Annotated in this window: 116 protein-coding genes, 6 tRNA genes and 1 pseudogene (2 of these 123 cut by a window edge); 61 read left to right on the forward strand and 62 right to left on the reverse strand. The window is 33.8% G+C overall.

The window, feature by feature from the left end; genetic code table 11:
* From ACFQ0I_RS06140 to ACFQ0I_RS06150, 3 genes are all read right to left on the reverse strand, one after another.
* Window positions 1–708 carry the start of a chondroitinase-B domain-containing protein gene (locus tag ACFQ0I_RS06140; RefSeq protein WP_379940409.1) on the reverse strand. The gene continues 1,590 nt to the left of window position 1, outside the view, so 708 of the gene's 2,298 nt are visible here — the first part of the coding sequence; the start codon lies at window positions 706–708; its stop codon lies off the left edge, out of view.
* A 52-nt stretch (window positions 709–760) separates the two neighbouring features.
* Window positions 761–1,705, reverse strand: a complete 945-nt coding sequence (locus tag ACFQ0I_RS06145) for a sugar phosphate isomerase/epimerase family protein (protein ID WP_379940411.1) — start codon at window positions 1,703–1,705, stop codon at window positions 761–763.
* A gap of 110 nt (window positions 1,706–1,815) precedes the next feature.
* Entirely contained in the window at window positions 1,816–3,060 is a 1,245-nt protein-coding gene (locus ACFQ0I_RS06150) for a T9SS type A sorting domain-containing protein (RefSeq protein ID WP_379940414.1), read from the reverse strand.
* A 407-nt stretch (window positions 3,061–3,467) separates the two neighbouring features.
* Here ACFQ0I_RS06150 and ACFQ0I_RS06155 point away from each other — a divergent pair, with 407 nt between their 5' ends.
* Window positions 3,468–4,169, forward strand: a complete 702-nt coding sequence (locus ACFQ0I_RS06155; protein ID WP_379940415.1) for an FKBP-type peptidyl-prolyl cis-trans isomerase — start codon at window positions 3,468–3,470, stop codon at window positions 4,167–4,169.
* A gap of 127 nt (window positions 4,170–4,296) precedes the next feature.
* Complete coding sequence (gene era, locus ACFQ0I_RS06160) at window positions 4,297–5,178, forward strand: GTPase Era (RefSeq protein WP_379940416.1); 882 nt, start codon at window positions 4,297–4,299, stop codon at window positions 5,176–5,178.
* A gap of 602 nt (window positions 5,179–5,780) precedes the next feature.
* On the opposite strand, the gene ACFQ0I_RS06165 is transcribed toward era, so the two are convergent.
* Window positions 5,781–6,284 carry a GTP-binding protein gene (locus ACFQ0I_RS06165; RefSeq protein ID WP_379940418.1) on the reverse strand — a complete coding sequence of 168 codons (504 nt, stop codon included), beginning with the start codon at window positions 6,282–6,284 and terminating at the stop codon, window positions 5,781–5,783.
* Window positions 6,285–6,457: 173 nt separating this feature from the next.
* Between ACFQ0I_RS06165 and der the strand changes: the two genes are divergently transcribed.
* Complete coding sequence (gene der / locus ACFQ0I_RS06170) at window positions 6,458–7,762, forward strand: ribosome biogenesis GTPase Der (RefSeq protein ID WP_379940420.1); 1,305 nt, start codon at window positions 6,458–6,460, stop codon at window positions 7,760–7,762.
* A gap of 157 nt (window positions 7,763–7,919) precedes the next feature.
* On the opposite strand, the gene ACFQ0I_RS06175 is transcribed toward der, so the two are convergent.
* The 5 genes from ACFQ0I_RS06175 to ACFQ0I_RS06195 all read right to left on the reverse strand — a co-directional run bounded on the left by ACFQ0I_RS06175 (window position 7,920) and on the right by ACFQ0I_RS06195 (window position 11,215).
* Window positions 7,920–8,714, reverse strand: a complete 795-nt coding sequence (locus ACFQ0I_RS06175; RefSeq protein WP_379941049.1) for a TPM domain-containing protein — start codon at window positions 8,712–8,714, stop codon at window positions 7,920–7,922.
* A 71-nt stretch (window positions 8,715–8,785) separates the two neighbouring features.
* Window positions 8,786–9,226, reverse strand: a complete 441-nt coding sequence (locus tag ACFQ0I_RS06180) for a TPM domain-containing protein (protein WP_379940421.1) — start codon at window positions 9,224–9,226, stop codon at window positions 8,786–8,788.
* A 26-nt stretch (window positions 9,227–9,252) separates the two neighbouring features.
* The gene (locus ACFQ0I_RS06185) at window positions 9,253–9,852 is read right to left on the reverse strand and encodes a LemA family protein (protein ID WP_379940423.1); all 600 of its coding nucleotides are present in this window, start codon (window positions 9,850–9,852) and stop codon (window positions 9,253–9,255) included.
* 62 nt (window positions 9,853–9,914) lie between these two features.
* Window positions 9,915–10,244, reverse strand: coding sequence for a MerR family transcriptional regulator (locus ACFQ0I_RS06190; RefSeq protein WP_379940425.1), 330 nt, complete (start codon window positions 10,242–10,244; stop codon window positions 9,915–9,917).
* Window positions 10,244–11,215 carry a M23 family metallopeptidase gene (locus ACFQ0I_RS06195; protein ID WP_379940426.1) on the reverse strand — a complete coding sequence of 324 codons (972 nt, stop codon included), beginning with the start codon at window positions 11,213–11,215 and terminating at the stop codon, window positions 10,244–10,246. The genes ACFQ0I_RS06190 and ACFQ0I_RS06195 overlap by 1 nt, the downstream gene beginning before the upstream one ends.
* A gap of 290 nt (window positions 11,216–11,505) precedes the next feature.
* Here ACFQ0I_RS06195 and alaS point away from each other — a divergent pair, with 290 nt between their 5' ends.
* The 7 genes from alaS (at window position 11,506) to ACFQ0I_RS06230 (ending at window position 21,763) form a co-directional block, all read left to right on the forward strand.
* Window positions 11,506–14,130 carry an alanine--tRNA ligase gene (gene alaS, locus ACFQ0I_RS06200; protein ID WP_379940428.1) on the forward strand — a complete coding sequence of 875 codons (2,625 nt, stop codon included), beginning with the start codon at window positions 11,506–11,508 and terminating at the stop codon, window positions 14,128–14,130.
* Window positions 14,131–14,179: 49 nt separating this feature from the next.
* Window positions 14,180–14,557 (forward strand): GxxExxY protein, encoded by a 378-nt coding sequence (locus ACFQ0I_RS06205; protein ID WP_379940429.1) that lies wholly within the window; start codon window positions 14,180–14,182, stop codon window positions 14,555–14,557.
* Window positions 14,558–14,608: 51 nt separating this feature from the next.
* Window positions 14,609–15,574 (forward strand): GSCFA domain-containing protein, encoded by a 966-nt coding sequence (locus tag ACFQ0I_RS06210; RefSeq protein WP_379940431.1) that lies wholly within the window; start codon window positions 14,609–14,611, stop codon window positions 15,572–15,574.
* Window positions 15,575–15,916: 342 nt separating this feature from the next.
* Entirely contained in the window at window positions 15,917–17,800 is a 1,884-nt protein-coding gene (locus tag ACFQ0I_RS06215; protein ID WP_379940432.1) for an outer membrane protein assembly factor BamB family protein, read from the forward strand.
* 538 nt (window positions 17,801–18,338) lie between these two features.
* A complete protein-coding gene (locus ACFQ0I_RS06220; protein ID WP_379940434.1) occupies window positions 18,339–20,429 on the forward strand; it encodes a tetratricopeptide repeat-containing sensor histidine kinase in 2,091 nt (696 codons plus the stop codon).
* Between the two features lie 19 nt (window positions 20,430–20,448).
* Window positions 20,449–21,099 (forward strand): response regulator, encoded by a 651-nt coding sequence (locus ACFQ0I_RS06225; protein WP_379940435.1) that lies wholly within the window; start codon window positions 20,449–20,451, stop codon window positions 21,097–21,099.
* A gap of 49 nt (window positions 21,100–21,148) precedes the next feature.
* A complete protein-coding gene (locus ACFQ0I_RS06230) occupies window positions 21,149–21,763 on the forward strand; it encodes a DUF4230 domain-containing protein (protein ID WP_379940437.1) in 615 nt (204 codons plus the stop codon).
* On the opposite strand, the gene ACFQ0I_RS06235 is transcribed toward ACFQ0I_RS06230, so the two are convergent.
* Complete coding sequence (locus ACFQ0I_RS06235) at window positions 21,758–22,063, reverse strand: rhodanese-like domain-containing protein (protein WP_379940439.1); 306 nt, start codon at window positions 22,061–22,063, stop codon at window positions 21,758–21,760. The two genes, ACFQ0I_RS06230 and ACFQ0I_RS06235, sit on opposite strands and share 6 nt — an antisense overlap.
* Before the next feature lie 127 nt (window positions 22,064–22,190).
* Here ACFQ0I_RS06235 and ACFQ0I_RS06240 point away from each other — a divergent pair, with 127 nt between their 5' ends.
* Window positions 22,191–22,943, forward strand: coding sequence for an enoyl-CoA hydratase/isomerase family protein (locus tag ACFQ0I_RS06240; RefSeq protein WP_379940441.1), 753 nt, complete (start codon window positions 22,191–22,193; stop codon window positions 22,941–22,943).
* A 17-nt stretch (window positions 22,944–22,960) separates the two neighbouring features.
* Here ACFQ0I_RS06240 and ACFQ0I_RS06245 read toward each other — a convergent pair whose 3' ends face one another.
* Entirely contained in the window at window positions 22,961–24,727 is a 1,767-nt protein-coding gene (locus tag ACFQ0I_RS06245; protein ID WP_379940443.1) for an aromatic amino acid hydroxylase, read from the reverse strand.
* A 114-nt stretch (window positions 24,728–24,841) separates the two neighbouring features.
* On the opposite strand from ACFQ0I_RS06245, the gene ACFQ0I_RS06250 reads away from it, so the two are divergent.
* Entirely contained in the window at window positions 24,842–25,168 is a 327-nt protein-coding gene (locus ACFQ0I_RS06250; RefSeq protein ID WP_379940445.1) for a thermonuclease family protein, read from the forward strand.
* Between the two features lie 40 nt (window positions 25,169–25,208).
* Here the strand turns inward: ACFQ0I_RS06250 and ACFQ0I_RS06255 are convergent, their stop codons facing one another.
* From ACFQ0I_RS06255 to ACFQ0I_RS06265, 3 genes are read right to left on the reverse strand one after another with little or no spacing between them, the layout of a single operon-like run.
* Complete coding sequence (locus ACFQ0I_RS06255; RefSeq protein WP_379940447.1) at window positions 25,209–25,757, reverse strand: DUF4136 domain-containing protein; 549 nt, start codon at window positions 25,755–25,757, stop codon at window positions 25,209–25,211.
* A gap of 18 nt (window positions 25,758–25,775) precedes the next feature.
* Window positions 25,776–27,761, reverse strand: coding sequence for a urocanate hydratase (locus ACFQ0I_RS06260; RefSeq protein ID WP_379940449.1), 1,986 nt, complete (start codon window positions 27,759–27,761; stop codon window positions 25,776–25,778).
* Window positions 27,762–27,778: 17 nt separating this feature from the next.
* The gene (locus ACFQ0I_RS06265; RefSeq protein WP_379940451.1) at window positions 27,779–27,940 is read right to left on the reverse strand and encodes a DUF5522 domain-containing protein; all 162 of its coding nucleotides are present in this window, start codon (window positions 27,938–27,940) and stop codon (window positions 27,779–27,781) included.
* A gap of 50 nt (window positions 27,941–27,990) precedes the next feature.
* On the opposite strand from ACFQ0I_RS06265, the gene ACFQ0I_RS06270 reads away from it, so the two are divergent.
* The 4 genes from ACFQ0I_RS06270 to hemL are packed head-to-tail and all read left to right on the forward strand — an operon-like array spanning window position 27,991 to window position 31,544.
* On the forward strand, window positions 27,991–28,335 hold the full coding sequence (locus tag ACFQ0I_RS06270) for a hypothetical protein (protein ID WP_379940454.1): 345 nt from the start codon (window positions 27,991–27,993) through the stop codon (window positions 28,333–28,335).
* Window positions 28,319–29,230 (forward strand): 1-aminocyclopropane-1-carboxylate deaminase/D-cysteine desulfhydrase, encoded by a 912-nt coding sequence (locus tag ACFQ0I_RS06275; RefSeq protein WP_379940456.1) that lies wholly within the window; start codon window positions 28,319–28,321, stop codon window positions 29,228–29,230. The genes ACFQ0I_RS06270 and ACFQ0I_RS06275 overlap by 17 nt, the downstream gene beginning before the upstream one ends.
* Before the next feature lie 3 nt (window positions 29,231–29,233).
* On the forward strand, window positions 29,234–30,253 hold the full coding sequence (locus ACFQ0I_RS06280; protein ID WP_379940459.1) for a glycoside hydrolase family 73 protein: 1,020 nt from the start codon (window positions 29,234–29,236) through the stop codon (window positions 30,251–30,253).
* A 4-nt stretch (window positions 30,254–30,257) separates the two neighbouring features.
* Complete coding sequence (gene hemL, locus ACFQ0I_RS06285) at window positions 30,258–31,544, forward strand: glutamate-1-semialdehyde 2,1-aminomutase (protein ID WP_379940461.1); 1,287 nt, start codon at window positions 30,258–30,260, stop codon at window positions 31,542–31,544.
* 65 nt (window positions 31,545–31,609) lie between these two features.
* On the opposite strand, the gene ACFQ0I_RS06290 is transcribed toward hemL, so the two are convergent.
* The 5 genes from ACFQ0I_RS06290 to lysS all read right to left on the reverse strand — a co-directional run bounded on the left by ACFQ0I_RS06290 (window position 31,610) and on the right by lysS (window position 39,291).
* Entirely contained in the window at window positions 31,610–32,086 is a 477-nt protein-coding gene (locus ACFQ0I_RS06290; protein WP_379940463.1) for a hypothetical protein, read from the reverse strand.
* A gap of 266 nt (window positions 32,087–32,352) precedes the next feature.
* Complete coding sequence (locus ACFQ0I_RS06295) at window positions 32,353–33,573, reverse strand: hypothetical protein (RefSeq protein WP_379940465.1); 1,221 nt, start codon at window positions 33,571–33,573, stop codon at window positions 32,353–32,355.
* Between the two features lie 332 nt (window positions 33,574–33,905).
* Window positions 33,906–34,793 carry a dienelactone hydrolase family protein gene (locus ACFQ0I_RS06300; RefSeq protein WP_379940467.1) on the reverse strand — a complete coding sequence of 296 codons (888 nt, stop codon included), beginning with the start codon at window positions 34,791–34,793 and terminating at the stop codon, window positions 33,906–33,908.
* A gap of 140 nt (window positions 34,794–34,933) precedes the next feature.
* On the reverse strand, window positions 34,934–37,405 hold the full coding sequence (locus ACFQ0I_RS06305; protein WP_379940469.1) for a TonB-dependent receptor: 2,472 nt from the start codon (window positions 37,403–37,405) through the stop codon (window positions 34,934–34,936).
* Window positions 37,406–37,602: 197 nt separating this feature from the next.
* Complete coding sequence (gene lysS / locus ACFQ0I_RS06310) at window positions 37,603–39,291, reverse strand: lysine--tRNA ligase (RefSeq protein ID WP_379940471.1); 1,689 nt, start codon at window positions 39,289–39,291, stop codon at window positions 37,603–37,605.
* A gap of 215 nt (window positions 39,292–39,506) precedes the next feature.
* On the opposite strand from lysS, the gene ACFQ0I_RS06315 reads away from it, so the two are divergent.
* From ACFQ0I_RS06315 to ACFQ0I_RS06335, 5 genes are all read left to right on the forward strand, one after another.
* Window positions 39,507–40,394, forward strand: coding sequence for a hypothetical protein (locus ACFQ0I_RS06315; protein WP_379940473.1), 888 nt, complete (start codon window positions 39,507–39,509; stop codon window positions 40,392–40,394).
* Window positions 40,395–40,488: 94 nt separating this feature from the next.
* The gene (locus ACFQ0I_RS06320; RefSeq protein ID WP_379940475.1) at window positions 40,489–40,647 is read left to right on the forward strand and encodes a YqaE/Pmp3 family membrane protein; all 159 of its coding nucleotides are present in this window, start codon (window positions 40,489–40,491) and stop codon (window positions 40,645–40,647) included.
* An 87-nt stretch (window positions 40,648–40,734) separates the two neighbouring features.
* Window positions 40,735–41,448 carry a lipoyl(octanoyl) transferase LipB gene (gene lipB / locus ACFQ0I_RS06325; protein ID WP_379940477.1) on the forward strand — a complete coding sequence of 238 codons (714 nt, stop codon included), beginning with the start codon at window positions 40,735–40,737 and terminating at the stop codon, window positions 41,446–41,448.
* A gap of 202 nt (window positions 41,449–41,650) precedes the next feature.
* The gene (locus ACFQ0I_RS06330; protein ID WP_379940479.1) at window positions 41,651–42,940 is read left to right on the forward strand and encodes a DEAD/DEAH box helicase; all 1,290 of its coding nucleotides are present in this window, start codon (window positions 41,651–41,653) and stop codon (window positions 42,938–42,940) included.
* A 6-nt stretch (window positions 42,941–42,946) separates the two neighbouring features.
* Entirely contained in the window at window positions 42,947–43,189 is a 243-nt protein-coding gene (locus ACFQ0I_RS06335; protein ID WP_379940482.1) for a VF530 family protein, read from the forward strand.
* 38 nt (window positions 43,190–43,227) lie between these two features.
* Here ACFQ0I_RS06335 and ACFQ0I_RS06340 read toward each other — a convergent pair whose 3' ends face one another.
* From ACFQ0I_RS06340 to ACFQ0I_RS06390, 11 genes are all read right to left on the reverse strand, one after another.
* A complete protein-coding gene (locus ACFQ0I_RS06340) occupies window positions 43,228–43,683 on the reverse strand; it encodes a tRNA (cytidine(34)-2'-O)-methyltransferase (RefSeq protein ID WP_379940484.1) in 456 nt (151 codons plus the stop codon).
* A 76-nt stretch (window positions 43,684–43,759) separates the two neighbouring features.
* Window positions 43,760–46,375, reverse strand: a complete 2,616-nt coding sequence (locus ACFQ0I_RS06345; RefSeq protein WP_379940486.1) for a chondroitinase-B domain-containing protein — start codon at window positions 46,373–46,375, stop codon at window positions 43,760–43,762.
* A gap of 169 nt (window positions 46,376–46,544) precedes the next feature.
* A complete protein-coding gene (locus ACFQ0I_RS06350) occupies window positions 46,545–47,606 on the reverse strand; it encodes a T9SS type A sorting domain-containing protein (protein ID WP_379940488.1) in 1,062 nt (353 codons plus the stop codon).
* 72 nt (window positions 47,607–47,678) lie between these two features.
* Window positions 47,679–48,410, reverse strand: coding sequence for an SIMPL domain-containing protein (locus ACFQ0I_RS06355; RefSeq protein ID WP_379940490.1), 732 nt, complete (start codon window positions 48,408–48,410; stop codon window positions 47,679–47,681).
* Between the two features lie 24 nt (window positions 48,411–48,434).
* Entirely contained in the window at window positions 48,435–49,196 is a 762-nt protein-coding gene (gene trpA, locus ACFQ0I_RS06360) for a tryptophan synthase subunit alpha (protein ID WP_379940491.1), read from the reverse strand.
* 183 nt (window positions 49,197–49,379) lie between these two features.
* Window positions 49,380–50,561: a tryptophan synthase subunit beta gene (trpB, locus tag ACFQ0I_RS06365; RefSeq protein WP_379940493.1), complete on the reverse strand. Its 1,182-nt coding sequence runs from the start codon at window positions 50,559–50,561 to the stop codon at window positions 49,380–49,382.
* Window positions 50,562–50,628: 67 nt separating this feature from the next.
* A complete protein-coding gene (locus tag ACFQ0I_RS06370) occupies window positions 50,629–51,366 on the reverse strand; it encodes a phosphoribosylanthranilate isomerase (RefSeq protein WP_379940495.1) in 738 nt (245 codons plus the stop codon).
* A 137-nt stretch (window positions 51,367–51,503) separates the two neighbouring features.
* Window positions 51,504–52,286: an indole-3-glycerol phosphate synthase TrpC gene (gene trpC, locus ACFQ0I_RS06375; RefSeq protein WP_379940496.1), complete on the reverse strand. Its 783-nt coding sequence runs from the start codon at window positions 52,284–52,286 to the stop codon at window positions 51,504–51,506.
* Between the two features lie 77 nt (window positions 52,287–52,363).
* The gene (gene trpD, locus ACFQ0I_RS06380) at window positions 52,364–53,356 is read right to left on the reverse strand and encodes an anthranilate phosphoribosyltransferase (protein ID WP_379940498.1); all 993 of its coding nucleotides are present in this window, start codon (window positions 53,354–53,356) and stop codon (window positions 52,364–52,366) included.
* 76 nt (window positions 53,357–53,432) lie between these two features.
* Window positions 53,433–54,017 (reverse strand): anthranilate synthase component II, encoded by a 585-nt coding sequence (locus ACFQ0I_RS06385; RefSeq protein WP_379940500.1) that lies wholly within the window; start codon window positions 54,015–54,017, stop codon window positions 53,433–53,435.
* A gap of 180 nt (window positions 54,018–54,197) precedes the next feature.
* Window positions 54,198–55,601, reverse strand: a complete 1,404-nt coding sequence (locus tag ACFQ0I_RS06390; RefSeq protein ID WP_379940501.1) for an anthranilate synthase component I family protein — start codon at window positions 55,599–55,601, stop codon at window positions 54,198–54,200.
* A 331-nt stretch (window positions 55,602–55,932) separates the two neighbouring features.
* On the opposite strand from ACFQ0I_RS06390, the gene ACFQ0I_RS06395 reads away from it, so the two are divergent.
* The 5 genes from ACFQ0I_RS06395 to ACFQ0I_RS06415 all read left to right on the forward strand — a co-directional run bounded on the left by ACFQ0I_RS06395 (window position 55,933) and on the right by ACFQ0I_RS06415 (window position 58,361).
* Window positions 55,933–56,469 carry a TlpA family protein disulfide reductase gene (locus tag ACFQ0I_RS06395; protein WP_379940503.1) on the forward strand — a complete coding sequence of 179 codons (537 nt, stop codon included), beginning with the start codon at window positions 55,933–55,935 and terminating at the stop codon, window positions 56,467–56,469.
* Between the two features lie 6 nt (window positions 56,470–56,475).
* Entirely contained in the window at window positions 56,476–57,096 is a 621-nt protein-coding gene (locus ACFQ0I_RS06400) for a thioredoxin family protein (RefSeq protein ID WP_379940504.1), read from the forward strand.
* A gap of 111 nt (window positions 57,097–57,207) precedes the next feature.
* Window positions 57,208–57,525 (forward strand): rhodanese-like domain-containing protein, encoded by a 318-nt coding sequence (locus tag ACFQ0I_RS06405; protein WP_379940505.1) that lies wholly within the window; start codon window positions 57,208–57,210, stop codon window positions 57,523–57,525.
* 7 nt (window positions 57,526–57,532) lie between these two features.
* A complete protein-coding gene (locus ACFQ0I_RS06410; RefSeq protein ID WP_379940507.1) occupies window positions 57,533–57,937 on the forward strand; it encodes a rhodanese-like domain-containing protein in 405 nt (134 codons plus the stop codon).
* Window positions 57,938–58,091: 154 nt separating this feature from the next.
* Window positions 58,092–58,361, forward strand: coding sequence for a hypothetical protein (locus ACFQ0I_RS06415; protein ID WP_379940508.1), 270 nt, complete (start codon window positions 58,092–58,094; stop codon window positions 58,359–58,361).
* A 94-nt stretch (window positions 58,362–58,455) separates the two neighbouring features.
* Here the strand turns inward: ACFQ0I_RS06415 and ACFQ0I_RS06420 are convergent, their stop codons facing one another.
* Genes ACFQ0I_RS06420 through ACFQ0I_RS06440 form a run of 5 tightly spaced genes read right to left on the reverse strand, consistent with a single transcriptional unit; the run spans window position 58,456 to window position 62,616 of the window.
* The gene (locus ACFQ0I_RS06420; protein ID WP_379940510.1) at window positions 58,456–58,959 is read right to left on the reverse strand and encodes a DUF192 domain-containing protein; all 504 of its coding nucleotides are present in this window, start codon (window positions 58,957–58,959) and stop codon (window positions 58,456–58,458) included.
* Window positions 58,946–59,875, reverse strand: a complete 930-nt coding sequence (gene lgt, locus ACFQ0I_RS06425) for a prolipoprotein diacylglyceryl transferase (protein ID WP_379940512.1) — start codon at window positions 59,873–59,875, stop codon at window positions 58,946–58,948. Before lgt ends, ACFQ0I_RS06420 begins: the two co-directional genes overlap by 14 nt.
* A gap of 54 nt (window positions 59,876–59,929) precedes the next feature.
* Entirely contained in the window at window positions 59,930–61,054 is a 1,125-nt protein-coding gene (locus tag ACFQ0I_RS06430) for a peptidylprolyl isomerase (RefSeq protein ID WP_379940514.1), read from the reverse strand.
* A 10-nt stretch (window positions 61,055–61,064) separates the two neighbouring features.
* Window positions 61,065–61,604 (reverse strand): gliding motility-associated peptidyl-prolyl isomerase GldI, encoded by a 540-nt coding sequence (gldI, locus tag ACFQ0I_RS06435; protein WP_379940515.1) that lies wholly within the window; start codon window positions 61,602–61,604, stop codon window positions 61,065–61,067.
* A complete protein-coding gene (locus tag ACFQ0I_RS06440; RefSeq protein WP_379940517.1) occupies window positions 61,597–62,616 on the reverse strand; it encodes a DHH family phosphoesterase in 1,020 nt (339 codons plus the stop codon). Before ACFQ0I_RS06440 ends, gldI begins: the two co-directional genes overlap by 8 nt.
* 90 nt (window positions 62,617–62,706) lie before the next feature.
* Here ACFQ0I_RS06440 and ACFQ0I_RS06445 point away from each other — a divergent pair, with 90 nt between their 5' ends.
* Window positions 62,707–63,126 carry a nucleoside-diphosphate kinase gene (locus ACFQ0I_RS06445; protein ID WP_379940519.1) on the forward strand — a complete coding sequence of 140 codons (420 nt, stop codon included), beginning with the start codon at window positions 62,707–62,709 and terminating at the stop codon, window positions 63,124–63,126.
* A 114-nt stretch (window positions 63,127–63,240) separates the two neighbouring features.
* On the opposite strand, the gene ACFQ0I_RS06450 is transcribed toward ACFQ0I_RS06445, so the two are convergent.
* The 4 genes from ACFQ0I_RS06450 to recF all read right to left on the reverse strand — a co-directional run bounded on the left by ACFQ0I_RS06450 (window position 63,241) and on the right by recF (window position 65,254).
* The gene (locus tag ACFQ0I_RS06450; protein WP_379940521.1) at window positions 63,241–63,432 is read right to left on the reverse strand and encodes a cold-shock protein; all 192 of its coding nucleotides are present in this window, start codon (window positions 63,430–63,432) and stop codon (window positions 63,241–63,243) included.
* Window positions 63,433–63,573: 141 nt separating this feature from the next.
* Complete coding sequence (locus ACFQ0I_RS06455) at window positions 63,574–63,765, reverse strand: cold-shock protein (protein ID WP_034044451.1); 192 nt, start codon at window positions 63,763–63,765, stop codon at window positions 63,574–63,576.
* A 97-nt stretch (window positions 63,766–63,862) separates the two neighbouring features.
* Entirely contained in the window at window positions 63,863–64,159 is a 297-nt protein-coding gene (locus ACFQ0I_RS06460; RefSeq protein WP_379940523.1) for a DUF721 domain-containing protein, read from the reverse strand.
* A gap of 12 nt (window positions 64,160–64,171) precedes the next feature.
* Window positions 64,172–65,254: a DNA replication/repair protein RecF gene (gene recF / locus ACFQ0I_RS06465; protein ID WP_379940525.1), complete on the reverse strand. Its 1,083-nt coding sequence runs from the start codon at window positions 65,252–65,254 to the stop codon at window positions 64,172–64,174.
* 140 nt (window positions 65,255–65,394) lie between these two features.
* Here recF and ACFQ0I_RS06470 point away from each other — a divergent pair, with 140 nt between their 5' ends.
* The 6 genes from ACFQ0I_RS06470 to ACFQ0I_RS06495 all read left to right on the forward strand — a co-directional run bounded on the left by ACFQ0I_RS06470 (window position 65,395) and on the right by ACFQ0I_RS06495 (window position 70,796).
* Window positions 65,395–66,165 (forward strand): tetratricopeptide repeat protein, encoded by a 771-nt coding sequence (locus ACFQ0I_RS06470; protein ID WP_379940527.1) that lies wholly within the window; start codon window positions 65,395–65,397, stop codon window positions 66,163–66,165.
* A gap of 1 nt (window position 66,166) precedes the next feature.
* Window positions 66,167–66,652 (forward strand): 6,7-dimethyl-8-ribityllumazine synthase, encoded by a 486-nt coding sequence (gene ribH, locus ACFQ0I_RS06475; protein WP_379940529.1) that lies wholly within the window; start codon window positions 66,167–66,169, stop codon window positions 66,650–66,652.
* A gap of 386 nt (window positions 66,653–67,038) precedes the next feature.
* Entirely contained in the window at window positions 67,039–67,326 is a 288-nt protein-coding gene (locus tag ACFQ0I_RS06480; protein ID WP_379940530.1) for a riboflavin synthase subunit beta, read from the forward strand.
* 3 nt (window positions 67,327–67,329) lie between these two features.
* Window positions 67,330–69,180: a DNA mismatch repair endonuclease MutL gene (mutL, locus tag ACFQ0I_RS06485; protein WP_379940532.1), complete on the forward strand. Its 1,851-nt coding sequence runs from the start codon at window positions 67,330–67,332 to the stop codon at window positions 69,178–69,180.
* 3 nt (window positions 69,181–69,183) lie between these two features.
* Entirely contained in the window at window positions 69,184–69,951 is a 768-nt protein-coding gene (locus ACFQ0I_RS06490; RefSeq protein ID WP_379940534.1) for a rhomboid family intramembrane serine protease, read from the forward strand.
* Window positions 69,951–70,796: a rhomboid family intramembrane serine protease gene (locus tag ACFQ0I_RS06495; protein ID WP_379940536.1), complete on the forward strand. Its 846-nt coding sequence runs from the start codon at window positions 69,951–69,953 to the stop codon at window positions 70,794–70,796. The genes ACFQ0I_RS06490 and ACFQ0I_RS06495 overlap by 1 nt, the downstream gene beginning before the upstream one ends.
* Window positions 70,797–70,908: 112 nt before the next feature.
* On the opposite strand, the gene ACFQ0I_RS06500 is transcribed toward ACFQ0I_RS06495, so the two are convergent.
* On the reverse strand, window positions 70,909–71,115 hold the full coding sequence (locus ACFQ0I_RS06500; RefSeq protein ID WP_379940538.1) for a hypothetical protein: 207 nt from the start codon (window positions 71,113–71,115) through the stop codon (window positions 70,909–70,911).
* 25 nt (window positions 71,116–71,140) lie between these two features.
* Between ACFQ0I_RS06500 and ACFQ0I_RS06505 the strand changes: the two genes are divergently transcribed.
* Complete coding sequence (locus ACFQ0I_RS06505) at window positions 71,141–71,860, forward strand: endonuclease/exonuclease/phosphatase family protein (protein ID WP_379940540.1); 720 nt, start codon at window positions 71,141–71,143, stop codon at window positions 71,858–71,860.
* Window positions 71,861–71,908: 48 nt separating this feature from the next.
* On the opposite strand, the gene ACFQ0I_RS06510 is transcribed toward ACFQ0I_RS06505, so the two are convergent.
* The 16 genes from ACFQ0I_RS06510 to ACFQ0I_RS06585 form a co-directional block, all read right to left on the reverse strand.
* Window positions 71,909–72,217 carry a DUF6122 family protein gene (locus ACFQ0I_RS06510; RefSeq protein WP_379940542.1) on the reverse strand — a complete coding sequence of 103 codons (309 nt, stop codon included), beginning with the start codon at window positions 72,215–72,217 and terminating at the stop codon, window positions 71,909–71,911.
* Window positions 72,217–72,840, reverse strand: coding sequence for a WbqC family protein (locus ACFQ0I_RS06515; RefSeq protein WP_379940544.1), 624 nt, complete (start codon window positions 72,838–72,840; stop codon window positions 72,217–72,219). Before ACFQ0I_RS06515 ends, ACFQ0I_RS06510 begins: the two co-directional genes overlap by 1 nt.
* Before the next feature lie 12 nt (window positions 72,841–72,852).
* The gene (locus ACFQ0I_RS06520; RefSeq protein ID WP_379940546.1) at window positions 72,853–73,215 is read right to left on the reverse strand and encodes a four helix bundle protein; all 363 of its coding nucleotides are present in this window, start codon (window positions 73,213–73,215) and stop codon (window positions 72,853–72,855) included.
* Between the two features lie 49 nt (window positions 73,216–73,264).
* Window positions 73,265–74,830, reverse strand: a complete 1,566-nt coding sequence (gene lepB, locus ACFQ0I_RS06525) for a signal peptidase I (protein WP_379940549.1) — start codon at window positions 74,828–74,830, stop codon at window positions 73,265–73,267.
* Window positions 74,831–74,897: 67 nt separating this feature from the next.
* The gene (dapB, locus tag ACFQ0I_RS06530; RefSeq protein ID WP_379940551.1) at window positions 74,898–75,602 is read right to left on the reverse strand and encodes a 4-hydroxy-tetrahydrodipicolinate reductase; all 705 of its coding nucleotides are present in this window, start codon (window positions 75,600–75,602) and stop codon (window positions 74,898–74,900) included.
* Window positions 75,603–75,604: 2 nt separating this feature from the next.
* Entirely contained in the window at window positions 75,605–76,219 is a 615-nt protein-coding gene (locus ACFQ0I_RS06535) for a DUF5683 domain-containing protein (protein ID WP_379940552.1), read from the reverse strand.
* The gene (locus ACFQ0I_RS06540) at window positions 76,209–77,117 is read right to left on the reverse strand and encodes a ParB/RepB/Spo0J family partition protein (RefSeq protein WP_379940553.1); all 909 of its coding nucleotides are present in this window, start codon (window positions 77,115–77,117) and stop codon (window positions 76,209–76,211) included. Before ACFQ0I_RS06540 ends, ACFQ0I_RS06535 begins: the two co-directional genes overlap by 11 nt.
* A gap of 3 nt (window positions 77,118–77,120) precedes the next feature.
* Complete coding sequence (locus tag ACFQ0I_RS06545) at window positions 77,121–77,885, reverse strand: ParA family protein (protein ID WP_379940556.1); 765 nt, start codon at window positions 77,883–77,885, stop codon at window positions 77,121–77,123.
* Window positions 77,886–78,158: 273 nt separating this feature from the next.
* Window positions 78,159–78,461 carry a DUF3784 domain-containing protein gene (locus ACFQ0I_RS06550; RefSeq protein ID WP_379940558.1) on the reverse strand — a complete coding sequence of 101 codons (303 nt, stop codon included), beginning with the start codon at window positions 78,459–78,461 and terminating at the stop codon, window positions 78,159–78,161.
* Between the two features lie 36 nt (window positions 78,462–78,497).
* Window positions 78,498–78,968 carry a cobalamin-dependent protein gene (locus tag ACFQ0I_RS06555; RefSeq protein WP_379940560.1) on the reverse strand — a complete coding sequence of 157 codons (471 nt, stop codon included), beginning with the start codon at window positions 78,966–78,968 and terminating at the stop codon, window positions 78,498–78,500.
* 85 nt (window positions 78,969–79,053) lie between these two features.
* A complete protein-coding gene (locus ACFQ0I_RS06560) occupies window positions 79,054–80,427 on the reverse strand; it encodes a methylmalonyl-CoA mutase subunit beta (RefSeq protein WP_379940562.1) in 1,374 nt (457 codons plus the stop codon).
* Window positions 80,420–80,743 (reverse strand): FtsB family cell division protein, encoded by a 324-nt coding sequence (locus ACFQ0I_RS06565; protein ID WP_379940563.1) that lies wholly within the window; start codon window positions 80,741–80,743, stop codon window positions 80,420–80,422. The genes ACFQ0I_RS06560 and ACFQ0I_RS06565 overlap by 8 nt, the downstream gene beginning before the upstream one ends.
* The gene (gene udk / locus ACFQ0I_RS06570; RefSeq protein WP_379940565.1) at window positions 80,744–81,349 is read right to left on the reverse strand and encodes a uridine kinase; all 606 of its coding nucleotides are present in this window, start codon (window positions 81,347–81,349) and stop codon (window positions 80,744–80,746) included. It lies immediately after the preceding gene.
* 60 nt (window positions 81,350–81,409) lie between these two features.
* On the reverse strand, window positions 81,410–81,817 hold the full coding sequence (locus tag ACFQ0I_RS06575; RefSeq protein ID WP_379940566.1) for a c-type cytochrome: 408 nt from the start codon (window positions 81,815–81,817) through the stop codon (window positions 81,410–81,412).
* Window positions 81,818–81,827: 10 nt separating this feature from the next.
* Complete coding sequence (locus tag ACFQ0I_RS06580; RefSeq protein WP_379940568.1) at window positions 81,828–82,952, reverse strand: PQQ-dependent sugar dehydrogenase; 1,125 nt, start codon at window positions 82,950–82,952, stop codon at window positions 81,828–81,830.
* 27 nt (window positions 82,953–82,979) lie between these two features.
* Window positions 82,980–85,175, reverse strand: coding sequence for a TonB-dependent receptor family protein (locus tag ACFQ0I_RS06585; protein WP_379940569.1), 2,196 nt, complete (start codon window positions 85,173–85,175; stop codon window positions 82,980–82,982).
* A gap of 274 nt (window positions 85,176–85,449) precedes the next feature.
* On the opposite strand from ACFQ0I_RS06585, the gene ACFQ0I_RS06590 reads away from it, so the two are divergent.
* The 4 genes from ACFQ0I_RS06590 to ACFQ0I_RS06605 all read left to right on the forward strand — a co-directional run bounded on the left by ACFQ0I_RS06590 (window position 85,450) and on the right by ACFQ0I_RS06605 (window position 88,582).
* Window positions 85,450–85,524: transfer RNA gene (locus ACFQ0I_RS06590), tRNA-Pro, on the forward strand.
* 460 nt (window positions 85,525–85,984) lie between these two features.
* On the forward strand, window positions 85,985–86,569 hold the full coding sequence (locus ACFQ0I_RS06595) for a YceI family protein (protein WP_379940571.1): 585 nt from the start codon (window positions 85,985–85,987) through the stop codon (window positions 86,567–86,569).
* 32 nt (window positions 86,570–86,601) lie between these two features.
* Window positions 86,602–87,870, forward strand: a complete 1,269-nt coding sequence (locus ACFQ0I_RS06600; protein WP_379940572.1) for a hypothetical protein — start codon at window positions 86,602–86,604, stop codon at window positions 87,868–87,870.
* A gap of 124 nt (window positions 87,871–87,994) precedes the next feature.
* Window positions 87,995–88,582 carry a YceI family protein gene (locus ACFQ0I_RS06605; protein ID WP_379940574.1) on the forward strand — a complete coding sequence of 196 codons (588 nt, stop codon included), beginning with the start codon at window positions 87,995–87,997 and terminating at the stop codon, window positions 88,580–88,582.
* 53 nt (window positions 88,583–88,635) lie between these two features.
* On the opposite strand, the gene ACFQ0I_RS06610 is transcribed toward ACFQ0I_RS06605, so the two are convergent.
* The 5 genes from ACFQ0I_RS06610 to ACFQ0I_RS06630 form a co-directional block, all read right to left on the reverse strand.
* Window positions 88,636–89,472 (reverse strand): GIN domain-containing protein, encoded by an 837-nt coding sequence (locus tag ACFQ0I_RS06610; protein ID WP_379940575.1) that lies wholly within the window; start codon window positions 89,470–89,472, stop codon window positions 88,636–88,638.
* A gap of 97 nt (window positions 89,473–89,569) precedes the next feature.
* A complete protein-coding gene (locus ACFQ0I_RS06615; RefSeq protein ID WP_379940577.1) occupies window positions 89,570–90,298 on the reverse strand; it encodes a head GIN domain-containing protein in 729 nt (242 codons plus the stop codon).
* Between the two features lie 104 nt (window positions 90,299–90,402).
* Window positions 90,403–92,172 (reverse strand): PspC domain-containing protein, encoded by a 1,770-nt coding sequence (locus ACFQ0I_RS06620; protein WP_379940578.1) that lies wholly within the window; start codon window positions 92,170–92,172, stop codon window positions 90,403–90,405.
* A 2-nt stretch (window positions 92,173–92,174) separates the two neighbouring features.
* Window positions 92,175–92,510 (reverse strand): PadR family transcriptional regulator, encoded by a 336-nt coding sequence (locus tag ACFQ0I_RS06625; protein ID WP_379940580.1) that lies wholly within the window; start codon window positions 92,508–92,510, stop codon window positions 92,175–92,177.
* A 218-nt stretch (window positions 92,511–92,728) separates the two neighbouring features.
* Window positions 92,729–93,172, reverse strand: a complete 444-nt coding sequence (locus ACFQ0I_RS06630) for a DUF4870 domain-containing protein (protein ID WP_379940581.1) — start codon at window positions 93,170–93,172, stop codon at window positions 92,729–92,731.
* Window positions 93,173–93,318: 146 nt separating this feature from the next.
* On the opposite strand from ACFQ0I_RS06630, the gene ACFQ0I_RS06635 reads away from it, so the two are divergent.
* From ACFQ0I_RS06635 to ACFQ0I_RS06660, 6 genes and pseudogenes are all read left to right on the forward strand, one after another.
* Window positions 93,319–93,774: a DUF4442 domain-containing protein gene (locus ACFQ0I_RS06635; RefSeq protein ID WP_379940583.1), complete on the forward strand. Its 456-nt coding sequence runs from the start codon at window positions 93,319–93,321 to the stop codon at window positions 93,772–93,774.
* Between the two features lie 112 nt (window positions 93,775–93,886).
* On the forward strand, window positions 93,887–94,687 hold the full coding sequence (locus ACFQ0I_RS06640) for a TIGR00266 family protein (protein WP_379940585.1): 801 nt from the start codon (window positions 93,887–93,889) through the stop codon (window positions 94,685–94,687).
* Between the two features lie 128 nt (window positions 94,688–94,815).
* Window positions 94,816–96,381, forward strand: coding sequence for a helix-turn-helix transcriptional regulator (locus tag ACFQ0I_RS06645; protein ID WP_379940587.1), 1,566 nt, complete (start codon window positions 94,816–94,818; stop codon window positions 96,379–96,381).
* Window positions 96,382–96,694: 313 nt separating this feature from the next.
* Complete coding sequence (locus tag ACFQ0I_RS06650) at window positions 96,695–99,370, forward strand: T9SS type A sorting domain-containing protein (RefSeq protein ID WP_379940589.1); 2,676 nt, start codon at window positions 96,695–96,697, stop codon at window positions 99,368–99,370.
* Between the two features lie 950 nt (window positions 99,371–100,320).
* Window positions 100,321–100,512 (forward strand): annotated as a pseudogene (locus tag ACFQ0I_RS06655) (TIGR00266 family protein); the annotation flags it as partial.
* Between the two features lie 256 nt (window positions 100,513–100,768).
* Window positions 100,769–100,966: a hypothetical protein gene (locus ACFQ0I_RS06660; RefSeq protein ID WP_379940591.1), complete on the forward strand. Its 198-nt coding sequence runs from the start codon at window positions 100,769–100,771 to the stop codon at window positions 100,964–100,966.
* Between the two features lie 33 nt (window positions 100,967–100,999).
* Here the strand turns inward: ACFQ0I_RS06660 and ACFQ0I_RS06665 are convergent, their stop codons facing one another.
* Window positions 101,000–101,944 (reverse strand): hydrogen peroxide-inducible genes activator, encoded by a 945-nt coding sequence (locus tag ACFQ0I_RS06665; RefSeq protein ID WP_379940593.1) that lies wholly within the window; start codon window positions 101,942–101,944, stop codon window positions 101,000–101,002.
* 104 nt (window positions 101,945–102,048) lie between these two features.
* Here ACFQ0I_RS06665 and ACFQ0I_RS06670 point away from each other — a divergent pair, with 104 nt between their 5' ends.
* From ACFQ0I_RS06670 to rpoC, 17 genes are all read left to right on the forward strand, one after another.
* Window positions 102,049–102,519, forward strand: a complete 471-nt coding sequence (locus tag ACFQ0I_RS06670) for a Dps family protein (RefSeq protein ID WP_379940595.1) — start codon at window positions 102,049–102,051, stop codon at window positions 102,517–102,519.
* 126 nt (window positions 102,520–102,645) lie between these two features.
* Window positions 102,646–103,536 (forward strand): tyrosine-type recombinase/integrase, encoded by an 891-nt coding sequence (locus ACFQ0I_RS06675; RefSeq protein ID WP_379940598.1) that lies wholly within the window; start codon window positions 102,646–102,648, stop codon window positions 103,534–103,536.
* Window positions 103,537–103,573: 37 nt separating this feature from the next.
* Window positions 103,574–103,876, forward strand: a complete 303-nt coding sequence (gene hpf, locus ACFQ0I_RS06680; RefSeq protein ID WP_379940600.1) for a ribosome hibernation-promoting factor, HPF/YfiA family — start codon at window positions 103,574–103,576, stop codon at window positions 103,874–103,876.
* A 100-nt stretch (window positions 103,877–103,976) separates the two neighbouring features.
* Window positions 103,977–104,050 (forward strand) — tRNA-Thr (locus ACFQ0I_RS06685).
* A 174-nt stretch (window positions 104,051–104,224) separates the two neighbouring features.
* Window positions 104,225–104,306 (forward strand) — tRNA-Tyr (locus ACFQ0I_RS06690).
* Between the two features lie 127 nt (window positions 104,307–104,433).
* Window positions 104,434–104,506: transfer RNA gene (locus tag ACFQ0I_RS06695), tRNA-Gly, on the forward strand.
* A 115-nt stretch (window positions 104,507–104,621) separates the two neighbouring features.
* Window positions 104,622–104,693 (forward strand) — tRNA-Thr (locus ACFQ0I_RS06700).
* Window positions 104,694–104,757: 64 nt separating this feature from the next.
* A complete protein-coding gene (gene tuf, locus ACFQ0I_RS06705; RefSeq protein ID WP_379940603.1) occupies window positions 104,758–105,945 on the forward strand; it encodes an elongation factor Tu in 1,188 nt (395 codons plus the stop codon).
* A 61-nt stretch (window positions 105,946–106,006) separates the two neighbouring features.
* Window positions 106,007–106,079 (forward strand) — tRNA-Trp (locus tag ACFQ0I_RS06710).
* A gap of 133 nt (window positions 106,080–106,212) precedes the next feature.
* A complete protein-coding gene (gene secE / locus ACFQ0I_RS06715) occupies window positions 106,213–106,407 on the forward strand; it encodes a preprotein translocase subunit SecE (RefSeq protein ID WP_379940605.1) in 195 nt (64 codons plus the stop codon).
* 18 nt (window positions 106,408–106,425) lie between these two features.
* On the forward strand, window positions 106,426–106,980 hold the full coding sequence (gene nusG / locus ACFQ0I_RS06720; protein ID WP_379940608.1) for a transcription termination/antitermination protein NusG: 555 nt from the start codon (window positions 106,426–106,428) through the stop codon (window positions 106,978–106,980).
* A 76-nt stretch (window positions 106,981–107,056) separates the two neighbouring features.
* Complete coding sequence (gene rplK, locus ACFQ0I_RS06725; protein ID WP_304390281.1) at window positions 107,057–107,494, forward strand: 50S ribosomal protein L11; 438 nt, start codon at window positions 107,057–107,059, stop codon at window positions 107,492–107,494.
* 20 nt (window positions 107,495–107,514) lie between these two features.
* Window positions 107,515–108,204, forward strand: a complete 690-nt coding sequence (gene rplA, locus ACFQ0I_RS06730) for a 50S ribosomal protein L1 (RefSeq protein ID WP_379940611.1) — start codon at window positions 107,515–107,517, stop codon at window positions 108,202–108,204.
* Window positions 108,205–108,223: 19 nt separating this feature from the next.
* Window positions 108,224–108,745, forward strand: a complete 522-nt coding sequence (gene rplJ / locus ACFQ0I_RS06735) for a 50S ribosomal protein L10 (RefSeq protein WP_379940613.1) — start codon at window positions 108,224–108,226, stop codon at window positions 108,743–108,745.
* Window positions 108,746–108,811: 66 nt separating this feature from the next.
* Complete coding sequence (rplL, locus tag ACFQ0I_RS06740) at window positions 108,812–109,189, forward strand: 50S ribosomal protein L7/L12 (RefSeq protein WP_379940615.1); 378 nt, start codon at window positions 108,812–108,814, stop codon at window positions 109,187–109,189.
* 126 nt (window positions 109,190–109,315) lie between these two features.
* Window positions 109,316–113,128, forward strand: a complete 3,813-nt coding sequence (gene rpoB / locus ACFQ0I_RS06745) for a DNA-directed RNA polymerase subunit beta (protein WP_379940617.1) — start codon at window positions 109,316–109,318, stop codon at window positions 113,126–113,128.
* Window positions 113,129–113,207: 79 nt separating this feature from the next.
* On the forward strand, window positions 113,208–114,971 hold the 5' portion of the coding sequence (rpoC, locus tag ACFQ0I_RS06750) for a DNA-directed RNA polymerase subunit beta' (protein WP_379940620.1). It continues 2,538 nt past the right edge of the window; 1,764 of the gene's 4,302 nt are visible here — the first part of the coding sequence; its start codon is at window positions 113,208–113,210; its stop codon lies beyond the right edge, outside the window.

The following is a 114,971-nucleotide window of genomic DNA, read 5'->3' on the forward strand; positions in this document are numbered from 1 at the left end:
AATTTCGCCATTGCAACGATCAAAAAAGTTGTTGGCTACCAAAGTGTGTGAAGGCGTCATAGAGGTGCCACTATCTCCTAATTGAATGGTTTCGCCATGTGGACCACCTTTTCTTGGTCTTGGTCCAAAATGATTATTTATTATTTTATGGTAGTTATAAATGTTTTCATTGCCTTCTAAACGAATCATAATAGTTGGTCCGAAGTTAGATTTTCCAGTAAGGTAATTATTACTGAATTCGTTATGGCGTCCCCAAAATTCTACCCAATGGTCGCTAACATCTCGGTCTGGTTGTGTAAATTCTTCGATAACGCATTGTGTTACCGTACAATTATTGGCAATTCTGTTATTGTCAATTTTAAACTGGATGACATTTTTAGTAGGTGTATGTCCGTTCTTAAAATATAAGTTCTTAACAATTAAATACGAACCGCCAATTTTTAAATTCGATACGCCTTCAATGCTTACTTTTCCTTGCGCTTCGGCAGTTAAAGTAATTGGTTTTTCTTTGGTGCCTTTGCCATAAAACTTAATTTCAACATCTTTCCAAACACCATTTGCAAGCACAATATTATCTCCCGGGTTGCTGTTTTTAATGGCGCTATTTAACTCGTTTATGTTTGTTACTTTAATATTATTTGTTTGTGCCAGAGCTTTGCAAACAATAAATAAAATAAGGAAGATTGATACAATTGTTATTCGTTTCATGTGTTTAATATATTGAGTTTAATGTAAATTATCCGTTTAGTTGTTGCTGGTTTTAAGCTTCTTTCCAGTATTGTTGTATTTTTTTTAAATCCCGTTTCATAGCATCGAATACCACTTTTTTATCTACAGAGATTTTTTGTTCGCCTTTTTCGGCACCGCCTAAATCGTATTCCAGATGCAGCGATACTGGTGGTTTAATGTTGTATTGTTTTAATAGTTTAAAGTATTTAACAAAGTCTACCATACCTTCGCCAATAGGCACGTTAATGGCTTCCCATTTTCCATTTATTTGTCCCCATTTAAAATCTTTTAAAACTATTACTTTTATGTTTGGTTCTAATAGTCGAAGTCCGTTTTCCCAAGAATTTCCACCTTCAACCATAGCATGTCTAATATCATATTGTGTACCAAAAAAGTCGGGATTTACAGTTTTTAGTATTTTTTTAACTTCCCAGTAAGAAGCGCCCACATGCGTACCTGCATGGTTTTGGTAGCAACCAACAAGGCCTAACTTTTTATTAAGTTCGCCTAATTTTTTTATTTCTTTTTGATAAAACAATAAAGAATCCTGCATGCTCATACCTTCTTTATATTGAAACCAATTGGTTCTGTAATATTTGATTTTTGCTTTCGAAGCGGCTTCTAAAACAGAAACGTCTATTGGGTTGTTAGCACTTTCAATAGTAGTTGTAATCATGTTGCAGTTTATACCACTTGCCGTAATATCTTTAACAGCGTTAGGAAGATCGGTTGCAACGGTTTCTGGTAACACATGGCCTTTAGGGCGCACTGTTAAGTCTACGCCATTAAACCCCATTTCTGCAGCCACGGCGCCAGTAGTTTTATAATCTAAAAACTGCAGATGTTTAGAAAATATGTTAACATCGAGTTGATCATTTGGGAGCTCGTTAAAAACACTCGGAAACGCGAATGTTGAAAAAGGTAAAAACCCTGCGGCACAAGCTGTTTTTGCGATAAATGATCTTCGTGTTGTCATGATCTACTAACTAATTAAAATGTTTTACTAATTTAAGTTTTAAATACAAAAAGCCTTTAAAAATTAAAGGCTTTTTGCGTTCTTACTAATTATAAAATATTATAAACAAACTATTCAATTACTATTTTTTTAGTGGTGCTTGCACCTTCAGCATTTACTTTTAACATATAAATACCTTTAGCTAAACCAGATACGTTCAAACGACTGTTTATTAATGCTTTTTCAGAAATAACTTGTGCTCCAAGTAAATTGTACATGGCTACAGAAGAAATTTTTACACTTTTAGATTCTACAGTGATATAATCTTTAGCTGGGTTTGGGTAGATATTTAATCCTTCTATTTGATTTTTCGATATACCTAATGTAGCATCTGATACTATTAACTCGTCAGCGTAATTAAACGCTTTATCTACAGCATATATTTTGTAATAAGTTCCAGATGTATATGTGTCATTAAATGTAGTTGCAGTTCCGATATACACAACTGTACCTGAAACACTACCTGTTACGGTATTGCCTACTTGGTAAATACCATTTTGATTAGGATCGTCATTAGCAGCAGGCATAGATGCGTATTTAACTACAACATATCCACCACCATCTACACCACCAGAAGGAGCTGTCCAGCCTATTGTGCCGCTGGTATTATAAGTGCCAGCTGTTGCGGCATTTGGAGCAGTATTATCGATAGTGTTTCCTGTATATACTACGAAATCATCGACATTAACATCAGCTGAATAAGTTTTTGTGGTTGCTACAGCTAATCGTACTGAAGCAAAACTAGCAGTGTTAGTGTTAGTGCTAGAACCTGGCGTAACTCCTGATACTATTTCGGTATATTTTACCCAAGTATCTGCAATGTGTGCTGTAGTGCTTCTAGTATTGGCAGACCCGTAACTTACACCTCCTGGATATAAAGCTCCCGTGACAACATTTTCGCCATTTTCTCCTAATATAGATGGATCTACACTAGTTTTGTAATAAAACTGTACGACATAATCCTGATTGTATTGCAACAGGTTTCCGGTTGGATTAGCAGGTGCCTGTAAGCGACAATTAGTAGATGTTGTTGCTGGATCGGAAGCTAGAGCAATCACACCGAATTTATTCCCTGTCCTTGCTGTTGCAGCATTATTAATAATGGATCTTTTACCTATAGAAGTAGCAGATGTACCACTTACAGTCCATTCTGTGAAGTTATTAGCACTGTTACTTGACATACCTGGAATTGTGGTGGTCGCAGTCTGGGCTTCCATACCACCATCCATAGTTGGAAATTCACCAATAACTTGTTGGCTTTGTGCAAAAATTAAACTTGTGGCTAATAAGCCGAAAGAAAGTAAAGTTTTTTTCATAATTAAAAGTTTTAAAATTTAGTTTATAAATATTTTTTTGTCCAATACAATAACTAGGTCAAAATAGAGGTTAGTTTGGGAGTCGAAAAACTGGTTAACCAATTTGGTTTACCAAAAATACGCATTTTTTTGATGTGTGCAATTAAATTTAGTATTTTTTTTGTTAAATATTGGGTTTTGAGTTACTTAAGATTTGTGAATTGTGTTTCTAGAATAAATTTTAACATAAACAGCTCATTTTTAATTGATTTATATATTGATGATGCTTTTTTTAAATGAACTTTTCGTAGCTGGTCCGTTTTTAATTAATACATTTTTATAAATGTTAAATTTCATAAAATACTTCCGCCATTCTGTTTAGAATTTTGTTACTTTAGCAGCTTAAATTTTTAAACTAAAAAACAAAAATGAAAATAATTAAATTTTTAGGAGTTATTGCAATAACTTCTCTTCTATCTTCTTGTGGCGGACAAGGTGTTACTAAAAGAGCATTAAAAACAGAACTAGATTCTGTAAGCTATGCGATTGGTATGGATGTAGCTAGAAACGTAAAAACAAATGTTGCCGAAATTGATAGCGAATTGTTTATACAAGGCTATATGAATTACTTAGATTCTACAAACATTTTAATTAAAGAAGAAGGTGTTCAGCAAATTTTAAGTACTTATTTTCAAAAGAAACAAGCTGAGAAAATGAAAGAGCAACAAGCTGAAGGCGAAAAAAATAAAGTTGCAAACGAAAAATTCTTAGAAGAGAACAAATCTAAATCTGGTGTTAAAGTAACCGAAAGTGGTTTACAGTACATCGTGATGAAAGAAGGTACAGGTGCAAAACCAACTGCCGAATCTAAAGTAAAAGTACATTATCACGGAACTCTAATTGATGGAACTGTATTTGATAGTTCTGTTGAAAGAGGTGAGCCAGCCGAATTTGGTATAAACCAAGTAATAAGAGGATGGACAGAAGGCTTACAATTAATGTCTGCAGGTTCTAAATACAAATTTTTTATTCCTCAAGATTTAGCATATGGTGCTAGACAAACTGGCGATAAAATTAAACCTTATTCAGCATTAGTTTTTGAGGTAGAATTATTAGAAGTTTCTAACTAAATAGTAAAACTTATATAGATTATATAAAAGCAGAAAGATTTCTTTCTGCTTTTTTTGTTTAAAAATGTTAGATAGTGCAATATATAAATCAAGGTTGTAAATTTGTACCCAACAAAAAATTAATACTATGAACCACAAAGCAGGTTTTGTAAATATTATTGGAAATCCCAACGTAGGTAAATCTACCTTAATGAACGCCTTTGTGGGCGAAAAGTTATCCATCATTACCTCCAAAGCACAAACTACGCGTCACAGAATTTTAGGTATTGTAAATGGTGACGATTTCCAGGTAGTGTTATCAGATACCCCTGGTATTATTAAACCAGCTTACGAACTTCAGGAAAGCATGATGGGTTTTGTAAAATCTGCTTTCGAAGATGCCGATGTGCTACTGTATATGGTAGAAATTGGTGAACAAGAATTAAAAGACGAAGCTTTTTTTAATAAAATAACCAATTCAAAAATTCCAGTGTTGTTACTTTTAAATAAGATTGATAAATCGAATCAGGAACAATTGGAAACTCAAGTGCAGATTTGGGCTGAAAAAGTACCGAATGCCGAAATTTTCCCAATTTCAGCGTTAGAAGGATTTAATGTAAAAGAAGTTTTTAATAGAATTATAGATTTGTTGCCAGAATCGCCAGCATTTTATCCTAAAGATCAATTAACCGATAAACCCGAGCGTTTTTTTATAAACGAAACCATTCGCGAAAAAATCCTTTTGCATTATAAAAAGGAAATACCCTATGCTGTAGAGATAGAAACTGAAGAATTTTTAGAAGAAGAAAAAATTATTCGCATTCGGTCGGTCATCATGGTAGAACGAGAAACACAAAAAGGTATTATTATTGGCCATAAAGGTAGTGCTTTAAAGCGGGTAGGTGTAGAGGCCAGAAAAGATTTAGAAGCTTTTTTTGGCAAGCAAATTCACTTAGAAATGTATGTAAAAGTGAACAAAAACTGGCGAAGCAATCAAAACCAGCTAAGACGCTTTGGGTACAATAATTAATGAATAAGGCGTTTGTCAGGTTGAGCGCAGTCGAAACCTAGAAGTTATCTTAATTTAATTTTTTATGCACCGTTGAAACTTGTGATTAAATTAGTTTTCAGTTTCAGTTTCAGTCTCAGTCTCAGTCTCAGTCTCAGTCTCAGTTCGCAGTAGTATGTGTCAGGTTGAGCGCAGTCGAAACCTAAAAGTTATCTTTATTTAAATTTTTACGCATCGTTGAAGCTTGTGATTAATATAGTTTTCAGTCGCAGTCTCAGAGCGAAGTTATACGTGTCAGGTTGAGCGCAGTCGAAACCTAAAAGTCATCATTAATTTAAATTTTTACGCACCGTTGAAGCTTGTGATTCATATAGTTCTCAGTCTCAGTGCGAGAAGTTATATGTGTCAGGTTGAGCGCAGTCGAAACCTAAAAAATCATCAAATTTTAATACATGTCATTTACGCTTCAACTAAGCGTTACATTCTGCATCAATACTAATAATAACTTATTGATTTGCTAACAATTAGTTTAAATACCATGGCGATATTTGAACCGTTGAAAAACTGCTAATTAAGGCAGTACATTTGAGTTAGTTTAGTTATAAAGTCTTAATTGTTTGCATTCAATTAAGACTTTTATTTACAACACCTTCGGCAAAGTTTCTAAGTCTTAGCATGTCATCTTTACTCGATGCTTTTCCTATGCTACCAGCCACGTATAGTCCTATCCAAATTAAAACCATCAAGATCATTAGGCTTATTTGCAGTGCGAGCCCTGTTTTTAATGTCCAATTAGTATAAGCCCAAATACCAAAAGCAATAAATAATCCAGCGACTAAAAAGTGTACAAACATAAAGAAGGTCCATACCGTGGGGTTCGGACCAAATAAACCATGTAACACACAGGAATTTTTATCGACGTCGTTTATTTCTAAATGCAATTGCGGCGACCAGAAATGCTGCTTATGTTTCGGAAATTTAATGAAAACATGGTCGTCAATTCTGCTCACAATAAATTCAGATTGCGCTTTTTTACTGTCCTGAAATCGGTTTAAAATGCTTTCATGATGTTCATTTAATTCAATTTTAAATCGCGGGCGTAAAATAATATCGTTGGCGGTTGGCATAGTTACTTGGTTTATGGATAGTAAAATACTATTTTTTTCTTCTAAAAAGTAAAGAATTTATTAGTTCTTAAAAAATATGCTTGCAAAGGGTATATTTCCTATTTTTGCAAAAAATTTAGCAAACCTGTTAAATAAAACATCAACTGTAATAAGTTGCAGATAAATAAAAGATTATGAGTAATATAGTTGCGATAGTAGGACGCCCAAATGTGGGGAAATCAACATTTTTCAATCGTTTAATACAACGAAGAGAAGCCATTGTTGATGCGGTAAGTGGAGTTACTAGAGATCGCCATTATGGAAAAAGTGATTGGAACGGAAAAGAATTTTCGTTAATTGACACTGGAGGATATGTATTAGGAAGCGATGATATTTTTGAAGCTGAAATAGATAAACAAGTAGAGTTAGCTATCGATGAAGCCGATGCCATTATCTTTATGGTAGATGTGGAATCTGGTGTAACAGGTATGGACGAAGACGTTGCTAAATTGCTTCGTAAAGTGAGCAAACCTGTTTTTTTAGTAGTTAATAAGGTGGATAATGCTAAACGCGCCGAAGATGCCGTAGAGTTTTATTCCTTAGGATTAGGGGAGTATTTCACCGTAGCCAGTATTAATGGTAGTGGCACTGGTGAGTTATTAGACGCCTTGGTAGAAGCATTACCAGAAAAGGAAACCGTTGTTAATGAAGAATTGCCTCGATTTGCAGTGGTTGGTAGACCAAATGCTGGTAAATCGTCGTTTATAAATGCGTTGATAGGTGAAGATAGATATATTGTAACCGACATTGCAGGAACTACTAGAGATTCTATTGATACAAAATATAATCAGTTTGGTTTCGAGTTTAATTTAGTAGATACTGCTGGAATTAGAAGAAAAGCTAAGGTTAAAGACGATTTAGAGTTTTATTCTGTGATGCGAAGTGTAAGAGCCATAGAGCATTGCGATGTGTGTTTATTAGTTTTAGATGCCACTCGTGGATTTGATGGTCAGGATCAGAATATATTCTGGTTGGCTGAGCGCAACAGAAAAGGTATTGTTATTTTAGTTAATAAATGGGATTTAGTAGAGAAGGACCACAAAACAACTTTAGAATTCGAAAGAGCAATTCGAAAAGAAATGGAACCTTTTACAGATGTGCCAATAATTTTTATATCAACCCTTACAAAGCAACGTTTATATAAAGCGATCGAAACAGCTGTTGAGGTGTATAATAATAGAACCAAAAAGATTAAAACCAGTGTTTTAAACGAAGTGATGTTGCCTATTATTGAAAGCTACCCGCCACCAGCTAATAAAGCAAAATATGTAAAAATTAAATACGTGATGCAATTGCCAACACCACAACCGCAATTTGCATTTTTCTGTAATTTACCGCAATATGTTAAGGAGCCTTATAAGCGTTTTTTAGAAAATAAATTACGTGAAAAATTCGATTTTAAAGGTGTTCCGGTAAGTATTTATATGAGGAAGAAATAGATTTGTTAGATGGTTAGATGGTTAGATGGTTAGATGGTTAGATGGTTAGATGGTTAGATTTGTTAGAAGGTTAGATGATTAGATAGTTAGAATTTAAAGGTTCTTATTGCCAACAGCTATCAACTAACACCCAACAACTAACACCCAATCCCCAAAATTACCATCCACCAGAAGCGCCGCCGCCGCCGCCAGAGCCTCCACCGAAGCCACCTCCAAAACCGCCGCCGCCGCCAAAGCCACCACCAGAGCCGCTGCCAAAGCCACCGCCTCGGTAATTGCCGCGACCCATATTGCTTAATATAATGGCTTCGAAAATATCCATAACATCCGATTTGTTTCCTCGGTTTCCACTATTGCCGCCGCCGCGTCTGTTTTTTGAGATGGACAAAACGATAATAATAAAAATGAAGATTAGAATTATTACTAATTCGGCAGGAAATTCTTTTTTATTTGATGTTTTGCGTGTGCCTTGATATTCGCCATTTAAGACTTCAAAAATGGCATCTGCGCCTTTATTTAATCCTCCATAATAATCATCTTGTTTAAAAAACGGAATTATGTTATTTTCAATAATACGCTTAGACATAGCATCGGTTAGTAAATGCTCGACCCCATAACCCGTATTTATGGCTATTTTCCGGTCGTCTTTCGCTAAAATTATAAGAATACCATTATCTTCTTTAGCTTGCCCAATACCCCATTTTGTCAACCAATTGGCACCTAAATAATTAATATTCTCTCCATTGGTAGATGTAATAATGGCTACTACAATCTGAGTGGAAGTGGTATCAGAATACTTTATTAATTTTTGTTCTAAATCGTTTTTTTGAACTGGAGTTAATAGGTTAATGTAGTCGTAAACACTCGTTTGAAAATCTGGTTTTTTTGGAATATCAAACTGTGCGAACACCGCATTGAAACTAAAAAGAAAACAGAAAAGAGCAAGTACAATAGTGCTATAGTTGTTTATAGACCGATGACCGAAAACTAGAAACTGAGACCGAAAACTGTAAACTAAATACTTCACCCTTTAGAAATTTCGTTAGTGAGTTCGTTTGTATCTGAAGCGTGGTATGGAAAATATTTTTTAAGTTGTTCCCCAGATTTTATAATACCGTCAATCAATCCTTGTTTAAAGTTCCCAGCTTTAAAATGCCCTTGCATGATATCTTTTGTGCTATCCCAAAAGTTTTTCGAAACCACATCATTAATACCTTTGTCGCCGTAAATTACAAATGTTTTTTCTTCAACAGCCACATAAATTAAAACGGCATTTTGAAGTTTAGTATTGTCCATTTTTAGCATATAAAAAACCTCTAAAGCACGATTGGTAGCATCGCCTTTAGAGGTTTTTTCGATATGTACTCGTATTTCGCCAGAGGTGTTTAATTCAGCTATTCTAATGGCTTCAATAACCTCCTGTTCTTCACTGCTTGTTAAAAAATCTTCAACTTTATTGGGCATGAGTGTGCGAGAAAATCTCGTAATTTTTATTTAAAATCAAATTCCACGTCAGGAGCTTTTTCGCTTCCTGCGTCTGCTTTGTAATAATTCATTTGGTCGAAATTGAATAAACCTGCTAATAATGAATTTGGAAATATTTTAATATGCTTATTATATGGCTCCACAGCTTCATTAAAGCGGTCTCTAGCCACATTAATTCTGTTTTCAGTACCTTCTAATTGCGCCTGTAGTTCTAAGAAATTCTGATTCGCTTTTAGTTCTGGATATCTTTCCACCACAAGTAATAATCTTGATAATGCACCAGTTAAACCACTTTGCGCTTCCTGAAACTGCGCCATATTTTCTGGTGTTAAATTATTCGCGTCTATTGTTGTTTTTGTGGCTTCGCTTCTCGCTTTAATAACAGCTTCTAAAGTGCTTTTTTCAAAATCGGCCGCTCCTTGCACTGTTTTCACCAAATTGCCTATTAGGTCATTTCGGCGCTGATAGCTGCTTTCTACGTCTCCCCAACTTCTGGTTGCGGTTTCTTTAAAGTTTACAGCGGTGTTATTGAATCCTTTTGCCCAAGAATAAAGTCCGAAAACTATCACGGCAATAACGATAACAGGAATAAGCCATTTTTTCATTTTAATTAATTTTTGAGATTTATAGTTTGATTATCTAGTAAGTAGTACTTTCTTAAAAAATGTTACAAATGTTGTTTTATTTTTATGAGTTGATTTTTTACATCTTCTAATTTACTAATAATTTCAAAATTTGTAAGTGTTTCTTGCTTTTCTTCTTTTAAATGAATTTTGGCACCATCAAGAGTAAATCCTCTTTCCTTTACTAGATGATAAATAAATTTAAGATTTTTTATGTCTTCAGGCGTAAATTTCCGATTTCCTTTGGCATTTTTTTTTGGTTTTAGAGCATCAAACTCTTTCTCCCAAAACCGTATAAGTGATGCGTTTACACCAAATGCTTTGGCCACTTCGCCAATACTATAATATCGTTTTTCGGGTAAATCTATGTACATTAATCTAGAGATTGGTTTTCTAATGATGCGTGCTCTAACATTTTATTAAATTCTTCGGCTGTTAAACTTCCGTAGTAAAAGTTAATAGGGTTAATGCGCTCGCCATCTTTAAATATTTCATAATGTAAATGCGGTGCTTCAGAACGTCCTGTACTACCAACAAATCCAATTAAATCACCACGTTTAACCTTTTGGTTTTTTCGAACGTTATATTTGTATAAATGCGCATAAAGGCTCACATAACCGTAACCATGATCTATTCTAATATGATTACCATAACCGGTTGCAGTATTGTCAGCACGTTCTATAATTCCATCGCCTGAAGCGTAAATAGGTGTACCTCTTGGCGCACTAAAATCCATTCCATAGTGCATTTTTCTAACTTTCGTAAACGGGTCAGATCGCATACCGTAACCCGAAGCCATTCTTTTTAAATCTTGATTTCTAACTGGCTGAATAGCAGGAATGGCAGCCAAAAGTTTTTCTTTTTCTGCTGCTAATTTAGCTATTTCATCAAGCGATTTGCTTTGTACCACAATTTGTTTTTGAAGAATATCTAAGCGCTTGTTACTTTCAATAATTAATTTGGAATTATCAAACCCTTCTAAATTTTTGTATCGGTTGATACCACCAAATCCCGCTTTACGCTGTTCATCTGGAATGGGATTTGCTTCAAAATACACCCGATAAATATTGTTGTCCCTTTCAGCAACACTAGCCAATACAGCCTCGGCTTCCTTCATTTTTTTATTTAATAACTCAAATTGCAATTGGGAGTTCTGTAATTCTCGTTTTAAAGCACGTTCTTTTGGCGATTCTACATACTGACTTGCTAAAAAAACAAATAAAAATCCAAATAGAGCCGCTCCTAATAAAAATACAGATGCATACTTTAAAGTTGTTCTTTTTTTGCGCTTTATTTTCTTGTATGATAACGATTCTGCATCGTAATAATATTTTACCTTACTCATTTCTTAATTTATACTATTTTTGCACTTTAAATAAATGCCATACATATTCGATTTTTATAGCAAACGCCTAAATCCACAAAATATTATTATGTATGATTAGCATAATAAAACAAACATAGGATTTATGTTTTTGTAAACAGTAAAGATAAAAATTGTTTTGTAAATAAAATAATATAACAACACAGTAACCATTTTAAATAAATAAAATGTGCATGTATAAAAGTTTGACGAAGAACCAAATTTTTAAAAGCGAACTGCATGCAAGCATTAAAAAACAATAAATATTACGCATGAAGTCACAAGATATTCGATCTCAATTCTTAAGTTTTTTTGAAGATAAAAAGCACAGCATAGTTCCGTCGGCACCAATGGTTCTTAAAGACGATCCAACTTTAATGTTCGTAAACTCGGGGATGGCACCGTTTAAAGAATACTTTTTAGGGAATGCCCAGCCAAAAAATAATCGCATTGCCGATACACAAAAATGCTTGCGTGTTTCTGGAAAACATAATGATTTAGAAGAGGTTGGTTATGATACCTACCATCACACTTTATTTGAAATGTTAGGTAACTGGAGTTTTGGCGATTATTTTAAAAAAGAAGCTATTGCTTGGGCTTGGGAATTGTTAACCGAAGTTTACGGAATCGATAAAGATATTTTATATGTAACCGTTTTTGAAGGTAGTGAAGAAGATAAGCTGCCTATGGATACCGAAGCTTACGATTTATGGAAACAATTTATTACCGAAGATCGTATTTTAAAAGGCAATAAAAAGGATAATTTCTGGGAAATGGGCGACCAAGGTCCGTGTGGACCCTGCAGTGAAATTCATGTTGATATTCGCTCTGCGGAAGAAAAAGCTAAAATTTCTGGGAAGGAATTAGTAAATAAAGATCATCCTCAGGTTGTTGAAATTTGGAATTTAGTATTCATGCAATACAACCGAAAAGCCAATGGTAGCTTAGAAAGTTTACCAGATAAACACATTGATACTGGTATGGGTTTCGAGCGCTTGTGCATGGTGTTGCAAGGTGTTCAGTCTAATTACGATACCGATGTATTCACCCCAATTATTCGAGAAATTGAAACAATAACTCATAAAAAATACGGTAATCCAGATGCTTCAGGAGAAAAAGTTGATGTTGCTATTCGTGTTATATCCGATCACGTACGTGCGGTGGCTTTTTCAATTGCAGATGGGCAGTTACCAAGCAATACAGGTGCGGGTTATGTAATACGTAGAATTTTACGACGCGCCGTGCGTTATGGCTTTACTTTTTTAGATAAAAAAGAGCCTTTTATATACAGGTTGGTTGATGTATTGAGCGATAAAATGGGGTCTGCATTTCCGGAGTTAAAAGCTCAAAAACAATTGGTTGAAAATGTTATTAAAGAAGAAGAACAATCGTTTTTAAGAACGCTAGACCAAGGCTTGGTTTTATTAAATCGTATTGTTGAAGAAACAAAAGGAACTACTATTTCGGGTGAAAAAGCATTCGAATTGTATGATACTTACGGGTTTCCTATCGATTTAACAGCACTTATTTTAAGCGAAAAGGGGTTGAATTTAGATGAAAAAGGATTTAACGAAGAACTTCAAAAACAAAAAAATCGATCGCGTGCAGCCAGTGAAATGTCTACCGAAGATTGGACGATTTTAGTTGACGATAAAGAAGAAGAATTTGTTGGTTACGATAGGCTAGAAGCCAAAGTAAAATTAACCCGATACAGAAAAGTAGTGTCTAAGAAGGACGGCGAAATGTATCAAATGGTTTTTAATTTAACCCCGTTTTACCCAGAAGGTGGCGGACAAGTAGGTGATAAAGGCTATTTGGAAGATTCTCATGGCGACGTGGTGTACATTTTAGATACCAAGAAAGAAAATAACGTTATTATTCATTTTGCTAAAAATTTACCAAAGCATATTAACGAATCCTTTCAGGCAGTTGTTGATGCCAAACAGCGCTATAGAACAGAATGCAACCATACTGCAACCCATTTATTACATCAGGCCTTACGCGAAATTTTAGGCACGCATGTGGAGCAAAAAGGAAGTGCTGTACATTCAAAAAATTTAAGATTCGATTTTTCTCATTTTTCTAAATTAACAAATGAAGAATTACAAGATGTCGAAAATTTTGTAAATGCACGAATAGCAGGAAAATTGCCATTAGAGGAAATGCGAAACGTCCCAAAAGAAGAAGCCATTGCCGAAGGTGCTATGAGTTTGTTTGGAGAAAAGTACGGCGATACGGTTCGAGCAATTCGTTTTGGGAAGTCTATAGAGCTTTGTGGAGGGACGCACGTAAAAAATACCTCTGACATTTGGCATTTTAAAATCATATCAGAAGGTGCAGTAGCTGCAGGGATTCGACGTATTGAAGCTATAACTAACGATGCAGTTAAGGATTTTTATGCAGAGAACAACAGACTTTATTTAGAAATGAAAGAGTTGCTTAATAATGCACAAGAGCCTGTAAAAGCGCTTCAGAGTTTACAAGAAGAAAATACAAGTTTGAAAAAGCAAATAGAGGCTTTATTAAAAGATAAAGCTAAAAACATAATTGGCGAGCTTAAAAACGAACTGCAAGATATTAATGGGATTCAGTTTTTAGCAAAAAAACTTGATTTGGATGCATCTGGTATTAAAGATGTTTGTTTCGATTTGGGTTCGAATGCTGATAATTTATTCTTGTTGTTTGCCACCGAAAGTGAAGGGAAGGCCTTGTTAACATGTTATATTTCTAAAGAATTGGTAGCGAGTAAAGGATTAAACGCTGGACAAGTAGTGCGCGAACTTGGAAAATACATCCAAGGTGGTGGCGGTGGTCAACCGTTTTTTGCAACAGCAGGCGGTAAAAACCCATCTGGGATTAATGAGGCTTTAGAGGCAGCGAAAGCGTATTTGATATAGTCTCGCAAAGTCACAGAGACGCAAAGATTTAAGTACTGATTTTTTATTTATGAGTGAGAATGAAATTTCAAGTGTCATTGTAGATAAGTGTTATCAAATTCATGTTGAGCTAGGTCCAGGTCTCTTAGAATCTGTGTACGAAGAAGTTTTATGTTTTGAACTCATCAATGAAGGGCTGCACGTAGAAAGACAAAAGGCGTTACCGGTAATTTGGAAAAATAGAAAACTTGATTTAGGATTTAGAACGGACTTAATTATTGATAGCAAAGTTATTGTTGAAATAAAATCTGTTGAAGAAATTCATCCTGTACACCCAAAACAACTGCTTACTTACTTGAAATTATCAGGATTGAAACTAGGATTATTAGTTAATTTTAATAGTCCGTTAATAAAAACCGGAATCACAAGAATTGTGAACAATTTGTAAGGCTACTTTGCGCCATAGCGTCTTTGCGAGCCAACATTTGAAAGTATAAAAATGAAATTACAAACCCAAATACCATTACAAAAGCAGTCTAATAATCTTATAGACTACAATTCAAACATTTTATTGTTGGGCTCTTGTTTTGTTGAAAATATGGGGGATAAGTTGTCGTATTTCAAGTTTCGAAATCTTCAAAATCCATTTGGTATTTTATTTCAACCTAAAGCTATTGAATCGTTAATTTTAAATGCAATCGAACTAAAAGAATATTCAGAAAAGGATATCTTTTTTTTTAACGAACAGTGGCATTGCTTTGAGGCACATTCTAAATTAAGTTCACCATCAAAAGTTGAATTGTTGCAAAATTTGAATCAACAAGTTAAATCAACAAACCAACAAATTCAACAATCAAGCCACGTAATTATCACCTTAGGAACCGCTTGGGCCTATCGATTCATCGAATCCAAAAGTCTTGTGGGAAACTGTCATAAAGTGCCTCAAAAGCAATTTTCTAAAGAATTACTTTCGGTTGAAGAAATTGCAGCGTCTTTGCAGAATATTGTAAGCCTAATACAGAATGTAAATTCTAAAGTGTCAATTATTTTTACAGTTTCACCTGTGCGTCATATTAAAGATGGTTTTGTTGAAAACACTCGTAGTAAATCCCATTTAATAGCGGCGATTCATCAGTTCTTAAATCAAAAAACCTTAAGCGCAGACCAACAATCATTTTATTTTCCATCGTACGAAATTGTAATGGACGAACTTCGCGATTATCGCTTTTTTGCCGAAGATATGGTGCATCCAAATCAATTAGCTGTTAACTATATCTGGGAGAAGTTTCAGGAAGTCTGGATAGCTGCCGACGCCATTAAAACCATGCTGTTGGTTGAAGAGGTGCAAAAGGGACTTCAGCATAAACCTTTTAATCCAAACTCAGAAGCGCATAAGAAATTCACTCAAAATTTACAGCATAAAATAATGCAATTGCAGGCTTATTTTCCGCATATAGTTTTTTAGAACAATCGCTGTGCAATAATCATTAATTAGTTGTAAATCAAAAATGTATCCGATTCAAAGTGTTGTATTTATTTTGTTAATATCGGGTTTGATAAACGTATTAATATTAATGTAAAATTTCGTTATGTAAAATATTTTTTGTAAGTTAACACTTAGAATTTGATTTTTGAGGGAAAAAAATTATCGAAGAAATTCTAAAAATTGTTTTTGGGTTGCCTTGTAAAAGGCAACCTTTTTCGATTTTAATATCCCAGACTTTTAAATATACGTAATTCGTCGTATTGATTCCATTGTTGTTTATACGCAAATTTGTGATGCTATTAATTATAAACATAATCAACAATGAGAAATTTAAAACATTTTTTTTCAATTATCGCAGCTAGTTTAATACTGAATTTTGCGAGCGCTCAAAAGGCCGAAACGCCTCAATACACCTACGATTTAGGTGCAAATATTAACGAAATGACCTTAACCGTTGGAGGTGTTCTTATTGCTGCCACTAACGACGGATTAGTTGGTATCGACCCTAAGCATAGTGTTCCAACATTTACATTCAATAGTTTCGGAAAATTAAAACCGGAAGAAACAGAGTTTATTCCCGCTTCTCCATATATCGTGATTTCGCAGGGAGCAGATTCTAAATTTGCGGGACTCGCAAAAACCAAAAGAGCAGTAATAAACTATATTACAGGCAAGGTTATTTTTAATTCTGATAACGATAACTGGAACCAGATTTATACTTGTAATATTGTTTTACCACAAAACAAGCTTATTGTTAGTGGAATTCAAAAAGAAGGCGATAAGTTCGAAAAAATGACTCCCAAAGTCGCTGTATACGATTTAAGTACTCAAAAATTAGATTATAGTTTCTTTTTAGACAAACCAGGTAGAGTAGGTATTGCCAAAGATTTTAGTGTAACCGGTGTTCCGTTATTATTAAAAAACATGTTAATTATACCAACAGCTCAAGGATTGCTTGCTAAATCACATAAAGGAGACGATTTATGGGAATGCAAAATAAAAGGCATAAACTGGATGGTTGCCGATGAAACTGAAAAAGAAATTTATGGATTTGAAACGACCACCAACGGAAAAAACACGCGAATTCATAAAATAGGAAGTAAAGGTGAAGAATTATGGAAAGACGACAGAAAGGTGCAAGGTAACGTATCGAATTTTCAAATTTTACCTCAAGGTATAGCGGTTGTTAGTGATAAAGTGGCTGCTGAAGAATCTGAAATAGCTTTTTTAAGCGCATCTTCTGGTGAAGATTTATGGGAAAAAGCCCCGAAGACCAAAGGCTTTGTACAACATTTTTATGTTCAAAATGATGGTATTTTATTTGGTATTCAACAAGGAGGGATTAATAAAATTTCTTTTGATGGACAAACACTGTTTAAAAAACCATTAAAGACGGGTGCGAATATTATGGTAATGGCACAATCGCCTCAAGGTTTAATTTATATTACCAGCGAAGACGCCAATATAGTTGACTTAAAAACGGGTGATCAAGTATGGTCTAAACCGTTAAAGTATAAAAATTCGGCTGCCGTAGCTTCAACGTTCGATAGTTCAAAAAATCGTTATTTAATTGCGGCCGATGGTACTATTTATGCCATAGATGCGAACTCAGGCAATGTAAAAGAATTAGCAAATGTTAAGTTTGATGAAAAGGAAGTTGCGAATGCTATGGAAATGAGGAACAATAAAATGTTTTTAAGTTCTTCTCAAAATGTGGCATTATTGGGAGACGATGGTAAAGAAATTTATCATGAATATTACAAATCGCCATCTCAAAGTGGCTTTGTTAAAGTGCTTTCTGGGGTAGTAGCCGTTGCATCTACTGGATTAGCAATGGCACATGCTGCAAAAGCTGGAATGAACAGAACAAATAGTTATGGTAGTGCTAACGATTTGAGCAACTATAACGATTATGGTAAAGAAAACAAACGGGCTGCAGATATGTTTGCTTCAATTGGAGATGCATCATTTCAAATGATGTCGAAACGATTTAAAGCAACAGCGGCAACCGAAAATGCACAATTCATTTTAACAAAACTTGATGATGGTGTGGGGTTAGTTAAAGTAAATAAAGATACAGGGAAAGTTGATAAAGAAATTTTATTAAAAGATAAGAAGCCAGAGTATCAGGTAGATGAAATAGCTGGAGTATTATACTATAAAGCCAATGATAAAACCATCTACGCTTATAATTTACAAAACTAAATCTTGTTGTTGAGATTTGTTCGATTAGGCGTGATAAGGATCTTTATTGCGCTTAATCATTTTTTTTAACGGTTGGTCGAAAAATTAATTGAGGTTGAGGTTATTAAGCTATATTTATTCTGCTATTAATCAGTTCAAATTAAAAACACCAATTGTTATACTCGGAAAAACGATGTGCCATTGGTGTTTTTTTATGCACTTATGTAAGCCTCATTTTTAACGATTAGCATCATCATTTTTATTAATCATTATGTTTAATAATCTGTTTATACTCGGAATTTATTTGTTGGTTTTGGTTGTAGTGTTTTGCATTATTAAGGTAGTTTTTTATTTAATTTCTGAAAAAAAGATGAATAGCAAAATCTGTTTTCAATTGCAGAAAAATATAATTCAGGCGCAGAGCAAACTTCAAACGAACCACGAAAAAGTTCAAATACTAGAAGAATTACACACAACACTATTTAATCGTTATTTTAAAATAACCAGAGATATTATTTTAATGCAAAAACTTATATTTGAAATACATGTCAAATAGCATATGAAAAAATTATTACTCTCGATACTCTTCATTATTTGTGGTTTATATGGCTTTTCTCAAAGTTCAAAAAAGAAAATAGATAGCTTAAATGCAATTTATAAAACGAGCAAAATTCCTAAGGAAAAAGCGGAGGCGTTACATAATTTAGTAGACCAATATTTCGACCAAAACAAAGATTCGGCTGAGGTTTATATTTTAAAAACCTTAAAATTCACCGAAGGCAAGAATGATTTAGAGCAAATACACATTCACAGTTTATTAAAATATGCGCAGTTATTTATTGTTAAGGGCGACTATGAAACCTCCACGTCATATTACCAAAAATCTTGGGAAAAGCTTAAAAACAAATACGATTATTTTCTATATAACAAGTACTATGGCGATTTTGGTGTTTTAAATTTTTATAAAGGCGATTTTAAAACAGCGTTATCAAATTTTGATAAAGCACTTCAATTAGCAAAGAAGGAAAAAAATGAAGTCGATCAATTACGCTATTTAAACAACAAAGCATTAGCTATGTCGTATTTAAGTCAAGCAGAGGCATCTTTAGATGTGCATCGAGAAGCCATAAAACTTGCCGAAAAATTAAACGATTCAACAGCTTTGGGAAAGTCGTTTAACAACATCGGTCTGATTTATGAAGATATGAAAGAGTACGAAAAAGCTCTGGAATTTTATTTGCAGTCCTTAAAAATTAAGAAAAACAGTACCAGTAAGATAGATATTGCTAATAGTTTATACAACGTTGCAGGAATGTATAAAGAACTAGGCGAAAAGAATAATGATACCTTATATTATGCAAAAGCAGAGCAGCATTACCAATTGGCGGTAGAAAAAGCAAAAGAGGTTAACTACGCCAAAGTAATTCTTTTTTCGAAAGCAGGTATGGCGCAATTAGCTACCGTGAGAAACCAACCCCAAAAAGCCATTGAGATATACAAATCTGTTTTAGATGAAGCGGAACAAGCTAAAGACAGTCAGACATTAAGAGTAACCTATCTTAATTTAGGCGTGAATTATTCAAAAATTAACAAGCTTACCGATGCCGAAAATTATTTCTTAAAAGCATTACCGCTAATAATTGAAGCAGAAAACCCATCGGATATTGCAAGTATTTACAAAAATTTAGCGCTTCTTTATGAGAAGAAAAACAATTTTAAGCAGGCCTATAACTATTTTAAAAAACAATATGAGGTAGAACAAGAGCTCTCTAAAAACTCATTAAAAGACAAAATATCAGAATTCGAAATTAAATACGAAACCGAAAAGAAAGAAAAAGAAATCTTATCACAACGCGCCAATTTAGCCGAAAAAGAACTTCATATCAATCAAAAAAACACGCAAATTATTGGTTTGGGTATTTTAGCAATTGTTGTGGCTATACTTGGGTATTTGCTGCTTAAACAACAAAAACTTAAAAACAAACAGCTTCAAAAGGAAAGCGAACTTAAAGAAGCTTTAATTAAAATTGAAAATCAAAATCAATTACAAGAACAGCGTTTAACGATTTCTAGAGATTTACACGATAATATTGGAGCTCAACTTACCTTCATCATTTCAACTATTGATAATTTACAATACGGATTTAAAATTACCAACCAGCAACTAACCAGCAAACTAACTAGTATAAGTGAATTTACTAAAGAAACCATTTACGAGTTGCGTGATACTATTTGGGCAATGAATAAAAATGAAATTTCTATGGAAGATTTACAGGTGCGAATTTCTAATTTTATTGATAAAGGCAAAGTGGCATCTTCAGGAATTCATTTTGAATTTAATATAGATGAGAAACTTTCTGAATCGCTAAAATTTACTTCCGTCGCGGGAATGAATATTTATAGAATTGTGCAAGAAGCCATTAATAACGCCGTTAAATATGCCGACGCCAAAACAATAACCGTTAGCTTTAAAAAACTTGAGAATTCTTTAAAAATAAGTGTTATTGATGATGGTAAAGGATTTGATTTAGATAAGATAGCCTTTGGCAACGGACTTAACAATATGAAAAAGCGTGTGCGCGAAATGGGTTCTAACCTAAATGTTGAAACAAAAGAAAATGAAGGAACAACAATAACGTTTGAAGTATAACAAATAAAAGATATTGCTAATGAATATAAAAATAGCCATAGCTGATGACAATACTTTTTTAATAAATGCGGTTAAAGAAAAACTGTCTTTCTTTAACGATTTAACGGTAAAGTTCGTTGCATTGAATGGATCAGATTTATTAACGCAATTAGATGCAAATCATAACTTAGATTTAATTTTAATGGATATTGAAATGCCAGTATTAGATGGCATAGAAACTACAGAAATAGTAAAACAAAAATACCCGCAAATAAAAATTATCATGCTTACCGTTTTTGATAATGATGAAAATATTTTTAAAGCCATAAAAGCAGGGGCAGACGGCTATTTGCTAAAAGAGATTAATGCTAAAGATTTGCACGACGGTATTGTTGAAACTTTAAACGGTGGTGCCGCTATGAATCCATCAATCGCACTAAAAACATTAAAATTATTAAGAAACCCCGTAGATTTTAGCTGTAAAACTAACCAAGACGATATAAAACTTTCTGAGAGAGAAATTCAGGTATTAGAGCAGTTAAGTAAAGGTTTAAGTTATAATTTAATAGCCGAAAATCTTTTTTTATCTACAGGCACTATTAGAAAGCATATAGAAAATATTTACAAAAAACTGCAAGTGCATAATAAGTTAGAAGCCGTAGAAAAAGCTAAAAAAAACAACCTCATTTAGTTTAAAAATTATCATTCTATTTTAATAACTTTCGCAAAAAAATACTGTCATGCGAAAAATTATTTATGGGGTTGTTATTTTAATTGCCATCTTTTTTATTTATAAATATTTCGACAATAAAAATGACGATAAGATAGTGCTTCAAGAAAGCTCTGCACTCATTCAAGAACAAATTAATAATGTTGGAAAGCTTATAGTTACCGAAGGGCATTTCAGCGAAGTTTTCAATTACAGAAACTCCAAAGAAATTTTCGGATCGTTTTTTACTTCAGAAAAAAAGGCGCTTATTGTAGTAAACGCCGATGTGTTTGTGTCGTATGATTTAAGTCTTATTGAATACAAGATTGATGAATCCACTAAAACATTAACTATTTTAAGTATTCCTGAAGCAGAAATAAAAATTAATCCAGATTTAGAATATTACGACATACAAGCCGATTATTTTAATGCATTTGAAGCAAAAGATTATAACGATATAAAAGAAACCGTTAAAAAATCTCTAGTTAAAAAACTTGAGAATTCAGAAATTAAGTCGAATGCTAAAAATAGGTTAATAAGCGAATTGTCTAAATTCTATATCTTAACTAATTCTCTCGGTTGGACCCTAAAATACAACGAAACCACCATTAGTAGTCAAGACAAACTGGGTGTTTTTAAACTATAGTTTATTATTTAAACTCATCCAGCCTCCGCCATTTAAAGCTTCAATACCATTACTTTTTAAGATGCTGGCAGCACTTCCAGAACGCATGCCACTCGCACAACAAGTAATAACTGGTTTGTTTAATTTCTTAATCGTATTTATTTGCGATGTAATGTTTTGTAGCGGTATGTTTTTTGAGCCTTTTATGGCGCCTTGAGTATATTCACCTGCTGTTCTTACATCTAAAATAATGGCGCCTCGTGTTTGAAATTCTTTTATCATTTTTTGTTTGTTTCCAAATATTAAATTTAATAATCCCATATAATATTAATTTTTCGGCAAATTACTTTAATTATTTTTAAAGTGAAGGTAACATAAGTTGCTTAACAATACATTAAAAAAATATGTATCTTGAAGCTTTAAAAAGACAGTAAAAATCACCTTTAAAATGATAGAACCTTACGTTAACATAAACATTAAAAATAGAGTTGGATATATCGAATTTTATCATCCTAATAAAAATTCTATGCCTAGTGCTATTTTACAGAAGCTAAAAGAGGCCATAGATGATGCAGGGGCAAATGAGGCAGTTAATGTGATAGTTCTAAAAAGTGGTGGCGATAGAACCTTTTGTGCAGGCGCCAGTTTTAACGAAGTTATGGCTATTGAGGATGTTGAACAGGGAAAAGCATTTTTTTCCGGATTTGCTAAGGTAATAAACGCCATGCGTAGGTGTCCAAAACTTATAATTGGTCGCGTACAGGGAAAAGTTGTGGGTGGTGGCGTTGGGTTAGCCGCTGCAACCGATTTTTGTTTGGCAACAAAATTTGCCGCCATACGGTTAAGTGAACTGAGTATTGGTATCGGTCCTTTTGTTATTGAACCGGCAGTAACCAGAAAAATTGGTGTAGCAGCCACATCTGAATTAACCATTAATGCAGAAACCTTTTATTCTGCGGAATATGCTAAAAGCAAGGGGTTATATGCCGAAATTTTTGATACCGTTGAAGCTTTAGATGATGCCATAAGTGAATTAGCAGAAAAACTAAGCAATTACAACCCTGAAGCCCTAAAACGCATGAAGTCTGTTTTTTGGGAAGGTACAGCACATTGGGACACGCTTTTAAACGAACGCGCCGAAATTAGTGGAACCTTAGTGCTAAGTAAGTTTACTAAAAACACTTTGAAACGATTTAGGTAGTTAAAATCGCCTACAGCCTAAAGCCTACGGCCTACAGCTTGCTTCTCAATAATAGCCAATCCATCATCAATTAAACCTCCTACTTCAGGCTTATTTTGTTTAATACGTTCTAAATGATTTTTAATGGCTTCGCATAAATTTGTTTCATTTCCAATAAAAGCGAGTTCATACAATTCTACGGGTAATAACCAGTCGGATGGATGGTTTTCTATGAGTTCTTCTAAAGTTTTTGTTCTGGAAATGGTTCTGTTGTTACCTTCTCTATAATCTCTCACTTGCTGGTAAAGTGCTTCTAGTTGTATGCGTTTAGCAGATTTTTTAATATGAATGGTTTTTGTTGATGGCACATGGGTAATTAAATCGAAACTGTTAAAATCGGCAGGACCAGAAAATGCTGAAACAATTGATTTTCCAACAGCCATATCGTAAATGCCATATTCAGGTTTAAATAAAATGGCATCGTTATGTTTCACCGTGCAATTTTTAAAGCTAATAAGAATTATTTTTCCTTGAAGATTTCGTTTACCAGTAATAATATCGCCCGAAACAGTAATATTACCTTCAAACTCTAGAGTAACCGTTTTTTCTTCGTAAATGTGATAGGCGCTTAAGTCGCGCGGACTCATATCTTCAATCGCTAAATTAATGCCTTTAAGTTTTCCAATAGGCGACCCAAATCCTTTACTGTGGGAATTAGTACCATGACCTACTAGTTCTTTTTCCCGATAAGACAAAGCTGTCGCACCGGTTGTTTGGATGTAAATGGGGTTGCCGCTGTCTTCTAGCACACTAGAGAAAACGCCAGAAATCTCTAATCCGGTACTTAGTTCTATCGTTCCTAAAGCATTAGACTGTATAAGTTTATTAACACCCAATAGGCCGCCTTTGCGAAGCGCCATGGTGTTAGCAAATTCTTCTAACACCAAACTTAAATGCGCAAAATCTGGTGTTACATATAGTTGAGGTTGTGGTTTGGTTATGTCAAAATTTTTAAAAGCCGCCTCCATAGAATAAGGTGCTTTTTTTACGGCATCTGTCATACACCAGGCGCTTTCGCCAATAGACGAGAGCAATCCTGCTCCATAAATTTTAGGATTTTCAAGCGTGCCAATTAAACCATATTCAACAGTCCACCAATGCAAATTTCTAATAAGTGCCATTTCGCTGGGTTCTCCCATATTATTTTGCAATTCATCTACCTTTTTTTCTGCCGCAGCAATAGCTTTTTCGGGTGTATTGGGCGCTTCTTTAATAATGGAAAGATATCTTACAGCTTCGTACAATTCGTAATCTTTAGCAGATGATATGGCTTTACATCCAATTTCGCCAAAACGTCTTAAATATTCGGCATATTCTGGGTTCGCAATAATAGGCGCATGTCCTGCACCTTCATGAATGATATCTGGTGCGGGCGTATATTCTATATGTTCCAGTTGCCTGATATCACTTGCAATAACCAAGACATTGTAAGCCTGAAATTCCATAAAGGCATTGGGCGGAATAAAGCCATCTACCGCCACAGCTGCCCAACCTATGTCTTTTAAAATGCGGTTCATACCATACATATTGGGAATGTTATCGATAGCGATTCCGGTTTGTTTTAAACCATCTATGTACGATGTGTGTGCGACCGTTTTAAGAAAATCGACATTTTTACGCATTACATAGCGCCACACTGCTTGATCTATTGCAGAATAGTCCTCGTAGTTTTGAGGCTTGACAAACTGCAGCAAGTGCTTAGGCAAACGATTTAAAATAGGATTTGATTCTATAGCGTTAGACATGAGATTTTTATATGACGTTGTTTAGTAAAATTACAAATATTCGTTAAACAAGTAATACTTGAATTTTATTATATTTATAAAATATGAATATAATTAATTAAAAAAGAATGAGTTATGTATAATTATAAAGCGAAAATTATCGATGTTTACGATGGAGATACGGTTACTGCAATAGTAGATTTAGGGTTTTTACATTTTCAGGAAATGAAACTTCGCCTTTATGGAATTGATACACCAGAATTACGCGGTGCTGAAAAACAAGCTGGCATTGTAGTAAGAGATTTGGTAAGAGAAATGATACTAAATAAGGAAGTGGAAATTCATTCTTACAAAGATAAACAAGGTAAGTATGGCCGATATTTAGCCAATATTATTGTTGATGGTCTCGATATCAATAAGTGGTTAGTAGATAATGGGCATGCAAAACCTTATTTTCCTTAAATAAAAAAGCAACTCTTTCAAGTTGCTTTTTTTAAACATTTTATTTTGTCATTCCCGGGGGATATTTTGACATAATTTCAGCGACGAATTCTTTAATACGTTCATCTTTTTTCTCCATGTTTTGAGTTAAGTATCCTGTACCCATTCCTTGCCAAATCAATTCTTTTTTGTTGGCATCAATTAAATCGATATACAATACGCCTTCAGTTCTGGTAGAAACGTTAGGTTGGTTCCAGCCCCAACCCCATGGGTGGTAGAATCCGCCCCAGCCCCAGCCACCATAGCCCCAGGCATTGTTGTACACATCAACACGTTGGTTAGACTTGGTAAAAAGGCTCACTAATAAATCTGGGTTGTCTGATTTTGTAAAGCCTTTAGATAACATTTCGGCTTCTATGGCACGTAAAATTCGGCGCTTATCTAAATCGCTGATTTCAGCTTTGTCAATTCCAGTTTTAAAAAAAGCAAAGGTCTTGTAGGTCGAAAAATTGGCATTTTTGTCATAATCGACAGCAACTCTCACAGAGCTGCAAGATGTTACCACAAATAGGATGACCAGTAATGGTAATGTTTTAAGTAAGTGTTTCATAGTGAATTTTTTAAATGGTTACAATAAATTTATTAAATTATCATCAACTATGTTAGGTATAGTAACTTTTAAATTTGGCTCGATTTCCATAGCGCGTTTAATTGAAAACACTGCTGCTTCATTTCTTGCCCAACTTCTTCTAGCAATTCCGTTATTAACATCCCAGAAAAGCATAGATTTTAAACGTCTTTCGGCTTCAGTAGTACCATCAAGAATCATACCAAATCCACCATTTATAACTTCGCCCCAGCCAACTCCGCCGCCATTGTGTATACTTACCCAGGTAGCACCTCTAAAACTGTCTCCAATCACGTTTTGTATTGCCATATCTGCAGTAAAACGCGAGCCATCATAAATATTACTGGTTTCTCTATAGGGTGAATCGGTTCCTGAAACATCATGGTGGTCGCGACCTAAAACAACCATTCCGATGTCGCCTTTTGCAATAGCATCATTAAACGCTTTGGCTATTTTCATACGTCCTTCGGCATCAGCATATAATATTCTTGCTTGCGAGCCCACCACCAAATTATTTTCTTGGGCGCCTTGTATCCATTGAATATTATCGGCCATTTGCTGTTGAATTTCATTTGGAGAATTCTTTTTCATTTCCTCCAAAACATCGCTTGCAATTTTGTCGGTTTTAGCTAAATCTTCAGGTTTTCCTGAGGTACAAACCCAACGAAATGGTCCGAAACCATAATCGAAACACATGGGGCCCATAATATCCTGTACATAACTAGGGTATTTAAAATCGATACCATTTTCAGCCATAACATCAGCCCCAGCGCGCGAAGTTTCCAATAAAAACGCATTACCATAATCGAAAAAATAGGTGCCTTTTGCAGTATGTTTGTTGATAGCATCCGCATGTCTGCGTAATGAGTTCTGAACTTCTTCTTTGAATTTTTCAGGATCGTTAGCCATCATAATGTTGGCATTTTCAAACGATATTCCAACAGGATAATAGCCACCTGCCCATGGGTTGTGCAGCGAGGTTTGGTCGCTACCCAAATCAATGTAAATATTGGCTTGGTCAAATTTTTCCCAAACATCTACTATGTTTCCTAAGTATGCTAAAGAAACGGTTTCTTTGCTTTCTTTGGCACGGGAAACGCGATCTACTAAGGTGTTTAAATCAGTAATAATTTCGTCAATCCAACCTTGTTCATGACGGATTTTTGTAATCTTCGCATTTACTTCAGCACAAACTGTAATGCATCCCGCAATGTTTCCTGCTTTGGGCTGAGCGCCACTCATGCCTCCTAAGCCAGAGGTTACAAATAAATGCCCTTTAGTCGTTTTTTTTATTTTTCTGAAGCCATTCAAAACCGTAATGGTGGTGCCATGAACTATGCCTTGCGGACCAATATACATGTAACTTCCAGCCGTCATTTGTCCATATTGGGTAACTCCTAAAGCATTATATTTTTCCCAATCGTCTTGTTTGGAGTAATTTGGAATCATCATGCCATTGGTCACCACAACTCGAGGGGCTTCTTTGTGCGATGGGAATAAGCCCAGTGGATGTCCAGAATACATCACCAGGGTTTGCTCATTCGTCATTTCAGCCAAATATTTCATGGTCAATCGGTACTGAGCCCAATTTTGAAAAACGGCGCCATTTCCTCCATAAGTGATTAACTCGTGCGGATGTTGTGCGACGGTATAATCCAAATTATTTTGAATCATGAGCATAATGGCCGCGGCTTGCTCAGATTTTGCTGGGTACTCGTCAATTGGGCGCGCATACATTTTGTAATCGGGTCTAAACCGGTACATGTATATGCGTCCGTAAGTATCTAATTCTTCTTTAAATTCTTGTATTAATTCGGCATGATGCTTTTTATCGAAGTATCGTAATGCATTGCGAAGCGCTAATTTTTTTTCTTCAACCAGTAAAATATCTTTACGTTTTGGCGCATGATTTATTGAGGCGTCATACGGTTTTGGCGATGGAAGGTTCTCTGGAATACCTTCTAATATTTGAGCTTCAAAAGTCATATTAATAGGTTGAATTATTAATTTTTATAATTTTTAGTTTTATCGAATCCATAAGGACAATGTCTGCATCCGCTTTCGCAACAATATCCTCTTTTTAGTAGATATTGTTCAGTAAAACAGCGATATCCTTCTGGAGTTAAATAGAAGTCGCCTTCTTCTAGGGGGATAATTTTTTTCATAGTTACACAAAGATAATGTAAATTGGATTGGTTTTTGAAGGCTGTTCGGTATGATTTTTATTTATAAATATTTAGTTCCAAAAGGGTATTTGGGAATCACTATTTTTCCATTTATTTTTTTAAAAACGAAAGATTTAAAGTTAAATCAATCTTTAGTAAATCATGAAAAAATTCATTTAAGGCAGCAGTTAGAACTTTTAGTGATTCCTTTCTACATTGTTTATGCTGTTGAATTTTTTATTCGATTAGTTTATTTTAAAAACTGGGATATGGCCTATAAAAACACCTCTTTTGAGCGCGAAGCGTATTGTAATGAAAAGGACTTAGAATATTTAAAACATCGAAAATTTTGGAATTTTTTGAAGTATCTTCGCAGCAATGATATTCGACTTTGAAAATAGTATTAATGAGCCGGTTCAATTGCCTGATAAATGGGGTGTTGAATTATTTATAAAACGAGAAGATAACATACACGCTTTTGTTTCGGGCAATAAATATAGAAAGTTAAAATACAATCTTTTGGAGGCCGATAAAGCGGGTTTCAAGACCTTGCTAACCTTTGGTGGTGCTTACTCCAATCATATAGCTGCGGTTGCATCGGCAGGAAACATACTTGGGTTTAAAACAATTGGCGTTATAAGAGGCGATGAGTTGCGAAACTCCATAAATACGAATCCCACACTGCGTTTTGCGCAAGATAATGGCATGCAATTTAAATTTATCCCTAGAGATTTATATAGAGATAAAACGAACAACAGCTTTATTGAAAGTTTAAAAACTGAATTTGGTGCGTTTTATTTAATTCCCGAAGGTGGAACAAATACTTTAGCAATTCAAGGCTGCGAAGAAATTTTAAAGGAATCCGATAAAGAATTCGATTATATATGTTGTGCTGTGGGAACCGGAGGTACTATTTCCGGACTTATTAATTGTTCAAAACCTGGTCAACAAGTTTTAGGATTTCCTGCCTTAAAAGGCGAATTTTTACAACAAGTTATTAGTAAATTTGCATCAGAGGACCATTGGAAGTTAATTCACGATTATCATTTTGGCGGATATGCAAAAATAAACACGGAGTTAATTTCGTTTATTAATGAGTTTAAAAAGAAAAATAATATTCCATTAGATCCCGTTTACACAGGGAAAATGATGTTTGGTATTTTTAATTTAATTGAAAAAAACTATTTCCCAAAGGGAAGTAAGATTTTAGCAATTCATACCGGTGGTTTACAAGGTATTTCTGGGATGAATGCCATTTTAAAAAAGAAAAATTTGCCAATAATAATATAGTTAATGAGGAAAATAATAACATTGTGCGTTTTAGTAATAGTTGTTTTTAGTTGCGGAACTAATAAGGTTACTGTTAGAAAAAAGGCTTCAAAACGAAATAAAACGGAGCAGGTTGTAAATAGGAAAGTTTCTAAGGATAATGCAAATCGTGATGAAGCGGTAGTAGAAACCGTGAATAGTACCGGGGTAAAAATAGCTTCAACTGAAGATTATGTGGCGCTTTTTAAATCCATTGCACAAGAAGAAATGCGTTTGTACGGTATTCCGGCAAGTATCACCATAGCACAAGGAATTTTAGAATCGAATTCCGGCAAAGGCAGACTTTCTGTTGAAGCGAATAATCATTTTGGAATTAAGTGTCATGAATGGACCGGAGACCGAATTTTTCACGATGATGATGCTTCTCAGGAATGTTTTAGAAAATACAGTGATGCCAAATATTCGTATCGAGACCATTCGCTGTTTTTAACACAACGTCAGCGTTATTCGGCTTTATTCAAGCTTCGAAAAGAAGATTATAAAGGTTGGGCGCGCGAGCTAAAAAAGGCTGGGTATGCAACCGATTCTAAATATCCTGAAAAACTAATTAGTTTAATAGAAAGATACGAATTGCATAAGTTTGACGAAGAAGTGCTTGGAGGCGATTATGTTAAATTTGAAGACCCAAAGGTAGCTAGTGGTTCTACATATATTGTAGAAAAAGGAGACTCCATGTATTCTATTTCAAAAAAGTATAATTTAACGGTGAAAGAGCTTCAAGATTTAAATAATTTACCAAATACATCGTTGAGCGTTGGGCAGAAATTAGTTATAGCAAGAAGTTCAGGAAATAGCTTAGCGAGTGCATCAAATGTAAGCCCAAAATCGGCATTAGTTACAAAATTACACATTGTAGAAAAAGGGGATACATTGTATTCTATTTCAAAAAAATATAATGTTCCTGTAAGCGAATTGCAAGAAATAAATAATTTAAGCGATACTGCAATTAGCATTGGGCAGGAACTTCAAATTAAAAATCGATAATTAAATGAATTATAGTAGAAGTAGTGCCTTATTTAAACAGGCAGAGCAGGTAATTCCTGGTGGCGTAAATTCTCCAGTTAGAGCGTTTAAAGGCGTTGGCGGAACCCCTATTTTTGTAAAAGAAGCCAAGGGTGCGTATTTATATGATGAAGACGGTAACCGTTTAATCGATTATATTAATTCTTGGGGACCTATGATTTTGGGGCATGCTTATCAACCTGTGGTCGATGCGGTTGTTGAGAAGGCAAAAAAAGGAACCTCGTTTGGTATGCCAACAGAAATTGAAACGCAAATTGCAGAGTTAGCTGTTTCGATGGTGCCGAATATAGATAAAATACGATTTGTAAATTCTGGCACCGAAGCTTGTATGAGTGCGGTTCGATTGGCTAGAGGATTCACAAAAAAGGATAAAATTATAAAGTTTGCGGGTTGTTATCATGGGCACAGCGATTCGTTTTTAATTCAGGCAGGGAGTGGGGCGAGTACTTTTGGCACCCCGAATAGCCCAGGAGTTACCCAAGGTACTGCCAAAGATACCTTGCTTGCGCGTTATAATGATATTGATAATGTGAAGCAATTAATGGAGGCGAATAAAAATGAAATTGCATGCGTAATTATTGAACCCGTTGCAGGCAATATGGGTTGCGTGCCTCCAAAGGAAGGGTTTTTACAGACCTTAAGAACTTTGTGCGACGCTCATAATATCTTATTAATTTTTGATGAGGTTATGACCGGATTTCGTCTGGCAAAAGGTGGCGCGCAAGCCTTATATAATGTGAATGCAGATATTGTGTGCTTTGGAAAAGTAATAGGTGGTGGTTTGCCAGTAGGTGCGTTTGCTGCAAGAAATGAAATAATGAATCATTTAGCGCCTTTAGGACCTGTGTATCAGGCAGGAACTTTAAGTGGGAATCCGTTAGCCATGGCAGCGGGATTGGCCATGTTAACAAACTTGAATAATGATGCTGAAGTATTTAATCGATTAGCAGAAAAAACCGAATATTTACACAATGGCATTGCCAAAGTTTTAGAAATGAATAACATTGTGCATACTATAAATAGAGTAGGATCAATGATTTCTGTACATTTTGATAAAACACCTGTTGTAGATTTTGATACAGCCGCTAAAGGCAACAACGAAACTTTTAAAAAATTCTTTCATGGGTTACTAAACGAAGGCATTTATATTGCACCAAGTGCCTTTGAAACTTGGTTTATAACCGATGCGCTGACTTATAAAGATTTGGACGACACAATAAATGCCATAAATAAAGTGGCAAAAATATTATAACAAAAAAAAGCGCATTTTTTAAAAAATGCGCTTTTTTACTAACTAAACTAACCAACTAAACTAATTTATTGTTGTTTTTGACCACCTTGTTTTTTGCCATCGCCTTTTCTCATGCCTTTTTCTCTGTTAGCCATTTGTGCTTGCATTTTTTCCCATTTAGAAAATTGATCCGCATTTAAAATGGTTTTCATTTTCGCTTTCATAGCAATTTGATGATCTAATCTGGCATTTTGCATAGCAAGACGTTGTTCTTTAGATGGTTTTTGCATCTCTCCACTATCTTTTTTTGCTTTAAACGCAGCTTTCATTTCTTGACGCTTGGTAGCATTTTCTAAATTTATTTTGTAAATCTCTTTTTGCTGTTTGTCATTTAAATCTAAATGAAGTGTCATTTTTTTCGTTTGAAGATTTGCTGCTTCTTCTGGTGTTAGATTGTCCATACGTTGTGTTCTTTCTTGATTGTTAGGACGTTCTTTTTTTTGACCTTGAGCAATGCCTTGAACAGTTACCAAAGCAATTGCAATAATTATTAATTTTTTCATCTTTTAATATTTTATGTTTAATTTCTAATAGGACATGTAATCTTTAAAAAAGTTTAAATGGGTTTATATATTTAACACCAAGTTAACATCAAGAGGGGTTTGCATTAAGGACGACAATAATCTGCGGAATCTATTATTTATAATAGGTCGTCGATTGAATGTGAGTTGAAAATTATATACTTGTAGTAGGAGCAAAAAGTAGTAACTCACGGAAGATTATAAGCACAACTATGTTCTAAATAAAAGGCAAGCCTGATTATTTTGAATTATTTAAATAATGGTAACTTAAGACTTACTCCAGTTTGAAAATCGGCAGCATTATTAACTCGAAAATCTTCTTTAAAATAGACCGCTATTTTATATTTGGGATGCCCGTAGGTGTAAATAAATGTCCAGTAAGATAAGGTGTTATACAAGGTTGATATACCGTGTTGCCAACCACCGTTTATTTCCTGCCATTTTCCAACTAATCTATAGTAATAAGCTTCTTCTCGCTTGTTGTATCGCGATTGAATTTGGTAGTTAATAGTTATGGCATTGTAATTTCTTTTTCTAGTGAATTTAGTTAGTTCAATATCACTTTCAATCGTTGCCAGATAGGGGTTGTTACCTAAATCGATATTTTCTTTAAAATTGATGAGGTTTTTGCGCAAAAAGTTCATGCCAACTCCAATATGAAGCTGATAATTGGGGTTTGAAAAATCTATTTTTTTTATAGAATTTGCTGAAACACCGAGATCTATTGATGAATTAAATTTTGATGTATTCAAACCTAAGTGGCTTCCAAAATTAAAGTAGATATTTTTTGTTTTGTTTATATTGAGAGTTGGGTAATAAAAGTGATTAAACTCGATACCGCCCAAAAAGAAGTCGTTATTATGTAGTTCAAGTGTATTTCCATTTCTATCGTTATAAGTAAAATTCACTTCGTTTAAACCATAATATCGTCTGCCATAAGGGTCTTCACCTCCTGCGACATTGCTATGAAACCATTCAATAGTTTCGTCGTTTGTAAAAAATGAAAACGGATATTTTCCTTTAGTAATAAGGTATGGTCTTAGGGTGATACCTAATTCGTGTTTTTTGGCAAGTGGGATATTCACGTTTAATCGAAACTCTTTTATAACTGCGTCGATAACAATATTTATATAATCGGCAGGGGTGGTTTCCTGATTTACAAAACGAAAATTTCTATGAAACCAAAGCAATTTACTTTGTTCTGCTTGTACTGCGGGATCTTTGGGAATATAGGCTTCCACAAAAGGGTGGAAGTTATTTCCGCTTACCGATACAACTTCAAACCAGGTGTGCTTTATTGGTGAGAGTTTAAAATTTGTATTGATGCGACTACTAAATATGCCAAAATGATGCGTCGCTAAATTACTTGGATTATCAATGCCATTTTTAAAATATAAACTGTCCTGTTGTTGGGCTTTTATATAAAAGCCATGGCATATTAATAGAAGAAAAAGTAAGTTTTTTGACATTACACAAAAATAGGTAAACTTTTAAGTTTTGGAATGATGATGATTCGGTAAAACAATAAAAATACAAATAGGAATGAGTGATTTATTCTTAAAAAATTTAACGATTGTCTTGGGTTATCTTAAAATAAAATTAAAATTATAAAAATCCGTGTTAAACATTTCTAAATATGGTCTGCAAGTTGGAAATTATTGCTTCAATTTGTACTATAATTAGTTTAGCACATAATAATTTAATAAAGTTATTAGAGTTAATAAAGTTAGTTTAGTTGGTTAGTTTGTAAAAACCCAGTAATTTTTAATTACTGGGTTTTTTATTTTAAGGTGATGCCTTTCTATTTAAGTTTTTCTTTGAAAAAATTGATAGTGCGTGTCCACGATAAGTTTGCCGCAGCCTCATCATATCGAGGTGTCGTGTTGTTGTGAAAACCATGATTTACTTCTGGATACATATAACAAATGTAATCTTTATTATATTTTTTAAGTGCTTCTTCATAAGCTGGCCAACCTTCATTTACGCGTTTGTCAAGTTCGGCGTAATGTATTAGCAATGGAGCATTTATGTTTGCCGTGTCTTCGTCCGACGGTTGACTGCCATAATAAGGCACTGCGGCTCCTAAAGTAGGAATCTTTACAGCCATCATATTCGATATCCAGCCGCCAAAACAAAATCCAACAACACCAATTTTACCATTGCAATCATTATGCGATTGTAAATAATTGAAAGCTGCAATAAAATCTTCTAGCATATCGTTTTTGTCTCTTTTTTGCTGCATGGCTCTACCTTCGTCGTCGTTTCCGGGATAACCGCCTAATGGACTTAATGCGTCTGGAGCTAAGGATATAAATCCTTCGAGCGCAGCGCGTCTTCCAACATCTTCTATATAGGGGTTTAAACCTCGGTTTTCATGCACTACAATTATTCCAGGTAGTTTTTTACTTGTTTTTATAGGTTGAGATAACAAGCCCTTTATATCGGCTCCTCCTTTAGGTGATGGGTAAGTAATATAATCACTTTTTAATCTTGGGTCGTTTGGTTTTACCAATAGAGAATCGATATAATTTGGCATTATAAAACTTAGTAAAGACGGTATTGTAATACCACCAATAGCATATAATGAAAGTTTTTCAATAAATTGTCTTCTTTCAATTTTGTTATGAGCATATTCGTCGTATAAATCGAATACCTCTTGTTTGATATCTTCTTTTTTGAGTTTTTTCATAATTCTTAATTTTGAACAAATCAAAATACAAATATTCACGTCAACATCAAAATAAAAAAAGAGAACCATTTTTGGTTCTCTTTTTTAAGATATAAATAGTTGGTTAACTATTAAAGTGTTTTTTTAAAATGGCAATAATCTTAGTCTACAGTTAATGTAGATAAGTAGTATACAGGTACACCCGTAGTTGTGACTCCTTCAATTTTAATGGCATATTTGCTTTTAGAATCACTTGTGAAAAAAGAAATTTCAGCAATTGATTTTTCTTTAGTAAGCTTTATTTTTGGTTGCCAATGTAAGGTGGTTCTTAGGTCTTGTGTTTTGACATCATCAAATTCATTGGCATGATCTGGAGAATAGAATTCTCTAGCTGTATAAAACCCGATAGATTGAAAATCTATAATTCCTGGTTTTCGTTTCACATTTATATTTCTTAAATAAGCCCCTGTTCGAGAATGGATAGCAATAACTCCGTTACCACTATCTCTAAAAAAAGCGGCGTCTGCACCTTTAAGAATATCGATAAATTCTATATCATTTCCTGATAAATATGAAATATCACTCATTTGAACCTGAATTCCATCGAAGTATATTGCTGGAGCTCCACCATTTCTTGTTGAAATAGTATCGTTAAAAACCATAATCCCAGGTAGCGTATTTAATAATTCTGCTATAGTAAACGATGAGCGATTCGGGTATTCGTTTAAGTCTATACGCTTAGATGGACTTCCATAATTCGTTCTTTCATTTAAAAGTTTATTTCTTTTTTCCTGTTCGGTAATTCGATTTGCCGTAATTACAACTTCGTCTAGGAGGGTAGCTGATTTTAAGTAATCAGCATCTATTTTAGAAATGGTTTGCGATTGTTTAAAAAAGTTTGTGAGTTTGTTTTTATCGTCAACTAATGGTGATAAAATGTTGTTTCGAGAAATTCTAGGGCTGTTATTAAAACTTTCATCTAACAAGATGGTTACATTTCTATTTGTTCTATCGGCATCAGACTTAAAATCTTTAACACGTGCTTCGACCAAAGCCGATAAAGAATCGTTAAAAACAAAAGGGCCATATTTATAGGCTCCATTGGCATCTGTTTGCTTTACTTCTTGGAATGGTTGGCCACCCATTAATGTTAGTCTGGTGGTTGTTGGAAGCTTTTTACTACTTTCGTTTAAGGCAGTGGTTCGCCCCGATATATAAATGCCTGTTTCAGGTTTAAATCTATTTTTTATTTCAGTAGAATTATATAATAGATTGTTCCAAGTAAAACGGCGCCAACCATGGGTAAGCATTACTAAATCTAATAAAAAACGTCTTTTCGGGTCATTTTCTTTTTCAAAAAAATAACCAGGACTTTCTATATTACCTCTTAAATCGGAGTTTAATAATAGATAAGTTTTAATGTTTTCGCTTTTTGAATTTTGACCAACAACATCTAAATCTGTAATCGCCATCGAAAAATTTCCGTAAACGGGAATACTATCTTTATCTTTCAAATTAATTTTAAGAGTTACTTTTTCTCTTGTTTTAAACGAGGCTTTGTTTTGAGCTATATGTACAGCGATTTTATTACTAGGATTGTCAATAAATATCAAGCGTTCACAAACAGGATTTCCACTATTATCAAATAAGGTGAAGTTTGTAATACCATCTTGCATGTTGTTTGTGTTTAACTTTACCGTGTAAGTTTTTTTTGTTTCGGTTTCTAACTTTTCAAAAACAACAATACCCCTTTGATGTGCTACCAAGAAGGAATTTTTTAAGCCAATATCTAAAGTTGTGGTAACTTTTAAAATAATTTGACTTCCATTATTTACAATGCTTAATTGATACCCTTGCGGAAGTGCTTTTGGTAGTGGGTAGCTAACTTCTTCGTTATTAATAATAACATTAGCAAAATAGTTTTTATTGGGTTCTGTAATTATAGAAGTCATTCCTAAGCCAAATTCTACAGTTTTAAAATCGGCAACTATATTGTTCTCGGAATCCTTAATAACACCTTCTATCGCAATATTTCTGTTGTTTTTATCTTTTATTTTGATGCCTAATTTACACGAAATGTCATTTATTAGATAGCCGCCTTCCGGATAAAAGTTAATGTCTGGTTTTTCGGTTAATTCAATATCTGAAATTAATTCTTCTGTTTTGTTCAAAGAAAAATTCGATAAGCTATTGGTTTTATTCGCATCCCAAACTGGAATTTCCTTTTGAAAAAAATAATCTGCATCGTTATTACGCATATAATTTGTATACGCTCTTAAAATATATTTACCCGGTTTCCATTCTTTTTTAATTTCGAAATCGCCCGCTGCGCTAATATCATTTGTATAAAGCTGTTTTTTTGAAAGAATGCTATCGTTTTCATTTATTAATTCAACATAAATAACTCGGCTTTTTTCAGTCCTTTTATGGTCAATGCCATTTACCAAATAGGCAGTATACCAAATGCTTTCACCTAAAACATAATAAGGTTTGTCGGTTTGAACGTATACTTTTTCTGGATAGTCGTTTGCGTAAGCTTCTAGTTTTTGAAGAACTAAATCTCTAAAATTATTCACAATTGTAAAAGAGACAAGTGAAATTATAAAAAGGTAGAAGGTGAGTTTTTTAATCATATCCTTATTCAATGCAAATTAATTATGCTAATATAACTACAAATCAATTTTCCGAAAGTTTTTTTCTATGAATTAGACTAAAGAACAATTATTTAGTTTAATCTTGATAAATATTAATTATTTAACCAAAAAAAGGGAATTACATTGCTGTAATTCCCCTTGTTAAATTATGTTTTTGCGTTAAAAGAAATCATAAATTAAACCATTTCAACAATTAAATCATCGTCCGTTTTAGTAACGTTCGCTAATTTGTGCTTGGTTAAACCTTTAATGCCTTTGTCCCACGCTTTGTTGCTTAAACCGGATTGCGATTTTAAGTCGTTTAAGGACATGCTTTTTTGTGTTTTTAAAATTTCAAAAATGGCTTTTTCGGCATCACTTAACTCAACTGCTTTTTTCTCTGGTCGCATTTGCGGGAAGAATAAAACTTCTTGAATGGATTGATTATTGGTTAAAAACATAACTAATCGATCCATACCAATTCCCATCCCCGACGTTGGAGGCATACCATATTCTAAAGCACGTAAAAAGTCGTAGTCGATGGTGCCAGTTGCCTCATCATCACCTTTTTTAGCCAATTCTAACTGGTGTTCAAAACGCTCGCGTTGGTCTATTGGGTCGTTTAATTCAGAATATGCATTTGCGATTTCTTTTCCACAAACCATCAGCTCGAAACGCTCGGTTAATTCTGGGTTTTCTCTATGTTCTTTACACAACGGACTCATTTCTTTTGGATAGTCCGTTATAAAGGTAGGTTGGATGTAGTAGCCTTCACATTTTTCACCAAAAATTTCATCGATGAGTTTGCCTTTGCCCATAGTATCATCTACTTCAATCCCCATGCCTTTTGCGGCGGTTCTAATTTCATCCTCGGTTTTTCCAGTAATATCGAAACCAGTAAACTGTTTTATGGAATCGGCCATAGTAACTCTTGGATATGGCGCTTTAAAATCTATTTCGTGTTTGCCAAAAGTTGCCTTGGTAGTACCATTTACGGCGACTGCACAATGTTCTAGCAAACGCTCGCAAAAATCCATCATCCAATTGTAGTCTTTGTAAGCCACATAAATTTCCATGGCGGTAAACTCTGGGTTGTGAGTTCGGTCCATGCCCTCGTTTCTAAAGTTTTTAGAAAACTCGTAAACGCCATCAAAACCACCAACTATCAATCGTTTTAAATACAATTCGTTGGCAATTCGCATGTATAGCGGAATGTCTAAGGCATTATGATGGGTAGCAAACGGACGCGCCGCAGCTCCACCAGGAATTGGTTGTAATACTGGGGTTTCTACTTCAAAATAACCGGCATCATTAAAAAACTGACGCATGGCATTAAATAATTTAGTGCGTTTAACAAAAACATTCTTTACATGTGGGTTTACCACTAAATCGGCATAACGTTGTCTGTAACGTTGCTCTGGATCTGTAAATGCATCAAACACCACTCCGTCTTTTTCTTTTGGTAAGGGTAGTGGTTTTAAGGCTTTGCTCAATAATGTAAAGTCTTTTACACGAACACTTTTTTCACCAACTTGGGTTGTGAATAATTCACCTTCAATACCAACAAAATCACCAAAGTCTATAAGTTTTTTAAATATTTCGTTGTATTTTTCTTTGTCTTCGCCAGGGCAAATTTCATCACGGTTAAAATACACCTGAATTTTCCCATCGGCATCCTGTAGATCGGCAAAACTAGCTTTTCCCTGAACTTTTATCATCATCAATCTACCTGCAATAACTACTTTTTTACCTGCTTCGAATTGCGATTTAATTTGTTTTGAGGTATGTGTTACCGGGTATAAATCGGCTGGATACGGATTAACACCTAATTCGCGTAGTCTAGTAAGTTTTTCTCTTCGTACTAATTCTTGTTCAGAAAGCTGCATTTTTTTATTTTTTAGAATTGCAAAATTAAACTATTTAAAAAAATTGAAAAGCTTCTTTTAGATTATTCTTTGTAATTCATTAAAATTCTAATGGTTTGCATGATAATAGTCATAGAAAACCAGAGAATTAACTCTTACTTTCCAATGTTTATCATGAATGCTATTTTACAATTAATGATAACGCAGACAAGTTTAATTTTAAATAGAAATAATAAATGAGACATCTTATTTTAAGTGCTTTAGCCATTATCAGTATCAACTTTTTTTCGAACTCCCAAAGTTTATCGCCTTATATAAAGGTGGGAGAAACTTCTAAATCTGTTCAAGAAGCAACCAGAGATGTTATTCAAACCTTGAAAGACAATTCATTTACCGTTCTAGGTTCTTACCATCCCTCAAACAAAAGTTCGTTAGCTGTTATAGCGTTTACAAGAGACGACCTTAAAAACACCGTTGTGAAAGTGCCCGATAGAGGTGCCTTGGCTGCCACCATGAAAATTGGCTTGGTACAAAAAAATGGAAAGGTTACCATATCTTACACCAATCCAGATTACATTTTAAGAGCGTATTTGCCAAAAAATTACAATAGCTACAAAAGTACTTTTGTGACATTTAGTGACAATCTAAAAAAAGCGTTATCGCCTTTAGGAAATGAATTTAGCTCTTTTGGTGGAAGTGTTGAAGCTGATAAATTAGCGTCTTATCACTATAAAATAATGATGCCTTATTTTACAGACCCTATAGAATTAAACGAATTTGGATCGTTTGAAGAAGGGGTAAATACCATTACCAAAAATCTTGAAAATAAAAAAGGAAATACTGTTTTGGTTTATAAACTGATTTATAATAACTCGAAAGTGGCTGTATTTGGTGTTGGGTTGCAAAGCAAAGATGATGGCGAATCATATTTTTTACCAAAAATTGGAGAAGATCATGTGGCTGCATTACCCTACGAAATTATTTTACAAGGAACTAAAGCCACGATGCTACACGGTAAATACAGAATTGCATTGCATTGGCCAGAACTTACAATGGGTACATTTATGAAAATTATGAGTACTCCTGGAGATATTGAAGATACCCTTGAGGCATTGTGTGAATAATTTTTATTAGCTTTAAATATGACGCTGTAACAAATTTCTTGTAATGGCGTCATATGGATGTATAAGGATTAATTTATACAATAAATTGTTTGCTATGAGTTTTTGGAGAGTACTTCTTTCTATTATTTGTCCACCATTAGCTGTCATCGATAAAGGCTGTGGTTCTATACTTATTGTTTTTTTATTATGGCTTTGTGGATGGGTTCCCGGAGTTATCGCAGCTTTGGTGATTCTCAATAATCCGAAGCGTTAATTTTTTAGTCATTGTTGCGGTATTTAGTCATTAAAACTTAAAGTATTTGCGGTTTTTCGAGCATAAAAATTTGTAATTTTGCAGCTTATGAATAAGCAAATAGAACTTCAAGATTTAGGATTAAAAGATTATAAACAAACCTGGGATTACCAAGAGCAGTTGTTTAAAGAAATTGTTGATACTAAAATCAAAAACAGGAGGGAAGAAACCCAATTAAAGACCAATAATTATTTTTTATTTGTAGAGCATCCACATGTTTATACCTTAGGCAAAAGTGGTGATATGTCTAATTTACTGGTTGATGAAGCTCAGTTAAAAGAGAAAAACGCTAGCTTTTATAAAGTAAATCGTGGTGGCGATATTACTTATCACGGGCCAGGGCAAATTGTTGGTTATCCCATTTTAGATCTAGATAATTTTTTCACTGATATTCATAAATACCTTCGTTTTTTAGAGGAAATGATTATTCTTACCCTTGCTGAATACGGATTAAAAGCCGAACGAAGCCCTGGTGAAACAGGTGTTTGGTTAGATGTTGGCACCCCCTTTGCTCGTAAAATTTGTGCCATGGGTGTGCGCGCCAGCCGTTGGGTAACCATGCATGGTTTCGCGCTTAATGTTAATGCGAATTTGGGCTACTTCGATTTAATGATTCCTTGCGGTATTCGTGGAAAGGCAGTGACGTCGTTAAATGTAGAGCTTGGTAAAGAAACTATTGATGAAGCTGAGGTAAAAGAGAAACTTTTGAAGCATTTTTCAGTACTATTTGAAGCAGAATTAAAACAAAAAACCGAAATTTAAGTTTCCGTTTGTATATAGTAAACTCATCGTGATTAAAAACTGCTATATGATTCAGAATCGACATAAGACCTACCATATTACAAATAAATATTATATAACAATTAATTAACCGTACATTTGCCGCTTAATTAAAACGAGGTGAAGTTTAATATATAGATTGTCATCTCAAAATGTCCAATTAAGGACGATTCAAACAATTTATATGTCATTTAACTCATTAGGCTTATCTCAAGCCTTGCTAAAAGCAGTTAGCAAAAAGGGATACACAACTCCAAGTCCAATTCAGAAAAAAGCCATTCCACCCATTTTACAAGGGAAAGATGTGTTGGCAAGTGCACAAACAGGCACCGGAAAAACAGCTGGTTTTACATTACCACTATTACATTTGCTTTCTGAAAACCCAAAAGAAAAATACAGACCTATTCGTGCTTTAATTTTAACACCCACCCGCGAATTGGCAGCGCAAGTTTATGCGAATGTAAGGGAGTATAGCGAATTTTTAAATTTAAGAAGTGCGGTTATTTTTGGTGGGGTGAATCAGAACCCACAAGTTGCAACCATGCGTCAAGGTATTGATGTGCTGGTAGCAACTCCAGGACGATTGATAGATTTAATCAATCAGAATCATATCTCTTTAAAACGCGTTGAAATCTTAGTTTTAGATGAAGCCGACAGAATGTTAGATATGGGTTTTTTACGCGATATAGAACGAATTATAAAACTAATGCCCGAGAAACGTCAGAATTTAATGTTTTCTGCCACATTTTCGGCCGATATAAAAAAATTGGCACATGGTATTTTAAACCATCCTGTTCAAGTTGAAGCAACACCCGAGAATACAACGGTTGATGCCATTTCACAAAAAGTTTATAGGGTAGCTAAAGGCTTAAAAACCGATTTAATTATTAAATTGATTATAGACGGCAACTGGCAGCAAGTTCTGGTTTTTACACGCACCAAACACGGGGCTAATAAACTTTGCGAGAAAATGGCAAAAGCTGGCATTAAAGCAGCTGCTATACACGGAAACAAAAGTCAGGGTGCACGAACAAAAGCTTTAAGTGGTTTTAAAACTGGTGCGGTAAGCGTGTTAGTAGCAACCGATATTGCTGCTCGTGGTTTAGATATTCCGCTACTACCGCATGTTATTAATTTTGAATTGCCTAACGTGTCTGAAGATTACGTTCATAGAATTGGTAGAACGGGTAGAGCAGGAGCTAGTGGAGAAGCGATTTCTTTAGTTAGCGCTGATGAAACAACATTTTTGCGAGATATTGAAAAGTTAGTAGGTATAAGAATACCTGTTGAAATTGTTGAAGGTTTTGAACCTGACCCAAATGCATCAACCGAACCCGAAAAACGCCAGCAACGTGGTGGAGGGAACCGTTCTAGAAACAACGAGCGTTCTGCTAACAGCAATACCCAAAAGAATGATAGTAGCAGACGTCCAAATCGTAATGCTGATAGACGAAGAAATGATAGAAGAAAATAATATGTAATGGAAACGCAACCTAATAATCCGTTACACGGTATTAAACTAGAGCAAATTATTAACGATCTGGTAGCTCATTACGGATGGGAATATATGGGTTTCACCATAAAAATAAAATGCTTTACTGATAATCCTTCGGTGAAATCTAGTTTAAAATTCTTGCGTCGTACGCCGTGGGCGAGAACCAAGGTGGAAACGATGTATTTAAATATGCTGAAACAAAACGAAAAGAAAAAGGGCTCAAGATAAATTCTTGGGCTTTTTTTTCTGTTTATTTATTTAAGAATTTATTGCTGGATATGTTTCAAGCCTTCATAAACCACGATGGCAACAGCATTGGCTAAATTTAAACTTCTAACATGTTCGCTGTATAAAGGTATTTTGAAAAGTTTATTAGTATGTTGCTCAATAATCGATTTGGGTAGCCCTACAGATTCTTTTCCAAAGACTAAAAACAGATTATCTTCAAATGGAATATCGTAATGGTTTTTTGTTCCATGACTAGATAGAAATACCATTTTTTGGTTTTTATTTTTGCTAAAAAATTCATCTATGTTTTCATAGTAAACAATGGAAACATGTTTCCAATAATCTAATCCAGCACGTTTTAACCGGGTATCATCAATTGTAAATCCAAAGGGTTTAACCAAATGCAAAATAGAACCAGATGCTAAGGCTAATCGGCCAATATTGCCTGTATTATTAGGGATTTCTGGCTCAATGAGTACAATATTTAAAGGCATAAAAAAAGTTTCTTTTTACTAAAAGGCGAAGATACCATATTAAATAAAAAGAAACTTTATAAAAATTTAAATGGAATTAATGAGACACCATAATCATTTTAGATTGTTTGGTTTCACTACCATTAGAGATGTTTAAAATATATGCACCGTTTTCAAAAGGAGTCATGTCTAATAAAATTTCCTGTTCTGAAGATTTTACAGCTTTTTCCATAACTTTTCTACCATCTATTGTAAAGACTTGAACTAGACTTACATTGTTTTTAATGTTTTTTAGTGTTACAATATCTTTAACAGGATTTGGATATATTTTAATTTGGTTCACATCTTTATTGGCTACAGAAAGTGTGCTGGCATCGCCATAAAATTCTATTTCATGAAGGGTTGTAAATCTACTGGAACTTCCAACTTGGCCGTTACCAATTATTTTAACATATTTTGTTCCAATAGCAGTTGCGGGAAGTACAAAAGCTTTAAAACTTGCGTCTGTATTACTAATAAGATCACCGGCAGGAAATGGATTTGAAAAGTCTCCATCCGCAGTGCCTGTAGAAGATACCAAAATTTGTAAATAGTAAGTTTTACCGTTTGTTGTAGCAATATCAACCAATTGTAAATCAAAAGAACCTTTTAAATCATAAATAATTATGGCATTGTTACTGCCACCTGGGTCTAGAGCGCCATTGCCTGCCCATTGTGTGCCAAAATTTTTATCTAAACTATTTATAGCATAATTAAATTTAGTGGTACCATTTACTTCTTCATTAGAAAAATAGTTCACTGCAGCATCATTGGCTGTTTTGTTAATTAAATTTAAACCAGAACGTGGGTCGGCAGCATCTTGTGTAATGTTAAGAGTTCTGGTTAAAGCACCTCCAGTAACAGTAACAATGCCAGCACGTGTTGAAGTTGTGGTATTTTGGTCTACTACAATATCAAAAGAACCGTTGTTTGTACCCGAAGCAGGAGCCGAAATGGAAATCCATGAACTATCATCTGTTACGCTCCAACTTACGTTTGAAGTAACCGTTACCGTCTGAGTACTTCCAGAGGCTGCATAATTACTAATAGATGATACATATAAACTTTCAGAAGTATCATCAACCTCATATGCATTTGGACCAACAGTTGCTGTGGTCATGGGCATAAATCGAACCGATTCTAAACTGTAATGATCTGCTCCTGGATTGCTTAATGTAGGTCTGGTTTGACCATCAATGTCTTCATTAACGGTTTCTGTGGTCACAGCGTTATTATATAAAGGCGATGTGTTGGTTGTTCTCCAAACCCCAGTACTAGCATCAAAAGTTAAATTTGGATTTTCATTTACAACCATTGCTGTAGTAAATGAGGTAGTAGTAGCGCCAGAAATAGTAGTTGCCGTTCCTGTTGGGTATATTAAGTTATTTGCCCAAGTTATGTTACTCCCTTGATCGTTATTGTCCTTAATGGCAACAAGCGCATTTTCAGTGCCTGTAATGAGGTTGTTCATAATTTTAATGTTGCTTACGGTTTTATTATAAGCGCCATTATTATCAAAACCAATTTCAATACCATTGGTATTGTTTACTAGGGTGTTATAAGCGATGGTAACATTTTCTGCTCTAAAATGAGAACTCAAACTGGTACTTGTGCTTGTAACATCACCCTGAGTCAAGGTAATGGGGGCATCCCATTTGGTGCCATTTAAACCTTCAAAATAATTATTTATAATAACATGGTCTGAACCATAAACTCTTATACCGCCAGTATATAAAGTAGTTGAGGTTACACCACCGTCATAAGATATGGATCCTATGGGTCTGTTACCTCCAAAAAAGTAATTGCCTTCTATACGATTTCTATCACCATGACGTAAAGATAATGTTCCATAACTTCTTAAAAAGGTGTTATGTCTTACTACGTTATCACATGATTTTATGGAAACGATTTCTGGATCACCATCACATTCTTCAAATAAATTGTATTCAACCGTTGTATAACCGCTTGATTTAGACATGTTACTCCATCCAACTCTTATAGATTCTTGTTCGTTGGTTGCTCTCGGGCCATTATTTTTAAAATAATTATGGTCTATTCTGTCATTTTGAGATTGAATGACTTCGTTGGTTCCATCTACAGTAATATAGTGCCCGGGTAAAGTTTTGTTTTGAAAAATGTTATGGTCAATTCGATTGTCATGACTTAAATACTGATAAGGTTCAGTAATGTCATCATAAACTCCACCTATAAATACCCATTTAGAAGAACTCGTTTGGGCTAATTCGAATACATTTCGCGTCACTCTAATATTGTGGCAACCTTCTAGTTTTACCATAGTACTACTACCGGTACAATTAAAAGTAAATCCTTCCATAACCGCATGATATGCCTTGTTGAAAGTAAATCTAGAACTACCCGTAAATGTAACGCCACCAATAGATTCAGCTTTAATGGTTATGGGGTTACCAGCACTTCCTTTTGGAGTTAATGTGGCACTAAAACCAGAATAGGTGCCATTAGTAACTATTACAATATCGCCTGGAGCCGCATTATCTACCGCAGTTTTTAACGCACTTGAGGTTGTAACATACGTAGTTGTTTGAGAAAAAATTGTAAAAGAAGCAAACACAAGGGTTAATAAGCACCAAAGTTTAAGGTGTTGTTGCTTTTTAGAATGGTTGAGATTTGATTTTTGACGCGTAGTTTTTTGCATGTTGTTATATTTAGTTTAACTAGAAAACCACATTGGTAAACCAGTTTGGTTATCCAAATATAACTTTTTACTCAAAACAATGGTTATTTTTTGTGTTAATGTTACCCCTTGACGCCTAGTGGTTTACTAGGTTTTCGATGAAGTGTTTAATTTTTTCGTTGAATATGATCTACAGAATAATTAACTTTTCGGTCGAAATAATTTGATGGTTATTTTTAAAAACTAAAAAGAAAAGCCCTGTTTTTAGATTTGATACATCAACCAGATGGCTTTTATATTTTAAAACCTTAATAAAACGACCTACCTGATCATAAATGTAAATATGACTAATTGCATTAAGGTTGGTATTAATATTTATAACCTTATTTGTAGTTGGGTTAGGGGTTATTTTAATTTTTTTTTTAATTAGATCTGTGGTAGATAGTGGTGCCATTTCTTCGATACTAAAATTTGCAAATAATACGTTTTCATCTCTTAAGTCGGAAGGACTATTTAAACTTCTATAAATGCCCCATTTTGGTCTTACAAAATCGGCATCTGTTTGCCAATTTTTAATGGTATTATTGGTATAACTAAAAAGCTCTGTTTGATCGCTTACTTTTTTAATTACGATGTTATAAGTTCCAGCATTTGCACTTGCATTAGTACCAAGTTTTATGGTTTCGGTTACATCGACCCAAGTACCCTTAAATGGCGTTAAATCGGTTTGTTTTAAAGTGGTTTGCGAGTTTGTTTCTGCATAGCGTAATTCTAGTTTATCGGGTGTGCCTTTTCGTGTAGTTAGGGTGTACATGGGTATAGATTCGTATAAACCGCCTACCGATTTTAATTGATGAATATGTGTGAAACTAGATGACGATTGAAACCCAGCATCTAACTTAAATCGCCATTTATACACGATGGTTTCTCCTGAAATGCCTTTTAAATTATCAGGCGATTTGTCGTAGGCTTTAATCTCGTTTCGTTGTCGATCAAAATTGATGCATCTATCGTTATCTGGTGAAACATGTATTTGAAATCGGAATACATTGGTGTTTAATGTGGCATCGAATATTTCGTCTATATGTCTTCCAAAAGCGGAATGATTGCAATCGGGTGCTTCAACAACATCAAAGCCTGGAGCCAAAACCGAATTAATTAATTCGTAAGTATTGCCAGGGCCATCGGCATTTAATACAACTTGTGATAGTATTACTTGCGGTAAAAATAAGATGAAATATTTTAGCTTCATAGTATATTTGGTTTACCAAATTGGTAAACCAAATATACTAAATTAATGTTTTGCTATATCAATGCTAAATAATTAATCTACTTCATAAGTAAGTTTCATAGTAATAGACGCCGTTTTTTCTTTCGAAGATGTGTTGTATGCGCCACCCCAAGAATAATCTTCGTTAGAGTTTTGACCCGTAATTTGAAAAATTCCCATTTGCGCCAGAGATAATTCTCCTAATTTTGCCCCAGAATTTTCGGCAATACTTTTAGCACGCACATGGGCATTGTCGGTAGCTTGCGCCACCATCTCTATTTTTAAATCTTCTAGTTTTGTGTAGTAATATCTCGGCGCTAAAGAGTATAGTTGAATGCCTTTATTTAAAAGCTCCGTAACTTCTCTCGAAATTTTTTCAACCTTTTCAACTTCTTTAGAATTTACTTGTACAGTTTGACTTAAAGTATACCCGATAAATTCTTGTCCTAAATACTTTCCGTCTGCCGAATAATTTTGTTTAAATTCTTTATCGGTTTCAACAGCATTAAAGACGATTACATCATCACTCAAACCTTTAGATTTTAGATATTCTGAAATAGTTTCCTTGTCTTTTTTTAAGTCGGAATAGGCTTGTTTTAAATCGCTATTGACCTGCGAAAATTTGGCTTCCCAAACAATTAAATCGGATGTGAAATTGGTTTGTCCCAATCCCGTTACCGAAATGGTACCTTCTTTTTTATTTCTATTTATAACCGCATTACCTAAAATGAAAGATGCAACAATAATAGCTATTGCGAAAACGATGGCATTCGTGTTATTCTTCATAGAAACAAGTTATTACATTTTAATTTATCGAATAAATTTAATGAATTTACTAATATCACTAACAGAATTATTTGATAGAAATTTTATAAAAGCACTTCCAATAATAGCGCCTTTGGCATATTGTGTGGCTTGCGTAAATGTTTTACTGTCTGAAATACCAAACCCTATTACTTGCGGATTTTTTAATTTCATATCGGCAATACGTTTAAAATACTGCGTTTGCTCGTCGCCAAAACCTGTTTGAGACCCCGTAACGCTAGCACTACTTACCATATAAATAAATCCGTTCGAAATAGAGTCTATAAAATTAATGCGATCTACACTGGTTTGTGGTGTAATTAGAAATACATTGATGAGTCCGTATTTTTCAAAAGTCGATTTGTATTGGTCGTTATAAACATCCACAGGTAAGTCGGGAATGATTAAGCCATCAATACCAATTTCTTGACATTTTTTGCAGAATGCTTCTACGCCATATTGTAACATAGGATTAAAATAGCCCATAATGATTAATGGAATAGAAACTGTTTTACGAATGTCTTTTATCTGATTGAAAAGCACTTCGGTTGTCATACCATTTTTTAAAGCTTGGGTAGAACTCGCTTGAATGGTTGGACCATCGGCTAAAGGATCGCTGAATGGTAAGCCAATTTCAATCATATCAACACCGCTTTTTTCAAGGTTTTGAATGATGGTAACCGTATCGTTAAGCGATGGAAAACCTGCCGTAAAGTATATAGAAAGTAGTTTGTTGCTTTCTTGTAATTTTTGATTTATTCTGTTCATTTTGAAATCTTTTATAAGACCTCACAGGTTTTTAAAACCTGTGAGGTCTTGTTTTGCGTTAGGGATTGAGCAATTGTTGGAGCTCTTTTTTTGTTTTAACAAAGACTTTTCGACTGCGCTCAAGGTTACTAAACAAAAAAAAGCGACTTGCGAAAGCCCGACCCTTGTGGTAACGCCATAATTTTATAATTTAAAATAATCGATATAGGTATTTAAATCTTTATCGCCACGACCTGATAAACTTACCACAACAATGTCTTCTGGTTTGAAGGTTTTCTGCTCGAAAATGGCCAAGGCATGCGAACTTTCAATAGCCGGAATAATACCTTCTAATTTGCATAATTCCAAACCTGCCTTCATAGCATCGGCGTCGATAATAGACATAAATTCGGCGCGACCCGTTTTGGCTAAATGTGCGTGCATGGGGCCAACACCAGGATAATCTAATCCAGCGGAAATAGAGTAGGGCTCGGTAATTTGTCCGTCTGGTGTTTGCATTAACAAAGTTTTACAACCGTGAATGATACCTTCTTTTCCTAAAACCGACGTGGCAGCACTTTCACCAGAATCTACTCCTAAACCAGCAGCTTCAACAGCAATAATGTTAACATCATCTTCGTGTAAAAAGTGGTAATAGGTTCCGGCTGCGTTACTTCCGCCACCAATACAAGCGACTACATAATCAGGCTTTTCACTACCTTCATGTTCTTTTAATTGCCATTTTATTTCTTCGGAAATAACCGACTGAAAACGCGTAACCATATCTGGATAGGGGTGTGGGCCAATAGCCGAACCAATGATGTAATGGGTGTTTACCGGATTGTTAATCCAATCGCGAATGGCTTCGTTGGTGGCATCTTTTAAAGTACGACTACCAGATAAAGCGGGAACAACCGTAGCGCCTAACATTTTCATACGCGCCACATTGGGTGCCTGACGTGCAATGTCAATTTCGCCCATGTACACAATACACTCCAAGCCCATTAAAGCACAAACCGTAGCGGTTGCAACACCATGTTGACCAGCACCAGTTTCGGCAATAATACGGGTTTTACCCAAACGTTTAGCCATTAATATTTGACCAATGGTATTGTTTATTTTATGCGCTCCGGTGTGATTTAAATCTTCGCGTTTTAAATAAATTTTAGTATTGTATTTTTCTGAAAGTCGTTTGGCAAAATAGAGTGGAGAAGGACGCCCTACATAATCTTTTAAAAGTTGGTCGAACTCTTTTTTAAAGTCGGGTTCTGCCATTATTTTTAAATAATTCTGGCGTAATTCTTCTACGTTTGGATACAGCATTTCTGGAATGTATGCACCTCCAAATTCGCCGTAATAGCCTTTTTCGTTTACGTTGTAGTTCATGATTCTTGTCATTCCTGCTAAGGCAGGAATCTGTTTAATTTATGTTCGATTTATAATGGATTCCGCATCAAGTGCGGAATGACAAATGTTGTTTAAATTCTTGTAATAATTCTATATTTTTTAATCCAGGTTCTATTTCAAATTTACTGTTTACATCAATGGCGTAACAGAATTTTGAAGCAGGACTTTGAATAAATTTTTGTAATTTGTCTACTTCTTCCAAACCTATACCGCCGCTTAAAAAGAAAGGTTTGGTTGATGGGTAATTATTTAAAACATTCCAATCAAACGTGTAACCGTTGCCTCCTGGTAATTTTCCTTTGGTATCGAATAGAAAATAATTGCAAACGGCTTCATAAGGTTTTAAGACTTCAAAATTGAATTCGTCTTTTATGGAAAATACTTTGATAATTTCTAAATTCTCGTCATTGCGAGACTTTTTTTCAAAAGAGCCTGTGCTGAGCGAAGTCGAAGTATTGTAATCTGTTTCTATTGATGAGATTACTTCATCGTTCTGTTCTCGACTGCGCTCGAACTGACACTCCTCGTAATGACGTTTCAATTCTAAACAATATTCAGGAGATTCTTCACCATGAAGTTGAACCGCTTGTAAATTATGAGATTTTATTTTTTCAATAACGATTTCTAATTCTTCATTAACAAAAACACCTGTTTTTTTAATAGAATTTGGCATTTCTGGAATGTTTTCTAAATCAAAGTTTCTGGCAGATTTTTCATAAAATATAAAGCCAAGATAGTCAGGTTGCAAAGCCGCAACTTGTTCTATATTGTCTTGGTATTTCATGCCGCAGACTTTAAGAAGCCCCACCCTAACCCTCCCCAAAGGGGAGGGAATTGATTGCGGAGTATTTCGTTTATCTTTGTTCATTTATTTTTTATTCGTACTGTTTGCCATTTGAGTGTTCTCCTCCTTCGGAGGAGTTAGAGGAGGCCTTTAATAAATTCTTTAGCACTTTCACCTGCATTATCGGTTTTCATAAAGTTTTCACCAATTAAAAACCCCTTGTAACCATAATTTTGTAAATCTTTTATCGCCTCGATATTGCTAATACCGCTTTCCGATACTTTTACAAAATCGTTTGGAATCAATTTACTTAGTCCTTTGCTCGTGTCTAAACTAACATCAAAGGTTTTTAAGTTGCGGTTGTTTACTCCCAACATATCTAAACTAGGCATGATGGATTTATATAATTCTTCTTCATTGTGAACTTCCAATAGCACATCCAAATTTAAGCCTTTTGCAAATTCTGAAAGATGTTTTATTTCCGTTTTACTCAAAATAGCTGCAATTAATAAAATAACATCGGTGCCATAAGCTTTTGCTTCTAATAATTGGTACTCATCAATAATGAATTCTTTACGTAAAAGCGGCAAATTGCAACTGGCACGAGCCGTTAATAAATCGTCTAAAGAACCACCAAAATATTTACCATCGGTTAAAACGGACATGCCACAAACACCTGCATCTTCATAACCTTTAGCAACATCAAACACATTTAAATTTTGATTGATGACCGATTTTGAAGGCGAACGACGTTTGTGTTCGGCGATAATTCCTGTTTGACTCAGGCGTAATTTATTTGCTAATGAAATGGTTTGTCTTTCAAACAAAACCGATTGTTCCAATTGTTTAACAGGAATTAACGATTTTCTTAAATCGACTTCAATGCGTTTATCGGCTACAATTTTGTCTAGTATATTCATTTTCCTATCCCTAACCCTTTCCAAAGGAAAGGGAACTATTATGTTATTATTTTCCATCTTTTGTTTTAGGATGGGATTTATTTACTTAATTCTATTAATTTATTCAAGCTAGCTTGAGCTTTTCCACTTAATAAAGATTCTTTGGCAAGTTCAAATCCTTTTTTATGACTAATGGTGTTAGACGTTGCAATCGCTAAACCAGCATTAGCACATACTACATTGTTTTGTGCTTCTGTCCCTTTTCCTTGAATGACATCCATAAAAATTTTGGCGGACGATTCTACAGTGCTTCCTCCAAAAATGGATTCTTGGGTTATTTCTGAAACACCTAAATCTTCTGGTGAAAACATGGTTTCGGCATGATTTGAAATTACTTTTGTTGGTCCGGTTAAAGATATTTCATCATAACCATCTAAAGCATGCACTATAGAATAATTTTTGTCGGTATTCTGATATAAATATCCGTATAGACGAAGTAATTCTAAGTTAAAAACACCCACCATTTGGTTTTTAGGAAATGACGGATTAACCATCGGTCCTAGCATATTAAAGAATGTTTTTACACCCAACTCTCTACGAATAGGCGCCACATTTTTCATGGCTGGATGAAAAAGAGGTGCATGCAATACACAAATACCAGCTTTATCGATAGTCCGTTTTAGAAAATCTTCATCGCTTGAAAATTTAATACCTAAATATTCCATAACATTTGAAGATCCGCAAGCAGATGATACGCCGTAGTTACCATGTTTAGCAACCTTTACACCAGCACCCGCCGTTACAAAAGACGCTAAGGTAGAAATGTTGAACGTATCTTTACCGTCGCCACCTGTTCCGCATAAATCTATTGCGTTAAAATCTTGTAAATTTATTGGAATACACAATTCTAAAAGTGCGTCTCTAAAACCCCGTAATTCTTCTAGCGTGATACTTCGCATCATAAAAACCGTAAGGAACGCAGCAATTTGACTTGGGTTGTATTCTCCTTTTGAGATATTTACCAAAACCTGTTTTGCTTCTTCGCTCGAAATGCTCTCGTGGTTTATTAATCTGTTTAATATGTTTTTCATTCCTCTCCCTAACCCTCTCCAAAGGAGAGGGAATTTTTTAATTATATTTCAATTTGTTTCTTAGTAATCTTTTATTTTAAGCCCCTTTGGGGTTTGGGGAATTTAACCAGTTTTTTAAAATTTGTTTTCCGTTTGGTGTTAAAACCGATTCTGGGTGGTATTGTACACCTTTAACATCGTATTCGCGATGACGTAAAGACATGACTTGTCCGTTAGCATCTACCGAAGTTGCTTCTAAACAATCAGGGAGGTTGGCATTAACAACCCACGAATGGTAGCGACCCACTTCAATCTCTTTATCCATGCCTTTAAACAGGGGTTCATCATCTACGGTAATGCTGACTTTTGTGGCAACACCATGATATACTTCGTCTAAATTAATAAGTGAACCACCAAAAACTTCACCAATAGCTTGCTGCCCTAAACAAACACCTAAAATACTTTTTGTTGGTGCAAAGCGTTTAATGATGGGTTTTAACAATCCTGCTTCGTCTGGAATTCCCGGTCCGGGTGATAACACAATTTTATCGAAGGGTTCTACCTCGTCTAAAGTTAATTTGTCGTTTCTAACAACGGTAACATCGCAGTTTAAATCTTCTAAATAATGCACCAGATTGTAAGTAAAACTGTCGTAATTATCTATAACTAATACTTTTGTCATTTTTTTGTCTTTTTTAGAGACCTCACAGGTTTTTAAAACCTGTGAGGTCTTATTTGCGTTAGGGATTGAGCAATTGTTGGAGCTCTTTTTTGTTTAATTAAAGACCTTTCGACTGCGCTCAAGGTGACAAAACAAAAAAAGCGACTTGCGAAAGCCCGACCCTTGTGGTAACGCCATAATTTATATTGTTTCGGCTAATTCAATAGCCTTTGTTAGTGCTCCTAATTTGTTGTATACTTCTTGTAATTCGTTTTCTGGATTGGATTTTGATACCAATCCGGCGCCCGCTTGCCAATGTAATTTATGGTTTTTACTTAAAAAAGTGCGTATCATAATGGCGTGATTAAAGTTGCCCTCAAAATCCATAAACCCAATGGCGCCACCGTAGTAGGAGCGACTGGTTTTTTCGTATTGCTCGATAAGTTGCATGGCGCGGTGTTTGGGTGCGCCGCTTAAGGTTCCGGCTGGAAAAGTATCGGCAACCACCTGCATGGTAGAGGTTTCTTTGTGTTTTTGCCCCGTTACTTTACTTACCAAATGAATAACGTGCGAGAAAAACTGAACCTCGCGGTAGGTGTCTACAGAAACATGACTGCCATGTCTGCTTAAATCGTTTCGAGCTAAATCTACTAGCATGACGTGTTCGGCGTTTTCTTTGGCGTCTTTTACCAGTTTTTTTGCTAATTCGGCATCTTGAATGTCGTTTCCTGTGCGCTTAAAAGTACCTGCAATGGGGTGAATTTCGGCTTTTCCGTCGCTTACTATTAGTTGTGCTTCGGGCGAACTTCCAAAAATTTTGAAGTTTCCGTAATCGAAATAAAATAAGTATGGTGATGGGTTGATGCTTCGTAAGGCGCGATACACATTAAATTCATCGCCTTTAAATTCTTGCGCAAAACTTTTTGATAAAACTAATTGAAACACATCACCACGACCGCAGTGTTTTTTAGCTAATTCTACGTGGTGTTTGTATTCGTCGTCTGATAAATTAGAACTAATGTCTCCGCTTGAATTAAAGCTATACGACGCGAAGTTTTTAACTTTAATTAAATGGTCTATTTCTTCAATATTGGGGTCAGAATTAAAACAATGCGCAAAAATATAAGCTTCATTTTTATGATGATTAATGGCGATTATATTTTGATAAACGGCGTAATTAACGTCTGGAATGCTTACTGAATTTTCTTTTTTTGAAATCTCAACGTCTTCAAAATAGCGTACCGCATCATAAGCAATGTAACCAAAAATACCGTTGTTTATAAATTTGAAGTCTTCTTCGGAATTTACTTTAAAACGTTTGGTGAATTGATTAATTTCTTCAGATACATCGGTAGTTTTAGTAATGGGCATAGACGTTTCGCTATCATCAGGAAACGTTTGAAAAATAGTTTCATTTTCAACCTTAATTGTGGCAATGGGGTTAAAACAGATGTACGAAAAACTATTGTCGTTGGCATGATAATCACTACTTTCAAGCAAAATACTATTTGGGTATTTATCTCTAATTTTTAAATAAATACTCACCGGCGTAATGGTATCTGCTAGAATTTTTTTGTAGTGTGTATATAAATTAAATTTGTTCATTTTTCTGAATGTATTTCAGTGTTTTAGTATTAAAAAAAGGCTTGTCGTGAACGACAAGCCTTTTGGATATTTTAAGTTTTAAATATACTAGGGTTTTACTTCACGAAACGTAAGTTTTGCAAGCTCCACCACCAAGTATTATTTAAAATTGTATTCATTTTTATTTTTTAATCGGTTCAAATATAGAAATCAAAATAGTTTTACACAATAGTTTTGTGTGTTTTTTGTATAAAACTATGTTAAACTGTTTTATTGCTATTAAGTATTAATTATTTTTATCGTTCTATTGAACTTTTGATAAAGTTCGTTTTTAAAATTTTAAAAAAATAATATGAGATTTAAAATATTGGTACTTGCTTTGGTTTTAATGGGGTGTAATAATTCTAAAAAGACCGATGTGGTTAATGTTACCGAAGAAGTAGAAAGCAGCGGCGACATATCAAAAAGTGACGATTTAGAAGTTTACGATTTTGCTGGTTTTGAAAAGTTTTTAAACCAAAACGACAATAAAATTCATGTGATTAATTTTTGGGCAACATGGTGCGCTCCTTGTGTAAAAGAATTGCCTTATTTTGAAAGATTAAATACAGAATATGGCAGCAAAAATGTAGATGTATTATTGGTGAGTTTGGATTTTCCGCATTTATACGATTCTAAATTAAAGCCATTTATAAAAAAGAAAAACATACGTTCAAAAGTTATTGCTTTAGATGATGTCGATATGAATACCTGGATTCCAAAGGTTGATGAAACATGGTCGGGATCGTTACCAGCTACCATTATTTATAAAAATAAGGAGCGTAAATTTTTTGAAAAATCATTTACATTTGAAGAATTAGAAACAGAAGTTAAACAATTTTTAAAATAGAATACTATGAAAAACACAATGAAATTATTTTTTGGACTTGTTATTGTTTTGTGCGTTAGTGCATTTACAATTGGGAAAACGTCTGTGAGTGAAGGCTACAAAATTGGTGATGTTGCCGAAGATTTTTCGCTAAAAAATATTGATGGAAAAATGGTGTCCTTATCTGATTATAAAAATGCCAAGGGATTTATAATAACGTTTACTTGTAACACATGCCCATACGCTGTTGCTTATGAAGACAGAATTGTTGCTTTAGATAAAAAATATGCGCCTAAGGGTTATCCGGTAATTGCCATTATGCCAAACAACATCGCCGTAAAACCAGATGATAGTCCAGCCGCCATGAAACAACGTGCAAAAGAGAAAGGATTTACGTTTCCGTATTTATTTGACGACGGACAAAAAGTGTATCCTAAATTTGGAGCTACTAAAACACCACATATGTTTGTGCTTCAAAAAACAAAAAAAGGGAATGTTGTTAAGTACATTGGTGCTATAGATGATAATTATAAAGATGCCAATGCTGTTACAACTAAATATGTAGAAAATGCGGTTGATGCCTTGTTGAAAGGCAAGGAAGTTGAACAAAAAGAGACCAAAGCTATTGGCTGTTCTATAAAAGTTTAATTTAATTCGTTCCGTTAAAAAAAAATCTAAAGTTTAAAACTTTAGATTTTTTTTTCGTCTATAATCGTAAGAAGTATTAATTTTGTGCCTTACAAAAATTAAATAATTACAATGGAAGATTTATCACAAGAAGAATGGACATCTCAATTAGAAGAAGATGCGAATGCGGTAATTTTAGATGTAAGAACAGATGCTGAAGTAGCAGGTGGGATCATACCAAACGCTATTCATATAGATATATATAAAGGACAGTTGTTTGTAGACGAAATAGAAGCATTAGATAAATCTAAAAATTATTATGTTTACTGCCGTTCTGGAAATAGAAGTGGGAAGGCCTGCGCTATTATGATGCAATTAGGTTTTGCCAATGCCTATAATCTTGAAGGTGGTATTTTAAGATGGGAAGGGGATATAGTTGATTTTGAATGATAAGATTATGATATACAAGAAACTTTTAATGTGCTTTATTATTTGTACAGCCATATTTGGTTGTAAAGAAGCTGTGAATAAAGAGCATGTAAAAGATATTTCTTCTAAAGAATTGCTTAAAATTATCGAATCTGGCGATGTACAATTAATAGATGTTCGCACGCCAGCAGAATTTAATGAAGGATATATAGAAAATGCTAAAAATGTCAATTTCGCATCACCTTCATTTGCTAAAGATATTACTACTTTAGATAAAGATAAACCTGTGATTATATATTGTCGTTCTGGAAATAGAAGCGGAAAAAGTGTTAAAGACTTTATAAACGCAGGATTTACAAAAATTTACGATTTCAATGGTGGGATTTTAGAATGGAAATCTGAAGGATTACCTCTTGTAACTGATACACCTTAGTTGCTTTAAATTAAGCATTTCCGTACCCAAACGTCGTGCTTTTCGTCGATGTTTTGCGTTTTTATCTTTTTTTTGGGTACTTTAACTTTTTTATTTTTTATAAATGCTCTGTTTTTTTACATTTATAACAATTAATCTATAAAATTCATCCCTCATGGAGAACGGTTACGTTATATTAGGAATAATAGCCTTATTATTTTTAAGTATGTATGGCTATGCGTATTTTTCTGTTGCATTAGAAAAAATTAAAGCGATTAGAGAAAAAAAAAGAAATGTGCTTAAAATGGAACAGAGACATCAAGAAAGTTTGAAAAAACAAGAACTTATTGATGAGAAGGTTCGAAAATTTAATGAAAGAAAGGAAGAGATTCAAAAAGAATTAATGCTGCTGGAAAAAATGAAATCAAGACAAAGAGTTGGTTAGCAAATAAAAGCAAACTGATTTCAAGATACAAACAATAAACGCCTGTAAATTAAATATTTACAGGCGTTTATTGTTGTGAAAAGTCTTTATATTACTACTGATAACTAATACTATCTCCAATAGCTAAACCCCAAGTATCTGCTAATCCGGCATTGACCTCAAGCACATATTTAGCAGGTGCGTTTGAAGGTAACGACGATTCATCGAAAGGCTTGGTGTTTTTTTGAAAGCTTACAATGGTTTTATTGGCGTTTATATATAGTATATCTAAAGGGATTTTAGTGTTTTTCATATAAAAATAGCGTTCACTTTCATCTTCAAAAACAAATAACATCGCTTGGTTTTTGTCCATAGATTCTCGGTACATTAACCCCGTTTGTTCGTCAAATTCGGTATCGGCTATTTCAATGTCTAGTTTAATTTCAGTAGAATCTGATACTTTATGAATAGTAAGTTCTCCTTCTTTTTTAAAGACAATTTCTGTTTGTTTTATAACTTTTTTGTCTTCTTTACAAGAAAACAAGTTTGTTATCAAAAAGCAGCTACCTAAAAATAGGAAGGTGTAAAATATCCTGAAATTTATTTTATTTAGCCACATGTTTTGGTTTGTAAATAAACATAAAATAAAGACCAATAATAATAAACGGAATACTTAACCACTGACCCGTATTTAAATTAAACCAGTTTATGTATTCATCGCCTTGTGGCTCTTTTACAAATTCCACAAAGAATCTAACAGTCCATAATAAAATTAAAAACAATCCGAATAAAAATCCGGTTTGGTCCTTTTTATTGGTTTTAGAATAGAAAAACCACAGAATTAAGAATACAAAAATATAACTAAAGGATTCATACAATTGTGCTGGATGTCTGTAAGGTACTGCATTTAAAAGTTCTGAAAACTGCGGATTATCAGTAACTGCGGCATAGGCTTTTTTGACATCGTTAATTCCTGTAAGTTGCATGATTTGGTTTTTGTAATATTCATCTTGAATAAAACGAACGCCAAATGACGAATCGGTTACCTTTCCAATAATTTCTGAATTTATAAAATTGCCAATTCGAATAAATACAGCTCCCGAAGCTACCGAAATAACAACGCGGTCTAAAATCCATAGCAACGATTTGTAATTATATTTTTTTCTGTATAAATACATCCCTATAATAATGCCAATCGCGGCACCGTGGCTCGCTAATCCTTGAAAACCTGTAAATTGAATACCGCCTTTAAAGCTAAATGGGAGAAATATGCTGAAAAAGTCTTCAGAAATTAATTCAGATTGATAAAATAAAACATGCCCTAATCTAGCGCCAATCATGGTAGCTAGTACCGTGTATATAAATAATGGGTCTAGATACTCTAATGAAATTTTCTCTTTAGTAAAAATACGTTTCATTATATACCAGCCAATCACAAAGGCGGTCACCCACATAAGACTGTAAAAATGAAGCTTAAAATTGCCAATAATATCAATTCCTGTAATAGGATTCCAATCAAATTTTAAAAGATACATAGGTTTTGTTTTTCGATGTAAAGATACAGGATTGCTGTATTTTTTTGAGCAGATTTAGTTAAGAACTTCAATAATTTCTACTTCAAATATTAAATTGGTTTTTGGTGGAATATCTCTACTTCCAGCATCCCCATATCCTAAATGAAAAGGGATGAACAAAGTAGCTTTATCGCCAACACTTAATTGTTGTAAGCCTTCTTTAAAACCAGAAATCATTCTTGCATTTGCGCTTATGTCTGCTTTTATAGGTTGGTATTGATTGGCTTCTTTTCTGTCTTCGTTAACCATATTAAATGTTTCAGCTATTTCAAGTTTACTAGTCTCTAATAGCCTGCCATCTTCAAAAAATACCGCATAATGGGTTAATACTTTAGAGTTTGTTTTAAGCTTTTTCCCAGATCCTTTCTCTGTTATAAAGTATTGTAAACCAGATTTTAAAGTGGTAGCTTGTTCTTGTTGAGTTTTAAATTTCTCTAAAGTGGCTTTTAATAAGGCAGCCGATTTTTCTGCGCGTTCTTTGGCAAGTCGTTCTGCTTTTACTAAGTGTTTGTAAAATACCTTGGGTGCATCAAAAGATGTTGCTGCAACACCTTTTCTTATTATGTTTAATTGGTTAATAACAACATCGACAATGGGTTTGTTATATTCATCGGTTTCAACATTCGAAATACTATCTTGTATATTTAAACCTATAACGAGTTCTCCAAACACCGAATGTGTATTGTCTAAATGTGGTTTTGGTATTTCGGTAATATAAAACTGACTTCCATTGGTGTTTGGACCCGAATTTGCCATGGCAAGTATTCCTGGTTTGTCGTGTTTTAAATCTTCATGAAATTCGTCCATAAAAATATAACCAGGGTTTCCGTTTCCAGTGCCCGTTGGGTCTCCACCCTGAATCATGAATTTATCCATCACTCTATGGAAAAGTAGCCCGTTAAAAAACGGTTTACCTTGGTACAAACTGTCTACCATGGTATTTGTTCCTTCGGCGAGCGAGACAAAATTTGCCACTGTTACGGGCGCTTTGTCGTACGCCAATTTAGCTACCATAACACCTTTTGTAGTTACAAATTCGGCATAAATACCATCTTCAAGATCTGGATATTGCGATTTGCAGGATGCTAATGTAATTAAACAAATAAATAAAAATTTTATTGGCAGTTTCAAATGGACCATTTTAAAATTTTTAGTTTTTCGGGGTAATGGAATTAACGGTAACGTCACAAATTAATGGCATATTACTACCTATTTTATCGCCATCGCCATAATAGCCATAAGCCTTTTGCGAAGGAAAAATAAATGTCATGGATTCACCAGTTTTCATGAGTTTAAGTCCTTCACGCAACCCCGTAAATAACTCTTGCTTATCCATAGCGTAGGTTTGGGTACTTATAGCTTCGGTAGAGTAAATAACTTGACCATTTAATGCTTTAACATTATAATTATAATTAATTAAATCGCCAAATTGTGGTGTAGGCAAACTATCTACGTCTATTTTTGTTTTATAGGAATACCAAAAACCATTAGGAGACGCAATAAAGTTTTTGTCTTTTTGTTGCTGCATGATTTTCTCTATGCGTAGTTTTTCTTTGGCGTTTAATTTTTTGTTTCGTTCTACCGAGGCGTCAATAAATGATCCGCTTTTCACCGAAACAGGTCGTCTAGCTTCTGGCGATTTACAACTAAATGCCAATATAATTAAGCTAAGAAAAATAAATTTATTCATTGTTTAGGGCTTTTTTATAACTAGGCAATATACTAATAAATTTCTCAACAGTATCGTTTAAAGATAAATAGCTTTTACCTCCCGCCGCATTTATATGTCCGCCACCGTTAAAGTGCGCACGAGCCATATCGTTCACCGAAAAATCTCCTTTCGAGCGTAACGAAATTTTAATAATGCCTTCTTGTTTGTCTTCAATAAATATGGCCGCCAAAACGATATTTTCTAAAGATAATCCATAATTTACGATACCTTCGGTATCACCTTTTTTATAATCGTAGCGGTTTAATTCTTCCTGAGAAAGGGTTATAAATGCGGTTCTAAGTTCAGGAACTACCTTTAAATTTGTTAAAGCACAGCCCAATAACTGTAAACTTTTATAGCTATTGGTATCAAATACATTGTTGTGAATTTCTGAGTTGTTGGCGCCTTTTTCAATAAGATGCGCTATAATTTCGTGGGTTTTACTCGAAGTTGATGGGAATCTAAACGATCCTGTATCGGTCATGATTCCTGTATATAAACAGGTTGCAATGTCACGGTCTATTAATTCAGAATCATCTAAAAAATTAATAAAATGATACACCATTTCGCTTGTAGAACTCATTGAGACATCGCTAAATACGTAAGTGGCATAATCGTCTGGTGCTTGATGATGGTCTATCATTATTTTGATAGCTTTACTTTCTGCAAGTACCGATTCCATATTGCCAGTTCTGTGAAGGGCGTTAAAATCGAGTGTGAAAATGATGTCTGCGTCTTTAATTAAAGCATCACATATTTTGGTTTGTGAGTCGTGTTTTAATATGGTATTTTCTCCGGGAATCCATTTTAAAAAATTTGGATAATCATTCGGTGAGATAACATTTACCGTGTGATTGTATTTAATTAGATAATGATAAAGACCTAAGGTAGAGCCAATAGCATCTCCATCTGGGTTTTTATGAGGAACAACAACTATTTTTTTTGGACTTGCTAATAATTGTTTGGTTTTTAGAATGTCTTGTTTTTTCATAGTTGACGAATATACAATTTTTTTAAAATTAGATAGCCTTGTTTTTTATGATAAATACCTTACTTTTACACGGAAATTTAAATTATTAAAATGGTAACAAACAGAACTTTTACAATTTTAAAACCAGATTCGGTTGAAAAAGGATACATTGGAGCAATATTAGAAAAGATATCGGTTTCTGGATTTAGAATTGTGGCGATGAAATTAACGCAAATGACGAAAGCAGACGCGGAAACGTTTTACGCAATCCATAATGAACGTCCGTTTTTTAAAGATTTGGTTGAATATATGACAAGAGGCCCAATAGTAGCCGCTGTTTTAGAAAAGGAAAATGCTGTTGAAGATTTTAGAACACTAATTGGAGCAACAAATCCTGCTGATGCAACTGAAGGAACAATAAGAAAATTATATGCCACTTCAATAAGTGAAAACGCAGTACATGGTAGTGATAGTGACGAGAATGCTGCAATTGAAAGTGCTTTTCATTTTTCGGGAAGAGAAATATTCTAACAACCTAAAAAGTGTTGTATGGTTTTAAAAAATTGATACAACACTTATAAAAAAATAAATCCCGCAATAGAATTGCGGGATTTTTTGTGTCTTAAAAAAATTAAATAGTATATATTAAATTACTTTTACATTTACTGCGTTTAATCCTTTTTTACCTTCTTTAAGTTCAAATTCAACAACGTCGCCTTCACGAACTTCGTCTATTAAACCTGAAATGTGAACAAAATGTTCTTTTTTCGAACCGTCTTCAATAATAAAACCAAATCCTTTGGCATCGTTGAAGAATTTAACTGTTCCTTTACTCATACTTGAAATAATATTAAATTAGTATTATAAAAGTAGTATAAAAATTTATGTAAAAAAATTTTTTTTCAGAAAGTTACTAAAAACAAAAAAGTCTATCATTTTGAATGATAGACTTTTAATGTAATTGTTAAAGTATATGTATTAGATTACTTTTACGTTTACGGCGTTTAATCCTTTTCTACCTTCTTGTAGATCGAATTCAACAGCATCACCTTCACGAATTTCATCGATAAGTCCTGAAATGTGTACGAAATGTTCTTTGTTGTTGTCATCTTCAGTGATGAATCCAAATCCTTTTGAATCATTGAAGAATTTTACGGTACCTTTACTCATTGTATGTATTTATAAAAAATTAAAGCACAAAGGTAGTATAATAATTCAGACAACATTGCTTTTTATCGTTTTTTTTATTTAAAATGTGTAAGTCTAATTATCTTAGTATCAATTTTTTAATTATTTCCTTGCCCAATTCCTCATTAAGCATCTTAATTATTTTTTCTTTTCCGTAACTTAATTCTTCTCTTAAAACACTCGAGCTTAGCTGGATATACAGGGTGCTATTTTCTAAATTTACAGCTCTTGTGTAATTGTTAACGCCGTTACCCATTAGGTTTGCCCAGGCATCTGCAACATTCACTTTGTTTAAACCTTTTTCTAATTTATTGGTTTCTACAAATTCTTTTAAAGCGTCGCTTATACTTATATGTTCGTTATTTCGTTTTGCCATCTGTTGTACTAATTATTCTAACTTAAAAATTTCATAAGACTGATGTACTTGTTTTACCGCATTTTCTGTTCTATCGGCATGTGTGTCACTTATAAAAAGCTGACCAAAATTCTCGTTGTCCACTAATTTAATAATTTGCGTTACTCTATTCTCATCTAATTTATCAAAAATATCATCAAGTAATAAAATAGGGGTTACGCCACTTTGTGCTTTAATAAAATCGAATTGTGCTAATTTTAAAGCAATTAAGAATGATTTTTGTTGTCCTTGACTGCCAAATTTTTTAATTGGGTGACTTTCAATATTAAAGTGTAAATCGTCTTTATGGATGCCAACACTCGTGTATTGTAACGTTTTGTCTTTGTTAATGTTTTTTTGTAAAAGTGTTTTTAAGTTGTCTTCAAACAAATCGCTATGATAATGTAATTCAACGGTTTCGTTTCCATTGCTTATGGCTTCATAGCGTTCTTTAAAGATAGGTATAAATGTTTTTAAAAATTGTTCTCGCTTTTTAAATATTTCTGAACCAAAATCATTTAACTGGCTGTTATAGACGTCTAAAGTATCGTTGTTAAAGGTGTGGTTTAAAGCAAAATATTTTAGTAAGGCATTGCGTTGTGCAAGAATTTTATTGTATTTAATAAGGTGTTCAAGGTAATTTTTATCACTTTGTGAAATTACACTATCAATAAATTTTCGGCGGGTATCACTTCCTTCAATAATTAGGTCTCTGTCGGCAGGCGATATAATTACTAAGGGTAAAAAACCGATGTGTTCGCTAAACTTTTCATAAGCTTTACCGTTGCGTTTAATCACTTTAGTTTGACCGCGTTTTAAACTTACAATGACTTTTTCGGTTTTTTGGTCCTTTTCATAATCGCCGTTTATTACAAAAAAATCCTCGTTGTGTTTAATATTTTGTGATGCTACTGGATTAAAATAACTTTTTCCGAAAGATAAATGGTAAATAGCGTCTAGAACATTTGTTTTTCCAATGCCATTATTACCAACAATACAATTTATTTTGTCGTTGAACGTGAACGATTTACTGTCGAAATTTTTGTAATTTAATAATGAAAGTGATTTTAAAATCATGTAAAAAGTAACTTATAAGTCGTAAAGAAGATATAACTCTTTAATAGGATGTGCAAATTATTGAAAAATATCAAATAAATAACCTTTTAGTTATGAAGAAAAATTATATTTTTGCGGCGCATTAATTTTACATAAAATACATGGCAACTTATACTAAAAAAGGAAATAAACCAAAATCTAAGGTAGAAAAGGAACAAGATATCGCTGCAGGATCAACCACTGCCGAAGTTTTTAATACATTAGATGAAACAGCATCAAAAACGGAGGCATTTGTAGAAAGAAATCAAAAATATATTTTTATAATTATTGGTATTGTTGCTGTCGTGGTAATGGGCTATTTAGGTTACAATGAGTTTATTGCAAAACCTAAACAAGTAAATGCCATGAACGATATGCATCAGGCACAAAAATATTTTAACGAAGCAGTTAATGGTACTGCTAAAGATTCCTTATACACCTTGTCTTTAAATGGTGGAGAAGGTAAGTTTGGCATGTTAGATATTATTAATGAATACAGCGGAACACCTGCTGCTAATTTAGCAAATTACTACGCTGGAACGGCTTATTTAAGATTGAAAGATTATAAAAATGCCATTAAACATTTAGGTGATTTTAAAAGTGACGACGAAATACTTGGGCCTTTAGCAAAAGGAAATATTGGTGATGCTTTTGCGCAATTAAACCAAAAAGAAGACGCCTTAGATTATTATGAGCAAGCTGCCGAAATGCGCACAAACGACTATACTGCACCAATGTATTACTACAAAGCGGGTATTGTTGCTTTAGATTTAGGTAAAGCGGATAAAGCACTTGAATATTTTAATAAAATAAAAGACGAATTTCCAAATTCATCTGAAGCAGCTACTATTGAAGTTTTTATAGGTAAAGCTCAGGTGCTGGCAAACAAATAATATGGCTACGGCAAATAAAAATTTATCTCATTACGATAAAGCAACAATCCCAAATGCGAGCAAGTTTCGATTTGGGATTGTTGTTTCAGAATGGAACGATTCTATAACAGAAGGTCTGTTTCAAGGCGCTTACGATGCTTTAATTGAGAATGGTGCATTACCAAATAATATTATACGTTGGAATGTTCCAGGAAGCTTCGAACTTATTTACGGAAGTAAAAAAATGCAACAGCAACTTGTTAATGCTGTTATCGCCATTGGAAGTGTTATTCAAGGAGAAACCAAACATTTCGATTTTGTTTGTGAAGGCGTAGCGCAAGGCATAAAAGACTTAAATGTGCTTCATGAAACTCCGGTTATTTTCTGTGTGCTAACAGATAATACCATGCAACAAGCCATAGACCGCTCGGGCGGAAAACATGGTAACAAAGGCACAGAAGCAGCTATCGCAGCCATTAAAATGGCAGAGTTGCGTAAAAATAGTTAATAGCACCTTTAGTTAATCTGATTTCTGGTTGTCAATTTTTCAATTGTCAATTCACTTGTTTTGTTAACATTTTTTAGCAATTCTATCTGTTGTTTCTGCCTATTTTTAAGTATTTTTGAGGTTTAATTATTCATGAAGTTTGTTTAAACCACGCAAAAATAAAACCTTTAATCACCAATCCGTTTTGTCTAAAAAAAATGAAACAGATGCTAGTTTAGATAAAGCTAAACAAATCGATTTTGTTTCGAAATGGAAAAACAATAAGGTAGGAAATCGCAAAGTTAGAGGTGTTTTACCATTAAGGACATTATTAATAGTTCTGGTATTATTATTGATTTGTATGTATTTATTGGATTCAAAATTCAATTAAATAAAACTAGGAAATTATGGGAATTTTTAAATTGCGAAAAAACAAAAAGTTTAGTTATACACCACGTTATTACGAAGATAGGGGTGAAGGAAATCCGTTTGAAATTAAACATAAATTTGATGAATTCAGGAAGACCGTTGGTCCTAATATTGGTATAAAAGCTAAATTTTTAAATGCTATAGACGAGCTAAAAAACAATCCAGATAAAGCAGTTACCAGACGTATATTAATTATCGCGGGTATTTTAGTCTTTATATTTTTATTAATTATCGAGTTCGATTTATCTATATTCTTTTCAAAATAATAGATGGCAGACATTATACAGCTTTTACCCGATCATGTTGCAAATCAAATTGCTGCTGGAGAAGTTGTACAACGTCCAGCATCAGTGGTTAAGGAGTTATTAGAAAATGCTATTGATGCCGATGCAACAACAATAAAACTTATAATTAAAGACGCCGGTAAAACACTTGTACAGGTAATTGATGATGGTAAAGGGATGAGTGTTACCGATGCCAGATTAAGTTTTGAGCGTCATGCAACTTCTAAAATTCGAAGTGCAGAAGATTTATTTCATTTACACACCAAAGGTTTTCGCGGTGAAGCATTAGCCAGTATTGCTGCTATTGCGCATGTAGAATTAAAAACAAAGCAAGAGTATGATGATGTGGGTAGTGCCATTGTAATAGAAGGTAGCACTATTACATCTCAAGAGGTGGTGGTTACACCAAAGGGTACTTCTGTTTCAGTAAAAAATCTTTTTTTTAATATCCCAGCGCGCCGAAATTTCTTAAAATCGAATGCTGTAGAATTGCGCCATGTTATCGACGAGTTTCACAGAGTTACCCTATCGCACCCAAATATAAATTTCGTATTTTATAACAATGGAAGCGAAACGTTTAATCTTCCACGTAGTAATTTCAGACAAAGAATTGTAAATATATTTGGTAGTAAAACCAATGAAAAATTGGTGCCGGTTGAAGAAGAAACCGAGGTATTAGTAATTTCTGGATTTGTTGGAAAACCTGAGTTTGCTAAGAAAACCAGAGGAGAGCAGTTTTTTTTTGTAAATGACAGGTATATAAAAAGTCCGTATTTAAATCATGCGATTTCTTCGGCGTATGAAGGCTTATTAAAAACTGGAAATCATCCTAGTTATTTTTTAAAATTAACGGTCGATCCTCAAACAATCGATATTAACATCCATCCCACCAAAACAGAAATTAAGTTTGATGACGAACACACGCTTTATGCCTTATTACGTTCGGCAGTAAAGCATAGTTTGGGGCAGTTTAATATTGCTCCTGTTTTAGATTTTGAGCGTGATGCCAATTTAGATACGCCGTATCATTTTAGTAAGAAAGAAACGAGCACGCCAATAATAGAAGTAGACAGATCGTTTAATCCTTTTAAAGAAAACTATAGTGCCGGAAAGCAAACGACGGCTTTTAAAAAACAAACCTTAAATAATTGGGATAGTTTATATGTTGGCCTAGAGTCTAAAGGAACACAAACAGAGCATAATTTTAGTGAAGTTCATTTTGAAAGTGAAGAAACTACCATATCGGCGTTTAGTGACGAAAACAAAATTGATCAGATACAAACCACTTATCAGCTTCATAATAAGTATATTGTAAGCACTATTAAATCGGGTATGTTGTTAATCGATCAGCATCGTGCACATCAACGTATTTTGTATGAAGATTTTCTAAAGAACATGACCATTAAGGAAGGTATGAGTCAACAATTGCTGTTTCCGCTAGAGTTGCACTTTTCTTCACAAGAAATAGAGATTATTAATCAGTTAAAAGAAGATTTAGAACATACGGGGTTTGTATTTTCGAAGGTTTCAAAAGAATGTGTTGAAATTACGGGGGTTCCGGTAGCTGTTCCAGAAAGTGAAGTGTCCATTATTTTAGAGCAATTAATTAGCGATGTCGAGAATGAAGTGCCAGATAGTAACTTTAGTGCCACCGATTTATTAGCAAAATCCATGGCCAAAAGTTTAGCTATAAAACGAGGGCAATTGTTACAAAAAAATGAACAAGAACATTTAGTTAATAAATTATTTGCGTGTAAAGAACCAAATGTGTCTCCAACAAATAGAGCAACATTTATTACCATGAGTGTTGATGAATTAGATAAAAAATTTATATAGTATATGATAAGAATTTCCGAAACTGTTAAACATTTAATGATCATTAACGTGATGATGTTTATTGGTACGCTATTTATTAGCAATGGTATTTTTTATGAGTGGTTTGCCATGTATTTTCCAGCAAATCCTGCATTTAAACCTTGGCAAATACTTACACATATGTTTATGCATGGTGGCGCTTATCTTAATAATTTAAGTATCATGCATATCTTGTTTAATATGTTTGCATTATGGATGTTTGGTACCCCGGTAGAACAGGTTTTAGGGTCTAGACGCTTTTTATTTATTTACCTTTCGGCAGGTTTGGGAGCTGTAGCAATGCAAGTAGGTTTTTATTATTTTCAATACTTGCCCAATTATAATTCGTTAATTGCATCTGGGTTAACATCAGATCAGATTACGCAAATGCTTTCCACTAATAAAGTTTTAGATACTATTTCTCAAGCACAATTAGTAGAGCTGCAGAATATTTTCCCGGTGTTTAATGCTAGTATGGTTGGGGCATCAGGCTGTATTATGGGGGTGTTAGCAGCTTTCGGAATGATGAATCCAAATGCTGAATTGATGCTTATTTTTTTACCAATTCCTATAAAAGCTAAGTATTTTATCCCTGGTATTATTATCTTAGACTTAATTTCTGGTATTACTGGGCAATCGTTTTTTAGTCCGAGTAACACTGCTTTCATGGCCCACGTGGGTGGTGCTTTAACAGGTTTTTTCATCATGTGGTATTGGAAAAAAAATCAATTTAACAAAAATCGCTGGTATTAATGAGTTTATCTAACGACATAAAATATAAGCTTAAAAGCCTTAACGTATTAGAAAAGATAATAGGCGTTAATGTTATTGCTTATGTTATTGGGTTACTTTTTCAATCTAATTTAAGTTGGTTTGAATTACCTAGTAGTTTTGGCGATTTCTTAACGCAACCATGGGCTCTAATAAGCTATGCATTTTTACATTACGATTTTTTTCATATACTTTTTAATATGCTCTGGCTATATGTTATAGGTAGAATGTTTTTGAGTATGTTTAGTTCTAAAATGGCCGTAAATATTTATTTTCTTGGGGCTATGTCTGGCGGATTATTATTTATGTTGGGCTATACCTTACTGCCAAGTTTATTTGGAGCAGACTCGCGTTTAGTGGGTGCATCGGCAGCTGTAAGAGCGTTATTGATATTTATTTGTGCCTATATGCCGTATCAAGATGTTCGTTTATTTATGTTTAATATAAAACTTTGGCATATTGGTTTGTTTATTGTTGTTTTAGACGTTGTTGGACTTTTTGGTTTAAACGCAGGCGGCAATTTAGCGCACCTAGGTGGCGCTACATTAGGGTATGTCTATGCTAAACAATTAATTAAAGGAAATGACATAGGAAAGGGTTTTGAGCGATTATTAGATTCTTTATCAAAGATATTTAAGGCCAGCAAAAAAGCGCCATTAAAAACGGTTTATAAAAATAAAGGTAAAGTAGGAGGATATACGAAAGGCGATTTTAATGAGTTTAATCATCAAAAACAAATTGATATTATTTTAGATAAAATAAGCAAAAGCGGCTATGATAGTTTAACAGCCGAAGAAAAGGAATTTTTGTTTAAATCGGGTAAATAGATTTTAATAAATCAATATGCATAGACCAATATAGAAACATGAAAAAGCTAAGTGTTATAAGTAAAACGGTCTATTGGGTTAATATATTGGTTGCGATCGTATTATTATTAGCTTACACTTTGCCCTTTTTACCTCCCAAGGCTTTTGCGGTCATGTCGGTTTTAAGTTTAAGTGTGCCATTTTTAATTTTATGTAATGCCTTATTTTTCTTGTATTGGCTGGTAAAACTGGAAAGACTATTACTTATTTCATTAGTGGTTCTGTTAATTGGACAATTGGTATATGGATCTTTATATAAATTTTCTTCTTCGACACGCATAGAGCATCCCAACAATATTAAAGTTATGAATTACAACGTAAGATTATTTAATCTTTACGATTGGATTCCAGAGAAAAATATCGAAACTAAGATTGTAGATTTTATAAAAACAGAGGCGCCCGATATTTTATGTGTTCAGGATTATCGCCCGAGTGCTAAAGTCGATTTATCTTTTTTTAAATATAAGTACGAAAAAGTTTCGGGAAATAAAATACATAACGGTCAGGTAATTTTATCGAAATATCCGATAGTAAATTCAGGATCTTTAGAGTTTCCGAATACCGCCAATAATGCCATATTTGCTGATGTGGTGAAAGGAAAAGATACCATTCGAGTTTATAATATTCATTTGCAATCGTTAAAGATTGACACCGATGTTGAAAAGCTAAAAAAAGAAAGTACGTTTCGAATATTTAAGCAAGTAGAAAACACCTTTAAAAGGCAACAGTTTCAGTCGGAAATATTTTTGCTTCATAAAAAGGAATGTCATTATAAAATGATTATTTGCGGCGATTTCAATAATACGGCATATTCATACGTTTATCGAAAAATAAAAGGCGATTTAAATGATACCTTTAAAAAAGCAGGAAATGGCTTTGGGCGTACTTATCATTTTAAATTTTTCCCGGTACGTATAGATTATATTTTTTCGGATCCCGCATTTGCCATTAACGGGTTTAAAGCGTATAATCATCATTTTTCAGATCATTATCCAATTATGGCTACTTTGTGTTTAGATAAGTAGTTATTTGTTTCGAGTTGCTATATTTTAGGATTTCATTTGATGCGTGGTCTACATCAACGCACAATCTACCGTATCGGCAAAAATATGAATAACCAAGCCTAAGGCGATTAATCTTGTTTTCTGCGGAATTAATAGCAACACGTAAGCAGCTATGGCATAATAGGAGTGAAGCGGATGAAAGTTGATGCTACATCTGTTCGAGTCGAAAATAGGCGTTGCTAAAAGATGGTCTAAATCGATGAGCATGCCTAAAATCATAATTAAAAATGCAAACTTCCAATTAGATTTGTAAAATACTAATGCCACTGCTAGTGGAATTAAAAAATGGCAACCATAATGCGCTAAACTTTGTAACATTATTGAGGTGTTATGGTTTGAGATTCTAAATAATTTACCGCGTTGGGACCTTCATTAAATAGTAAATCTAATATGCTGAGGTTTGGTATAAAACCATGCTTGTTGTTAAAGACTTGTGTATAAGTATCAAATTCTAACGGCTGTTCTTTTTTAGCATTTACCAAAAATCTAAAGTCGTGTTTATTTTCTATGGTTTTTTGATAAATTTCCGATTTTGAAACTGGCACATCTAATTGTAAACAGTCACAAATAACATCGAAACATTTCAAATTAAAATCTAAAATGAAATCTGCTTTCATGTGGAATAAAGGTTGTAATTCATCTTCATAAAATTCGAAAAACGGTGATGTTCTATAAGCTGAAAGTAAAGATTTCCAATGTAAATCCTGCCATTTTGATTCATTGAAGATTTTAACATCCCGATACTTTTGTCGATTTTTTTGTGTGTGAATCACTGGAATGTTTAATGCTAATTTACCGTTAGCACCATAAATATACGTGCGATTTCTATAGGTTTGTTTTAAAAAATTATCATCTAATTCAAACATAACATGGTCTGCATTTGCTATGGCAACAAAGTGCGCTATGTTTGGAAAGTATGTTGGGTGTAATAAAATGTTCATTTGTTGATGCGTTTATTTGTTTATTTGATAGTTGCGTAACGCATTCAACTTATTAGTTATACTTTCAATTTGTTCTCTTAGCGCAGTGTACGCATCTAAATCAATAAAATCTAGTTCATAGGAAATTATAATTTGATTTAATACTTCAACAGCAGAACTGAAAGCCATTATTGTGAAATGAGCTTTATCCTTATTCGATTTTCTGGCAGACCCTTCAGCTATATTTGAACAAATAGAAATAGAAGCTCTTCTTAATTGAGAAGTTAATCCAAATTTTTCGTCGGGTGAAAATTTACTGGTGATTATGTAAATATCTTTTGAAAGCTTTTTAGCTTCAACCCAAACTTCCAATTTTTCAAAACTATAGGTATACATTTTCAACAGTCATTTTACCAAATCAACAAATAAACAAAAAACGAATCAACTATTTTTTTCTCGCTCTCCATTTATTAAAGCCATACCAACCGAGTAATAACACCAAGAATGGTATCAAATAGGAAGTTGCTTTTCCTTCGCCACTAACAGTTGTAAAGAAACGCTCCCAACGTGGTTTTTTGCCATCCCAACTCATCCAAATAAATACAGGTTTTCCAACAACATGATCAAACGGCACAAAACCCCAGGCTCTGGCATCAATAGAGTTGTGGCGGTTATCTCCCATCATCCAATAATAATTTTGTTTAAATGTATAGGTAGTGGCTACTTCACCATTGATTAAAATTTGGTTGCCTTTTACTTGTAAAGTATTGCCTTCGTATTCAGTAATAACACGTTTGTATAGTGGTAAAACTTTTAAATTAATAGCAATGGTTTTTCCTGCCTCAGGGATGTATAACGGACCAAAAAAGTCGACATTCCAGTCGTAATTTGGGTCGTGCGGAAAAACATTGGCATCTCTAACACCTTTTTCTTGAATGTTTGGAGTTATACTTAATACATTCGGATTATTTTTAAATTTATCTCTAGCTTCATCAGAAATAGCTGAAAAATAATAGGTATTTTGATTATTTATTATAACAAAACCGTCCGTGATATCATATCGTTCTTTTAAATATGCAGGATTAAATTGTGTAGATTTTGGTTGTACAAGGTAACTAAATTGTAAATGCGCTCTATCTGGCAATTCATTTTTCTTTCCATTTATATACACATAGCCATTGCGAACTTCTAAAGAATCACCAGCAATACCCACACAACGCTTAACTAAATTGGTTTTTTTGTCGATAGGTTTGTAATAATTTCTGTCTGGATGAAAATCGTTCATATCCAACAAGGTGTCTGCTGGCTGGTTAAAAACTACAATATCGTTTCTTTCAATTTTTTCAAACCCTGGAATTCTAAGATACGGTAGTTGTAATTTGTTCTTCCAAGACGTACTTCCTTTATGATCATCAAATAAATACGATTTATTTTTTAATACAGGAATGCTGTCGTGTACCATAGGTGCACCAACAGTGGTCATAGGTACGCGTGCTCCATAATGAAATTTACTTACAAATAGAAAGTCGCCAACAAGTAACGATTTCTCAAGCGACGATGACGGAATGGTAAATGGTTGAATAAAATAGGTATGCACAATGGTAGCTGCAACAATAGCAAATAATATGGAACTTATCCAGTCGCCAGTTCCAGATGTAGGGTGCAAACTTCTATTTTCAATGTAAGTTACATTAGCGGCGTAGTTTAAGTAGTAGTTATAAAACCCTAATGTAACAATAGCCAACAAGGTATCTAAATTACTGTTTTTTCCAAAACTTCTGGCAGTTTCAACCCAAATTACAGGAAACATGATTAAGTTAACAATAGGTAAGAATAAAAGAATAACCCACCACCACGGACGATTAATTATTTTCATTAAAACAACGCCATTGTAAACCGGTACAAAAGCTTCCCATGCTTGTTTTCCTGCCTTAATGTATAATTTCCAAGTACCAATACCATGTATTACTTGAATAATCAAAATGAAAATAAACCATTGTGTTAATGTCATAATCGTATTTTTATAATGTTTGTTTAGTCGCTAAACTTACTAATGATGTTACCCTTTAAACTAGATGTTAACCAATATTTAACACATCGTTCATTGAAAACACGCCCGATTTTCCAACTATCCATTCGGCAGCAACCACAGCACCTAAGGCAAATCCTTGTCTGTTGTGTGCTATATGTTCTATGCTAATGGTGTCTACTTCACTTTCGTATTTAATAGTATGTGTACCAGGAACGTCTGCAATACGTTTTGCTACAATTGGAATTGTCTTTTCTCCAGATTCGTCTAATTGCCACTTTTCAAAATTCGAATTATGCGCAATAATATCGTTCGCTAACGAAATAGCAGTTCCGCTAGGAGCATCTAATTTCTGTGTATGATGAATTTCTTCCATAGAAACATTGTACTGTTTTAAGGTACTCATCATTTTAGCAAGTGTTTTGTTAAGCTCGAAAAATATATTTACGCCTAAGCTATAATTTGATGCATAGATAAAAGCGCCTTTCTTTTCTTCGCATAAAGCGACTGCCTTATCGTAATGTTCTAACCATCCGGTGGTTCCAGAAATTACAGGAACGCCATTATTTAAACAATTCGAAATATTGTTAAATGCCACTGTTGGAATACTAAAATCTATGGCTACATCGGCTTTTGTTATATCGTAATTATCGTCGTCTTTATCAACAGTTAATACAATCTTATGACCGCGATTAATGGCAATTTGTTCGATGGTTTTACCCATTTTTCCGTATCCAAGTAAAGCAATATTCATAATTAAAATTTAAAGTTTAAAGTTAATCCAAGATTGCTCGTTCTATCAATCTCATTTATTTTAAAATGTGGTGCCAACGATAAATTTTCATCTACATTGTACTGCATTAAATGTGCATCTACGTTAGCATCAATAATATTTAAGGCATAAATACCTATGGTAACTAAGAGTGAAATTTCTTTGTTTTTACGGTAGAATTCTTGTGCGCGTTGTAAGCCATCGGTTGTAACTCGGGGAGAGCTTAATTGATTGCCTTGGGTGTCAAAATAAAACTCATCGGTAGTAAGTCCGGCAAGTCTGCTTTTATAGGCATCTCTGTACCGGTTATATTCTTTGTTGTTGTTGGTATAAAAATAGATACCGGTAGCTAATCCTCCATAAACAATGGGGATTTTCCAGTATTTTTTGTTATACGCTTGACCTAATCCAGGCAATACGGCCGAATAAAAAGCAGCTTTTGCAGGCGCGAGTGCATTATAGGAGTTTCTTTTAACTATTACTGAATCTGCAACGATTTCTTTAGGAAGCTCGTTTTTTTTCTTATTTTTTTCTTGTGCTGATATACACCAGCAAAAAAATATTGAAAATAGGCCAGCAATAAAAAATTTATTTGGCACCTTCTACTAATTTTTTAATACGATTAAAATCTTCTTCAGAATGAAACGGGATAGTAATTTGTCCTTTTCCATTTTTAGATATTTTAACGTCAATTTTATGTCCAAAGTATTCAGAAAAGGCATTTATTCCTTCTTTAACATAGCTTGGAACTATGGTTTCTGCTTTTTTAGGAGCAACTTTTACTTCTTGATTGGTGTTATAGTTGCGCACAAGACTCTCTGTGTCGCGAACCGATAACTCGTTTGAAAGTACTTTTTCGTAAATATCTAATTGCGTTGAAGGATCGTCAATTGTAATTAGCGCACGTCCATGTCCCATAGAAATAAAACCGTCGCGCATACCTGTTTGAATAATTGGGTCTAGTTTTAATAAGCGCAAATAGTTTGTAATGGTAGATCGCTTTTTCCCAACACGCTCACTCATTTGCTCCTGTGTTAGGTTTATTTCGTCAATTAAACGTTGGTAAGACAAGGCAATCTCTATAGGGTCTAAATCTTGACGCTGAATATTTTCAACCAATGCCATTTCTAGCGATTCTTGGTCGTTTGCTATTCGAATGTATGCAGGAATGGTTTCTAGACCAATTAATTTTGATGCTCTGTAACGACGCTCACCAGAAACTAATTGATATTGATTAAAACCTAATTTTCTAACTGTAATTGGTTGAATAATACCCAATTCTTTAATAGAAGACGCTAATTCTCGTAAAGATTCTTCACTAAAATTAGTACGTGGTTGAAATGGGTTAACTTCAATAAACTCTATATCTAACTCAATAATATTTCCTATTACCTTATCGGCATTTTTATCCTGAACGGATTGTATGTCGTTACTAGGATCTTTTAAAAGTGCAGATAAACCTCTACCTAAAGCTTGTTTTTTAATTGCCTTAGCCATAAATTAAGAGTTTTTATTGATTATTTCTTTTGCCAAACTTAAGTAATTAGTAGCACCTTTACTGGCGGCGTCATAATTAATTATATTTTCTCCAAAACTTGGAGCTTCGCTTAATTTTACATTTCGCTGAATGATGGTTTGAAATACCATATCGTTAAAATGCTTCTGAACTTCTTCCACCACTTGGTTTGAAAGTCGCAGTCTAGAATCGTACATAGTCAGTAATAAACCTTCTATATCTAATTCTGGATTATGAATTTTTTGTACACTTTTTATCGTGTTTAATAATTTGCCTAAACCTTCTAATGCAAAATATTCGCATTGAATTGGTATAATAACCGAATCGGCGGCCGTTAAAGCGTTAAGAGTTAACAAGCCTAAAGACGGCGCACAATCAATTAAAATATAATCGTAGTCATCTTTAATTTCTTGTAATGCTTTTTTAAGCATATATTCTCTCGCTTCCTTATCAACAAGCTCAATTTCAATAGCAACTAAGTCTATATGCGCCGGAATAATATCTAAATTAGGCGTTTCTGTTTTTATAACAGCCTCTTTTGCAGAACTTGAATGTTCTAACAGTTGGTAGGTGCCTATTTCTACAGATTCGACATCAATTCCTATTCCGGAAGTTGCATTTGCTTGAGGGTCAGCGTCAATAAGTAATACTTTTTTTTCCAGCACTCCAAGAGATGCTGCTAAATTTATAGAAGTTGTAGTTTTGCCAACGCCTCCTTTTTGATTTGCAATTGCAATGATTTTACCCATTAAATGAATCTATTTTATGAACGGTAAAAATACAATTATTTATGAGGAATAAAAACCCAAAATGCAAACATTAGGTTAAAAGAATTAATGTGCTACACTTAAGCTGAATTTTGTGAAAGTTAATATCAAAAAACCAATACATCTATCAGGCGTAATTTCGTATGTTATATGCGAATTAAGATTATGGGGTAATTGTGAAAGTTGTTGATTTATAGTGGATAAGAGTTGAGAATTGGTTTCTGAAAGTAGTCTAATTGGTATTAAATATTATTTTTATTTTTTATACTTTTTCGAGTTAGCTTTTATAAGTAGATAAGGAACCCCGCTAAATATGGCTAGCATTAAAGCGATAAATTCAATGCGAGGATTTTCCATCCATTTCGCTAAAAAGTAGCCAATAATAATTATTAAAGCCATTCCAAACATGGCATTTCTAAAAATTGTAGCGATGCCTTCGATGTCATATTTAGACTTTTCTGTCTTCGACATAGTGTTGTATCCAGCGATAAGGAAGTACATTTTTCCATATTTTATAAGGATTCCAAGGACTATGAATATAATTGCGACCGTAATCATTATGCTATAAAATTAAGAAGCCGTTTCAATTCTGGTTTAACTTAGCAGATGTTCTAATAGCTCAATAGCCGAATCATTTGTTTTTGAATCGGGGCCGTAAACGAAACTTACTCCAGAATCTATATAGAATTTGTAATCTGGTTTTGGAATATTTCCTGTAACGATAACTATAATATCTTCACGATCATAGGTTTTTAAAATAGCAACAACTTCCTGAACTAAATTTTTATGTTCTGTGGGAAGCGACGAAATACTTAAAATATGAACATCGTTCTCAATGGCTTGTTTGGCGACATCTTTTGGCGATTGGCATAGTGGACCGATATCGACATCAAAACCCACATCGGCAAATCCGGCGGCTATTACTTTTATACCACGATTAGAGGCGTTTTGCTCCATGTCGGCCATTAAAATACGAGGTCGTCTGCCTTCATGATTTGCGAAAGTATTGGCTAATTCTTGTGCTTTTTTAAGCGATTCGTCATCCTTAATTTCTTTGTTGTACATGGCTGTTTTTTGTTTCTGCTGAAGGCGCTAATTCTGAAATTATATTCGTTTTTTAATGAGATTTTTAAGGTTGCTTCTAAATAAATTAATCTTCATGTTTTAAACGATTTTGTTCGATGCCTTCAGATAATCGTTTTTCTATAATAGGTTCAATTAATGTTTTTCGCTGCTTAGTTTTAACAAAAGGATACAGTTCTATGTTATTTTTCATTTTATCGGAAGCATTTGTATAGCTATTCGTGCCAAGTAGCACAAGTTCTCCGCTATCAAATAGCTGTTGTTCTTTTGTAGCCGCATCTTTAATTTTTCGCTGAATAGTGCCTTCTTTTAATTTTTTTAAAAAACCACCATTAGCTTCAATATTTTTAAATAATTCTAGAGCCTTTTCAGCAAGTTGATGGGTTAAAGATTCTATATAATAAGCACCATCACTTGGGTTATTTACTTTGTTAAGATACGCTTCATGTTTTAAAATAAGAAGCTGATTACGAGCAATACGGGTGCTAAACTCGTTTGTTTTACTAAATATCGCATCGTAAGCCAAATTATGTATGCAGTTTGCTCCGCCTAACATCGCACTCATGCATTCGGTTGTAGAGCGTAACAAGTTGGTATTGTAATCGTATAGCGTTTTGTTTCGCTTTGTTGGAGTTGCAAAAATATGGCAGTCCGTATTCACATGATACTCGCAGGCTAAGGTATTCCATAGCAGTCGTAAGGCGCGAAATTTAGCTATTTCAAAAAAGTAATTGCTACCAACCGATAAGTTAAATAGCACTTTAAGTCTTTGTTTTTTTTCGCTGTCGATGCTGTTTTTAAAATGATTTAAATATTCGTTTGCATGCGCCAATGCATAGGCCAATTGCTGTACGATGTTTGCTCCGGCATTTTGATACAGCGTAGTATCTATACTCAGGGTATTGGTGGTTTTTATAATGGCTTCTAAAGTGTTGTGGTCTTCTTGAAGCGTGCTAAACCAATTACCACTTCTAGCCAGATTACCTATAATATCTGATTTTATATAGATTTCGTTGTTTAAAGTGGCTTGTGTGAGTTTTGTTATGAATTCTGAATCTAAAAACTGTAATTCAAAATAAAGAACCGTTTCTTCAATCCTGATATTTTTTAATAAATCGATTATTGAAATAGTAGGAGACGGAATGATAAATTGAATGCTATCGGCTCCAGATTGTAAAGCTTGTAAGGCTTTTTTGTTAGATCGTTTAACATCTGCAACAAAAATGGTTTGGCAAATGTTAACCCCTGTTGCATTCGTAATAAATGACTCTGGTATACCGTTTAAATCTTCGGAATGGTAAAATGGTTTAACCGAAATATCTTCGTTACTTTTCCAGATGAGTGTTTCATTATAATCGGCTCCTTTTAAATCGAATTGAATTTGCTGTTTCCATTGTTTAGATGAAACCGGATTAAATTCACTAAACAAATCATCAGTCATCTTGTCTGTTTTTTAAGCTGTCTTCGTATTCGATAATATATATTTCTTCGCTATCGCGTTTCATATAATATTCCTCGCGAGCAAATTTCTCAATGCCTTCTTCTGTACTTAATTTTTTTATGGCTTTTTTATCTTTTTCAATTTCTTTTCGGTAGTATTCTTTTTCGTTTTCTAAGTCGTTTATGTCCTTATTTAGGTCATGATGAATTAACCATGAATTAGCATCGAAAAAAAACATCCAAATGGCAAAAATTGCCAATATCAGAATGAAAATATTTTTAAAAGGTTTGAATATTTTATGATTAAAAAATGCCATTTATAACCTGTTGTTTATAATTGTACGAACAATATCTACAGCTACAGTATTGTATTTATTATTCGGAATAATAATGTCTGCATATTCTTTTGTTGGTTCTATAAACTGCTCATGCATAGGTTTTAAGGTGTTTTGGTAGCGTGAAAGCACTTCGTCTATATCTCGACCACGCTCTTTGATGTCGCGTTTTAATCGTCGAATTAAGCGCTCATCGGTATCGGCATGTACAAATATTTTAATATCAAACATGTTTCTTAATTCGGGATGTGTTAAAATTAAAATACCTTCCACTATCATCACTTTTCTTGGGTGTGTTAAAATAGTATCGCCGGTTCTATTATGTTTAACGAAAGAGTATACGGGTTGGTGTACTGGAATGTTATTTTTTAAATCGGTTAGGTGTTTTTCTAGTAAATCGAAATCTATGGATCGTGGATGATCAAAATTTGTAATGATACGCTCTTCGTAGCTTAAATGAGTGGTATCTTTATAATACGAATCTTGTGAAATAACACCAACTTCGCCTTCAGGAAGTTCGTTAAGTATTTGATTTACAACGGTTGTTTTGCCACAACCAGTTCCTCCGGCAATTCCAATAATTAGCATGAATATGTTCGTTAAATTTTTGTTTGCAAATCTAATTAAATGTAAATCAATTAACCTGTATTACTCTAGTTTTTTGATTTTAGAAACTTCGCTTTCGGTAATCATTTTAGTGTTTTTATTGCCCCAGCTGTTGGTAATGTAGTTCATAACATCGGCAACTTCATCATCGCTTAACCCCAATGCAGCCATAACGCTATTGTATTTTTTGCCATTTACTATAATTTCGCCTTGTTGCCCATATTTAATTCCGCGAATACTTGCTTCTCTATTTTTCATTAAATAATCTGATTTTGCAAGTGGTGGGTACACATTTGCAACGCCTTCGCCGTTAGGCAAATGACAGGTCATACAAAAATCATTATAAATGGCTTTGCCGCGGTTAATACTCGATGTTAATGGATTTGTTTGTGAAAATCCTGTGAATGTAAATGACATTCCCATTAATAAAAATAAATAGCTTAACTTCATAGTTCAATGCTTATTTTTCAGGAATAATTTTATAAATCCCTTTACCTTCAACAGCAACGTAAATATAGCCATCTGGTGCTTGCACCACATCTCGTACGCGCCCTATTTTATCTAATAATTTTTCTCGTTTTATTACTTTTCCATCACTTAAAACAAGGCGTTCAAGATATTGAAATTTTAGAGAACCAACGAGTAAATTTCCTTTCCAATCTGGGTATTTAGCAGAGGTAACCATAGCAAATCCGCTTGGTGCTATAGAAGGCACCCAATAAAAGAGCGGTTGTTCCATGCCTTCCTTCTCTGTAATATCTGTAAAAGAAGTTCCGTCGTAATTAATTCCATAAGATATTACTGGCCAACCAAAGTTCTTTCCTTTTTGTACAATGTTTATTTCGTCGCCACCTTGTGGACCGTGTTCATGCACCCAAATTTCGCCAGTTTCGTGGTTTTTTATCATGCCTTGCGGATTTCTATGTCCGTAACTGTAAATGGCTTTTTTGGCGTTTGGTGTATTAACAAATGGGTTGTCTTCAGGAATTCTGCCGTCATCGTAAAGTCTGTATATTTTTCCGCAATCGCGGGTAATATCTTGAGGGTTGATATCGCGTTCGCCTCTTTCACCAATGGAGAAATACAAATAACCTTCATTATCAAATTCTATACGAGAACCGAAATGTTGACTTTTTTTAGTGTTAGGATTGGCTTTGTATAATACTTGTTTTTCAACTAAATTATTGCCACTTAATTTGGCTCGCATGATGGCTGTATTTCCGCCATCGCCTTCACCTTCCGCGGAAGCGTACGAGAAATAAATCCATCCGTTGTTCGCATAATCTGGATGTAATTTTATATCCATAAATCCACCTTGCCCACGCACATAAATCTCGGGAACGCCATTTATGGTTGTTTTTTGACCGTTTTTAAAATGGATAAGTGTACCCGATTTTTCAGTAATCAACATGCTTCCGTCTGGTAAAAAAGCCATTCCCCATGGAATGTGTATATCTGCAACAACTAGTTGAGGGCTGTAGTTAATGTTGGTTGGGTTTTCTGCTTTTACCTCAGATTCTATTTGTTGTGCACAAGCGTAAAAGGAGATAAAAACAACAACGATGATAAAATGAATCTGTTTCATGATTTCCTATTTTTTTATAAATTTAGTTTAAAATATATAATTTATATTTAAACCAGAGTAATAATTTAACAGATTTCCTGGATAATAATACCTAGGAGCAGCACCACCAAATCCCGTAGCATTAATAAGAATTTGTGATGCATAGTGCTTATTAAAGATATTGTCCAAGCCAAAACAGGCGTTTAATGTTAAGCTTTTAAGAAACGCACGTTTATAGCCTAATTTAATATTTGTTAGCATATAGCTGTCTGTAAATAGAGAGTTACTATCCGTCATAGGAATGCGCCCAACATATTGGTAATTAAGCGTTGTGTACAATCCCGTTTTTGTACTAATATCTATTCCCGAATTGAATACGTTTGAAGGAACTCCAGTAAGTTTGTTGCCAGAATAATTGTTTCCATCATCTGTAAACTCTTTAAATTTAAAATCGTTGAGCGTATAAGTAGCATATTGATTTATAGAGACAGCTTCCTTTTCTAGCCATTCGTATTTTGAAACCAGTTCTAAGCCATGGTGTTGTGTTTTTCCGGCATTAACACCAATAAATTGGTCGTCGCCAGTTCTGCGGGCCACCAAGAGATTACGAATATCCAGCTTGTATAGCGCCAGATTAAGCTGTAAGCGATTGTTATAGAATGAGGTGCGGGTGCCAACCTCAAAATTCCACCCTGTTTCTGGTTTTATATTTGTATTAATTAAACCTTCGGGAAGCAAGGTTTCTGCTGTTGTGGGTGGAGAAAAACCATGACTTATATTGGAATAAATACTTATGTGTTGCGTAACCACATGCGAAACACCAATTTTTGGTGAAAGCATGCCTTTAAAATTATAGGAACCCGATTGGTCTGGGGCATCATTCGTTATATAATTATCGAATAAATTATAAGAGGTATTGTTAAAATTTAACCCAATAGAAAGTGTTGTTGCGTCAGTTGGATTGTAATTTGTTTCGAAAAAGATGTTGAAATAGCTGCGATTTTCTTTTAAATCTGATAATTTTTCACCCTTCACACTACCCGTTCCACTTGGATAATCTTGATACAAGTTTTCATAGGTTTTTGATTTGTACGTGTCTTTAAATAGTTCGCCACCCAAGGTCCATTCTATTTTATTAAACGACCCAATAATGCGACTTCGTACACCTACGGCAGCAGTAAGTTCAGATAAAATATTAAATGGTCTTGGTTCGTAAGAATCTTTAAATGAGGTAAAAATACTTGTTAGTTGTTTGGTGTTACTGCTGTATTTATGGTTCCAGGATAATCCAAAAATGCCGTGTTTAGAATCTTCAAACCCTTTAGTTTGTGCCCATGTAAAGGCGGCTGCTTTAGGGTTGTTATTAAATGTGGTTTCGTTGATGGAGCTAGGTATGTAGCCTTTTAAATCGACATAACTAGCTAAAAAAGTGAGGTGGTTTTTAGCGTTAATATAGTGATTCGAGTTTAAGGTAAAAGTTTGGCGGTTGTATTTATTATTATCTCGATACCCGTTACTGTGTGTATTGCTATAAATAGTTCTAAAACTGTTTTTGGTTGTTCCGTGATTCACATTTATAACCCCTTTAATTAATCCAAAAGAGCCAACAGATAAATCACTTTGGATACTTGATTGATTTAGGTGCGAATTTTGAGGAATTAAATGTATGGTTCCTCCCAAACCTGCGCCATAAATACTCGAACCAGCGCCTTTAATAATTTCAATTCTAGATATGGTACCTAGTTCAAAATCTTCAATGCTGGTTTCGCCATTTCCAGAAGTTAACGGAATATCTTGAAAATAAGCTCTAATTTTAGATGTGCCATATAAATTTCTGGAGCCAATGCCGCGTATAGAAATTTTATTAGTGTTTAATGCGCCAGATTGCATAAAAACACTAGGAATTCTATTTAAGGCTTCGGCCATATTAAGAGAATTACCACGCTCAATATCTTTAGTGGAAATAATATCAATAGTGGTACTTGATTTTTTAAGTTTTTGAGGAATATGATGTGCATTAACAACCACTTCATTTAATTGTGAAGGATGTAATTCTAATTGAATAATAATAAAGTCTGATGATTTTAATTCTTTGAAATAGACTTTATAGCCTGATTTTGAAAACTGATAAACTCCTGCATCTGGTACTTCAAATTCTCCAAGTTTATTTGAAAAAGTAACTGAGTTGTTTTTACTATTTTCAATTTTTACTTGGTAGAGTGGGATGCCATTATCGCTGTCCATAATTTTACCACGTATTACGGATTGCGCAGTAACATGCGAGTAGAAAATAAAAAAAACACTTATAAAAAATGTTTTTTTTAAAGTGTGATAAGTGGGCTTTGTTATGTTAGTAATTGGATTGATGACTTCGAACTTTAAAAGTGAATCTAAAAAAATAGTGTTTGCTATTTTTTATTAATGTTTAAAGATAGATTTTTATAAAAAATTAAACAAAAAATTAGTTCGTGTAAAATATAAAAAACTATATTTGCATCCGGTTAAGGAAAAAAATTTTCGGGGTGTAGCGTAGCCCGGTTATCGCGCCTGCTTTGGGAGCAGGAGGTCGCAGGTTCGAATCCTGCCACCCCGACTAATAAAAGACCTGTAAATCATATGATTTACAGGTCTTTTTATTTTAATTAATTTCAAATGAGAAAAATTTCTAAAAAAGGATGACAAATGGGGTAACCAAACTTTTTCAAAATAATTTAGACCATATTGTTAAAACTTATTTCTTGAAAATACTATAGGTACAATTTTACTTTCTTCATATTACTAGCAATACATATTTATTAGCAAAGGGTATAATGAAACTTCTTCGACGTGCTTTTGTTTGGCTAGGTATTTTATATTGAGGGCACTTTTTTTTATTACAATTAAGAATTAAGCTTCAAAAATATTTAAAAATTGAAGTAAAAACGATTTTATTAATTTATTATTAGCGTTCAATTTACGCTTATTATCAAATCGTTTAAATGTAGATATGACAATTGTCATACTTTGATAATTACATTCCATTGAAATTTGCTGCATAATTAAAACCATACACAATGATTATAAACACAAAAAAACCAAACCAAGTTGTTAGTTTAATAATTCTTTTTTTTCTGACTTTCAACTTAATTAGTGCACAACAATTTAATTTAATAAACGGAGAATCTAAACTTACTGTTTTAGGAACTTCTAGTTTGCACGACTGGCATGTAACTGCCGAAAACCAAAGTGGTAAAATTGTATTCAAAAATTTAGAGACTGGCGAAATTGAAAAATGTAACGCAGAAATAGTTGCAGAAAGCTTGAAAAGTGGAAAATCTTCTATGGATAAAAACACTCATAAAGCTTTAAAAACAGACAGCTATAAAACAATATCGTTTCAATTAGTCGAGGTTAAAGAAACAACAAACAAAGGCAATGGCAAATTTACTGTCCATACACAAGGTGATTTAACCATAGCCGGCGTTAAAAAACGTATTTCACTAGATTTTACAACCACCATTTCAGATAACAAAATAACCCTTGTTGGTGAGAAAAAATTTAAAATGACCGATTTTAAAATAGACCCACCAAAAGCAATGTTCGGCACCATAACTACCGGCGACGAGGTAACAATTAAATTTTCAACCATATTTAAATAAACTTAAAAATTAAAACTCAAAACTTAAAACTTATGAAATCAACTTTAAAAAAAGGATTAGTATTAGGATTAATACTATCAGGATTTAGCTTTTATGCTCAAAATAGAAATTTAGATAATTACAGACAACCAAGTCAGGATGGTGTTAATGTATTTGAAGCACCAAAAGACTCTGTGTCTACTTTCGACGGTGTAAAAGTTAGAATCGGTGGAGCATCTACCCTACAATACCAGGCTATAGATCATGAAAATTCTGGTGCTGTTGCTTTAAAAGAAATAGGATACAACTTTAACTTAGCAACTGCGAATTTAGATTTAGATGTGGCATTAGCCGATGGTGTTAGAATGCACTTACGTACTTATTTATCTTCACGTCACCACCCAGAACCATATGTTAAAGGTGGATATTTCCAAATTGATAAATTAGATTTTATTAGTGAAGGTTTGTTAGAAGATTTCATGAAGCATGTAACCATTAAAATTGGTCACATGGAAAACAACTACGGTGATGCACATTTTAGAAGAAGTGATAATGCTCAAACATTATTCAACCCGTTTGTTGGAAATTTAATTATGGATTCTTTTACTACAGAGGTAGGAGCGGAAGTATATTACAGATGTGATAGTGGTTTATTTGGTATGGTTGGCCTTACAAATGGTAAATTAAACCAAGCCGTAAATGCTACTAATGGTACCACAGGTGGTGCATCATTTATAGCTAAATTAGGTTATGATAAACAACTTAATGAAGATTTAAGAGTAAGATTGACAGGATCTTTATATAACACTGGTTACGTGCCATCTTCTTACTTATATAATGCCGATAGAGCAGGTTCTAGATATTATTTTGTAATGGAAAATACTACTGCAACTACATCAGCTAATTTTAGATCTGGCCGTTACAACCCAGGTTTTACAAATCAAATTACAGCAATTATGTTTAACCCATTCGTTAAATATAAAGGATTAGAATTCTTCGGAACAATCGAAAATTCTAGAGGAAACGCTTTAGGTGCCGAAGAAAGAACTGCTAATCAATTTGCAGGCGAACTTATCTACCGTTTCGGTGCTTCTGAAAACTTCTATATTGGAGGTCGTTACAATAAAGTAGACTCTGAAGAAGCTTCTGGAGATGATATCGAAATTACTAGAACGCAATTAGGTGCTGGTTGGTTTATGACTAAAAATATTTTAATGAAATTAGAATATGTAAATCAAAAATACGACGGGTATGCTGTAGGAAGTCAATATGAAGATGGTAAATTTAAAGGACTTATGCTAGAAGCTGCCATTAGTTTCTAACAACCTTAGTACTTAAAATTATAAGTCTCAAAGTAACTTTTTTAATTATTTGAAAATAATATATTAATTTGGCTTGCTTTGAGACTTGTTTTTTATGTTTAGTCTTACATTAAAAAATGCTATTATGATTTTTAACAGGGTTATACTATTTGTTTGTGTTGCTATAACATTGGCATTCACAAACAGAGATTCTGCTATTAAAAGTACTTCGGTTTTCTTGACTGCCGACAGTTCTTTAGTGGTGCGAGGTACAACTAACATTAATACCTTTACTTGCGGATATAATATTAATAAATTTAAAAATCCAATTCCCGTAATTTACTTCTTAGAAGATAATAAAATAAGGTTTAGTAAAACGGCATTGGTTTTAGATACTGATTGTTTTGATTGCGGCGGAAAAGGTATAAACAGTGATTTTCAGAAGATATTAAAATCAGATAAATATCCTCAAATATTTTTGATGGTGAAAGAAATTAATCATCTAGAAAATACGGCAGATGTTCAGGCATCCGTCGATATTCAAATTTCAGGCATCACAAAAAATTATAAAGTGCCAATTAAAATTAAAAATTCGAACAAATTACTTATAACAGGAGATTTAAGTTTAAATCTGAAAGATTTTAATATTGAAACTCCAAAAAAGTTTTTCGGACTTATAACAATTGATAATAAAATTGAAATAGTTTTTCAATTAGCTGTAAAGGAACATTAAGCTATTTTTATTGATGTAAAGGAAGCATGAAATTTAAATTATTTCGTGCTTTTTTATTTTAACTTTTTTTGAAGTTTCGAGGTGTCTTCAAGTCTCGTAACAATAATTTTAGGATTGCCATATAAATACACACTGCTGCTGCCAGAAGCATCAATAGTAAAGTTATCTAAAACTTCTAAATAGGCATCGCTAGAGATTTCATTAACAGAGCTACATGTTTTTGAGGTAAAGTTTTTGCCATTAAACTGAGAATAATTGTCGGTTTTTAACACGAGTTCATTAGTCTCGCCTTCAATAGTAGCGCTCGAGCGCAGGTATAAATCTACACGTGTAGCTGGCGAATAGATAAGGGCGTCTATTTTACTATTATCGCTTAAAGTTAATGTGGTATTATCGGCTGTGAGATTTAGTCTTACTTTTGATTTTCCGTTACTCTGTAATTTAAAATCGCTCGTTTTTATTGTCAATCCAACTTTTGCAGAACCTTCAGTAATTACTAAGGTGTTTAACAAATTCATGGAAGATAATGATGTTATTTCGCCTTTGTCAATCGCTCTAATATTGGCTAAATTATCGTCGTAATTTACCGTGATATTCAATTTCTTTTTTGAAGTAATTTTTGCTGTTTTGTCGAAAGTTAAAACACCATCTATCACGTTAAAATGTATAAATTCGTGTAGGTTTTCGTCTGTTTCTATTATTACAGAAGGCATGTTGTTATAAATAATATCAATTTCAAAATCTTCATCTACAATGATGGTATGAAACGAATTTATTTCGGTTTGTCTACTGGTAACATTTTTGTCTCCTCTTACTTTTTCCGCATATTGTGCATTTACAGTTAAACATAAGCCTAAAGTGAAGAAAATAGCAATAACAAGCTTATTCATGTTTTTTAAAAATTGGTGTATTAACAAATATAAACAAAAACCATCTAAAACTTTAAGCTAAGTTTTAGACGGTTTTAATAAGGTTGGTTTTAATTTGTTATTGCTTTTTTATACTGCCGGCAGAACTATCGCTTTTATTTACAATTTCCGGATTGCCTAAATATCTAATATCGCCACCGCTGGTTGCTTTGGCTGTTAACTCTTTAGACGTGTTTACCGTAATATCGGCGCCACTTGTTGCTTTTACTTGGCTAGACTCGGCAATTAAATTTGCCGCTTTTATATCGCTACCACTTGTAGCTTCGGCCATTAGTTTAATGGTTTTTCCAGAAAGTTTTAAATCGCTGCCACTGGTAGATTTACAGGTTAATGTTGAGGTGTTAACATCTAAATTCATGTCGCTTCCACTGGTAGTTTCTAACTCTAAATTTTGAGTTGTAATAGTGTTTGTTGCCTTTACATCACTACCACTGGTAGCTGTAATGCTTGAAACATCCCTAAAGCTTACCATCACTTTTTTAGATTTACATTTACCTATGTTCTCCTTCGTGTGAATTTTCAATACGTTATCTACAACTTCGGTTATAATAAGTTCTTGTAAATTCTCGTCGGCTTCAACGCTTATACTTTCATGATTACTTTGGGTTAAAATAACGTCTAAACCTTCGGTTGCTTTAATGGCAGTAAATGGTTCGTTAATGCTTCGTTGTTCAACTGTAACATTGCCATTTCCCTTAACACCATTATTAAAGTTAATATCGAAATTACAGGATGCTAAACTTAAACTGACTAGGGTGGCTACAATAATTTTTACTAATGTTGTCATAATTGTTCGTTTTTTGATTGATGATTACTAATTCAAATGTCTTACTTTTTGGTTTTGATGAATAACTTAAATACTTGAATTGTTGTTTTTTAGTGATGAACTGTTTATTTGTCGGATTTTATATTAATACCGTCTCCATCTATTTTCACTTTCACTTCTTTTGATGCTGCTTTAATACCTTTGTTATCTATTTTTACGGTATTATTATCGCTTTTTATTTCAATACCACTGTCGTTAATAATAACGTTTGGCGTTTCTACCTTTACTTCAAAGTCGGCATCATCTTCTTCGCAGTCATTACAAATAACCCCATCTTCGGTACTATTTAAATAATGATTTACATAGTTAGACGGTATGCCATAACCAAGATAATACTTCGTGTTATCATCTAATTTAGCCACACTACCTTCGGGTAAATACAGTGTAATTACAATTTCTTGGTCGCTAAACTTGTTTTTTGCATTGGTTGATAAATGCGGATCTAACACTAATTCATTATTTTTTAAACTATAGTTATAGTTTATGTTTTTGGCTCTCGCAATGGCTTTATCATAGTTTCTGCCATCAGCACTTTTTTCAATACTTAGAGATGCTACAGAATCGGTAGTAGTTTTAAGTACAATTCTAATATCCGAACTATAAATTGTTTTTTCTCCAATATCATTATTAGTTACTTTAAACGAACTGTGGCTATAGAAACGGTTGTTAAACATATTGCTTTCGGCCATTGTTATTTTTAAAGTGTCTGGCGCTGCAAATGCTAATTCTTGTTTTTCAACAATGCGCTCGTTATAAGCGTGTTCACTGGCTTCTCTTATGCCAATAATAATTAACCCGATAATAGAGAAAAACCAGATGCCTAATAAGGTGAATTTTGCAATATTACCAATAGACTTTAAGTTGTTTACAAGTATTTTTAAACCCAAGTAGAACAAGAAAAAGAAGGGGATGCCTATAGCAAAAAACGCAAGCATTGCTGCAACCCAAACAGGCGTGTTACCTGCATTTACAATGTTCGCAAAATCAAATCCTGGAATTACGTCGGTTACTCCCAAAGAAAATAGGCAGATGATTAGTCCAATAAGCGCAGAGGCACCAATAAAAATTAATATAATACCTATAAATTTTGCGAATACGTTCAAGAAAAACATGATGATATCTGCCAGGGTATCAAAAAAGGATTTTGAGTTCGACTTTATCTTATTGCCTTGCTTTTTAAAATCGACTTTCTTTGCAGCATCCGACACGGTATCACTTACGTTTTTAGCCACATCCGATACGGTTTCTGTAACAGTTTCAAAGCCGTCTTTTATCTTTTTTTCTATGTTACTAATATTAACAGGTTCGCCGGTCATCATTATTTTCTCGGCAGTAGTTTTGGCTTCAGGAATTAAAATCCAAAGTAAAATATACAATAGGATTCCAGTACCCATTCCAAAAATTAAGATAACCCAAATAAGGCGAATCCAGATGGTATCAATACCAAAATAATGTCCTAATCCAGAGGCAACACCTCCAATATAAGAGTTGTCGGTATCTCTAAAAAGTTTTCTCGTAGCCGATGTTTTGCGTTGATATGCAGATTGCGGATCATCTTCAAATATTTCGTCGTCCACCAAATAATCTTCTGGTTGCCCCATAATAGAAATTACTTCATCAACTTCCTTAATACCTATTACTTGGCGGTCGTGTTGTACGCGTTCACTAAAAAGTTCGGCAATACGCGCTTCTATATCTGCAATAATTTCGGTTCGCCCTTGAGAGTCTGTAAATGAACGTTTTATAGCGTCAAGATAGCGTTGTAATTTTAAGTATGCATCCTCATCAATATGATAGAATATACCTGCTAAATTTATGTTGACTGTTTTATTCATTTTTAATTTGTTTTTTGTTTGGTTACTATATTAACTGCATTTTGTAATTCGGTCCAGGTGGTATCAAGTTCTTTTAAAAACAACTTGCCTGTTTCAGTAAGACCGTAGTATTTTCTAGGCGGTCCAGAGGTCGATTCCTCCCATCTGTAATTTAAAAGACCCACGTTTTTAAGTCTGGTTAGTAGTGGGTAAATAGTACCTTCTACTACTAGCAGTTTAGCGTCTTTCAGCGTTTCTAAAATTTCTGCTACATAGGCGTCTTCATCTTTTAAGACCGAGAGTATACAGAATTCTAAAACTCCTTTACGCATTTGTGCTTTTGTGTTTTCAATCTTCATGTTCTAAAGCGTTTTAATGTTGTGAAACTGTTCATTTTTTGATTTGTTTGATGATTATATTGATGAAATTTTATTTTTATTTTTTTGGTGTTACCACAAGGGTCGGGCTTTTCGTTGCAAGTCCTCGCTCCCCCGAAGCCTCGGGGTTGCTGTGGGCTTTACACTGAAATCCCTAACGCGGTTCCGTTTGCTAACTTCTGTTTCGCTCATAGGTCATGTTACTTTAAAAAGTTAATCGTAAACGGATAGTTATAATAGGCACCATCTCTGGCTTTTAAGCTTGCTATAACAATGAGTGCGAGCTCTATTATAAAGCCTATAATGGCCAAGACACCTAAGCCACCAATATATAATAGAGGAGAAGGTTTGCCTATCGAAATGTGTAAATCATGAAAACCATTAAAATCTATAACATCAATGCCACCTATAAATTTGAAAATAAAAAACGGAATAGTAATAGCACCAATAATTAGGGCGTAAAGCAAAATGCTTAATTGAAAATTAATAGCTTGCTTGCCATGAGCGTCTATAAACTCCGATTTATCCTTGTTAATTACCCATAATACAATGGGTCCTAGCAGATTCCCAAACGGAATTAAAAACCGACTAAAAGTCGATAAATGTATAAACGTAGCGATGTTTTTTTGATGATTATCTAGCATGATTTTAAAACATATAATAGTTTCCTATACAAATATATGTCTTTAAACAGGTATTATGTTACGCATAGTACCATATTTTAACATAAAATTAACATTTATAAATGATAAATATTTTCATAACTTCGTAAAAAATAAAACTAAACTTCATGACTTTAACTCCCAGAAAATTAAACACTTTCACTATTTTTAAATTGCCTTCGGCATATTTTTGTGGTGTTCGTACCAAGTATATCGATAGTAATAAATGTGTTGTGTCGGTAAAACATAGATGGATCAATCAAAATCCATTTAGCTCCATGTTTTGGGCAGTTCAAGGGATGGCAGCTGAGTTTTCAACAGGCGCTTTAATGATTGCTAAAATTAAAGATTCCGGTAAGCGTGTGTCCATGTTAGTTACGTCTAACACGGCTACTTTTTCAAAAAAGGCAACAGGTAGAATAACATTTACGTGTAACGACGGACATCTAATTGACGAAGCACTTAAAAAAACAATTCTAACAGGCGAGGGGCAAACCGTTAGTATGAAATCTGTTGGATTAAATGAAGACGGTATCGAAGTTTCTACCTTCATTTTTGAATGGAGTATTAAGGTGAAAAGTTAAAAGTTATTTCAACCATACACCTAACACCTAAAATCCCACCACTAAAAAAAACTGTAACAAAAAAGCAAACAGTTCAACTAATAAACGAATTAACAATTAAACAGTATAGAGAATGACAGCACACGAAATAGACTATAATATTTACGGCGAAGAAATGCAATATGTGGAGATTGAACTCGATCCACAAGAAGGAGTCGTGGCCGAAGCTGGTAGCTTTATGATGATGGACGATGGAATAAAAATGGAAACCATTTTTGGAGATGGGTCTAACAAAAATCAAGGGTTTTTGGGTTCTATTCTTGGTGCAGGAAAACGAATTTTAACAGGCGAGAGTTTATTTATGACAGCTTTTTACAATAATCTGTCTGGTAAACGAAAAGTATCGTTTGCATCACCTTATCCCGGAAAAATACTCCCGATCGATTTAACTGAGTATAGAGGAAAATTTATTTGTCAAAAAGATGCCTTTTTATGTGCAGCTAAAGGGGTAAGTGTCGGGATAGAATTTTCAAAAAAATTAGGAAGAGGATTATTTGGTGGCGAAGGTTTTATAATGCAAAAGCTGGAAGGTGACGGTATGGCGTTTGTGCACGCCGGTGGAACAATGGCAAAAAAGGAACTACAACGTGGCGAAATTTTGCGCGTAGATACAGGTTGTATTGTTGGTTTTACTCAAGATGTCGATTATGATATTGAGTTTGTAGGCGGTATTAAAAACACTATTTTTGGTGGCGAAGGCTTATTTTTTGCAAAACTTCAAGGTCCAGGAACCGTTTATATACAGTCGTTACCATTTAGTAGATTAGCAGGTCGTGTTTTAGCATCAGCGCCACAAGGTGGTGGAAAAGATAAAGGTGAGGGTAGTATTTTAGGAGGATTAGGTAATATGTTAGATGGCGATAATCGGTTTTAAGTAATTGTTAATTTTAATAATAAGGGTTGTGTTTAATTATGCAACCCTTCTTTTTTATTTAAATTTGAATATTTAGTAGTTTAGTATTTTTATAGTTATTTTTACTCTTTTATTGATCAATTGGCCCCATGAAATTTATTATTAGCGTTTTTTTAATTTTATTTAGTGTTACTAGTTTTGCACAAGCTAAAAAGAAAAATCCGTACGTTAAATATATCGATTCATCATACGCTAAAATTGATGATTATCCAAAAATTGCTCAACAATATATCGATTCAATTCCACAACCTGTTCAAGAAAATATTAAAGGGCATTTAGCCGAATATTATGAAATATTAGCCCTGATAAATGGAAAAAATAAAGAGCAAGTTAAAATCTTTCAAAATTACTTTTTAGCGCTTAAATATGCTAAACAAGAAAAAAAATATGATATAGCTGGTAATGCCAATTTAGAATTGTTTTATAATGTTTATTTAGTTAAACAAGACTCAACTGCATTTAATTACTTAATTGAAGCAAAAAAATATTACACTTTAAGTAATAATAAAAACGGATTGGTTGAAGTGATGCAAATGCCAGCCTATGTTGAATACAATAAAGGCAATTATGAAAAAAGTAATCTGCTATTATTACAACATTTAGAGTATTATAAAAGTATTAAAGACGATGCGTATTATTATTTATATGCATTGTTTATGATTACGTCTAATTATATTCACTTAAATAATTTAGATAAAGCACATTTTTATTTTAGTCAACTCAAGGCATTGCGGACTAATAAAACTATTCCATTGTCGCTTCATGATTTACATTTGGCTCCCCTGTATAATTGCATGGCTCATACGCATTTAAGTCAAAAAGCTATGGATTCTACACTCATGTATTTGAAAATGGGTGACCATATAAAAACCACATTAAATCATTCGGATGTAAGAGATCATTTTGAAATTTATATAAACTATTATGAAGCTCAAAATAACTTAGAAGCAAAAAAAAATTATATTGATTCTTTAAGAATTTTTGAAAGTTCTTTATTAGATAAATCTGTTGATGCAAGTTTTCAAATAAATCACGCATTATTAAATTCTGAAGCACAATTACAAAAAGAAATTCGAAAAAAACAATTTAATAGATATTTGATTGCAGCTTTAATTATTGGACTGTTGGCATTGATAACGCTTTTAATAGTTCGATATAAAGTAATAAAACGAAAAATAAGTGAATTTGCGAAGCAAAATAAAGAGTATACTTTTTTAAAATCTAATCATGAAAAATTAAAAGTAAAAGTGCATGGTTTAGAAGATTATTTAACGGAAGTTAAGAAAGAAGTAAAGCAAATTTCCACCATTAAAGATGTAAAAGAACAACATTTAAAAATAAAGGAATTGTATAAAAATATACATTACAATTCTTCAAATATTATTACAAAAGGAGAGAGTCATTTTGAACTAATAAGCGAGCTAAATATTGAATTCTTTAACGAAATATCTAATAAGTACCCAGAGTTAAGTCACTCAGAAATCATCATTTGTTATTATGTGTTTTCTGGGTTTAAAAATAAGGAAATTGCGGCATTTTTAAATACTTCAGATCGAGCTATAGAAAGCAAACGATTTAGAATACGCAAAAAATTAAACCTAAAAGGGCAAGATATAAGTTTGCTCGATCAATTGGAGCAGGTGCTTCCAGATTGATAATTTACCACAAGACAATAACTAACTACACTGTGTCATTTTTCTATGATGCGTGGTGGATGCGTACCAATTTTTCATCAAATAAATAAAAGGTTATTGATATTTGACCCTTTATAAACAAATGTTAATTCTATGAGAAAAAAAATTACGCTACTATTTATTGTTTCAGTCACTAACAAATACTTAGATAACATATTATAGGGCAATTATAAATAGTGATGGTAGTAATTAAAAGTTTTATAGAAACTATACTACCAAAAATTCGATTGCGATATAAAGATGAATGCATATTTAAACTTAATTATTTTAAAAAATGAAAAACTTCTACACACTTGTATTAACCGTATTTTTTTCAACGGTATTGTTTGGGCAAAACGATAAAAGTTGGGCTAAAATGGGAACTAGTAAAAACGAATCGTTTTATGACGTTCAAGCAAAATTTAATAAATACTGGGAAAATAGAACACCAGAAAAAGGCCAAGGTTATAAGATTTTTAAACGTTGGGAAAATCAAATTGCCGATAAGATTTATCCATCAGGAGACATGTCGTTACCTTCTCATACGTATCCTAATTTTATTGAGTGGCAAAAAAATTACAACAACGAATTAGCTAAAAATGCAAACAGTAAAATGAAGGCAACTTTGGCAACGTCTAGTTGGGTAACTTTAAATCAAAATACGATTGCATCGGGCTATGATTCTGGTTCAGGAAGATTGAACTTTGTAACGTTTGATCCAACTAATCCTTCAACCACTATGTACGTAGGTGCGCCAGATGGTGGACTTTGGAAAACTACCGATTCAGGAGCTTCTTGGAGCACAATTAATGATTATTTACCTATTATAGGATGTGCTGGTTTGGTTATACACCCTACGAATTCTAATTTAATGTATTTAGCCACTGGTGATAGAGAAAGCGATAGACGTAGTATTGGGGTTATGAAATCTACTGACGGTGGTTTAAATTGGAATACCACGGGCTTAGTGTGGAGTGCTGCTAACAATTATAAAATAACTAAAATTGTTATGGATCCAAATAATCCACTGGTAATGATGGTTGCTACCGATGGCGGTATATTTAGAACTACTGATGGATGGGATACGTATCAATCGCCGAGTGGTTCAGCAAGCCAACCAACTTCTACGTTTTATGATATCGAATATAAGCCTACAAGCTCATCAATTGTATATGCTTCTGGAACTAAGATTTACAAATCAACAGATGGCGGTGTTAATTGGACAGCAAATACATCAAGTAGCTTACCAACCACTAGTGTTGAGAGAATTGAATTAGCCGTTACCAAAGCTAATACAAACTATGTATATGCTATTATAGGAAGAAGTACAGATCAAGGATTTCAAGGTTTTTATCGCTCTACAGATAGTGGCGATAGCTTTACCAAGCAATCAACGGCTTCTACACCAAATATTTTGCATACAGATGCGGCACCAACGTCTGCTTCTGTAGGTGGTCAAGCATTTCATGATCTTGCCATAGCTGTTTCACCAACCAATGCTAATAAAGTAACCATCGGTGGTATTAATCAATGGCAATCTACCGATGGTGGGGTAAACTGGAATCGTATTACGTATTGGTTAGGTTATAATCCGCTTTATCCTTCTAGTCATTCTGAGCCAGAGCCGTACATCCATGCCGATATTATTTATATCGATTATATGCCAGGGGTTGGAAATGAAACGACCTTGTTAACCGCATGCGACGGAGGTATTTATAAAAGTACTGATGATGGGGTTAATTGGACTGATATTACTGCAAATATTGCCATAAGCCAGCAAACGAGTATTTCATTGTCTGCAACAAACGAGAATCTGTTTTTTGCAGGGTTGCAAGATATTGGCTCATTAAAGTATAATAATGGTTCTTGGTCTGTTTTAAGTGGAGGTGATGGAGAAGATGGTTTTATTGATAGAACCAATAACAATTTTATAGTGTCTTCTACTACCAACGGCGATTATTTTTACACTACCGATGGAGGAGCAACTTCTGGGTCTATTCCTTGGTCTCCTGCATTGCCAAAAGGTGAATGGTTTAGCCCTATAAAGCAAGACCCAGTTACTGCAGGTAAAGTTTATATTGGCGGTCGTCCTGATTTATATGTTTCTACGACCTTGTTTGCAGGAGGTGCTACGGTTACGCATTCAAAAACAGGAGCAACACCTCCTAGTCCAGCAGCAAGTAATATTTTAAGATTTGAAATTGCACCGAGCAACAACACCTATATTTATGTGATTAAAGATAATGTGATTTCTAAATCCATCAATTCTGGTTCAACATGGACTAATATTACAACCGGATTACCAGTGGCTTCTGCTAAACTAAAAAACCTAGCAGTTTCAAATACTGATGCCTTAAAAGTTTGGGTGGTGTTTTCTGGTTATGAAGATGGAGAAAAAGTTTATAAAACCGTTGACGGAGGTGCAACTTGGACCAATGTATCTGATGGACTTCCTAATATCCCAATGAATACAATTGTATATAGAAAAAACAGCGCTAATGATGAAGTTTATATTGGTGCCGATTTAGGGGTTTATGCCATCGATAATTTAGTTACTTCGGCGGTGCCATTTTTAACTAATCTACCAAAATGTGCTGTTCAAGATTTAGAAATTTATTATCCTACACCTACTACAGGAAAGTTAAGAGCTGCAACTTATGGTAGAGGTAGTTGGGAAACGGCTTTAAGTACACAAACACTCGCAACGTATGAACATGTTGTTTCAGATTCAAAAGCGCCTGTATTGTTTCCTAATCCGGTAACTAACGGTGTTTTAAACGTGAAGTTATCGAATACTGATACAGCTACTTATGATTATTATTTATATAATTTACTTGGAGAACAAGTACTTAAGGGAGCTTTGAATGTTTCACAGTCAGATATTTCATTAAAAGATAAAGCTGCTGGAACATATATATTAAGATTGATAAGTCAGGATAAAATGTATACTCAAAAGGTAGTAATAAAATAAGTTTAACAAACATAATTGAATAAAAAGAGTCTCATTTGAGGCTCTTTTTATTAATATAAATTACAATTATTAAGTTAAAATATATTCAAGCTTTTTTAAATTTTATTCGTATTCAAAAACAACAATTTTATATCTATTTTTTAGAATTCATTTTTTATTTAATGATTAATAAAAGTATGAAAAAAAACTACTAACCATTAGAATGTCAATAAAAGCATGATTTGTTTTTTTGAACAACACCTATCACAGTCTGATACAGATGTCAAATTTTTAGATGATGATTTAAAATATGAAATTCATCTTTAAAGTCAGTCTTGGTTTTCTGAGATCAAATATTGTACTAATTATTTTTAAATAAAAAACCAATATGATACTGTTTTTGGAGAACATGAACGGATAAAAGTCAACCAAGATCTTTGGGAGAAATTTGGATAAAATTTAAATTATATTATGTCGATAAATATGGGAATGTACAACCAGAACCCATTTTTAAAGATAAAACCAATAAATTAAATAATACTTTAAATACATATTTAGCAAGTACTACAACAACTCTTAAGTATATGGGCAATATTGGGTTCGGTAAATTATGCTAATTCAAGTTACTCAAGTGGTGGAAATCAGGGCGGCTATGCCTAGGGAAATAGAATGGACTCTTTAAATTCTTTAAAAATGTATAATTCATTTGTAACAGGATGATTATGGATTACGACCAATGGAGGGGGCAATTGGGCCATTGTTGATACAAATATGTCAGAAGATTAGTATTTAGATTTAGATGCTGGTATTTTAAACCTTTTAGAAAATTATACTTTTAGTAAACAACAGGTTATAAATCTATGACAGTGGTTTAAATTGGATTGCTATTGCATTGACAAAATTTGCCTTTTTATATGTAGCAAAAGGAGTTAGTGTTGGGATAGAATTTTCAAAAAAAATTAGGAAGAGAATTATTTGGTGGCGAAGGCTTATTTTTTGTAAAACTTCAAGGTTCAGGTACCGTTTATATACAGTCGTTACCATTTAGTAGAATAGCAGGTTGTGTTTTAGCATCAGCGCCACAAGGTGGTGGAAAGGATAAAGGTGAAGGTAGTATTTTAGGCGGTTTAGGTAATATGTTAGATGGCGATAATCGGTTTTAGTATGATATAATTTAGTGGTAATTAATCGATTGAATAATATTACAGTATTGTATTTTATCGATTAAAATAGTGTTTTATCTATTTTTTTATTTATATTAGCGCTTTATTTCGAACAATTTAGAAACCAGATATATTGTTAAATTTGTTTAAAAATTAAAATAGAACGATTTTTTTCACTAAATTTAAATGCTTAAAATAAAATTTAACAGCCTATAACAAAAATCTACTTTTATCAAACCAAAACCCAAATACAATTATGGCAAGAGCAATGCTTGAGTATACCAAAACTATACTACATAAAGTTAGTTTTGATGTGACACTGTTTTGCAAAGAAGTACAAAAAGCGGTAAGAAGTTTATTTCCTCATGAAATTGAAGAACTTAAATTATTTATTTTGTCTTTAATACAGCAAAACCCAGAATTAGATCAATCTTTAATTTATTTAAAATCATAAAAAAGGCGACCATTAGGTCGCCTTTTTTTTGTTTTATTTTTTTGAAGGTAAAGGACTTATTATTTTGATGTCTTGAAAGGCGATAGCGCCTCTAATAACTCCAGATATCACATCTTGAAGGGCTTCTATTATTTGCATTTTTAATTCACTTTTGTGGTAAATTAAACTCACTTCTCTGGCAGGCGAAGGCTCGCGGAAATAATGAAGGTTTTCTTTCTCTTTCTCATTAATATCTAAAGTATGTAAATAAGGAAGTAAGGTCATACCTAATCCTTCGTTCGATAATTTTATTAAGGTCTCAATACTGCCACTTTCAATTTGGAATTTGTCTTCGCTATTATTTTTAAAGGCATTGCACAAGTTAATTACACCATCTCGAAAACAATGACCATCTTCTAGAAGCAACATATCGTTAATGTCTAAATCCGCTATATCAATTTTGGTATTAGTAAAAAGTCTGTGGTTTTTAGGGATATAAGACACAAAAGGTTCAAAATAAAGAACACGCTCTTTTATGTTGTCATCTTCTAACGGCGTGGCTGCAATAGCGGCATCTAAATGGCCGTCTTTTATTCTATTAATTATTTCGTCGGTAGTTAATTCTTCTATTTTAAGCTTTACTTTAGGATGCTTTTTTATAAAATTGGTTAAAAACATCGGTAATAAGGTAGGCATCACGGTCGGGATAATTCCTAATTTAAACTCACCACCAATGAACCCTTTTTGCTGATCTACAATATCCTGTATTCTATAAGATTCATTAACAATATTTCGCGCCTGATTTACAATTTTTCTCCCAACATCGGTAAGTTCAATAGGCTTTTTGCTTCTATCAAAAATAAGGATGTCGAGTTCTTCTTCAAGCTTTTGTATTTGCATGCTTAAGGTAGGTTGAGTCACAAAGCATTTTTCTGCGGCTTTAGTAAAGTTTTGGTTTTCGGCAACTGCTAAAACATAATATAGTTGTGTAATGGTCATTGGTATAAATTTAGGCTATAAAAATATAAAAACTATCAATAAAACTTATTGTGATGCACGTTAATTATAAATTAAATTTGTGATGAATTTAAAAACAAAATATAATGACACTTAATAGTATAGGTTTAGATACCATTAAAACAAAAGAAATAGCCGTTGATTTGAATAAATTATTATCTAATTTTCAAATATATTATCAGAATTTAAGAGGTATTCACTGGAATATAAAGGGAAAGCGATTCTTTGATTTGCATGTAAAGTTTGAAGAATTATACAACGATGCTAATATGAAAGTAGATTTAATTGCAGAGCGTATATTAACATTGGGCGAAACGCCACTTCATACATTTAATGATTATGTAGCGCATGCTCAAGTTCCAATTGGTAAAAACATTTCGCACGACGAAAAGGCGGTTTTACTAATTGTAGATTCTTTGACAAAATTGTTGAAAATAGAACGTGGTATTTTAGATAAAGCTGGCGACGCTAATGATGAAGGAACAAACTCCATGATGAGCGATTTTATTACAGAACAAGAAAAAACTATTTGGATGATGAAAGCGTGGTTGAGTTAAATTCAATCATATTTTCTTAAAACATAAATTACCTTTTAAGGCATATTCTTATTTTAATGTAGCATCATGTTAAATTGTTGCACTTTAAAGTTTAATCCTATAACTTTAAACTTTTAATATAAGATTATGCCTTTCAAATCATTTACAGACTATTTGTTACTGGAGAAAAACTACTCAAGTTTAACAGTAAATGCCTATAGTAATGATTTGTCTACGTTTTCAGAATTCATAAATAAAGAATATCAAACAAATTCAATTAATCAAGTTAATTATTCCCAAATCCGCACATGGATTGTCTCTTTAGTTGAATCAGGGATTTCTAACCGGAGCATAAACAGAAAAATTTCAGCTTTAAGTACCTATTATAAATTTCTACTAAAAATAAAAGAAATTGAAGTTAGCCCCTTAGCAAAACATAAAGCTTTAAAAACAAGCAAGAAAATTCAAATTCCCTTTTCAGAACAAGAAGTTGTAAATGTTTTAGATGATTTTAACTTTGAAAATGACTTTGAAGGTGTTAGAAATAAATTAATTATCGAGCTTTTTTATTCCACCGGAATACGACGTATCGAGTTAATAGAGTTAAAACTTTCTAATTTTAATTTAGAAAATAAAACGCTAAAAGTTTTAGGTAAAAGAAATAAAGAACGTATTATTCCCATATTAAATTCTGTAATAAAACTACTCCATATATATATTAAGGAGCGAAATAGTCTCGAAGTCATAGAAGATGAAGAGTATTTGTTTTTAACTAAAAAGGGATTTAAATTATACGAAACACTTGTTTACAGAATAATAAATGACTATTTTAGTTTGGCATCTTCTAAAGTAAAAAAGAGTCCACACATACTTAGGCATTCTTTTGCAACTCATCTATTAAACCAAGGTGCCGATTTAAATGCAGTTAAAGAACTTCTTGGACATTCGAGCTTAGCAGCAACACAAGTTTATACACATAATAGTATAGCAGAATTGAAAAAAGTGCATGTTAATGCGCATCCAAGAAGTAAAAAATAGTATATCGAATAATTGTCTAACCAAAAAATAGTATAGTATGAAAGTAAACACACAATCCGTTAATTTTAATGCCGACAAGAAGTTAATTGCTTTTATCCAAAAACGGATGGATAAGTTAGATACGTTCTATGATAAAGTCATTCAAGCAGATGTTTTTTTAAAAGTTGAAAATACAAGTGGTAAAGAAAATAAGGTTTTTGAAGTAAAGGTAAGTGTCCCTGGCGATAGCTTCGTTGTTAAAAAACAATGCAAAACCTTCGAAGAAGGTGTAGATATGGCATCTTCCTCGTTAGAAAGACAGCTAAAAAAGCGAAAAGAAAAATTAAGCTCACATTTATAATAAAATTTCTTCAAAAATGTTTTGAAACAAAAAATAAATCTATACATTTGCAGTCCGTTAGAAATAGCGGGCTTTTTTTGTGCTTAAAAAGCATAAAAACGCCGATGTAGCTCAGCTGGCTAGAGCAGCTGATTTGTAATCAGCAGGTCGTGGGTTCGAGTCCCTCCATCGGCTCAAAATAGTGAAATGCGAACAGGGAGTCAAAAATATTGTAAAACACATAATTTTGACTTGGGACGAGAAGTTTATCCTGAGCGCAGTCGAAGGTAGTCCCTCCATCGGCTCTTTGAAAATTTGAAAGTAACATTTGATATTTTAAATATTTGTATTTGGAATTTCAATTGGCTTGGGGAGATACTCAAGCGGCCAACGAGGGCAGACTGTAAATCTGCTGACTACGTCTTCGCAGGTTCGAATCCTGCTCTCCCCACAACAAATTCCTGTAGAAACAGGAATCTATTAAAGTTCCAGAAAAATAAATTCAAAAAGAATTTGTTTGAAGTATGGAATCGTTCATTAAAATATTGAAACCATACAAGTGAAAGCTTGTTAAAAATGCGAGAGTAGCTCAGTTGGTAGAGCGTCAGCCTTCCAAGCTGAATGTCGCCGGTTCGAACCCGGTCTCTCGCTCTAAATTCCTGCGAAGGCAGGAATCTCAACTCAAAACAAATTTGACGAGAGGATTTAAAAGCTTTGAGTTTTAGTTTAAAGGTGTTCTTTAAACTTGAAACCTGCAATTAAAACCGCCGGTGTAGCTCAGGGGTAGAGCGTTTCCTTGGTAAGGAAGAGGTCACGAGTTCAATTCTCGTCATTGGCTCAAAATTAAAAAATTAGAATACACTAATATTATTATATAACTAAGATTAAATTATTTAAAAAACATGGCAAAGGCAACTTTCGATCGTTCAAAACCACACTTAAATATTGGTACAATTGGACACGTAGATCACGGTAAAACAACTTTAACTGCTGCTATTACTAAAGTATTAGCTGATGCAGGTTTATCAGAAGCGAAATCATTTGATCAAATTGATAACGCACCAGAAGAAAAAGAAAGAGGTATTACAATTAATACATCTCACGTAGAATATCAAACAGCTAACCGTCACTATGCTCACGTTGACTGTCCAGGTCACGCGGATTACGTAAAGAACATGGTAACTGGTGCTGCTCAAATGGATGGTGCTATTTTAGTGGTTGCGGCTACTGATGGTCCAATGCCACAAACTCGTGAGCACATCTTATTAGGTCGTCAAGTAGGTATTCCTCGTATGGTTGTATTCATGAATAAAGTGGATATGGTTGATGATGAGGAGTTATTAGAGTTAGTTGAAATGGAAATCAGAGATTTATTATCATTCTATGAGTATGATGGTGATAATGGACCTGTAATTGCTGGTTCTGCTTTAGGTGCACTTAACGGTGAAGCTAAATGGGTAGAAACTGTAATGCAATTAATGGAAGCTGTTGATACTTGGATCGAAGAGCCATTAAGAGAAATTGATAAGCCTTTCTTAATGCCTATCGAAGACGTATTCTCTATTACTGGTCGTGGTACTGTAGCAACTGGTCGTATTGAAACTGGTATTGCTAAAACTGGAGATCCAGTTGAAATTATCGGTATGGGAGCTGAAAAATTAACTTCTACTATTACTGGTATCGAAATGTTCCGTCAAATCCTTGATAGAGGTGAAGCTGGAGATAACGCTGGTATCTTATTAAGAGGTATTGATAAAACTCAAATCTCTAGAGGTATGGTTATCGTAAAACCAGGATCTGTAACTCCACACGCTAAATTTAAAGCTGAGGTTTATATCTTGAAAAAAGAAGAAGGTGGTCGTCACACACCATTCCACAATAACTATCGTCCACAATTTTACGTTCGTACAACAGACGTAACAGGTAACATTGCTTTACCAGATGGTGTTGAGATGGTTATGCCAGGAGATAACTTAACTATCACTGTAGAACTTATTCAAAAAATTGCAATGAACGTTGGTTTACGTTTCGCAATTCGTGAAGGTGGTAGAACTGTAGGTGCTGGTCAAGTAACTGAGATTTTAGACTAATACAGTTGAATAAATAGTAAGTTAAGGTATTCCGTTTTTCGGAATACCTTGACTTATGTATACGGGTTTAGCTCAGTTGGTAGAGCACTGGTCTCCAAAACCAGGTGTCGAGAGTTCGAGTCCCTCAACCCGTGCACAGTGAAGAGCTTGCTAAAAATAGCAAGGCTTTTCAATTAAATTAGAAAATGAAAATTTCACTTAAATCTATATTGCCCAGGTAATATTCAAACAAGCGAAGTTTAATTTGTTCAAAACAAGATAATATAAATGGCTGGAATTGTAAATTACGTAAAAGAATCCTTTGGTGAACTTAAAAATAATGTGAGTTGGCCAACTTGGGCAGAAGCACAAAGTTTAACTGTTTTAGTTGCTGTGTTTTCAATTATATTTTCATTAGCAATTTGGGGAGTCGATACGGTATTTAGCAAAGTTATTGCACTTTACTTTGAATGGATTAACTAACGGTTAAAAAAAAGATTTATGTCTGAAGTAAGTGAAAAAAAATGGTATGTTGTTAGAGCTGTAAGTGGTCAGGAAAATAAGATTAAGACATATATAGAGAATGAAATTGCTCGTTTAGGTCTTCAAGATTATGTTGATCAAGTATTGGTTCCAACAGAGCGAGTTATTCAAATACGCAACGGAAAAAAAATTCATAAAGAAAAAGTTTTTTTCCCTGGGTATATCATGATTCAAGCCAATTTAACAGGAGAAATACCTCATATAATCCGTTCTGTTACTAACGTAATAGGATTTTTAGGTGAAACTAAAGGAGGCGATCCAGTGCCGTTAAGACAATCTGAAGTAAACAGAATGTTAGGTAAAGTAGACGAATTATCTGTAGAAGAAAATGCTAATGTGGCAATTCCGTTTACAAAAGGCGAAACTGTTAAAGTAATTGATGGACCATTTAATGGATTTGATGGAACTATCGAGAAAATAAATGAAGAAAAGCGTAAACTAGAAGTAATGGTAAAGATTTTCGGAAGAAAAACACCATTAGAGTTAAGTTATATGCAGGTTGAAAAAGTATAATAATTGTTACACTATATAAAAAGATACGTTCTTTTGCTTCCTTATAAAAGATGCGTATCGACTTAAATTATTAAAAATGGCAAAAGAAATTGGTAAAGTAGTTAAGTTACAAGTTCGGGGAGGTGCTGCGAATCCGTCGCCACCGGTTGGACCCGCTTTAGGTGCTGCTGGAGTTAACATTATGGAGTTCTGTAAGCAATTTAATGCTAGAACACAAGATAAGCCAGGTAAAGTATTACCTGTGGTTATTACAGTTTACAAAGACAAATCATTCGACTTTGTAATTAAAACTCCTCCAGCTGCAGTACAATTATTAGAAGCGGCCAAGTTAAAGAGTGGTTCAGGCGAACCGAACAGAAAAAAAGTAGCTAAAGTTTCATGGGATCAGATCAAAACTATAGCAGAAGATAAAATGGTAGATCTAAATGCATTTACTATTGAATCTGCTATGAGAATGATAGCTGGTACCGCAAGGTCTATGGGTATAACCGTGACTGGAAACGCACCAAATTAATCTATTAAAGACATTAAGAAATGGCAAGATTAACAAAAAAGCAAAAAGAAGCTTTAGCAAAAATTGAAAAAGGGAGAGTTTACTCTCTTAATGAAGCATCGGCATTAGTAAAAGAAATTACTAATACTAAGTTTGATGCATCAGTAGATATTGCTGTACGTTTAGGAGTAGATCCTCGTAAAGCAAACCAGATGGTAAGAGGTGTGGTTTCACTTCCTCACGGAACTGGTAAAGACATGAAAGTATTAGCATTAGTAACTCCAGACAAAGAAGCAGAAGCTAAAGAAGCTGGAGCAGATTACGTTGGTTTAGACGAATATCTTGATAAAATCAAGAATGGTTGGACAGATGTAGACGTAATTATCACTATGCCTAGTGTTATGGGTAAATTAGGTCCGTTAGGACGTGTATTAGGTCCTCGTGGTTTAATGCCAAACCCTAAAACTGGTACAGTAACTATGGATGTTGCTAAAGCTGTAACCGAAGTTAAAGCTGGTAAAATCGACTTTAAAGTAGATAAAACTGGTATCGTGCATGCTGCAATAGGAAAAGCATCTTTTAGTGCTGATAAAATTGCTGGCAATGCGAATGAATTAATTCAAACATTAATAAAACTTAAGCCAACAACTGCTAAAGGTGTATACGTAAAAAGTATTTATCTTTCTAGTACTATGAGTCCTAGTGTTGCTGTTGATCCTAAAGTTGGTTAATTAGTTAAATACTTTTATTATGACAAGAGAAGAAAAATCACAAGTAATTGAGGACTTAACTGCAGAATTAGCCAGTAATGCTAATATTTATTTAGCAGATATATCAGGATTAAATGCATTAACAACCTCAGAGTTACGTCGTGCTTGTTTTAAAGCAAACGTAAAATTAGCAGTAGTTAAAAATACATTACTTGAAAAAGCAATGGAAGCTTCAGAAAGAGATTTCGGAAACCTTCCATCAGTTTTAAAAGGAAATACATCGGTGATGTATTCTGAAACAGGAAATGTTCCAGCTAAGTTAATAAAAACCTTCCGTAAAAAATCAGAGAAACCTTTATTAAAAGGTGCTTTTATTGAGGAATGCGTTTATATTGGCGACAACCAATTAGACATGTTAGTTGATATCAAGTCTAAAGAAGAATTATTAGGAGAAATTGTTGGATTATTACAATCTCCTGCTAAAAATGTTGTTTCGGCACTTAAATCAAGTGGTGGAAAACTAGCTGGTATCTTAAAAACACTATCTGAAAAAGAAGGATAGTATTGCAAAGTACGCACTATATTACAATTATATTAAAATTAAAAATTTATTAAAAACGATAGAAAAATGGCAGATTTAAAAGATTTCGCAGAACAATTAGTTAACTTAACAGTAAAAGAAGTAAACGAGTTAGCTACAATATTAAAAGAAGAGTATGGTATCGAGCCTGCTGCTGCTGCAGTTGCAGTTGCTGCTGGTCCTGCTGCTGGTGGTGATGATGCTGCTGAAGCTCAAACTGAGTTTACAGTTGTATTAAAAGCTGCTGGTGCTTCTAAATTAGCAGTTGTTAAATTAGTTAAAGAATTAACTGGTTTAGGATTAAAAGAAGCTAAAGAATTAGTTGACGGAGCTCCAAGTAACGTAAAAGAAGGAGTATCTAAAGACGAAGCAGAAGCTTTAAAAGCATCTTTAGAAGAAGCAGGAGCTGAGGTTGAGCTTAAGTAAGCTTAGCTACCTAAAATCATAAAGGTTTAGGTCTGGAGAGAACCTCTTCAAGACCTAAACCATTTTGCGTATATAATAATTACATACGCCACAACTATTATTTTTTAATCAAAATTCCGTCCATTGATGTTATCAACACAAGCTGAAAGATTAAATTTCTCGTCTATTGTAAATAGAACCGAGTATCCAGATTTCTTGGATATTCAGATAAAATCCTTTCAGGATTTTTTCCAATTAGAAACTAAATCGGATGAAAGAGGCGATGAAGGGTTATATAATACCTTCATGGAGAACTTTCCAATTACAGATTCACGTAATCAATTTGTTTTAGAATTTTTAGATTACTTTGTAGATCCACCAAGATATGCCATTGATGAGTGTATTGAAAGAGGACTTACCTATAGCGTTCCGCTAAAAGCAAGGTTAAAGTTGTATTGTACAGACCCTGAACATGAGGATTTCGAAACCATTGTTCAAGATGTGTACTTAGGAACAATTCCTTACATGACACCTAGTGGTACGTTTGTTATCAACGGTGCAGAGCGTGTGGTAGTATCTCAATTACACCGTTCTCCAGGAGTATTCTTTGGTCAGTCATTCCATGCAAATGGAACAAAATTATATTCAGCTAGGGTAATTCCTTTTAAAGGTTCTTGGATTGAATTCGCTACAGATATTAACCAGGTAATGTATGCGTATATTGATAGAAAGAAAAAATTACCGGTTACAACCCTTTTCCGTGCAATTGGATTTGAACGTGATAAAGATATCTTAGAAATATTTGATCTTGCTGAAGAAATTAAAGTATCTAAAACAGGATTAAAAAAATATCAAGGACGTAAATTAGCAGCACGTGTATTAAATACATGGCATGAGGATTTTGTTGATGAAGATACAGGTGAAGTAGTATCTATCGAGCGTAATGAAATTATTCTTGATCGTGATACTATTTTAGATAAAGATAATATTGAAGAAATTATTGAAGCTGATGTTAAAGCCATTCTTTTACATAAAGAAAGTGCTGAACAAGGTGATTATGCTATTATTCACAACACACTTCAAAAAGATCCAACAAACTCTGAAAAAGAGGCTGTTGAACATATATACAGACAATTACGTAATGCTGAACCGCCAGATGAGGAAACAGCACGTGGTATCATTGATAAATTATTCTTCAGTGATCAACGTTACTCTTTAGGGGAAGTTGGGCGTTACAGAATGAATAAAAAATTAGGTCTTAATATTGAAATGGATAAGCAAGTGCTTACCAAAGAAGATATTATTACCATCATAAAGTATTTAATCGAGCTTATCAACTCTAAAGCTGAGATTGATGATATTGACCATTTATCTAACCGTCGTGTACGTACTGTAGGTGAGCAATTATCGCAACAGTTTGGTGTTGGTTTAGCACGTATGGCACGTACTATTCGTGAGCGTATGAACGTTCGTGATAATGAGGTGTTTACTCCAATCGATTTAATTAATGCTAAGACCTTGTCTTCAGTTATTAATTCATTCTTTGGAACAAACCAGTTATCTCAGTTTATGGATCAAACCAATCCATTAGCAGAGATTACTCATAAACGTCGTTTATCTGCACTAGGACCAGGTGGTTTATCTCGTGAAAGAGCAGGTTTTGAGGTACGTGACGTTCACTATACACACTACGGTCGTTTATGTCCGATTGAAACGCCTGAGGGACCAAATATTGGTTTAATTTCATCACTTTCGGTATTCGCTAAAGTGAATGGTATGGGATTCATTGAAACGCCATATCGCCCTGTAACTGATGGTGTGGTTGATATTAAACAAGCGCCAGTATATTTAAGTGCAGAAGAAGAAGAAGGTAAATTAATCGCTCAAGCAACTGTTAAAGTTGATGGAGAAGGTAAAATTTTACACGATAAGGTAATTGCTCGTATGGAAGGTGACTTCCCTGTAATAGATCCATCAGGTCTACATTATACAGACGTTGCACCAAATCAAATTTCATCTATATCGGCATCTTTAATTCCGTTCTTAGAACATGATGATGCGAACCGTGCATTGATGGGATCGAACATGATGCGTCAAGCTGTGCCATTATTATTGCCACAAGCACCAATTGTAGGTACTGGTTTAGAGCGTCAAGTAGCATCAGATTCTCGTGTATTAATAAATGCAGAAGGAAATGGTGAAGTACTTTATGTAGATGCTAAAGAAATTAAAATTAAGTACGATCGTACTGAAGATGAGGCTAAAGTAAGCTTTGATAGTGATATTAAAACATACGAACTTATCAAGTTTAGAAAAACCAATCAAGGAACTTCAATCAACTTAAAACCAATCGTGGTTAAAGGAGATAAAGTATCTAAAGGTCAAGTGTTATGCGAAGGTTATGCAACTCAAAAAGGAGAATTAGCTTTAGGTAGAAACATGAAAGTAGCCTTTATGCCTTGGAAAGGGTATAACTTCGAGGATGCGATTGTTATTTCTGAAAAAGTAGTTCGTGAAGATATATTCACATCTATTCACATCGATGAGTATTCGTTAGAAGTTAGAGATACTAAGTTAGGTAATGAAGAGTTAACTAACGATATTCCTAACGTATCTGAAGAAGCTACTAAAGATTTAGATGAAAACGGAATGATTCGCATTGGTGCAGAAGTAAAACCAGGCGATATCTTAATTGGAAAAATTACTCCTAAAGGAGAAAGCGATCCAACTCCAGAAGAAAAATTATTACGTGCTATCTTTGGTGACAAAGCTGGTGATGTTAAAGATGCTTCATTAAAAGCGTCTCCATCATTAAACGGTGTTGTTATTGAAAAGAAATTATTCTCAAGAGCTGTAAAAGATAAACGTAAGAGAGCTCAAGATAAAGATGATATTATTGCATTAGAAGCTATATACGATAGAAAATTTGATGATTTAAAAGAAGTTTTAATCGAAAAATTATTCAACATTGTAAATGGTAAAACAGCTCAAGGTATTTTTAACGATTTAGGGGAAGAAGTATTACCAAAAGGTAAAAAATTCACTTTAAAAATGTTAAATGCTGTTGATGATTATGCGCATTTAGTGTCTGGTAAATGGACGACTGATGATCATACTAATCAATTAGTTACCGATTTAATTCACAACTATAAAATTAAAGAAAACGACTTACAAGGGTCTTTAAGACGTGAGAAGTTTACTATTTCTGTAGGAGATGAATTGCCAGCAGGTATTATCAAATTGGCTAAAGTTTATATTGCTAAAAAGCGTAAACTTAAAGTGGGTGATAAGATGGCAGGACGTCACGGAAATAAAGGTATTGTTGCGCGTATTGTTCGTGCAGAAGATATGCCTTTCTTAGAAGATGGAACGCCTGTTGATATTGTATTAAATCCACTTGGTGTACCTTCTCGTATGAACATCGGACAGATTTATGAAACGGTTCTTGGTTGGGCAGGTCAGAAATTAGGACGCACATTCGCAACCCCTATTTTCGATGGAGCAACCATAGATCAAATTAATGAATTGACTGATGAAGCGGGAATCCCAAGATACGGACATACGTATTTGTATGATGGTGGAACTGGTGAACGTTTCGATCAACCTGCAACAGTAGGTGTTATCTATATGTTGAAATTAGGACATATGGTTGATGATAAAATGCACGCACGTTCTATCGGACCTTACTCATTAATCACACAACAACCTCTTGGTGGTAAAGCACAATTTGGTGGTCAGCGTTTTGGTGAGATGGAGGTTTGGGCACTAGAAGCTTATGGGGCATCAAGTACGCTACGTGAAATCTTAACAGTTAAGTCAGACGACGTTATTGGAAGAGCTAAAACGTACGAAGCAATTGTTAAAGGCGAACCAATGCCAGATCCAGGACTACCAGAATCTTTCAATGTATTAATGCATGAATTAAAAGGATTAGGTTTAGATATCAGATTAGAGGAATAAAAAAAGTATACAGTTACAGTATTCAGTTTACCTAGTTTGTAAACTGAATATTGAGACTGAGACTGAATACTAAAAGAACATGGCAAAAAAACAAGATAAGAATACAGTAAGGAGATTTAATAAAATCTCGATTGGTTTGGCATCACCAGAGTCTATTTTAGCAGAGTCTAGAGGTGAAGTTTTAAAACCAGAAACTATCAATTATCGAACTCATAAACCTGAAAGAGATGGTTTATTCTGTGAGCGTATTTTTGGTCCTGTAAAGGATTATGAGTGTGCTTGTGGTAAATATAAAAGAATTCGCTACAAAGGAATCGTTTGCGACCGTTGTGGTGTAGAAGTAACAGAAAAGAAAGTACGTAGAGATCGTGTTGGTCACATTAATTTAGTGGTGCCAATCGCTCACATCTGGTATTTCCGTTCGTTACCAAATAAAATAGGGTATTTATTAGGCTTACCATCTAAGAAATTAGATATGATTATTTACTACGAACGTTATGTGGTAATTCAGCCTGGTATTGCTAAAAATGAAGAAGGAGAGCCATTAGAGAAAATGGATTTCTTAACAGAAGAAGAATACTTAAATATTTTAGAAAGTCTTCCTCAAGACAATCAATATTTAGATGATACCGATCCTAACAAGTTCCTTGCTAAAATGGGAGCAGAATGTTTGATTGAATTATTAGCTAGAATTGATTTAGAATCTTTATCATACGAATTACGTCATAAAGCAAATACTGAAACGTCTAAACAACGTAAAACAGAGGCTTTAAAACGTTTACAAGTTGTTGAATCGTTACGCGAATCAAACCAAAACAGAGAAAATCGTCCGGAATGGATGATTATGAAGGTGATTCCAATCATCCCGCCAGAATTACGTCCGTTAGTGCCGTTAGATGGGGGTCGTTTTGCAACGTCTGATTTAAATGATTTATATCGTCGTGTAATTATAAGAAACAACCGTCTAAAAAGACTGGTTGAGATTAAAGCTCCTGAAGTAATTCTACGTAACGAAAAACGTATGCTACAAGAATCTGTAGATTCGTTATTTGATAATACACGTAAATCTTCAGCTGTAAAAACAGATTCTAACCGTCCGTTAAAATCATTATCAGATTCATTAAAAGGTAAACAAGGACGTTTCCGTCAAAACCTTTTAGGAAAACGTGTTGATTATTCTGCACGTTCGGTAATTGTTGTTGGACCAGAATTAAAATTACACGAATGTGGATTGCCAAAAAATATGGCTGCAGAACTTTACAAGCCTTTCGTAATTAGAAAACTAATTGAAAGAGGGATTGTAAAAACTGTAAAATCTGCAAAGAAAATTATAGACAAAAGAGAACCAGTGGTTTGGGATATTTTGGAGAACGTTCTTAAAGGACATCCAGTATTACTAAACCGTGCTCCTACGTTACACAGATTGGGTATACAAGCATTCCAGCCTAAATTAATTGAGGGGAAAGCAATTCAATTACACCCATTAGTGTGTACAGCGTTTAACGCGGATTTCGACGGGGATCAAATGGCGGTACATTTACCACTTGGGCCAGAAGCTATTTTAGAATGTCAGTTATTAATGTTGGCATCACACAATATCTTAAACCCTGCGAATGGATCACCAGTAACAGTACCTTCACAAGACATGGTACTTGGTCTTTACTATATGACCAAGTTGCGTACGTCTACTCCAGAAGCACCTGTTAAAGGAGAAGGTTTAACGTTCTATGCTCCAGAAGAAGTTGAAATCGCTTTCAATGAAAAGCGCGTAGACTTAAACGCTGGTATTAAAGTAAGAACATTAGACATTAATGCGGATGGTAAATTAGAGCCAATGATTATT

Source organism: Mariniflexile aquimaris, assembly GCF_042676825.1.
GTDB classification, from domain to species: domain Bacteria; phylum Bacteroidota; class Bacteroidia; order Flavobacteriales; family Flavobacteriaceae; genus Mariniflexile; species Mariniflexile aquimaris.

Excerpts from the sequence above, each read along its gene's own strand:
- hemL (WP_379940461.1), top strand. The coding sequence starts at position 30,258 with ATGAATTATAGTAGAAGTAGTGCCTTATTTAAACAGGCAGAGCAGGTA.
- ACFQ0I_RS06455 (WP_034044451.1), bottom strand. The coding sequence starts at position 63,765 with ATGAGTAAAGGTACCGTAAAATTCTTCAATGATTCAAAAGGATTTGGA.
- alaS (WP_379940428.1), top strand. The coding sequence starts at position 11,506 with ATGAAGTCACAAGATATTCGATCTCAATTCTTAAGTTTTTTTGAAGAT.
- ACFQ0I_RS06345 (WP_379940486.1), bottom strand. The coding sequence starts at position 46,375 with ATGCAAAAAACTACGCGTCAAAAATCAAATCTCAACCATTCTAAAAAG.
- ACFQ0I_RS06150 (WP_379940414.1), bottom strand. The coding sequence starts at position 3,060 with ATGAAAAAAACTTTACTTTCTTTCGGCTTATTAGCCACAAGTTTAATT.
- tuf (WP_379940603.1), top strand. The coding sequence starts at position 104,758 with ATGGCAAAGGCAACTTTCGATCGTTCAAAACCACACTTAAATATTGGT.
- rplK (WP_304390281.1), top strand. The coding sequence starts at position 107,057 with ATGGCAAAAGAAATTGGTAAAGTAGTTAAGTTACAAGTTCGGGGAGGT.
- dapB (WP_379940551.1), bottom strand. The coding sequence starts at position 75,602 with ATGAATATTGCTTTACTTGGATACGGAAAAATGGGTAAAACCATCGAA.
- ACFQ0I_RS06675 (WP_379940598.1), top strand. The coding sequence starts at position 102,646 with ATGCCTTTCAAATCATTTACAGACTATTTGTTACTGGAGAAAAACTAC.
- ACFQ0I_RS06255 (WP_379940447.1), bottom strand. The coding sequence starts at position 25,757 with ATGAAACACTTACTTAAAACATTACCATTACTGGTCATCCTATTTGTG.
- ACFQ0I_RS06560 (WP_379940562.1), bottom strand. The coding sequence starts at position 80,427 with ATGACTGATGATTTGTTTAGTGAATTTAATCCGGTTTCATCTAAACAA.
- ACFQ0I_RS06330 (WP_379940479.1), top strand. The coding sequence starts at position 41,651 with ATGTCATTTAACTCATTAGGCTTATCTCAAGCCTTGCTAAAAGCAGTT.
- ACFQ0I_RS06275 (WP_379940456.1), top strand. The coding sequence starts at position 28,319 with ATGATATTCGACTTTGAAAATAGTATTAATGAGCCGGTTCAATTGCCT.
- ACFQ0I_RS06250 (WP_379940445.1), top strand. The coding sequence starts at position 24,842 with ATGTATAATTATAAAGCGAAAATTATCGATGTTTACGATGGAGATACG.
- rplA (WP_379940611.1), top strand. The coding sequence starts at position 107,515 with ATGGCAAGATTAACAAAAAAGCAAAAAGAAGCTTTAGCAAAAATTGAA.
- hpf (WP_379940600.1), top strand. The coding sequence starts at position 103,574 with ATGAAAGTAAACACACAATCCGTTAATTTTAATGCCGACAAGAAGTTA.
- ACFQ0I_RS06515 (WP_379940544.1), bottom strand. The coding sequence starts at position 72,840 with ATGAACATTTTATTACACCCAACATACTTTCCAAACATAGCGCACTTT.
- ACFQ0I_RS06355 (WP_379940490.1), bottom strand. The coding sequence starts at position 48,410 with ATGAAGAATAACACGAATGCCATCGTTTTCGCAATAGCTATTATTGTT.
- ACFQ0I_RS06350 (WP_379940488.1), bottom strand. The coding sequence starts at position 47,606 with ATGAAGCTAAAATATTTCATCTTATTTTTACCGCAAGTAATACTATCA.
- ACFQ0I_RS06300 (WP_379940467.1), bottom strand. The coding sequence starts at position 34,793 with ATGAAAAAACTCAAAAAAGAAGATATCAAACAAGAGGTATTCGATTTA.
- ACFQ0I_RS06280 (WP_379940459.1), top strand. The coding sequence starts at position 29,234 with ATGAGGAAAATAATAACATTGTGCGTTTTAGTAATAGTTGTTTTTAGT.
- udk (WP_379940565.1), bottom strand. The coding sequence starts at position 81,349 with ATGCTAATTATTGGAATTGCCGGAGGAACTGGTTGTGGCAAAACAACC.
- ACFQ0I_RS06340 (WP_379940484.1), bottom strand. The coding sequence starts at position 43,683 with ATGCCTTTAAATATTGTACTCATTGAGCCAGAAATCCCTAATAATACA.
- ACFQ0I_RS06550 (WP_379940558.1), bottom strand. The coding sequence starts at position 78,461 with ATGATTACGGTCGCAATTATATTCATAGTCCTTGGAATCCTTATAAAA.
- ACFQ0I_RS06645 (WP_379940587.1), top strand. The coding sequence starts at position 94,816 with ATGAAATTTATTATTAGCGTTTTTTTAATTTTATTTAGTGTTACTAGT.
- ACFQ0I_RS06585 (WP_379940569.1), bottom strand. The coding sequence starts at position 85,175 with ATGGACAGCGATAATGGCATCCCACTCTACCAAGTAAAAATTGAAAAT.
- ACFQ0I_RS06385 (WP_379940500.1), bottom strand. The coding sequence starts at position 54,017 with ATGACAAAAGTATTAGTTATAGATAATTACGACAGTTTTACTTACAAT.
- ACFQ0I_RS06470 (WP_379940527.1), top strand. The coding sequence starts at position 65,395 with ATGGCAACTTATACTAAAAAAGGAAATAAACCAAAATCTAAGGTAGAA.
- ACFQ0I_RS06450 (WP_379940521.1), bottom strand. The coding sequence starts at position 63,432 with ATGAGTAAAGGAACAGTTAAATTCTTCAACGATGCCAAAGGATTTGGT.
- ACFQ0I_RS06185 (WP_379940423.1), bottom strand. The coding sequence starts at position 9,852 with ATGAAAAAATGGCTTATTCCTGTTATCGTTATTGCCGTGATAGTTTTC.
- ACFQ0I_RS06670 (WP_379940595.1), top strand. The coding sequence starts at position 102,049 with ATGACACTTAATAGTATAGGTTTAGATACCATTAAAACAAAAGAAATA.
- ACFQ0I_RS06305 (WP_379940469.1), bottom strand. The coding sequence starts at position 37,405 with ATGATTAAAAAACTCACCTTCTACCTTTTTATAATTTCACTTGTCTCT.
- ACFQ0I_RS06430 (WP_379940514.1), bottom strand. The coding sequence starts at position 61,054 with ATGGTCCATTTGAAACTGCCAATAAAATTTTTATTTATTTGTTTAATT.
- ACFQ0I_RS06195 (WP_379940426.1), bottom strand. The coding sequence starts at position 11,215 with ATGAGTAAGGTAAAATATTATTACGATGCAGAATCGTTATCATACAAG.
- ACFQ0I_RS06540 (WP_379940553.1), bottom strand. The coding sequence starts at position 77,117 with ATGGCTAAGGCAATTAAAAAACAAGCTTTAGGTAGAGGTTTATCTGCA.
- ACFQ0I_RS06400 (WP_379940504.1), top strand. The coding sequence starts at position 56,476 with ATGAAAAACACAATGAAATTATTTTTTGGACTTGTTATTGTTTTGTGC.
- nusG (WP_379940608.1), top strand. The coding sequence starts at position 106,426 with ATGTCTGAAGTAAGTGAAAAAAAATGGTATGTTGTTAGAGCTGTAAGT.
- ACFQ0I_RS06225 (WP_379940435.1), top strand. The coding sequence starts at position 20,449 with ATGAATATAAAAATAGCCATAGCTGATGACAATACTTTTTTAATAAAT.
- rpoB (WP_379940617.1), top strand. The coding sequence starts at position 109,316 with ATGTTATCAACACAAGCTGAAAGATTAAATTTCTCGTCTATTGTAAAT.
- trpC (WP_379940496.1), bottom strand. The coding sequence starts at position 52,286 with ATGAATATACTAGACAAAATTGTAGCCGATAAACGCATTGAAGTCGAT.
- ACFQ0I_RS06220 (WP_379940434.1), top strand. The coding sequence starts at position 18,339 with ATGAAAAAATTATTACTCTCGATACTCTTCATTATTTGTGGTTTATAT.
- der (WP_379940420.1), top strand. The coding sequence starts at position 6,458 with ATGAGTAATATAGTTGCGATAGTAGGACGCCCAAATGTGGGGAAATCA.
- gldI (WP_379940515.1), bottom strand. The coding sequence starts at position 61,604 with ATGAATAAATTTATTTTTCTTAGCTTAATTATATTGGCATTTAGTTGT.
- ACFQ0I_RS06460 (WP_379940523.1), bottom strand. The coding sequence starts at position 64,159 with ATGGCAAAACGAAATAACGAACATATAAGTATAAGCGACGCTTTAAAA.
- ACFQ0I_RS06415 (WP_379940508.1), top strand. The coding sequence starts at position 58,092 with ATGGAGAACGGTTACGTTATATTAGGAATAATAGCCTTATTATTTTTA.
- mutL (WP_379940532.1), top strand. The coding sequence starts at position 67,330 with ATGGCAGACATTATACAGCTTTTACCCGATCATGTTGCAAATCAAATT.
- ACFQ0I_RS06630 (WP_379940581.1), bottom strand. The coding sequence starts at position 93,172 with ATGCTAGATAATCATCAAAAAAACATCGCTACGTTTATACATTTATCG.
- ACFQ0I_RS06635 (WP_379940583.1), top strand. The coding sequence starts at position 93,319 with ATGACTTTAACTCCCAGAAAATTAAACACTTTCACTATTTTTAAATTG.
- ACFQ0I_RS06615 (WP_379940577.1), bottom strand. The coding sequence starts at position 90,298 with ATGACAACATTAGTAAAAATTATTGTAGCCACCCTAGTCAGTTTAAGT.
- ACFQ0I_RS06595 (WP_379940571.1), top strand. The coding sequence starts at position 85,985 with ATGATTATAAACACAAAAAAACCAAACCAAGTTGTTAGTTTAATAATT.
- ACFQ0I_RS06555 (WP_379940560.1), bottom strand. The coding sequence starts at position 78,968 with ATGTACAACAAAGAAATTAAGGATGACGAATCGCTTAAAAAAGCACAA.
- ACFQ0I_RS06145 (WP_379940411.1), bottom strand. The coding sequence starts at position 1,705 with ATGACAACACGAAGATCATTTATCGCAAAAACAGCTTGTGCCGCAGGG.
- ACFQ0I_RS06510 (WP_379940542.1), bottom strand. The coding sequence starts at position 72,217 with ATGTTACAAAGTTTAGCGCATTATGGTTGCCATTTTTTAATTCCACTA.
- lysS (WP_379940471.1), bottom strand. The coding sequence starts at position 39,291 with ATGCAGCTTTCTGAACAAGAATTAGTACGAAGAGAAAAACTTACTAGA.
- recF (WP_379940525.1), bottom strand. The coding sequence starts at position 65,254 with ATGATTTTAAAATCACTTTCATTATTAAATTACAAAAATTTCGACAGT.
- ACFQ0I_RS06180 (WP_379940421.1), bottom strand. The coding sequence starts at position 9,226 with ATGCCCAATAAAGTTGAAGATTTTTTAACAAGCAGTGAAGAACAGGAG.
- ACFQ0I_RS06500 (WP_379940538.1), bottom strand. The coding sequence starts at position 71,115 with ATGCGTGTCGAAGAAGAAAATTTATATAAAGATCCATATACCAATTGT.
- ACFQ0I_RS06265 (WP_379940451.1), bottom strand. The coding sequence starts at position 27,940 with ATGAAAAAAATTATCCCCCTAGAAGAAGGCGACTTCTATTTAACTCCA.
- ACFQ0I_RS06165 (WP_379940418.1), bottom strand. The coding sequence starts at position 6,284 with ATGCCAACCGCCAACGATATTATTTTACGCCCGCGATTTAAAATTGAA.
- trpA (WP_379940491.1), bottom strand. The coding sequence starts at position 49,196 with ATGAACAGAATAAATCAAAAATTACAAGAAAGCAACAAACTACTTTCT.
- ACFQ0I_RS06660 (WP_379940591.1), top strand. The coding sequence starts at position 100,769 with ATGGCAAGAGCAATGCTTGAGTATACCAAAACTATACTACATAAAGTT.
- ACFQ0I_RS06480 (WP_379940530.1), top strand. The coding sequence starts at position 67,039 with ATGGGAATTTTTAAATTGCGAAAAAACAAAAAGTTTAGTTATACACCA.
- ACFQ0I_RS06210 (WP_379940431.1), top strand. The coding sequence starts at position 14,609 with ATGAAATTACAAACCCAAATACCATTACAAAAGCAGTCTAATAATCTT.
- ACFQ0I_RS06315 (WP_379940473.1), top strand. The coding sequence starts at position 39,507 with ATGAGACATCTTATTTTAAGTGCTTTAGCCATTATCAGTATCAACTTT.
- ACFQ0I_RS06440 (WP_379940517.1), bottom strand. The coding sequence starts at position 62,616 with ATGAAAAAACAAGACATTCTAAAAACCAAACAATTATTAGCAAGTCCA.
- ACFQ0I_RS06665 (WP_379940593.1), bottom strand. The coding sequence starts at position 101,944 with ATGACCATTACACAACTATATTATGTTTTAGCAGTTGCCGAAAACCAA.
- ACFQ0I_RS06335 (WP_379940482.1), top strand. The coding sequence starts at position 42,947 with ATGGAAACGCAACCTAATAATCCGTTACACGGTATTAAACTAGAGCAA.
- lipB (WP_379940477.1), top strand. The coding sequence starts at position 40,735 with ATGAATAAGCAAATAGAACTTCAAGATTTAGGATTAAAAGATTATAAA.
- rplL (WP_379940615.1), top strand. The coding sequence starts at position 108,812 with ATGGCAGATTTAAAAGATTTCGCAGAACAATTAGTTAACTTAACAGTA.
- ACFQ0I_RS06395 (WP_379940503.1), top strand. The coding sequence starts at position 55,933 with ATGAGATTTAAAATATTGGTACTTGCTTTGGTTTTAATGGGGTGTAAT.
- ACFQ0I_RS06520 (WP_379940546.1), bottom strand. The coding sequence starts at position 73,215 with ATGTATACCTATAGTTTTGAAAAATTGGAAGTTTGGGTTGAAGCTAAA.
- ribH (WP_379940529.1), top strand. The coding sequence starts at position 66,167 with ATGGCTACGGCAAATAAAAATTTATCTCATTACGATAAAGCAACAATC.
- ACFQ0I_RS06235 (WP_379940439.1), bottom strand. The coding sequence starts at position 22,063 with ATGGGATTATTAAATTTAATATTTGGAAACAAACAAAAAATGATAAAA.
- ACFQ0I_RS06260 (WP_379940449.1), bottom strand. The coding sequence starts at position 27,761 with ATGACTTTTGAAGCTCAAATATTAGAAGGTATTCCAGAGAACCTTCCA.
- ACFQ0I_RS06420 (WP_379940510.1), bottom strand. The coding sequence starts at position 58,959 with ATGTGGCTAAATAAAATAAATTTCAGGATATTTTACACCTTCCTATTT.
- ACFQ0I_RS06625 (WP_379940580.1), bottom strand. The coding sequence starts at position 92,510 with ATGAAGATTGAAAACACAAAAGCACAAATGCGTAAAGGAGTTTTAGAA.
- ACFQ0I_RS06155 (WP_379940415.1), top strand. The coding sequence starts at position 3,468 with ATGAAAATAATTAAATTTTTAGGAGTTATTGCAATAACTTCTCTTCTA.
- ACFQ0I_RS06215 (WP_379940432.1), top strand. The coding sequence starts at position 15,917 with ATGAGAAATTTAAAACATTTTTTTTCAATTATCGCAGCTAGTTTAATA.
- ACFQ0I_RS06640 (WP_379940585.1), top strand. The coding sequence starts at position 93,887 with ATGACAGCACACGAAATAGACTATAATATTTACGGCGAAGAAATGCAA.
- ACFQ0I_RS06605 (WP_379940574.1), top strand. The coding sequence starts at position 87,995 with ATGATTTTTAACAGGGTTATACTATTTGTTTGTGTTGCTATAACATTG.
- ACFQ0I_RS06610 (WP_379940575.1), bottom strand. The coding sequence starts at position 89,472 with ATGAATAAGCTTGTTATTGCTATTTTCTTCACTTTAGGCTTATGTTTA.
- ACFQ0I_RS06495 (WP_379940536.1), top strand. The coding sequence starts at position 69,951 with ATGAGTTTATCTAACGACATAAAATATAAGCTTAAAAGCCTTAACGTA.
- ACFQ0I_RS06575 (WP_379940566.1), bottom strand. The coding sequence starts at position 81,817 with ATGAAGTTAAGCTATTTATTTTTATTAATGGGAATGTCATTTACATTC.
- ACFQ0I_RS06290 (WP_379940463.1), bottom strand. The coding sequence starts at position 32,086 with ATGAAAAAATTAATAATTATTGCAATTGCTTTGGTAACTGTTCAAGGC.
- ACFQ0I_RS06205 (WP_379940429.1), top strand. The coding sequence starts at position 14,180 with ATGAGTGAGAATGAAATTTCAAGTGTCATTGTAGATAAGTGTTATCAA.
- ACFQ0I_RS06545 (WP_379940556.1), bottom strand. The coding sequence starts at position 77,885 with ATGGGTAAAATCATTGCAATTGCAAATCAAAAAGGAGGCGTTGGCAAA.
- ACFQ0I_RS06620 (WP_379940578.1), bottom strand. The coding sequence starts at position 92,172 with ATGAATAAAACAGTCAACATAAATTTAGCAGGTATATTCTATCATATT.
- era (WP_379940416.1), top strand. The coding sequence starts at position 4,297 with ATGAACCACAAAGCAGGTTTTGTAAATATTATTGGAAATCCCAACGTA.
- trpD (WP_379940498.1), bottom strand. The coding sequence starts at position 53,356 with ATGAAAAACATATTAAACAGATTAATAAACCACGAGAGCATTTCGAGC.
- rplJ (WP_379940613.1), top strand. The coding sequence starts at position 108,224 with ATGACAAGAGAAGAAAAATCACAAGTAATTGAGGACTTAACTGCAGAA.
- ACFQ0I_RS06190 (WP_379940425.1), bottom strand. The coding sequence starts at position 10,244 with ATGTACATAGATTTACCCGAAAAACGATATTATAGTATTGGCGAAGTG.
- ACFQ0I_RS06565 (WP_379940563.1), bottom strand. The coding sequence starts at position 80,743 with ATGGCATTTTTTAATCATAAAATATTCAAACCTTTTAAAAATATTTTC.
- lepB (WP_379940549.1), bottom strand. The coding sequence starts at position 74,830 with ATGACATTAACACAATGGTTTATTTTCATTTTGATTATTCAAGTAATA.
- lgt (WP_379940512.1), bottom strand. The coding sequence starts at position 59,875 with ATGTATCTTTTAAAATTTGATTGGAATCCTATTACAGGAATTGATATT.
- ACFQ0I_RS06370 (WP_379940495.1), bottom strand. The coding sequence starts at position 51,366 with ATGAAATACCAAGACAATATAGAACAAGTTGCGGCTTTGCAACCTGAC.
- ACFQ0I_RS06580 (WP_379940568.1), bottom strand. The coding sequence starts at position 82,952 with ATGAAACAGATTCATTTTATCATCGTTGTTGTTTTTATCTCCTTTTAC.
- ACFQ0I_RS06445 (WP_379940519.1), top strand. The coding sequence starts at position 62,707 with ATGGTAACAAACAGAACTTTTACAATTTTAAAACCAGATTCGGTTGAA.
- secE (WP_379940605.1), top strand. The coding sequence starts at position 106,213 with ATGGCTGGAATTGTAAATTACGTAAAAGAATCCTTTGGTGAACTTAAA.
- ACFQ0I_RS06240 (WP_379940441.1), top strand. The coding sequence starts at position 22,191 with ATGATAGAACCTTACGTTAACATAAACATTAAAAATAGAGTTGGATAT.
- ACFQ0I_RS06390 (WP_379940501.1), bottom strand. The coding sequence starts at position 55,601 with ATGAACAAATTTAATTTATATACACACTACAAAAAAATTCTAGCAGAT.
- ACFQ0I_RS06295 (WP_379940465.1), bottom strand. The coding sequence starts at position 33,573 with ATGTCAAAAAACTTACTTTTTCTTCTATTAATATGCCATGGCTTTTAT.
- ACFQ0I_RS06230 (WP_379940437.1), top strand. The coding sequence starts at position 21,149 with ATGCGAAAAATTATTTATGGGGTTGTTATTTTAATTGCCATCTTTTTT.
- ACFQ0I_RS06505 (WP_379940540.1), top strand. The coding sequence starts at position 71,141 with ATGAATTACAACGTAAGATTATTTAATCTTTACGATTGGATTCCAGAG.
- ACFQ0I_RS06405 (WP_379940505.1), top strand. The coding sequence starts at position 57,208 with ATGGAAGATTTATCACAAGAAGAATGGACATCTCAATTAGAAGAAGAT.
- ACFQ0I_RS06650 (WP_379940589.1), top strand. The coding sequence starts at position 96,695 with ATGAAAAACTTCTACACACTTGTATTAACCGTATTTTTTTCAACGGTA.
- ACFQ0I_RS06320 (WP_379940475.1), top strand. The coding sequence starts at position 40,489 with ATGAGTTTTTGGAGAGTACTTCTTTCTATTATTTGTCCACCATTAGCT.
- ACFQ0I_RS06490 (WP_379940534.1), top strand. The coding sequence starts at position 69,184 with ATGATAAGAATTTCCGAAACTGTTAAACATTTAATGATCATTAACGTG.
- trpB (WP_379940493.1), bottom strand. The coding sequence starts at position 50,561 with ATGAACTACAACGTAAACGAAAAAGGCTATTACGGCGAATTTGGAGGT.
- ACFQ0I_RS06410 (WP_379940507.1), top strand. The coding sequence starts at position 57,533 with ATGATATACAAGAAACTTTTAATGTGCTTTATTATTTGTACAGCCATA.
- ACFQ0I_RS06600 (WP_379940572.1), top strand. The coding sequence starts at position 86,602 with ATGAAATCAACTTTAAAAAAAGGATTAGTATTAGGATTAATACTATCA.
- ACFQ0I_RS06245 (WP_379940443.1), bottom strand. The coding sequence starts at position 24,727 with ATGTCTAACGCTATAGAATCAAATCCTATTTTAAATCGTTTGCCTAAG.
- ACFQ0I_RS06270 (WP_379940454.1), top strand. The coding sequence starts at position 27,991 with ATGATTTTTATTTATAAATATTTAGTTCCAAAAGGGTATTTGGGAATC.